Origin of the sequence: Kibdelosporangium aridum (assembly GCF_900176515.1) — a bacterium.
In the GTDB taxonomy this organism is placed as follows: Bacteria; Actinomycetota; Actinomycetes; order Mycobacteriales; family Pseudonocardiaceae; genus Kibdelosporangium; species Kibdelosporangium aridum.
In genome coordinates this window covers 227848-343190 of record NZ_FWXV01000010.1, presented here as the reverse complement: position 1 = coordinate 343190, position 115343 = coordinate 227848, and the positions used below count along the sequence as shown (strand labels likewise).

Annotated in this window: 88 protein-coding genes and 1 pseudogene (2 of these 89 only partly in view); 52 read left to right on the top strand and 37 right to left on the bottom strand. The window is 66.3% G+C overall.

The features are described from left to right. On the top strand, positions 1–3341 hold the 3' portion of the coding sequence (locus tag B9C43_RS42210) for a DNA repair ATPase (RefSeq protein WP_084433016.1). The gene continues 1507 nt to the left of window position 1, outside the view; 3341 of the gene's 4848 nt are visible here — the last part of the coding sequence; its start codon lies beyond the left edge, outside the window; the stop codon is at positions 3339–3341. A 163-nt stretch (positions 3342–3504) separates the two neighbouring features. Here the strand turns inward: B9C43_RS42210 and B9C43_RS42205 are convergent, their stop codons facing one another. From B9C43_RS42205 to B9C43_RS58965, 7 genes are all read right to left on the bottom strand, one after another. Beyond that, positions 3505–4068 carry an HD domain-containing protein gene (locus tag B9C43_RS42205; RefSeq protein WP_084433015.1) on the bottom strand — a complete coding sequence of 188 codons (564 nt, stop codon included), beginning with the start codon at positions 4066–4068 and terminating at the stop codon, positions 3505–3507. Then, positions 4065–6836: an AfsR/SARP family transcriptional regulator gene (locus B9C43_RS42200; RefSeq protein ID WP_084433014.1), complete on the bottom strand. Its 2772-nt coding sequence runs from the start codon at positions 6834–6836 to the stop codon at positions 4065–4067. Before B9C43_RS42200 ends, B9C43_RS42205 begins: the two co-directional genes overlap by 4 nt. Positions 6837–7252: 416 nt before the next feature. Then, a complete protein-coding gene (locus tag B9C43_RS42195) occupies positions 7253–7636 on the bottom strand; it encodes a DUF3037 domain-containing protein (RefSeq protein WP_084433013.1) in 384 nt (127 codons plus the stop codon). Then, a complete protein-coding gene (locus B9C43_RS42190) occupies positions 7620–8381 on the bottom strand; it encodes a HipA family kinase (protein WP_235039167.1) in 762 nt (253 codons plus the stop codon). The genes B9C43_RS42195 and B9C43_RS42190 overlap by 17 nt, the downstream gene beginning before the upstream one ends. Positions 8382–8868: 487 nt before the next feature. Continuing rightward, positions 8869–10386, bottom strand: coding sequence for a carboxylesterase/lipase family protein (locus B9C43_RS42185; RefSeq protein WP_143446967.1), 1518 nt, complete (start codon positions 10384–10386; stop codon positions 8869–8871). Between the two features lie 81 nt (positions 10387–10467). Continuing rightward, positions 10468–11394, bottom strand: coding sequence for an RNA polymerase subunit sigma-70 (locus B9C43_RS42180; protein ID WP_033380877.1), 927 nt, complete (start codon positions 11392–11394; stop codon positions 10468–10470). Then, positions 11387–11797 carry a VOC family protein gene (locus B9C43_RS58965; protein ID WP_084433010.1) on the bottom strand — a complete coding sequence of 137 codons (411 nt, stop codon included), beginning with the start codon at positions 11795–11797 and terminating at the stop codon, positions 11387–11389. Before B9C43_RS58965 ends, B9C43_RS42180 begins: the two co-directional genes overlap by 8 nt. Before the next feature lie 102 nt (positions 11798–11899). On the opposite strand from B9C43_RS58965, the gene dinB reads away from it, so the two are divergent. From dinB to B9C43_RS42160, 3 genes are all read left to right on the top strand, one after another. Continuing rightward, positions 11900–13090 carry a DNA polymerase IV gene (dinB, locus tag B9C43_RS42170; RefSeq protein WP_084433009.1) on the top strand — a complete coding sequence of 397 codons (1191 nt, stop codon included), beginning with the start codon at positions 11900–11902 and terminating at the stop codon, positions 13088–13090. A gap of 52 nt (positions 13091–13142) precedes the next feature. Beyond that, positions 13143–14078, top strand: coding sequence for a sigma-70 family RNA polymerase sigma factor (locus B9C43_RS42165; protein ID WP_033380892.1), 936 nt, complete (start codon positions 13143–13145; stop codon positions 14076–14078). Between the two features lie 92 nt (positions 14079–14170). Beyond that, positions 14171–15739, top strand: a complete 1569-nt coding sequence (locus B9C43_RS42160; RefSeq protein ID WP_084433136.1) for an alpha/beta hydrolase — start codon at positions 14171–14173, stop codon at positions 15737–15739. 64 nt (positions 15740–15803) lie between these two features. Here the strand turns inward: B9C43_RS42160 and B9C43_RS42155 are convergent, their stop codons facing one another. Further along, entirely contained in the window at positions 15804–16262 is a 459-nt protein-coding gene (locus B9C43_RS42155; protein WP_084433008.1) for a nuclear transport factor 2 family protein, read from the bottom strand. Between the two features lie 88 nt (positions 16263–16350). Between B9C43_RS42155 and B9C43_RS42150 the strand changes: the two genes are divergently transcribed. The 8 genes from B9C43_RS42150 (at position 16351) to B9C43_RS42115 (ending at position 23357) form a co-directional block, all read left to right on the top strand. Beyond that, positions 16351–16866 carry a TetR/AcrR family transcriptional regulator gene (locus tag B9C43_RS42150; protein ID WP_084433007.1) on the top strand — a complete coding sequence of 172 codons (516 nt, stop codon included), beginning with the start codon at positions 16351–16353 and terminating at the stop codon, positions 16864–16866. A gap of 9 nt (positions 16867–16875) precedes the next feature. Then, on the top strand, positions 16876–17811 hold the full coding sequence (gene ligD, locus B9C43_RS42145) for a non-homologous end-joining DNA ligase (protein WP_033380872.1): 936 nt from the start codon (positions 16876–16878) through the stop codon (positions 17809–17811). Between the two features lie 169 nt (positions 17812–17980). Further along, positions 17981–19027, top strand: a complete 1047-nt coding sequence (locus B9C43_RS42140) for a Gfo/Idh/MocA family protein (RefSeq protein ID WP_235039166.1) — start codon at positions 17981–17983, stop codon at positions 19025–19027. Next, complete coding sequence (locus B9C43_RS42135) at positions 19027–19989, top strand: NAD-dependent epimerase/dehydratase family protein (RefSeq protein WP_084433006.1); 963 nt, start codon at positions 19027–19029, stop codon at positions 19987–19989. Before B9C43_RS42140 ends, B9C43_RS42135 begins: the two co-directional genes overlap by 1 nt. After that, on the top strand, positions 19986–21104 hold the full coding sequence (locus tag B9C43_RS42130; RefSeq protein WP_084433134.1) for a DegT/DnrJ/EryC1/StrS family aminotransferase: 1119 nt from the start codon (positions 19986–19988) through the stop codon (positions 21102–21104). The genes B9C43_RS42135 and B9C43_RS42130 overlap by 4 nt, the downstream gene beginning before the upstream one ends. After that, positions 21101–21724 carry an acetyltransferase gene (locus tag B9C43_RS42125; protein WP_084433005.1) on the top strand — a complete coding sequence of 208 codons (624 nt, stop codon included), beginning with the start codon at positions 21101–21103 and terminating at the stop codon, positions 21722–21724. The genes B9C43_RS42130 and B9C43_RS42125 overlap by 4 nt, the downstream gene beginning before the upstream one ends. Continuing rightward, the gene (locus B9C43_RS42120) at positions 21721–22791 is read left to right on the top strand and encodes a DegT/DnrJ/EryC1/StrS family aminotransferase (protein ID WP_084433004.1); all 1071 of its coding nucleotides are present in this window, start codon (positions 21721–21723) and stop codon (positions 22789–22791) included. The genes B9C43_RS42125 and B9C43_RS42120 overlap by 4 nt, the downstream gene beginning before the upstream one ends. Continuing rightward, complete coding sequence (locus B9C43_RS42115) at positions 22788–23357, top strand: acyltransferase (RefSeq protein WP_084433003.1); 570 nt, start codon at positions 22788–22790, stop codon at positions 23355–23357. Before B9C43_RS42120 ends, B9C43_RS42115 begins: the two co-directional genes overlap by 4 nt. On the opposite strand, the gene B9C43_RS42110 is transcribed toward B9C43_RS42115, so the two are convergent. After that, the gene (locus tag B9C43_RS42110; protein ID WP_160097072.1) at positions 23319–24086 is read right to left on the bottom strand and encodes an AraC family transcriptional regulator; all 768 of its coding nucleotides are present in this window, start codon (positions 24084–24086) and stop codon (positions 23319–23321) included. The genes B9C43_RS42115 and B9C43_RS42110 overlap by 39 nt on opposite strands. 83 nt (positions 24087–24169) lie before the next feature. Here B9C43_RS42110 and B9C43_RS42105 point away from each other — a divergent pair, with 83 nt between their 5' ends. Continuing rightward, the gene (locus B9C43_RS42105; protein WP_084433001.1) at positions 24170–24997 is read left to right on the top strand and encodes a phytanoyl-CoA dioxygenase family protein; all 828 of its coding nucleotides are present in this window, start codon (positions 24170–24172) and stop codon (positions 24995–24997) included. Here B9C43_RS42105 and B9C43_RS42100 read toward each other — a convergent pair. Both B9C43_RS42100 and B9C43_RS42095 read right to left on the bottom strand, forming a co-directional pair. After that, positions 24942–25535: a hypothetical protein gene (locus tag B9C43_RS42100; RefSeq protein WP_084433000.1), complete on the bottom strand. Its 594-nt coding sequence runs from the start codon at positions 25533–25535 to the stop codon at positions 24942–24944. The two genes, B9C43_RS42105 and B9C43_RS42100, sit on opposite strands and share 56 nt — an antisense overlap. A gap of 65 nt (positions 25536–25600) precedes the next feature. Further along, entirely contained in the window at positions 25601–27307 is a 1707-nt protein-coding gene (locus tag B9C43_RS42095) for a discoidin domain-containing protein (RefSeq protein ID WP_084432999.1), read from the bottom strand. A 476-nt stretch (positions 27308–27783) separates the two neighbouring features. Between B9C43_RS42095 and B9C43_RS42090 the strand changes: the two genes are divergently transcribed. The 3 genes from B9C43_RS42090 to B9C43_RS42080 are packed head-to-tail and all read left to right on the top strand — an operon-like array spanning position 27784 to position 30222. Next, positions 27784–28653 (top strand): DUF1996 domain-containing protein, encoded by an 870-nt coding sequence (locus tag B9C43_RS42090; RefSeq protein WP_033380867.1) that lies wholly within the window; start codon positions 27784–27786, stop codon positions 28651–28653. Beyond that, the gene (locus B9C43_RS42085) at positions 28650–29207 is read left to right on the top strand and encodes a DUF305 domain-containing protein (RefSeq protein ID WP_051894931.1); all 558 of its coding nucleotides are present in this window, start codon (positions 28650–28652) and stop codon (positions 29205–29207) included. Before B9C43_RS42090 ends, B9C43_RS42085 begins: the two co-directional genes overlap by 4 nt. A gap of 7 nt (positions 29208–29214) precedes the next feature. Beyond that, complete coding sequence (locus B9C43_RS42080; protein ID WP_033380866.1) at positions 29215–30222, top strand: LacI family DNA-binding transcriptional regulator; 1008 nt, start codon at positions 29215–29217, stop codon at positions 30220–30222. On the opposite strand, the gene B9C43_RS42075 is transcribed toward B9C43_RS42080, so the two are convergent. Together B9C43_RS42075 and B9C43_RS42070 are read right to left on the bottom strand one after the other, a co-directional pair. Further along, complete coding sequence (locus B9C43_RS42075; RefSeq protein WP_084432997.1) at positions 30219–31640, bottom strand: carboxylesterase/lipase family protein; 1422 nt, start codon at positions 31638–31640, stop codon at positions 30219–30221. The two genes, B9C43_RS42080 and B9C43_RS42075, sit on opposite strands and share 4 nt — an antisense overlap. After that, a complete protein-coding gene (locus tag B9C43_RS42070; RefSeq protein ID WP_084432996.1) occupies positions 31637–32149 on the bottom strand; it encodes a hypothetical protein in 513 nt (170 codons plus the stop codon). The genes B9C43_RS42075 and B9C43_RS42070 overlap by 4 nt, the downstream gene beginning before the upstream one ends. A gap of 139 nt (positions 32150–32288) precedes the next feature. Here B9C43_RS42070 and B9C43_RS42065 point away from each other — a divergent pair, with 139 nt between their 5' ends. The 3 genes from B9C43_RS42065 to B9C43_RS42055 all read left to right on the top strand — a co-directional run bounded on the left by B9C43_RS42065 (position 32289) and on the right by B9C43_RS42055 (position 34534). Next, positions 32289–32768: a cupin domain-containing protein gene (locus B9C43_RS42065; RefSeq protein ID WP_084433133.1), complete on the top strand. Its 480-nt coding sequence runs from the start codon at positions 32289–32291 to the stop codon at positions 32766–32768. 69 nt (positions 32769–32837) lie between these two features. Continuing rightward, positions 32838–33488 (top strand): Crp/Fnr family transcriptional regulator, encoded by a 651-nt coding sequence (locus tag B9C43_RS42060; RefSeq protein WP_033380864.1) that lies wholly within the window; start codon positions 32838–32840, stop codon positions 33486–33488. Positions 33489–33847: 359 nt separating this feature from the next. Next, the gene (locus B9C43_RS42055) at positions 33848–34534 is read left to right on the top strand and encodes an RNA polymerase sigma factor (RefSeq protein ID WP_084432995.1); all 687 of its coding nucleotides are present in this window, start codon (positions 33848–33850) and stop codon (positions 34532–34534) included. Here the strand turns inward: B9C43_RS42055 and B9C43_RS42050 are convergent. Further along, the gene (locus B9C43_RS42050; RefSeq protein WP_235039165.1) at positions 34473–35462 is read right to left on the bottom strand and encodes a hypothetical protein; all 990 of its coding nucleotides are present in this window, start codon (positions 35460–35462) and stop codon (positions 34473–34475) included. The two genes, B9C43_RS42055 and B9C43_RS42050, sit on opposite strands and share 62 nt — an antisense overlap. Before the next feature lie 422 nt (positions 35463–35884). Between B9C43_RS42050 and B9C43_RS42040 the strand changes: the two genes are divergently transcribed. After that, entirely contained in the window at positions 35885–38857 is a 2973-nt protein-coding gene (locus B9C43_RS42040; RefSeq protein ID WP_160097070.1) for an AfsR/SARP family transcriptional regulator, read from the top strand. Here B9C43_RS42040 and B9C43_RS42035 read toward each other — a convergent pair. Then, positions 38765–39400 (bottom strand): LuxR C-terminal-related transcriptional regulator, encoded by a 636-nt coding sequence (locus B9C43_RS42035; protein WP_051894927.1) that lies wholly within the window; start codon positions 39398–39400, stop codon positions 38765–38767. The two genes, B9C43_RS42040 and B9C43_RS42035, sit on opposite strands and share 93 nt — an antisense overlap. Positions 39401–39492: 92 nt before the next feature. Here B9C43_RS42035 and B9C43_RS42030 point away from each other — a divergent pair, with 92 nt between their 5' ends. Together B9C43_RS42030 and B9C43_RS42025 are read left to right on the top strand one after the other, a co-directional pair. Continuing rightward, positions 39493–39915, top strand: coding sequence for a helix-turn-helix transcriptional regulator (locus tag B9C43_RS42030; RefSeq protein WP_033380862.1), 423 nt, complete (start codon positions 39493–39495; stop codon positions 39913–39915). Positions 39916–39959: 44 nt separating this feature from the next. Continuing rightward, entirely contained in the window at positions 39960–40385 is a 426-nt protein-coding gene (locus tag B9C43_RS42025) for a VOC family protein (RefSeq protein WP_033380861.1), read from the top strand. Between the two features lie 51 nt (positions 40386–40436). Here the strand turns inward: B9C43_RS42025 and B9C43_RS42020 are convergent, their stop codons facing one another. Next, the gene (locus B9C43_RS42020; RefSeq protein ID WP_033380860.1) at positions 40437–40904 is read right to left on the bottom strand and encodes a DoxX family protein; all 468 of its coding nucleotides are present in this window, start codon (positions 40902–40904) and stop codon (positions 40437–40439) included. A gap of 242 nt (positions 40905–41146) precedes the next feature. Between B9C43_RS42020 and B9C43_RS42015 the strand changes: the two genes are divergently transcribed. Both B9C43_RS42015 and B9C43_RS42010 read left to right on the top strand, forming a co-directional pair. Then, on the top strand, positions 41147–42169 hold the full coding sequence (locus B9C43_RS42015) for a hypothetical protein (RefSeq protein ID WP_084432991.1): 1023 nt from the start codon (positions 41147–41149) through the stop codon (positions 42167–42169). A gap of 69 nt (positions 42170–42238) precedes the next feature. Continuing rightward, complete coding sequence (locus B9C43_RS42010; protein ID WP_084432990.1) at positions 42239–43195, top strand: sigma-70 family RNA polymerase sigma factor; 957 nt, start codon at positions 42239–42241, stop codon at positions 43193–43195. Here B9C43_RS42010 and B9C43_RS42005 read toward each other — a convergent pair. Both B9C43_RS42005 and B9C43_RS42000 read right to left on the bottom strand, forming a co-directional pair. Then, positions 43172–46087, bottom strand: coding sequence for a helix-turn-helix transcriptional regulator (locus B9C43_RS42005; protein ID WP_084432989.1), 2916 nt, complete (start codon positions 46085–46087; stop codon positions 43172–43174). The genes B9C43_RS42010 and B9C43_RS42005 overlap by 24 nt on opposite strands. Before the next feature lie 441 nt (positions 46088–46528). Continuing rightward, the gene (locus tag B9C43_RS42000; RefSeq protein WP_084432988.1) at positions 46529–47635 is read right to left on the bottom strand and encodes a glycosyltransferase; all 1107 of its coding nucleotides are present in this window, start codon (positions 47633–47635) and stop codon (positions 46529–46531) included. A 269-nt stretch (positions 47636–47904) separates the two neighbouring features. Here B9C43_RS42000 and B9C43_RS41995 point away from each other — a divergent pair, with 269 nt between their 5' ends. Further along, positions 47905–50037 (top strand): PQQ-dependent sugar dehydrogenase, encoded by a 2133-nt coding sequence (locus B9C43_RS41995; RefSeq protein WP_235039164.1) that lies wholly within the window; start codon positions 47905–47907, stop codon positions 50035–50037. Between the two features lie 194 nt (positions 50038–50231). On the opposite strand, the gene B9C43_RS41990 is transcribed toward B9C43_RS41995, so the two are convergent. Continuing rightward, entirely contained in the window at positions 50232–51122 is an 891-nt protein-coding gene (locus B9C43_RS41990) for a TIGR03854 family LLM class F420-dependent oxidoreductase (protein ID WP_033380852.1), read from the bottom strand. A gap of 46 nt (positions 51123–51168) precedes the next feature. Between B9C43_RS41990 and B9C43_RS41985 the strand changes: the two genes are divergently transcribed. Both B9C43_RS41985 and B9C43_RS41980 read left to right on the top strand, forming a co-directional pair. Beyond that, complete coding sequence (locus B9C43_RS41985; RefSeq protein WP_051894925.1) at positions 51169–51648, top strand: hypothetical protein; 480 nt, start codon at positions 51169–51171, stop codon at positions 51646–51648. Positions 51649–51654: 6 nt separating this feature from the next. Continuing rightward, complete coding sequence (locus tag B9C43_RS41980) at positions 51655–52845, top strand: MAB_1171c family putative transporter (RefSeq protein ID WP_084432986.1); 1191 nt, start codon at positions 51655–51657, stop codon at positions 52843–52845. Here B9C43_RS41980 and B9C43_RS41975 read toward each other — a convergent pair. Beyond that, complete coding sequence (locus tag B9C43_RS41975) at positions 52802–53218, bottom strand: helix-turn-helix domain-containing protein (protein ID WP_033380850.1); 417 nt, start codon at positions 53216–53218, stop codon at positions 52802–52804. The genes B9C43_RS41980 and B9C43_RS41975 overlap by 44 nt on opposite strands. A 957-nt stretch (positions 53219–54175) precedes the next feature. Here B9C43_RS41975 and B9C43_RS41970 point away from each other — a divergent pair. Further along, positions 54176–55102, top strand: coding sequence for a helix-turn-helix transcriptional regulator (locus tag B9C43_RS41970; protein ID WP_160097068.1), 927 nt, complete (start codon positions 54176–54178; stop codon positions 55100–55102). On the opposite strand, the gene B9C43_RS41965 is transcribed toward B9C43_RS41970, so the two are convergent. Next, positions 55099–57693, bottom strand: a complete 2595-nt coding sequence (locus B9C43_RS41965) for a PEP/pyruvate-binding domain-containing protein (RefSeq protein ID WP_084432984.1) — start codon at positions 57691–57693, stop codon at positions 55099–55101. The genes B9C43_RS41970 and B9C43_RS41965 overlap by 4 nt on opposite strands. Before the next feature lie 54 nt (positions 57694–57747). After that, the gene (locus B9C43_RS41960; RefSeq protein WP_084432983.1) at positions 57748–58842 is read right to left on the bottom strand and encodes an FAD-dependent monooxygenase; all 1095 of its coding nucleotides are present in this window, start codon (positions 58840–58842) and stop codon (positions 57748–57750) included. A gap of 33 nt (positions 58843–58875) precedes the next feature. Between B9C43_RS41960 and B9C43_RS41955 the strand changes: the two genes are divergently transcribed. Beyond that, on the top strand, positions 58876–59643 hold the full coding sequence (locus B9C43_RS41955) for an SGNH/GDSL hydrolase family protein (protein WP_084432982.1): 768 nt from the start codon (positions 58876–58878) through the stop codon (positions 59641–59643). On the opposite strand, the gene B9C43_RS41950 is transcribed toward B9C43_RS41955, so the two are convergent. From B9C43_RS41950 to B9C43_RS41940, 3 genes are all read right to left on the bottom strand, one after another. Next, positions 59597–60781 (bottom strand): MAB_1171c family putative transporter, encoded by a 1185-nt coding sequence (locus B9C43_RS41950; protein WP_084432981.1) that lies wholly within the window; start codon positions 60779–60781, stop codon positions 59597–59599. The genes B9C43_RS41955 and B9C43_RS41950 overlap by 47 nt on opposite strands. Then, a complete protein-coding gene (locus B9C43_RS41945) occupies positions 60774–61151 on the bottom strand; it encodes a M78 family metallopeptidase domain-containing protein (RefSeq protein ID WP_235039163.1) in 378 nt (125 codons plus the stop codon). The genes B9C43_RS41950 and B9C43_RS41945 overlap by 8 nt, the downstream gene beginning before the upstream one ends. A 211-nt stretch (positions 61152–61362) precedes the next feature. Beyond that, positions 61363–62874: an MFS transporter gene (locus B9C43_RS41940; RefSeq protein ID WP_407657156.1), complete on the bottom strand. Its 1512-nt coding sequence runs from the start codon at positions 62872–62874 to the stop codon at positions 61363–61365. 46 nt (positions 62875–62920) lie between these two features. Here B9C43_RS41940 and B9C43_RS41935 point away from each other — a divergent pair, with 46 nt between their 5' ends. Both B9C43_RS41935 and B9C43_RS41930 read left to right on the top strand, forming a co-directional pair. After that, positions 62921–63319: a MarR family winged helix-turn-helix transcriptional regulator gene (locus B9C43_RS41935; protein WP_084433132.1), complete on the top strand. Its 399-nt coding sequence runs from the start codon at positions 62921–62923 to the stop codon at positions 63317–63319. 28 nt (positions 63320–63347) lie between these two features. Further along, positions 63348–63815 carry a MarR family winged helix-turn-helix transcriptional regulator gene (locus B9C43_RS41930; RefSeq protein WP_084432979.1) on the top strand — a complete coding sequence of 156 codons (468 nt, stop codon included), beginning with the start codon at positions 63348–63350 and terminating at the stop codon, positions 63813–63815. Here B9C43_RS41930 and B9C43_RS41925 read toward each other — a convergent pair. Continuing rightward, positions 63766–65325 (bottom strand): LVIVD repeat-containing protein, encoded by a 1560-nt coding sequence (locus tag B9C43_RS41925; protein WP_143446964.1) that lies wholly within the window; start codon positions 65323–65325, stop codon positions 63766–63768. The two genes, B9C43_RS41930 and B9C43_RS41925, sit on opposite strands and share 50 nt — an antisense overlap. Positions 65326–65484: 159 nt before the next feature. On the opposite strand from B9C43_RS41925, the gene B9C43_RS41920 reads away from it, so the two are divergent. Both B9C43_RS41920 and B9C43_RS41915 read left to right on the top strand, forming a co-directional pair. Next, positions 65485–66879, top strand: coding sequence for an MFS transporter (locus B9C43_RS41920; RefSeq protein ID WP_084432977.1), 1395 nt, complete (start codon positions 65485–65487; stop codon positions 66877–66879). A gap of 238 nt (positions 66880–67117) precedes the next feature. Further along, positions 67118–69211, top strand: a complete 2094-nt coding sequence (locus B9C43_RS41915; protein WP_235039162.1) for a putative bifunctional diguanylate cyclase/phosphodiesterase — start codon at positions 67118–67120, stop codon at positions 69209–69211. A gap of 1 nt (position 69212) precedes the next feature. Here B9C43_RS41915 and B9C43_RS41910 read toward each other — a convergent pair whose 3' ends face one another. Beyond that, entirely contained in the window at positions 69213–70157 is a 945-nt protein-coding gene (locus B9C43_RS41910; protein ID WP_033380835.1) for a methionyl-tRNA formyltransferase, read from the bottom strand. A gap of 125 nt (positions 70158–70282) precedes the next feature. Here B9C43_RS41910 and B9C43_RS41905 point away from each other — a divergent pair, with 125 nt between their 5' ends. The 6 genes and pseudogenes from B9C43_RS41905 (at position 70283) to B9C43_RS41880 (ending at position 93272) form a co-directional block, all read left to right on the top strand. After that, positions 70283–71584: a lysine N(6)-hydroxylase/L-ornithine N(5)-oxygenase family protein gene (locus B9C43_RS41905; RefSeq protein ID WP_084432976.1), complete on the top strand. Its 1302-nt coding sequence runs from the start codon at positions 70283–70285 to the stop codon at positions 71582–71584. A 142-nt stretch (positions 71585–71726) separates the two neighbouring features. After that, positions 71727–89096, top strand: a pseudogene (locus B9C43_RS41900) (amino acid adenylation domain-containing protein); the annotation flags it as partial. Between the two features lie 80 nt (positions 89097–89176). Further along, positions 89177–90862: an ABC transporter ATP-binding protein gene (locus B9C43_RS41895; protein ID WP_084432974.1), complete on the top strand. Its 1686-nt coding sequence runs from the start codon at positions 89177–89179 to the stop codon at positions 90860–90862. A gap of 73 nt (positions 90863–90935) precedes the next feature. Further along, positions 90936–92705, top strand: a complete 1770-nt coding sequence (locus tag B9C43_RS41890; protein ID WP_084432973.1) for an ABC transporter ATP-binding protein — start codon at positions 90936–90938, stop codon at positions 92703–92705. Positions 92706–92721: 16 nt separating this feature from the next. Continuing rightward, on the top strand, positions 92722–92931 hold the full coding sequence (locus tag B9C43_RS41885; RefSeq protein WP_033389075.1) for an MbtH family protein: 210 nt from the start codon (positions 92722–92724) through the stop codon (positions 92929–92931). Positions 92932–92996: 65 nt separating this feature from the next. Beyond that, the gene (locus tag B9C43_RS41880; protein WP_033389076.1) at positions 92997–93272 is read left to right on the top strand and encodes a YggT family protein; all 276 of its coding nucleotides are present in this window, start codon (positions 92997–92999) and stop codon (positions 93270–93272) included. A 59-nt stretch (positions 93273–93331) separates the two neighbouring features. Here the strand turns inward: B9C43_RS41880 and B9C43_RS41875 are convergent, their stop codons facing one another. Beyond that, complete coding sequence (locus tag B9C43_RS41875) at positions 93332–94315, bottom strand: iron-siderophore ABC transporter substrate-binding protein (protein ID WP_084432972.1); 984 nt, start codon at positions 94313–94315, stop codon at positions 93332–93334. Positions 94316–94438: 123 nt separating this feature from the next. Here B9C43_RS41875 and B9C43_RS41870 point away from each other — a divergent pair, with 123 nt between their 5' ends. Together B9C43_RS41870 and B9C43_RS41865 are read left to right on the top strand one after the other, a co-directional pair. Then, complete coding sequence (locus tag B9C43_RS41870) at positions 94439–95458, top strand: FecCD family ABC transporter permease (RefSeq protein ID WP_235039161.1); 1020 nt, start codon at positions 94439–94441, stop codon at positions 95456–95458. Then, entirely contained in the window at positions 95455–96498 is a 1044-nt protein-coding gene (locus tag B9C43_RS41865) for a FecCD family ABC transporter permease (RefSeq protein WP_235039160.1), read from the top strand. The genes B9C43_RS41870 and B9C43_RS41865 overlap by 4 nt, the downstream gene beginning before the upstream one ends. Here the strand turns inward: B9C43_RS41865 and B9C43_RS41860 are convergent. Together B9C43_RS41860 and B9C43_RS41855 are read right to left on the bottom strand one after the other, a co-directional pair. Next, complete coding sequence (locus B9C43_RS41860; RefSeq protein ID WP_380144768.1) at positions 96406–97662, bottom strand: MFS transporter; 1257 nt, start codon at positions 97660–97662, stop codon at positions 96406–96408. The two genes, B9C43_RS41865 and B9C43_RS41860, sit on opposite strands and share 93 nt — an antisense overlap. 140 nt (positions 97663–97802) lie before the next feature. Beyond that, positions 97803–98834, bottom strand: a complete 1032-nt coding sequence (locus B9C43_RS41855; RefSeq protein WP_143446963.1) for a right-handed parallel beta-helix repeat-containing protein — start codon at positions 98832–98834, stop codon at positions 97803–97805. A 37-nt stretch (positions 98835–98871) separates the two neighbouring features. Between B9C43_RS41855 and B9C43_RS41850 the strand changes: the two genes are divergently transcribed. Together B9C43_RS41850 and B9C43_RS41845 are read left to right on the top strand one after the other, a co-directional pair. Beyond that, the gene (locus tag B9C43_RS41850; RefSeq protein WP_235039158.1) at positions 98872–99567 is read left to right on the top strand and encodes a dienelactone hydrolase family protein; all 696 of its coding nucleotides are present in this window, start codon (positions 98872–98874) and stop codon (positions 99565–99567) included. Continuing rightward, positions 99564–100136: a carboxymuconolactone decarboxylase family protein gene (locus B9C43_RS41845; protein WP_084432967.1), complete on the top strand. Its 573-nt coding sequence runs from the start codon at positions 99564–99566 to the stop codon at positions 100134–100136. The genes B9C43_RS41850 and B9C43_RS41845 overlap by 4 nt, the downstream gene beginning before the upstream one ends. A 134-nt stretch (positions 100137–100270) precedes the next feature. On the opposite strand, the gene B9C43_RS41840 is transcribed toward B9C43_RS41845, so the two are convergent. Beyond that, complete coding sequence (locus B9C43_RS41840) at positions 100271–100669, bottom strand: SRPBCC family protein (RefSeq protein ID WP_084432966.1); 399 nt, start codon at positions 100667–100669, stop codon at positions 100271–100273. Next, on the bottom strand, positions 100666–101025 hold the full coding sequence (locus B9C43_RS41835) for a nuclear transport factor 2 family protein (protein ID WP_084432965.1): 360 nt from the start codon (positions 101023–101025) through the stop codon (positions 100666–100668). The genes B9C43_RS41840 and B9C43_RS41835 overlap by 4 nt, the downstream gene beginning before the upstream one ends. 58 nt (positions 101026–101083) lie before the next feature. Between B9C43_RS41835 and B9C43_RS41830 the strand changes: the two genes are divergently transcribed. Beyond that, positions 101084–101686, top strand: a complete 603-nt coding sequence (locus B9C43_RS41830; RefSeq protein WP_084432964.1) for a CGNR zinc finger domain-containing protein — start codon at positions 101084–101086, stop codon at positions 101684–101686. 128 nt (positions 101687–101814) lie between these two features. Next, a complete protein-coding gene (locus B9C43_RS41825) occupies positions 101815–104130 on the top strand; it encodes a penicillin acylase family protein (protein ID WP_084432963.1) in 2316 nt (771 codons plus the stop codon). A gap of 46 nt (positions 104131–104176) precedes the next feature. Here the strand turns inward: B9C43_RS41825 and B9C43_RS41820 are convergent, their stop codons facing one another. Both B9C43_RS41820 and B9C43_RS41815 read right to left on the bottom strand, forming a co-directional pair. Beyond that, entirely contained in the window at positions 104177–104716 is a 540-nt protein-coding gene (locus tag B9C43_RS41820; protein WP_033389088.1) for an AAA family ATPase, read from the bottom strand. Positions 104717–104779: 63 nt separating this feature from the next. Further along, on the bottom strand, positions 104780–106333 hold the full coding sequence (locus B9C43_RS41815) for a methionine--tRNA ligase (protein ID WP_084432962.1): 1554 nt from the start codon (positions 106331–106333) through the stop codon (positions 104780–104782). A 428-nt stretch (positions 106334–106761) separates the two neighbouring features. Here B9C43_RS41815 and B9C43_RS41810 point away from each other — a divergent pair, with 428 nt between their 5' ends. The 7 genes from B9C43_RS41810 to B9C43_RS41780 all read left to right on the top strand — a co-directional run bounded on the left by B9C43_RS41810 (position 106762) and on the right by B9C43_RS41780 (position 113229). Beyond that, positions 106762–107991: a branched-chain amino acid ABC transporter substrate-binding protein gene (locus tag B9C43_RS41810; RefSeq protein WP_235039157.1), complete on the top strand. Its 1230-nt coding sequence runs from the start codon at positions 106762–106764 to the stop codon at positions 107989–107991. A 93-nt stretch (positions 107992–108084) separates the two neighbouring features. Then, entirely contained in the window at positions 108085–108663 is a 579-nt protein-coding gene (locus tag B9C43_RS41805) for a helix-turn-helix domain-containing protein (RefSeq protein WP_033389094.1), read from the top strand. A gap of 68 nt (positions 108664–108731) precedes the next feature. After that, positions 108732–109880, top strand: coding sequence for an NAD(P)/FAD-dependent oxidoreductase (locus B9C43_RS41800; protein WP_084433128.1), 1149 nt, complete (start codon positions 108732–108734; stop codon positions 109878–109880). Continuing rightward, positions 109871–110074, top strand: coding sequence for a (2Fe-2S)-binding protein (locus B9C43_RS41795; protein WP_084432961.1), 204 nt, complete (start codon positions 109871–109873; stop codon positions 110072–110074). Before B9C43_RS41800 ends, B9C43_RS41795 begins: the two co-directional genes overlap by 10 nt. Beyond that, positions 110071–111327 (top strand): FAD-dependent oxidoreductase, encoded by a 1257-nt coding sequence (locus tag B9C43_RS41790; RefSeq protein ID WP_084432960.1) that lies wholly within the window; start codon positions 110071–110073, stop codon positions 111325–111327. Before B9C43_RS41795 ends, B9C43_RS41790 begins: the two co-directional genes overlap by 4 nt. Further along, positions 111324–112226, top strand: coding sequence for a dihydrodipicolinate synthase family protein (locus tag B9C43_RS41785; RefSeq protein WP_084432959.1), 903 nt, complete (start codon positions 111324–111326; stop codon positions 112224–112226). The genes B9C43_RS41790 and B9C43_RS41785 overlap by 4 nt, the downstream gene beginning before the upstream one ends. A 1-nt stretch (position 112227) precedes the next feature. Further along, positions 112228–113229, top strand: a complete 1002-nt coding sequence (locus B9C43_RS41780; protein ID WP_084432958.1) for a proline racemase family protein — start codon at positions 112228–112230, stop codon at positions 113227–113229. 355 nt (positions 113230–113584) lie between these two features. Here the strand turns inward: B9C43_RS41780 and B9C43_RS41775 are convergent, their stop codons facing one another. The 3 genes in view from B9C43_RS41775 to cbiQ are tightly spaced (at most 1 nt apart) and all read right to left on the bottom strand, a layout consistent with a single transcriptional unit that may run on beyond the window. Next, complete coding sequence (locus B9C43_RS41775) at positions 113585–114241, bottom strand: histidine phosphatase family protein (RefSeq protein WP_084432957.1); 657 nt, start codon at positions 114239–114241, stop codon at positions 113585–113587. Between the two features lies 1 nt (position 114242). Then, on the bottom strand, positions 114243–114977 hold the full coding sequence (locus B9C43_RS41770) for an energy-coupling factor ABC transporter ATP-binding protein (protein WP_084432956.1): 735 nt from the start codon (positions 114975–114977) through the stop codon (positions 114243–114245). After that, positions 114974–115343: the end of a cobalt ECF transporter T component CbiQ gene (gene cbiQ / locus B9C43_RS41765; RefSeq protein WP_084432955.1), read on the bottom strand. The gene runs 392 nt beyond the window's last position; only the last 370 of its 762 coding nucleotides appear in the window; the start codon falls outside the window, past its right edge; the stop codon is at positions 114974–114976. The genes B9C43_RS41770 and cbiQ overlap by 4 nt, the downstream gene beginning before the upstream one ends.

Below are 115343 nucleotides of genomic sequence, written 5' to 3'. Positions count from 1 at the left end.
TGCAGGCGCTGACGAACCAGGCCGCGACGGCGTTGGCGAAGTCCGATGAGGACATCGCCTCGCTCGTGCGCAAGGTCCGCGGCGAAGCGCCGAAGTCGGCCGATGCCTGGGTGACGCAGCTGGCCGAGCTGCGCAAAGCACAAGGCCACCTGATCACGTTGAAGGAGATGCGGTACATCGACACCGCCCGCATCGACTCGCTGAACGACCTGCTGAGCAAGGAACTTGACACCGCGGCCCAGCGGGCGGTCGAGTTCCTCAGCGGGGACAACGCTTTCGCCGGGTATCACGAGGAAGTCGAGCGGCTGGTCGCCGACGGTGCGGCCATCAAGACCGTCGCCGAGGCCGCACCGGTGCAGGAAAGGCTGACTGACCAAGCCGCAGGCCTCGAGTTGCTGACCCAGGTGGTCAGCTCACTCGACATCGCCGACGCGACCGTCCGGACCGGGATTCTGTCGCGCGTCGGCGAGGTTCTCGGCGGGATCAACCGCGCCCGCGCCACTGTGGACGGACGCCGCCGTGAGCTCGCGGCCAGCGAAGGACGTGCCGAGTTCGCCGCCGAGTTCGCGTTGCTGGGCCAGGCGATCACGGGGGCGTTGGCGGTCGCGGACACGCCGCAGAAGTGCGACGAGGGCCTCGGCAGGCTGATGCTGCAGCTGGAGAACCTGGAGTCGAGGTTCGGCGAGTTCGACGACTTCATGGCTGAGCTCGGCGCCAAGCGCACCGACGTCTACGAAGCGTTTTCCGCCCGCAAACAGGCTTTGCTCGACGATCGGGCGCGGCGCGCGGACCGGTTGGCCGAGTCGGCGAACCGGATCCTGAGCAGCGTGCAGCGCCGGGCCGGGCAATTGGCGACGCTGGACGACGTCAACACGTACTTCGCCGGCGATCCGATGGTCGCCAAACTCCGTGCGGTCGCTGACGATTTGCGAGCACTCGGCGACCAGGTCCGTGCCGACGAACTCGACGGCCGGATCAAAGCCGCCCGCCAGGAGGCAGGCCGGTCGTTGCGCGACCGGCTCGACCTGTACGCCGACGGCGGCGAGACGATCAAGCTGGGCAGGCACGTGTTCGCGGTGAACACCCAAGCCATGGACCTGACCCTGGTGCCGTACGACGACGGCCTGGCGGTCGGCATCACCGGCACAGACTTCCGTGCCCCAGTTGTCGACGCCGAATTCGAGACGACCCGGCCGTTCTGGAACCAGCTGTTGGTGTCGGAGACGCCTGAGGTGTATCGCGGCGAATTCCTCGCCACAGTCGCGCTTCCCTCGGCGCCTTTGGACGAAGGCGCTGTGCTGGAACACGTGCGTAAGGTCGCGGAGACCCGGTACGACGAAGGCTACGAGCGTGGCGTGCATGACCACGACGCCGCCAAGATCCTTGAAGCGGTCATGCGTTTGCGCGCGGGCGCGGGAGTGCTGCGCTATCCGCCGCAGGCTCGTGCTGCAGCAACGATTTTCTGGGCGTTCGGTCCCGACGAGACCGCGAAGGCGGTCTGGTCCCGGCGGGCTGGGTCGTTGGCCCGGGCCCGTGCCGCGTTCGGGCACACTCCGGCGATCGACCAGCTCGCTGCCGAGTTGACCGATGAGATCACGGAGTTCCTGTCGGCCAACGGCTTGCAGGCCGACCCGCTGGCGGGCGAGTACCTGTTCGAGGAACTCTCCAGCGCGCCGTTCGGGTTCGTCACCAGTGCCGGTGCCCGGTCCCTTGTGGAGCGGTTCCGCCGGACGCTTGGCGCGCAAGCCAAGACTGCCAAGGAGCTCGACGACGACCTGCGGGCGATCGACGGTATCGCGGAGAAGTACCAGCTGATCTCGGCCTGGTTGACCGCGTTCCTTGCCAGCGTTGGGGAAACCAGCGCGGCTCTGCCCGAAGCCATCGCCCTTGAGCTCTGCCGTGACGTGCCACGCCATGATTCCTCGGCTTCGCTTGAGGCGACGGTGGAAGGGCTGCTGGGGACGCATCCCCGGATCGTGGACCGCAAGCTGACCGTCCGGCTCGACGAACAACTCGCCCGGATGCGCCGGTTCCACGACGAGCAGGTCCCGGCTTTCCGTGCGTACCAGAAGAAACGCGCCGAACTGGTCGAAACCGAGCGGCGGGCGCTCCGGTTCGAGGAATACCAGCCGAAGGTGATGAGCGCCTTCGTGCGCAACGGCTTGCTTGACGAGGTGTACCTGCCGCTGATCGGGGACAACCTCGCCAAGCAGCTCGGTACGGCGGGCGAGTCCAAGCGCACCGACCAGATGGGGCTGTTGCTGCTGATTTCCCCGCCCGGCTACGGCAAGACAACGTTGATGGAATACGTGGCCAACCGCCTCGGCCTGGTGTTCGTCAAGGTCAACGGGCCCGCACTCGGGCATTCGGTGACGTCGGTCGACCCCGACGAGGCGCCGAACGCGACGGCCCGCCAGGAGATCGAGAAGATCTCGTTCGCGTTGGAGATGGGCAGCAACGTTCTGCTCTACCTGGACGACATCCAGCACACGTCGCCTGAGCTGCTGCAGAAGTTCATTTCGCTCTGTGACGCGCAGCGCCGGATGGAAGGCGTGTGGAACGGCAAGACCAAGACGTACGACCTGCGCGGCAAGCGATTCGCGGTGTGCATGGCAGGCAACCCGTACACCGAGTCCGGCCAACGCTTCCGGATCCCGGACATGCTGGCCAACCGCGCGGACGTCTGGAACCTCGGTGACGTGCTGTCCGGCAAGGAAGACCTGTTCGCGCTGAGCTTCGTCGAGAACTCGTTGACCTCCAACGCCGTGCTGGCCCCGCTGTCCACACGCGACCGCTCGGATGTGCCGAAGCTGGTGCGGCTGGCGAAAGGTGACCCGACCGTCCGGCCCGACCAGCTGACGCACCCGTACTCGTCGGTCGAGCTCGACCAGGTGTTGTCGGTGCTGCGCAAGCTGTTGACTGTGCAGAAGGTCGTACTGGCCAACAACCAGGCGTACATCGCCTCGGCGGCGCAGTCGGACGCTTCGCGGACGGAGCCGCCGTTCCAGCTGCAGGGTTCGTACCGGAACATGAACAAGCTCGCGGAGAAGATCGTTCCGGCGATGAACGACGCGGAGCTGGCGGCCATGATCGACGACCACTACCTGGCCGAGGCGCAAACCTTGACCTCAGGCGCGGAAGCGAACCTGCTCAAGCTCGCCGAGCTGCGCGGAACGCTCACGCCCGAACAGGCCAAGCGATGGGCCGAGGTGAAGGCTGCCTATGTCCGCGAGCGCGCTCTTGGCGGGGACGACGAGGATCCGATGAGCCGCGCGGTGGGGGCGGTCGGCCTGCTCGCCGACCAGGTCGGCACGATCGCGTCCGCGATCCGCGGCGACTGACCCCGGAAAGATCTTCGACCGGCACGCCCCGGCAGGCGTGCACGTGCCTGGACATCCGGCCAGCCTCCACCGCACCGACAATTCCCCAGGGGGAACCCCTAAATTTCACAGTACCGCAGGGGTACGACAAGTTTGGGTGCCGCAGGGGGCATCCAAGCCAGCCTCATGCGAGGTGGCTGAACTCATGCTGCCACCTCGCATACCACTGCTCGAACCACGGGAACCCTTTGCTCAACGGCACGATCGTGCGCACGGTCTCCCGGTAGTAAGCCTGCTGCTTCGCTGGCCTCGGATGCGTGTTCAGCCGCTGCACGTTGCTCAACCGGTCAGCGAGCTTCACCGTCAACGCGTCTCTCGGCGCCTTCTTCAGGTTCGCGAGGTACGCCTCCCGGTCGTCGCCCTTGGTCACCCAGTTCACGAGTTCGGCCACCCGGTCGCCGAACTTGGCGCGCACGGTTTCCAAGTCGCAGTCAGTGTCCTCGACGACATCGTGTAGGACGCCGGCCCGCAGTACATCGATATCCGTGACGCCCAAACCGTCGACAAGGACAGCCACGACCTCAAGCAGGTGTTCCACATACGGTTCCCCCGCGGGCCTCGTCTGATCGCCATGCCACTGCACGGCGAAATCGACGGCCTCGTCCAGCAGGGCAACGTCGGCGACCTGCACCCGTTCGCGTAGGGCAGGCCAGCCGTCCTTGACCGAGAACGTCTCAAGTGGATTCATGCCAGCTTCGCCAATGCCGCCTCGAATTCCTGTGTACGGGGATCTGCGATCTCCCGCATGGTCACCAATGCCGCACTCAGCATGTCACGGGCCAGGATCGGGTGTCCCGCGTCCAGCAACATCAAGCCGAAATCACCCAGCGCCGCAGCTGCCCACCGGTCGTTGCCGTACTCGCGGAAGATCGCGACCGCGGTCCGGAAAGCCCGTGCCGCGCCGGCGAAATCGGCCAGGCTGCTCAGTGCCCAGCCGAGGTGGTACTCGTTTGTCCCGACTGCGGGCGCGTCACCGAGTTCGGCCAGGATCTTCGACGCTTGCTGGTGGCACTCCTTGGCCTTCTCGTAGTTCCCGGTCACTGTGTACGCCACGCCGAGGTTGTCCAGGTTGAGCGCTATACCCCGGGTGTAGCCGAGTTCCTCGCACAGCCGCAACGCTCGCGTGCGGTATTCCTTGGCTTTCTCGTGCTCGCCGAGTTCGCCGTACGCCAGGCCGAGGTTGCCCAGGGTGATGGCTTGACCTGACAGGTCGCCGATTTCCGCGAACCGGTCGAGGCCCTGGGAGAAGTACGCGATCGCGGCCTGCCGGTCGCCGTTGTTGATCTCCTGTGCGCCCAGCGAGTTCAGCGTGTAGGCGTGGCCGAAGAGGTCGCCGGCCGCTTCGGCTGCCCTGGCTGCTTCCATGATCAACGCGGTCGCGTCGGACACCGGGATCCGGCGGTCGAGGAACGAGATCATGGCCAGCACAATGCGCCAGGTGTGCCCGGCGTGGCTGTTGGTCGCCGCCCAGCCCGCTACCGACTTGAGGCAGTCGTACTCCTGCTCGAACCAGAGCATGGCCTGGCTGGAACTGGCGAACTGGGGCGGCTCGGTGCGCGGCTCGAACGGTTTGACCCACAGCCGTTGGCGATGGGGGTGCATCGCCGAATCGGCGCTCACGGCGGCGTGGAAGTACCAGTCGAGCACGCGGTGGACGGCCTCGCGCCGGTTGTCCTCCGGCTCATCGCGATCCGCTGTCTCCGTGGCGTAAAGCCGCATCAGGTCATGCAGTTCGTAGCGATTGCCGCGGCGCTGCTCGACCATGTGCGAGGCAAGCAGCTTGTCCAGCGACGCTTTCGCCCTTGCGATCGGCAGATCCACCAGCACGGCGGCGGCTTCGAGGCTGATGTCGTTGGCTGGATGCAGGCTCAACATCCGGAACATCGCCGCCGCGTCCTCGTCCAGCGCGCGGTACGACCACGACAGTGCGGCCCGTAGGTCGGTATGTGGGTCGTCTTCGCCCGTGCCGAGGTTGTCCAGGCGTGCCTTCTCGTCTTCAAGCGCGTGCACCACCTCAGCCAGTGTGCTGCTGCGGTCCGCTCGTTCGGCGACGATCGAGATCGCCAGCGGAAGGTGGTCGCACAACTCGACCAGCCGTGCCGCGGCCGCGGGCTCCGCGCCGACCCGGTCGGCCCCGATCGACGCGCTGAGCAACTCGACCGCTTGGTCGGCGGGCAGCCGGTTCAGCGTGACGCGGTGCGCGCCGTCCCGGATGGACAGTCCACGCAATTGGTTCCGACTGGTGACGATCACCAAACTGCCCGTTCCCGGCAGCAACGGCCGCACCTGGTCGGCATCGCGGGCGTTGTCCAGCAACATCAGCACTTGACGGCCCGCCAATTGGCTGCGCAACAAGGCCGATCGCTCGTCGACGCTCGGCGGAATCAATTCGCTGTCCACACCCAACCCGCGCAGCAACGTTTCCGTGGCGGAAGCCGGCGCGACCGGTTCGTCCCGGCCGTACCCACGCAAGTTCAAATGCAATTGGACGTCGGGAAAGCGATGGGCGATCTGATGTGCGAAATGCACCGCGAGGGTTGTTTTGCCTGTGCCAGGCGCCCCGTCGATGGACACGATCGTCGGCGCCGGGCCGTCGATGGCCGCGACCGCGTCGAGATGAGCCAATTCCTGGCTGCGACCAGCGAAATGGATGATGTCGTGTGGCAACTGCCGCAATGTGCTCGGCCGGGTGGGCGCGTTGGCCACCTCAACACGTTCAGGCAGGTCCAATGCGGCGTCCCCGCGCAGGATTTGTTCATGCAGCGCACGCAATTCGCTGCCCGGAGTCAAACCCAGCTCGCTGGCGAGAAATCGCCTGCTCTCATCGAACACTGCGAGCGCGTCGGCCTGACGGCCGGAACGGTACAGCGCGAGCATCAAGTGCGCGGTGAACCGCTCGCGATTCGGTTCGGCCGCCACGATCTCCCGCAGTTCGGCGATCAGATCCCGGTGCCTGCCCAGGGACAGGTCGTCGATGATGCGTTGGTCCAGCGTCTCGATCCGCAGCTCCTCAAGGCTCGCGCCGAGCCGGTCGCGGATCATGCTGTTGGCGATGTCCACCAGCACCGGCCCGCGCCACAGGTCGAGTGCGGAGCGCATCAGACCCGACCGCGTCTCAGCATCCGGCACCGCGCGCGCCTGGTGCACCATCGATCGAAAGCGGTGCGCGTCAATCCGCTGCGGGTCCGTCCGCACCATGTAACCGGGTCCGTGTTTCAGAATCTGGACGTCATCCGAGTGCACTGTCGCCCGCAGACGGCTGACATGGCTGCGCAGTGTGGTACCCGCCGTCGACGGCGGCGCGCCGTCCCACAACAGGTCGGCGAGCCGTTCGGCGGAGACACTGCGGCCTTGCTCCAGCAAAAGGACCGCGAGCAGGCAGCGTTCACGCCGGCGCGGGATCGACACCGGCTGGGTCGCCTCGATCTCGAAGGGGCCGAGCAGCCGAAATTCCACTGCCCCAAACTAGTGGATCCGTGTCAGCCATCTGTCAACGATCGCGCAACACGGTGGTGCGATCTTTGGTGTACGGCACGGGAGACCGGCCGCCGGGTCATGAAGACCTCCTGGGGGTGGGTCTTCGTGGTGAGGGGGGAACAGGCAAGCAACCAGGGGGGACTGGGGAGCAACGGTCAGCGCAATACCCGGTGTCGCCGACACGTTGACAGGGTCTCCCCCTGGACATATGGAGTTCGTCGCTGGCCAGATGAACTCCAGGCGCGCTCATCGACTACCCGGTTCGATGAGCGCGCCACCAGCTTTCGCCACGGCAGTACGCCGTTCCGCAGGTCCGATGTGGACAAATCGGTCCGGCGAGCGCGTGATTGCGGATTTCCGCACAGTTGTGGGTGACCGCGGCGTTTCGGTGCGGACTACTCGGGTGGGAGCACCAAAGTGCGCCACAGGCGGTCGAGATCGCGCTCTGGACTGGTCGTACGACCGGTATGGGTGGGCGAAGTCTGCAGCAGTGTGCTGCGTGGCGCGGTGAGCCAACGGAAGCGCTGACCCAACGATGTCTCCCGCACCTGAGCCTCGGTTGAGCCGTCACAGGCGCCACACCAGAGTTTCAGACTGTCGTGCAGCAGCTCGAGGTCGATTCTCGGGTCGAGGGCGCGCAACCGGTCTTCGTCGACGTGGGTCTTGCACCGCAGGAAATCCACGGCCGAGCAGTAGAGCAACACGCCCACATTCATGAACTCGCCGCGGTCCTGCCGGGGTACGGCCCGCAGCAGCGCGTACTCAAACACGTGCGACACGGGCCGCCTCCAGTTCCTTGACCCATTGGTCCGAGTTGGCCAGTCGCGACTCAAAGAACGACAAGTACGCCGCCCGTGCACCGTCCGCGTCGAAGACACCGTCGGACGTGAGCCAGTCGTCGGGTACGAGGGCGAGAACTTCCTTGAGCATGTCTGTACTGACCGTCTCACCGGTGATCGGGCCCGCCGCGGGCAGCATCACGTGGTCATGCGCGTCGAACCGGTAGCTCGACGCCGGTTTCCAGCCCTCGCGGAAGCTGTGGTGGAAGTACAACGAGGCCCCGTGGTCGATCAGCCACACGTTCTTGTGCCACAGCAGCAGGTTCGGGTTGCGCCAGCTGCGGTCCACGTTCAGGGTCAGCGCGTCCAGCCACACCAGCCGCGCGGCGAGCTCCGGGCCGGGATCGCGGACGACGGGGTTGAAGTCGAACGACCCGGGCAAGTAGTCGAAGCCGAGGTTCTGCCCGCCGCTGGTGGCCAGCAGCTCCTGCACCTCCTGATCCGGTTCGGACTTGGCCAGCGCGGGATCGAGGGTGACGAACACCATCTCCGGCACCCGGAAGCCAAGCCTGCGCGCCAGCTCACCGACGATGATCTCGGCCGTCAACGCCTTCAGCCCGTGCCCGGCACCACGGAACTTGAGCACGTACATCCCGAGGTCATCGGCCTCGATCAGCCCAGGCAGCGAGCCGCCTTCACGCAGCGGCGTGACATACCGAGTCGCCTCGACAGTACGAAGGTCCACACGAGAATCATCCACGGTCGGCGACAACACCGCAGACACCGCCTACATGCCCAACGATGCGGCGGCGGCCATACGGCCCGTCGGTGTGATTCGGGCCGACTCTTCTAAAGCGGCAGCGTTCAGGTGTGGCGGCCCAGGGTTTGCACGTCCAGCGCAGGAGCACAGGGATGACCTTCCGGTGCGTCAGCTCCCCTGTTGCGGTGGCACTCCGGTGCGGCGGCGCAGGGTGGCTCTGCCCGGTGCAGCAGCTCCCTGGTGTGGCGGCACAGGGGACGCCCGCGCCCACCAACAAAGGGGAGATTCGAGCTGAAGCCCTCTCTCTGTGGGTGGCCTCCCCCCGCCATTCTTTTCAGCCGCCCGAAACAAAAGCATCACGGACACCCAGCCCGGAGCGGCACGGCACGCTTGACGCATGAAACCCGCCCGGGTCCCGGCCGAAAGCCGAAACCCGGGCGAGGAAGGACCGGCGTTCAGGGCACCTCAAGCCTCACAGACCTGCCCAGAAGGCACAGTTGTGTTCCTGGTAGGCGTTCACCTGCTTGATGTCGTTGGGTGCGAGGGAGTGGACGGTCCCGTTCTGGTACTTCGGCCAGGTGGGAAGGCCGCGCGCGTTGGGGTTGCCGGTGGCGGCGAACCGGGTCCAGTAGCCGATCATCTGGCTCGCTAGCTTGTGCTGCTCCGCGTTGAGGTCGAACGTCGGGATGTCCCAGAGGTACGCGAGCTCCGATGCGTGGAACGCGCCCGGAGGGAAACCGGGTGGGAATAATGGGCCGAAGTAACCCACGGGTGCGGTCCGGTCGGCGAACTCGTACGAGTACGTCGTCGTCTTGCGGGCAAGCAGGCGGTCATCGGCCAGCTGCGCGCACGCCCAGATGCCGTCGGTGAGTACGGCGCCGTACGCCAGTCGCGGTGAGCCGAACTTCGAGGGCGGGTACTCGGCTGCGATCTTCGGTGCCTTGTCACCGTACGCCTGCTTCAGCAAATCCACGTAGTCGAACGGCTCTGGGACGGTCGCGGCCGTCAATCGGCCTTCATCGCGGGTGTTGCCCCAGATCACCGGGACGCGGTTGAAGCGTCCGGAACGCAGTGCGTCCACTGGATGCATCGGCAGCACTCGGTTGCCGGTGACGATCGGCGTCGGGCCGCGGTCGATGGCGGTGAAGGCCGATGCGGGCAGTGCGCGTAAACAGGCGACATCCGAGCAGCCGAGTTGCTTGGTCAGGGCGAGTGCGTCGGCTTCTGCCTTGTCCTTGACGATGAAGGGGGCACTGGCGGGGAAGCCGTGGATGACGCCGTTGTTCGGCCACGTCATCGAGCAGCCGCCGCTCTGGGCGATGGCCTTGTCGAACAGGCCTCGTGACAGGGGTGAGGTGACTTGAGCGCATACGTCGAACGCGCCGCCGGATTCGCCGAAGACGGTCACGTTGTGTGGGTCTCCGCCGAACGCTGCCGCGTTCCGCTTGACCCAGCGCAGGGCGGCTTGCTGGTCCTCGATGCCGTACGCGCCCGAGTCGGGCAGGTCGGGGTGGCCTAGGAAGCCGAAGAAGCCCAACCGGAAGTTGATCGTCACCACGACCACGTCGCCTTGGACGGCCAGTCGGCGCGTGCCGAAGCCGTCGCCGGACAGGTAGCTGTTGCCGCCGCCGTGCAGCCACACCATGACGGGCTTGCGCCCGTGCCGGGACGACGTGGTGACGTTCAGGTAGAGGCAGTCCTCATTCGTGCTCGGCGAACCAGCGCCGCCAGCCTGGGCGCATACGGGCCCGGGTTTGGTGGCGTCACGAGGTTCGATCCACGGTGTCACGGGTTGTGGGGAGCGCCACCGGAGGTTGCCTACGGGTGGCGCCGCGTACGGGATTCCCTGGTACAGCTGGTGATCTGCGGTGACTGTGCCGCGGACCGGGCCCGCGTCGGTCCACACCAGTCCGCTTTCGCCGGCGTCGGCCACCCCAGCCAAGCCCGCCAGCAAGCCCGCGGCCGTCAGTAGCGTCAGTAGTTTTCGCACAAGTTGTCCCCTTCAGTAAGTGCTCGCTCATCCGTGCGTCGAACCACGCGACCCCAGATCGACACACCGCCCCAGAAAAAGTCAGAGCGTTTCGGGCAGCCCGAAGTGCTTGAACAAGCTCGAGCCGAACGTGGTGATCTCCACGATCACGTCCTCCTGCACGCGCAGCACGTCGAGCTTGAACGCGCGGAACACCGTGTCCCCAGGTCGGCGCAGATAACTCGCTGCCGTTGGCATCCGGTTGGCGCACGTCGGCAGCAGTCGCCAGTCGCCGTCGCGCTCCGGGCCGAACGCCCTCGCGATCAGCGTCGAAACCATGTCGATCCCGTCGAAGCGCGCAGGCAGAGGCGGCATCGTGACGCGGATGTCCTTGGCCGAGATCGCGACCGCCGCTTCGGCGTCCAGCCGCTCGTGCGCGTCGATGAACTTGGCCAGCAGGTCCCGTTCCTCGTCGCTCAGTTCGGCCATGGACCACTCGGCGCGTTCCCTCGACAGGTTCTCCTGCATGGTCACCCTGGCCCGCTGCAACGCGCTGTTCGCCGCCGCGACGCTGGTGTCGAGTAAAGCCGCGGTCTCCTTGGCCGACCAGTCCAGCACGTCCCGCGCGATGAACGCGGCCCGCTGCCTGGCCGGGAGTAACTGCATGGCCGCGACGAACATCAGCTCGATGGTCTCGCGGTCCACCGCGACCGAGTCCGGCTCGTCCTGCGGCGGAGCCATCTCGTTGAGCAACGCGTCCGGATACGGCTGCAGCCACGGCACTTCCGCGAAGGACTCCAGCACCGGCACCTGGCGGGACCGCCGCCGGATCATGTCCAGACAGGTGTTGGTCGCGATCTTGTAGAGCCACGCCCGGAACTGCGCGCTGCCGTCGAACGTCTGCCGGCCCTTCCACGCGCGCAGGAACGTCTCCTGCACGGCGTCCTCCGCCTCGTCGAAGGACGCCAGCATCCGGTAGCAGTGCACGTGCAGTTCACGCCGGTGTTGCTCGAATGCCGCCTCATGCACTGGTCTTGCCGACTTCCTGGATGAGCCAGTTGTTGCCGTCCGGGTCCTTGAACGCGAAGAAGGTGCCGAAGTCGGCGCGCTCGGGGTGGTGCCCAGGAGTCTGGACGCCGTCCTGGTACCAGTGGATCTCGCCCACATCCAGGCCCCGCTCTCTGGCCTCGGCGTGCGCGACGTCGATGTCGTTCACCACGACCTGCAGGCCCATCATGTGACCGGCCCACTCCTCGTTGCGCATCAACGTGATCGAGCACTTCGAGCCGGGCGGGGTGAGCTGCACGATCCGGAAGTCCTCACCCGCGCTGAAATCCACGTCCAGGGTGAAGCCGGCGTTCTTGGTGTAGAAGTCCTTCGCGCGGTCCACATCGGTCACCGGCACCACGACGACCTCGAGCTTCCAGTCCATGTCACTGCCCCTTCGGTTTGCCTTGCCGGTCGATCTAACACATGAAACGACCGGGGCCGGGGAAACTCATCGGTCGTTCGGTGAGTTTGAATATGCGAACATGTGTTCGTGACGGGCGCCACGATACTCCACGCCGATCTCGACGCGTTCTACGCCTCGGTCGAGCAGCGGGACGACCCCAGGCTGCGCGGCCGTCCGGTGATCGTCGGTGGCGGCGTCGTGCTCGCGGCCAGCTACGAGGCCAAAAGGAGAGGTGTCGTCACGGCCATGGGCGGCGCGCGAGCGTTGCAGCTGTGCCCCGAGGCGATCGTGGTCCCGCCCCGGATGTCGGCGTACTCGCAGGCCAGCAAGGACGTGTTCGAGGTCTTCCGGAACACCACCCCGGTGGTGGAAGGACTGTCGATCGACGAGGCGTTCCTGGACGTCGGCGGCCTGCGCAAGATCGCGGGCGAGCCACTGGAGATCGCCCGCAGGCTGCGCAAGGACGTGCGGGAGAAGGTCGGGCTGCCGATCACGGTCGGGGTGGCGCGGACGAAGTTCCTGGCCAAAGTGGCCAGTGGGGTGGCCAAACCGGACGGCCTGCTGCTCGTGCCGCCGGACCGTGAGCTGGCCTTCCTGCATCCGCTCGCGGTCGAGCGGCTCTGGGGCGTCGGCAAGGTGACCGCTGCCAAGCTGCGCGACCACGGAATCACCAAAGTCGGTGACGTGGCCGACCTGCCGAAGTCGATGCTGGTGTCGATGCTCGGGCGCGCACTGGGCCGTCACCTGCATGCGCTTGCGCACAACTATGACCCGCGTCCGGTGTACGTCGGTCGTCGCCGTCGTTCTATGGGCGCCCAGCGTGCAACCCGTGCGCTGACAACCCCCGAGGAGATAGACGCCACGGTCGTCGCCTTGGTCGACCGCGTCACCCGGCGATTACGCAGCGCCGGACGCGTGGGCCGCACTGTCGTTCTCCGCATGAGGTTCAGCGACTTCACGAGGGCAACGCGGTCCCATACGTTGCCGCAGCCGACATCGTCGACCGAGGAGATCCTGACTGCACTGCGTGTGCTGGTGGCCAAGACGATGCCGTTGATCGACAGCGCTGGGCTGACGTTGATCGGTATCTCGGTGGGCAACCTGGACAACGCGGATTCTGTGCAGCTCATGCTGCCGTTCGACGACGGCGTCGGCAGCGCGCTCGACACGGTGCTGGACACCGTGCACGACAAGTTCGGATCGTCGGCGGTGACGCGGGCGGTCCTGCTCGGCCGCGACCCGGGGATATCTGTGCCACTGTTGCCCGAGTGAGACCGATGAGTTCGCGTCGCGAGCCGGATCAGTACTCATGGAGGGAAGTGTGATGACGAGTACTGAGGACTTCGCGCGGCTGGCAGATCCGTTCCGGCATGAGCTGTTGGTGCACTGCTACCGGATGCTCGGGTCGGTGCACGACGCCGAGGACACCGTGCAGGAGACGTTTCTGCAGGCGTGGCGTGCGTATGACGGGTTCGAAGGGCGGTCTTCGCTGCGCACGTGGCTGTACCGGATCGCCACGAACGCCTGCTTGAAGGCGTTGGAGAAAGGCAAACGCAGGCCGCTGCCGCACGGGCTGGGTACCGCGCCCGGCGATCCGGACGAGCCGTTGGCCGAACCCGAGCGGGAAGTCCTTTGGCTGCAGCCGTTCCCGACGCCGGCGGAGACTGTGGACGCGCGGCAGACCACCCGGCTGGCGTTGATCGCGGCGTTGCAGCACCTGCCGCCGCGCCAGCGGGCCGTGCTGATCCTGCGCGACGTGTTGATGTGGCGGGCCGATGAGGTGGCAGACCTGCTGGACATCACCACGCCCGCGGTGAACAGCCTGGTGCAACGCGCACGCGCGCACGTGGGCGACTTGTCGCAGGACGATGTGCTCGAACCGGACGATCCGGTGGCTGTTTCCGTGGTCGACCGGCTGATGAAGGCATTCGAGAATGCCGACAATGCGGCGCTTATGCGGTTGCTCACCGATGATGCCGTGTGGGAGATGCCACCTATTCCGACATGGTTCACCGGTCCTGCGGCGATTGGGCGATTTTTGGCCACGCTCTGGTGTATAGCGCCGGAGAACGTGAAATTTGTCCGGATAACGGCAAATGACCAGCCTGCCTTAGCGTGGTGGTTGCGAGATCGGCCGGGCGGCGTCTACCAGGCACATTGCATCGAAGTTCTGACGGTGACGACGGACGGTATCAAACATGCGATTTCGTTCATGGATTCGGCGCTGTTCCCGGCATTCGGGCTGCCGATGACGCGCTAAGACACGAACTTTCGGGTGGTTCACAAGTTAATCCGCGCGGTGCAGAATCCACTCACTGAATGATCACAAGGGGGACGAGAGGGACTGTGACCGTGAAAAGAATCGTGGTGACGGTTGTCGCCGCCGGTCTCGCGCTGTCCAGTGCGACCGTGGCGAACGCCGCCCCGAAACAGCCAGGTTTTCAGCCGGACCCGATCCCGTGGGGTAAGTGCGCGAGCGAGCGCCTGCAGCAAGCCGGAGCCGAGTGCGGCATGCTCGAGGTGCCGCTCGACTACGCCGAGCCGGACGGCAAGAAGATCAAGATCGCCGTGTCGCGGATCAAGCACAAGGTGGCCGACGACAAGTTCCAGGGCGTCATGCTGGTCAACCCGGGCGGCCCGGGTGGCTCCGGCCTTGGGTTGTCGCGACTGGGCGGGGCCGTGCCGAACAAGGCGGGCGACGCGTACGACTGGATCGGCTTCGACCCGCGTGGCGTGGGATCGAGCGAGCCGCAGGTCTCCTGCGACGGCAACTACTTCTCCTACAACCGGCCCTACTACGTGCCGGTGAACAGCGAGCTGGAGCAGGCGTGGCTCAAGCGCGCCAAGGACTACGCCAACGCGTGCGAGGCCGCGAACGGTGAGGTGCTCGACCACCTCAAGACGACCGACAACGCCAGCGACATGGAGAGCATCCGCAAGGCGCTCGGCCAGGAGCAGATCAACTTCTTCGGGTTCTCCTACGGCACCTACCTCGGCCAGGTGTACAGCACGCTGTACCCGGAGCGGGTGCGCCGGATGGTCTTCGACGGCACCGTGGACCCGCGCCGCGTCTGGTACGACGCGAACCTGGACCAGGACATCGCGTTCGACAAGAACATCAAGGTCTACTTCGACTGGATCGCCAAAAACAACGAGACCTACAAGCTGGGCACATCCGGCGCCGAGGTGGAGAAGCTCTACTACGCCAAGCAGAACGAGCTCCGGCAGAAGCCGGCCGACGGCGTCATCGGCCCGGACGAGTGGACCGACGCCTTCCTGCAGGCCGGCTACTACGTGTACGGCTGGGCGGACATCGCGTCGGCCTTCGCCGCGTACGTCCACAATGGAGACATCCAGCCGATCAAGAAGCTGTACGACGACTCGAACGGCCAAGGTCCCGGTGCGGACAACGGCTACGCCATCTACCTCGCGACCCAGTGCACCGACGTGCAGTGGCCGAAGAGCTGGACGAAGTGGAAGGTCGACAACTGGATCACCCACTACCGCGCGCCGTTCGAGACGTGGGGCAACGCCTGGTTCAACGCGCCGTGCCTGAACTGGGGCGCGAAGGCGGGCAAGCCGGTGAAGATCGACGGCCGCAAGGTGCCCAGCCTGTTGCTGATCGGCGAGACCCTCGACGCGGCAACGCCTTACGAAGGCGGGCTCGAGGTGCGCAGCCGGTACCCGAATTCGGCCTTGATCGAGGGCGTGGGCGGCACCACGCACTCCGGTTCGCTGAGCGGTGTCGCGTGCACCGACAACGCCATCGCCGACTACCTGGCGACCGGCAAGCTGCCGGAGCGCAAGGCGGGCCGCCGGTCCGACATGCAGTGTGACCCGGTGCCCGCACCGGAACCCACTGCGTCGGCTGCGAAGGCGGCTGAGTCGGGCGGCGCCAGCCGCATGCTCGTTCGCCGCTGAATTCCTTGATGTGCCCCCGCCGTGGCGATGCCGCGGCGGGGGCGTTCTCGTCCAGACAGGACGTCTACTGCAGCGGGAACGGCACGCCGTGCTCCTCGTCCGGCCGCTTGCCGAAGATCCGGCGCTCCGACTCGCTGATCTTCAAGTCGTTGATGCTCGCTTCCCGGCGTGCCATCAGGCCTTCTGAAGTGAACTCCCACAGCTCGTTGCCGTACGAGCGGTACCACTGGCCGTCGGCGTCGCAGCATTCGTACTGGAAGCGCACGGCGATGCGGTTCTCGTGAAACGCCCACAGCTCCTTGCGCAGCGCGTAGTCCAGTTCCCGCTTCCACTTCTGCGTCAGGAACTCGACGATCTCGGCCCTTCCGGTCACGAACCTGTCCCGGTTGCGCCAAACGGAGTCCTCCGTGTACGCCAGGGATACCTTCTCGGGATCGCGGGTGTTCCACGCGTCCTCGGCCGCTTGCACCTTGATGCGGGCGGTCTCCTCGTCGAACGGCGGGAACGGCGGTCGTGCGGCCACGGCTGGAACCTTTCCGTAGAGCGAAACGGAGAACGAGCGTTCTCCGGTAGAGTAGAGAACGACCGTTCTCGATGTCCAGGGAGGTGTGATGCAAGACGTAGCCGTACTCGACGCGGCCGAGGATCTGTTCTACGAGCGAGGCATCCAGGCCGTCGGCATGGATCAGATCCGCACCACCTCCGGCGTCTCGCTCAAGCGCCTCTACCAGCTGTTTCCTTCCAAAGAAGCGCTGGTCATCGCTTACCTCGAACGCAGGGACAAGCGCTGGCGTGACGACTTGCGGACGTACGTCGACCAGCACGACCGCGAGGTCGGTGCCGTGTTCGACTGGCTGCACCAGTGGTTCTCCGAGCCGGGGTTCCGCGGCTGCGCCTTCATCAACTCCTTCGGCGAACTGGGCTCGACCTCACCGAAGATCACCGCCGTCGTCCGGCACCACAAGGACAAGCTGCGAGACTTCCTGCACAGCCTGGTCAAGGACGACACCGTGGCCGATCAGTTACTCCTCTTGGTGGAAGGCGCGATCGTCGTCGCGGCGATCCGGGAAGACCCGGACGCGGCCTGGCAGGCCAAGGCAGCGGCGGAAGCGTTGATTTCGGGTTAGGTTCACCGCATGGCGTCCGCGATCGAACTCGAGGTCGGCGACCGCACCGTGCGCGTCTCCAACCCGGACCGGGTCTACTTCCCTGCCCGCGGTGAGACCAAGCTCGACCTGGTCAACTACTACCTGTCGGTTGGCGACGGCATCGTCCGTGCCCTGCGGGAGCGCCCGTGCATGATGCACCGCTTCCCGTCCGGTGTGTCCGGTGAGAAGGTCCATCAGAAACGCGTGCCGAACGGCGCGCCACCGTGGCTGGAGACCGTGCGGATCCATTTCCCGCGCTACAACCGGCACGCGTACGAGCTGTGCGTGACCGAGCTCGCGAGTGTCATCTGGGCGGTCCAGATGTCCACAGTGGAGTTCCATCCGTGGAACTCGCGCCGGGCCGACACGGAATCGCCGGACGAGTGGCGGATCGACCTCGACCCGATGCCGGACTGTCCTTTCTCCAGGGTCCGGCGAGTCGCCCACGTGGTCCACGAGGTCCTGGACGAGCTGGGAATCGTGGGCTACCCCAAGACTTCCGGCGGCAAAGGCCTGCACGTCTACGTCCGGATCGAACCTCGTTGGGGCTTCCAGGAAGTACGGCGTGCGGCGCTCGCGTTCGCCAAGGAGATCGAGAACCGCGCACCGGACGACGTCACGACCGCGTGGTGGCGCAAGGATCGCGACCCGGCGATGTTGTTCGTGGACTACAACCAGAACGCGCGCGACCACACGATCGCGAGCGCCTATTCGGTGCGCGGCAACCCTGAGGCCACAGTGTCCACACCGATCAGGTGGGACGAGATCGACGACGTTGATCCACAGGAGTTCACCATCGCCACAGTGCCCGCCCGGTTCGCCGAACTCGGCGACCTGCACGCCGCGATCGATGACAAAGCGCACTCTCTCGAGCCGTTGCTCGAATGGGCCGACCGGGCTGGCCTCAAGATCAAGGAAGACTGAGGAGTAACGCAGCGGCTACCGCGCGCACCGGTTGATCCCGACACGGTGACATACCGGTGAGTGAGAGATGAACGATCCGATTGCCCGAAAGTACCAACCAGGGTGATCCTCCGCTAACCCTGTAATGCCAAGGGGGTCTCATCGCGATTCGGAAGGTAGCTCCCCACCCGTGCGGGAGAACCTGGAGAGGATCTCGATGGTTGGTGTGGCCGTCATCGGAGCGGGCTACTGGGGCCCGAATCTGGTGCGAAACATCCAGGCGACCCCGCAGCTGCATCTCAAGACGCTGTGTGACCTGAACGTCACGCGCGCACGGGAGGTGCTGGGGCGGTACAGCACGGTACGCGCGACCGAATCACTTTCCGAAACCCTTGCGGATCCGGACATTCAGGCCGTCGCGGTGGCCACACCCGCCGCCACGCATCTGGACGTCGCGCTCGCGGCGCTCGAAGCCGGCAAGCACGTGCTGGTGGAAAAGCCGCTGGCTTCCTCGTACGAGGACGGCCTGAAACTGGTCAACGCCGCCGCCGAACGCGGTCTCGTGCTGATGCTCGACCACACCTTCTGCTACACCCCTGTGGTGCAACGATTACGCCGACTGGTGCACGACGGCGAGCTGGGCGACATCCAGTACATCGACTCCGTTCGCATCAACCTCGGCCTGGTCCAGCCCGATATCGACGTTTTGTGGGACCTCGCGCCGCACGATCTGTCCATCCTGGACTCCATTCTCCCGCCCGGCGTCACCCCGGTCGCGGTTGCCGCGCACGGCTCCGACCCGATGCACACCGGCAAAGCTTGTGTCGCGTACATCTCTGTGCAGCTGTCCAACGGTGCCATCGCGCACGCACACGTCAACTGGTTGTCGCCGACCAAGATCAGGACGATGATCGTCGGCGGGTCCAAGCACACCGCGGTGTGGAACGACCTCGACCCGACGCAGCCGCTCGCGGTGTACAACCGCGGCGTCGACTGGTCGGAGAATCCCGAGGCCAAGCGCGTTTCCTACCGCATCGGCGACATGGTCGCGCCCGCTTTGCCCACAGGTGAGGCGCTGCGGGGCGTAATGGCGGAGTTCGCAGCGGCGATCATCGAAGGGCGTGCACCGCTCACCGACGGGCGGTCCGGCCTTCGTGTGCTTGCCCAACTGGAAGCCGCGTCGGCCAGCTACGCCGCTGGCGGCACGTTCGTGCCGGTGAATGGAGGAACGTTCTGATGCAGCTGACCGACACCAGGATCCTGGTCACCGGCGGCGCGGGCACGATCGGTTCGCACGTGGTCGACCAGGCGCTGGATGCCGGTGCCAGCCAGGTGGTCGTGGTCGACGACCTGTCCCGCGGCACGTTGGCCAATCTGAAGACCGCGCTGGATCGGGCGCCGGACAAGGTCGAGCTGGTCGAAGGCGACATCCGAGACGTCGCGCTGATGCACAAACTCAGCGAGGGCAAGGATGTTGTGTTCCACCTTGCCGCGCTGCGCATCACGCGGTGTGCCGCTGAGCCGCGAGTCGCGCTGGAAGTGCTGGTGGACGGTACTTTCAACGTAATCGAGGCCGCGGTCGCCGCCGGGGTGCGCAAGGTTGTGGCGTCCTCGTCGGCTTCGGTGTACGGCCTCGCGGACGAGTTCCCCACCAAGGAAACGCACCACCCGTACCACAACGACACCTTCTACGGTGCCGCGAAAGCCTTCAACGAAGGCATGTTGCGCAGCTTCAAGGCCATGCACGACCTGGACTACGTGGCCCTGCGCTACTTCAACGTGTACGGCCCGCGGATGGACGCGCACGGCAAGTACACCGAAGTACTGATCCGCTGGATGGAACGCATCGAGGCTGGCGAGCCGCCGCTCGTGCTCGGCGATGGCAAGCAGACCATGGACTTCGTGCACGTCGAGGACATCGCGCGGGCGAACATCCTTGCGGCACAGGCCGATGTCACCGACACGGTGTACAACATCGCCACGGCCACTGAGACTTCGCTGCTTGAGCTGGCCGAGGCGTTGCAGAAGGTGATGGGCTCGACCGCCGAGCTGGAATTCGGCCCGGCCCGGTCGGTCAACGCGGTCACCCGCAGGCTCGCCGACATCAGTGCCGCGGAACGGGACCTGGGCTGGAAGCCGGCCATTGGCCTGGAAGACGGCCTGGCGTCGCTCGTTTCGTGGTGGCAGGCGCAGCGATGACGATCCCGGTCATCCGGCCTTGGCTTGGTGAAGAGGAAGCTCAAGCCGCGGCGGAAGCTGTGCGGTCCGGTTGGGTCGCACAAGGGCCGCGTGTGGCTGAATTCGAGAAGGCGTTCGCCGAGCAGGCAGGTGCCGCCGAGGGTGTGGCGGTCTCGTCCTGCACCACTGCATTGCACCTGGCATTGCACCTCTTGGGCGTCGGCCCGGGTGATGAGGTTGTGGTGCCGTCGTTCTCGTTCATCGCGACGGCCAACGCGGCCCGATATGTCGGTGCTACACCTGTTTTCGCGGACGTCGATCCGGTGACTGGGAACCTCACGCCGGACACGATCGAGGCCGTGCTGACCCCGAAGACGGTCGCTGTGATCGGTGTGCACCAGGGTGGCGTTCCATTCGACGTGGACGCCCTCGACGCGGTGTGCTCGAAGCATTCCCTTGCACTGGTGCATGACTCTGCTTGTGCCGCAGGGTCGACGTATCGAGGCAAGCCGGTCAGTGCGAGTGCTTCGCTTGCAGCATGGTCATTTCACCCGCGCAAGCTGCTCACCACCGGTGAAGGCGGCATGCTGACCACGTCCGATTCGGACAGGGCAGCGCGACTGCGGCGGCTGCGGGAACACGGGATGAGCGTGTCCGCCGCAGACCGGCACGCGTCCTCGGGTGTGAAGCTGGAGTCGTACGACGAGGTCGGGTTCAACTTCCGGATGACCGACATCCAGGCCGCGATCGGCTTGGTACAGCTGGCGAAACTGCCGAGTGTGATCGCGCGGCGCCGGGAGCTGGCTGAGCGGTACCACAAGCTGCTGGCCGAGATCGACGGCCTGCGCTGGGTCGGCGATCCGGACTACGGGACCACGAACTACCAGTCGTTCTGGGTGGTTTTGCCTGATTCTTACCCGGGCACGGTTGTCGATGTGCTCGAAGGTTTGCTGGCGCGCGGTGTTTCAGCGCGGCGCGGCATCATGGCCGCGCACCTTGAGCCCGCGTACTCCGGTGTGGACCTGCCCGTCACCGAACACCTGACCGCGAGGTCGGTGATCCTTCCCCTGTTCCACCAGATGACCGAGGCCGAACAGGACACCGTGGTCACCGCACTCGCCGAGATCGTCCGATGAACGAGCTGATCCTGGTCGGTGCGGGCGGTCTGGCCAGGGAGACCTTGGCCGCGGCAAGGGACTCCTGGAAGGTTCTGGGGTTCGTCGACGACAATCCGGCACTGCACGGCCAGGCAATCGACGGAGTCGCGGTGCTCGGGCCGACCGACCTGATCGCCGACTACCCGGACGCGCAGATCGTCCTTTGCGCCGCGAGATCGTCGGATCGGGCTGTGCGCAAGCGGATCGCCGAGCGCTTGGCGCTTCCTGCCGAGCGCTATGCGACGATCGTGCACCCGACGGCGAGCATCGCGAGCGGGACTGTTGTCGGCGCGGGCTCGATCGTGCTCGCGTTCGTCGCGGTGACAGCGCCGCAGGAGATCGGCGAACACGCGGTGATCATGCCCCACGTCACGATCACCCATGATGACAAGGTTTCCTCGTACGTGACGTTCGCCGCCCGAGTCGCATTGGCAGGCAACGTCTCGGTGGGGGAGACGGCCTACCTGGGCAGTGGAGCCCTGGTGCGAGAAGGACTTTCGGTCGGTGCGGGTGCGCTGGTCGGGATGGGCGCCGTGGTGCTCGAGAACGTGCCGGACAACGAGGTATGGGCCGGGGTGCCTGCCAGGAGGATTCGATGATCCCGCCAGTCGACCTGTCACTGCAACACGCCGAGGTCGCCGCCGAGGTGGCCGCGGGCTGGGACGTGGTGTTCAGCAAGACCGCCTTCGTCGGCGGCCCGCAGGTCGCGGAGTTCGAGCAGGAGTACGCGACCTTCTCCAACGTGGCGCACTGCGTCGGCGTCGCCAACGGCACCGATGCCTTGGAACTGGCATTGCGCGCCGTCGGCGTCGGACAGGGTGACGAGTGCATCCTGCCGACGAACTCGTTCATCGCGACCGCCGAAGCTGTCGCCAGGGCAGGCGCGACACCGATGTTTGTGGACTGCGACCCGGACAGCTTCCTGATCGACACCAAGGCCGCGCTGGCCGCGATCACCTCGCGTACCAAGGCTGTCCTGCCGGTCCACCTGTACGGCCAGCTGGCTCCTGTCGAGGAGTTACGGGACCAGGGGATCGCCATCGTCGAGGACGCGGCGCAGTCGCAGGGCGCGACGCGGAACGGCTTGAACTTCGTCGGTGACATCGCCGCGACCAGCTTTTACCCCGGCAAGAACCTTGGTGCGTACGGCGACGCGGGTGCGGTGACGACCAATGATTCGGCCTTGGCCGAGAAGGTGCGGTTGTTGAGCCAGCACGGATCGGCTGAGAAGTACGTCCACAGTGCACTGGGGTTCAACAGCCGTCTGGACACCTTGCAAGCCGTGGTCTTGCAAGCCAAGCTCCGCAGGCTGGCCGTCTGGAACGCCCAACGAGCCGCCGCGGCCGACTACTACTCGACTCTGCTCAGCGGAGTCGCCGGTGTGCGGCTACCGCAGGTCCTCCCAGGCAACTCGCATGTCTGGCACCTGTACGTGATCCGGGTGCCGGAGCGCAACCGGGTGCACGACGAGATGCGCGCAAACGGTGTCGGCGCGGCAATCCACTACCCGACACCGATTCACAAAACTGAACCGTTCGCGACCGGAGAGACGTTCCCGAACGCCGAACTGCTCGCCGGTGAGATCCTCAGCCTGCCGATCTTCCCGGGTATCACCCGGGCGCAGCAGGAGCGGGTGGCCGAAGTCCTGATTGGAGCGTTGGCATGACGTTCGTACACCCCAAGGGCCTCTGTGAGAGCACGGACGTGGGTGTAGGCACCCGCGTCTGGGCGTTCGCGCACGTGCTGGAAGGCGCGAAGATCGGCCGTGACTGCAACATCTGTGATGGTGCCTTCGTGGAGAGCCAAGTTGTGCTCGGCGACAACGTGACCGTGAAGAACAACGTGCTGGTGTTCAACGGTGTCACGTGTGAGGACAACGTCTTCCTCGGGCCGAACGTCGTGTTCACCAACGACATGCGGCCGCGTGCGCACCAGAAGCTCGGCAGCGACCAACTGCTGTCCACAAGGGTCTGTGACGGCGCGACGCTCGGTGCTGGAGTTGTCGTTGTCTGCGGGACGACCATCGGCCGCAATGCCTTTGTCGGCGCGGGATCTGTTGTCACGCGGGATGTTCCCGCGCACGCGTTCATCGTCGGCAACCCGGGTGTGCAGAAGGGCTGGGTCTGCCGATGCGCGGCCCGTCTCGACGAGAACCTCAAGTGCCCCGAGTGCGGCACACAGCACCACCAGGTCTCAGACGGCCTCGACTATGAGCCGGTTGAGCCCGCGTAACCCAGGGTGATCCAGCACTGACGACACCGGATGCGCACGGTACACGCTTGGCGAAACGCCGTGTACCAGGGTGAATCGGTGTGAGAAGTGACTGACATCGGCGAAACCGCACTGTTTGGCGATCGCCTCGGCAGTCAGATCAGTGCGCACCAATAGAATCTCCGCTCGTGCGCATCGGATGTGTTCCAGCGCAGTGGCTGCGCTCAAGTCGAACGTGCGCTGGAACAACCGGTTGAGGTAGCCGCGTGACACATGCGCCGCGGCTGCCAGTTCAGCGACGCTGATTCTGCGCAACGGCATGGTCGCCCAGTGTTCCCGCAGGTACTCGATGGCAAGCCGGACCGGCCCCGGGATCCTGCGGTCTGGTTCCGGGGAGCCGAAGTGGATCACCGTGAGCATGAAGTCGATGGTCTGGTCGATCGCACGTTCCTCGCTGAGCAGATACCCGCAGAGGCCCCTCAAAGGGTCTCGCATCGGCTGGATGCGCACGCGTTTGTCGAGATCCGGCCGATCAAAGTGGACATACCCATGCCGCGAAGGACGCTTAGTGTCCCAGTCGAAAGAGTGTTCCACGCCCGGCGGAACCAGCAGAAGGACATCGGGAGTCAGCACGATGTCGCGGTTCGTACTGCGGAAAGTCGCTCGGCCGCGCAGCATCCAGACGAACTCGAAGTCCTCGATCACCCGTGTCGGCAGCCGGGCACCCGCGGGGTAGTCGGCGACGGGCACCGCGGCCTCCTGTGCACATTCAGACAAGTGCCAGCTCGTTCTGAGCATTCCACAGATCCGCGTGCTCGGCTCAGGATGACCGCATGGATCAGGGATACATGGTCGTGCCGGATGTGCTGGATGCCGATCTGCTCGAGCGAGTGCTCGCTGAGACGACCGCGATCTGCCAGGACGTCATGTCGGGCACAGCGTTGCGGGACATCCTGTGCATCCACTTCCCGCACAAGGTGTCCGAGCTGTTCCGGCAGGTCGCCAGACATCCGGCCGTGGTGTCCGCGCTGACGTCGATGATCGGGCCGGACGTGAAGATGATGCAGTCGATGCTGTTCATCAAGTCGGAGGGCAAACCCGGCCAGGCATGGCACCAGGACGAGGCACACATCCCGACCCGTGATCGGTCGCTGACCGCGGCGTGGATCGCTCTGGACAACGCGACGGTCGACAACGGCTGCCTCTGGGTGCTGCCCGGATCGCACCGCAGCGGCGTGCTCTATCCCGTGCGCGACCAGGAGGACGTCCGCTTCGACTGCACGATGGAGGCGTACGGTTTCACCGACGACGACGCCATCCCAGTCGAACTCCCCGCAGGCTCGGCACTGATCTTCAACGGCTACCTGCTGCACCGTTCCCTGCCCAACAACGGCCGCGCGGGCATGCGGCGGGCGTTGGTGAACCACTACATGAGCGCCTCGTCGTTGCTGCCGTGGTTCTCGCCAAGCGGTGACGAGGCGATGGGCATGCTTGACCATCGCGACATCGAGCTCATCGCGGGTAAGGATCCCTATGCGTACAAGGGAACAGCCGACCTGACGTACCCCCATGTCCGTCCGGAACGCCAGGGCGGCTGCGCGCCGGTCATGCAGAACGGCGACGCATCATCCCGAACACCACACGGCCCGCGAGCACAATGACCACCCCGCACACGGCACCGATCAGCAGCGATGTCCACTGGATGCCCTCGGCGGCTGGCGGTGGTGGTGCGGATGCCGCGGTCCGGACCTGGGCGGTCGCCTCTGGTGCCGGGTTGAGCACGCTGTACAGCAACTTGCGCAACGTGTGCTGGTCAGCCGGGCGATGCACCACGCCAGGCCGGTCGAGTTTCAGGCCGTCTTCGCCTGCGGCCATGGTGGTCTCGATCCACACCCCGTCCGGGAGATCGAGGAAGACGTGGTCCACCCGCCAGACGTGCACGTCGTGGATCAGCCAGGTCAGCCTGACCGTGCGAGACCCAGGCCCGCCTGCCACGTCGGGCGCTTGCGGATCCGCGACCGGGTTGTTGCCAAGGAGACTCATGAGGTGGCCGTAGTCTGCCTGCGAGGTGTACAGGGCGGCAGCCTTCTCCTCGGCCGGCGAAGTGATGATCACGCTGGTCGGCCCACCGGCCAGCGCGACGGACGGCGAGACCAGGAACGTCGTGACGATGACGGCTAACAGAGCGAGTAGTCGCATGAGCGGACCCCTGAACGTAGAAAGACCGGGCAGTGTGGGTACACCGCCCGGTCGTTCCAAGTTCCCTACCGGTAGACGCGCACGTAGTCGACCAGCATGTTCTGCGGCAGGACGGTGCCCGCACCTGGCGGACCAGGGAAGTCACCGCCGATCGCGCTGTTGAGGATGAGGAAGTGGTCGTGGTCGTACACCCACGGCCCCCGCGTCAGCTCAAGCTGTGTGCGGTCGACCGTGAAGAACGACCGCCCGTCGACGAAGAACGTCATGTGGCTGGAGTCCCACTCGACGGCGAACGTGTGGAACGCGGCGTCCACCCGCTGGCCGAGGTCGAGCCGCTGACCGTACCCACCGGCACCGAAGTACGCCGGCGCGTGCAGGGTCGAGTAGACGGCGTTCAGCTCGCGGCCGACGTGCTCCATGATGTCGATCTCGCCGCAGTTGGGCCACGGCGTGCGAGTGGAGAAGAAGTTCGACCCGAGCATCCAGAACGCAGGCCACAGGCCTTGGCTGCTGGAGACCTTGACGCGTGCTTCAACACGGCCGTAGGTGAATTGGAACTTGTTGTACGAGTTGAGCCTGCCGGACGTGTACTGGCAGGTCGTGCTGCCGCTGATCGGATCGGGCGGGCACGCCGAGCCGGGCGTGGCCTGTCTGCGGACCTGGATCTGCAGGTTGCCGGTGCCGTCCATCCGGGCGTTCTCGTTGTTGGTGTAGTACTGCAGTTCGTTGTTCACGCCGGGACCGATCTCCGGAGTCCACTTGGCCGGGTCCGGGATGGAGTTGGCCGGACCGTTGAACTCGTCACTCCACGCCAGCCTGGTGAAGTTCGGCGCGGGTGGGAGCGGTGGCGGAGGCGTCGGGTTGCCGCCGGTGCCGTAAACCTGGAACTCCCACAGGGAATAGCCGTAGCCGTTGGACCTCTGGGTGCCGTACATCCGGACGTAGCGGCCCGTGCCGGAGACGGTGAGGGTTTCCTTGAAGCCCTTGCCAGCCGTGGTCGAGTAGATCGAACGCCACGTGGAATTGTCGTCCGAGACTTGGATCTGGTAGCTCACGGCGTACGCCGGATCCCATTGCAGGACAACTTTGCTGACGTTGGCAGCGGCCCCGAGGTCGATGGTGATCCAGCCCGGGTCGACCCATCCCGTTGTCGCACTGGTCGCCCAGCGGGTGGCCGGATCGAAGTCAGTGACCTTGGCCGGCGTGCAGACCGCGCACATGCCGTCGTCCTGATGGCTCGACGCCGTCGCAGGCTTGTTGTAGGAGAGAAGGCCGTCGTTCGGTCCTGGACCGGAACCGGTCGTCCCGAAGACCTGGAACTCCCACAGCGAATAACCCCACTGCGTGGCCCGCGCGGTGAGGTTGAGCCGAACATAGCGGCCAGTGCCAGTGATCGGCAGCGTCTGAATGCCGCCGGTGCTGGACGTGGTGGTGTAGATCGTGGTCCAAGCGCTGCCGTTCTCGGAGGTCTGGACCTGGAAAGCCCTGGCATACGCGGCTTCCCAGTTCAAGATGACCTGGTCGACGGCGGCACTGGCGCCGAGGTCGACCTGAATCCACTGTGGATCGGAGAACTGACTGGACCACCGCGTGCCGGCGTTGCCGTCAACCGTGGCGGACGGTGGGAACGCCGCGCTCTCGGATGAGGAAGCCGTCACCGGCTTGTTCTGGGAAATCAGCGGACCGGCAGCGGATGCCGTGCCGCTGAGCGCTTGCACGAGGGCAATCGCGATGACTGCGACCAACCCAAGAGATAACAGCCGTTTCTGCATGCGTGCTCCTTTGCGCCATGCACGATCCGCGGCAGGTCGGAATTACGGGTGCAGGGGAAACTGTGCGAGAGCGCTCTCCCGAACCAAGAGAGTGCAGCCGCAGCCTGCGCGCTGTCAAGGCGCACCCCAACGCGTGTCCGCCTTTCCAGCACCCCATGTCCACCATTGCGGCACCATGTCTGCACCGTTCCGGCACACCGAAATCTCCCAGGCAAGGCAACGTGGTGCCTTCGGGGTGTCGGAGTGTGCATTTCATGGTGCTGGAAAGGTGGACACGGCAGTGAGAGAGCGCTCTCTGAACCGGTATGGACCGGTAGGCGGGATAGCCCTTTCAGTCCTGCCTGCTACGGCGAGTGGCCTAACTTCGCTGTGTCTCTGGATCGTTTAGGTTGACGACTTCCTGTGACCAGCGTCATGCTCAAATACGCGAGAGCGCTCTCACCCGTCACTCCGACAGGAGAGGGAGTTCATCTTCAATGAAGAAGACAATGAACCGCTGGCGGATCAGTACGAGACTGAGCCTGATCGTCGCCGCTGTCGGCGCCCTGCTGACTGGTGGGCTCAGCGGCGTGCCGGACCGCGCGGACGCGGAGCCGGTGCGCGTTGCCGAGTTCCTCGCTGAATGTCCGCTCAGCCACCGGCTGCCGGACGACCCCATTGTGCTGCCGAGGCTCGCGGGTGCGTCGCACTCGCACGACTTCTTCGGCAACCACTCCACCAACGCCAACTCCGACGTCAACAGCCTCAACGGTGCCACCGGGAACTGCAACCCGGCGCCGGACATCTCGTCCTACTGGGTCCCGACGCTCTACAAGGGACAAACCGCGATCCAGCCGAGCATCGTCACGTTCTACTACCTCGGCGAGGGCGTGAACCGGCCGCAGGACATCAAGCCGACGCCGTTCGGGCTCAAGATCGTCGCGGGCAACGCCAAGGCCACCGGTGACAGCGACAGCATCGCGCGGTGGTCGTGCCTGCACGCCGGGCATGTGCCGCCGTCGAAGAACTTCGTGAACTGCCCGGCCGGCACGCAGCTGGAGACCTATTTGGACTTCCCGCAGTGCTGGAACGGCCGGGATCTCGACTCAGCCGACCACAAGAGCCACATGGCATACCCGGTTGCCGGTGGCTGCCCGTCCACGCACCCGGTCTCGGTTCCCAAGCTGCGCTTCGTCATCCGCTACCCGGTGAACGGCGACCCGAGCACGTTCCGGCTGTCGTCCGGGTCCGGCTACACGTATCACGGCGACTTCTTCAACGTCTGGCCCGTCGCCGAGATGGAACGCCGCGTTCGCAACTGCCTCAACGTCGTGATCAAGTGTGATCACAACGGCAACCACGGATGACCGTGATCATCCGATGCGTCCTGCTGCTGCTCGTCCTGGCGGGCTGCGGCGGACAGGTGACTGGCCCGGTCCCGGAACCCCCTGCGTCCGGGACCGGCCGGTCCACCCCTTTCGGACTGACCGAGCGGGCGTTCGTCGAACTGGCGATCGCGACCGACGAGCAGGCGGTGAAGCTGCTCGACGTGGGGACGAAACAGGCGGTGCAGCCTGCCCTGAAGCAACTCGCGAACGACATCGGTGCCGCGCGACGCGCTGAAGTCGTTGAGCTGCACGGGTTGCTGAAGGCCGCTGCGCTCGAATACGTGAACAACCACAAGGGACACGACATGCCCGGGATGCCGACCGATGAGGAAATCTCCGCGCTCGAGGCCTCCGGGCCGGGATTCGACGCGCTGTTCGCGAAGTTGCTCCGAGCGCATCTTGACGAGTCGATCACGGTCGTCCGGTCGGCGGCACAGGCGGTGTCGGATGAACCAACGAGGGCATTGGCCAGGCGGATGGAAACGGACCGAATCGGATTCACCCAACGGCTCGGCGCGGTTGTACCGGTATAAAGAATCGGTGTCACGACACCAGAAGCGCGTCACGCTTGAGGAAGTCGCCCGAGTCGCCGGGGTGTCGAGGGCAACCGTTTCCCGTGTGGTCAACGGTGTGACCAGCGTGGACGAGAGCATCAGGCAGACGGTCGAACGAGCCATCTCCAGCACGGGGTACCTGCCGAACCTGGCGGCCCGGTCGTTGGTGACCCGGCGGGCGGACGCCATCGCGCTGGTGTTGCCCAGCGAGAGCAGAATCGTCGGCGACCCGTTCTTCACGCGGATCGTGCGCGGGGTGTCCACTGTGCTACGGCCGATCGGTGTGCATCTGGTTTTGATGATGACCAGTGCGGACACCGGCGATCAGGTTGTCGCGGACCTGCGGCAGGGGCGGCTGGACGGCGTGATCCTGGTGCACACGTATCAGGCTGATCCGTTGCCGAGCTTGCTTCTGCAGAGCCGTCAACCCGTAGTGCTGTCCGCGCGTCCGGCTGAGCCGATACCCATCACGTACGTCGACGTGAACCAGACTGCGGGCGGTGCGCTCGCAGCCGAGCACCTCGTTGCTCGCGGCTGCGAACGGGTTGCCACGATCACGGGTTCGCTTGACCGGCCGCCCGGGCATGATCGGCTCGCTGGTTTCCGGGACGCGATGGCTCAGCTGGGGCAGCCGGATGTCGTTTCCGTGGAAGGGAATTTCACGCGTGAAAGCGGTGCGGCCGCGATGGAACAGCTGATCGCCGAGTATCCCGATGTGGACGGCGTGTTCATCGCCTCGGACTTGATGGCGGAAGGCGCTTTGCCCGTATTGCGCAAGCATGGGCGTCGTGTGCCCGACGACATCGCTGTCGTCGGGTTTGACGACAGCAGCGCCGCGCTCAGTTGCGATCCGCCGTTGACCACGGTCCGGCAGCCGGTCGAGGACATGGCCGCGGAGATGGCACGCCAGTTGCTCAGGCAGATCGACCGGGTCGATACGCCGATCCGGTCGGTGATCTTCGAACCGATCCTGGTGGTACGCCAGTCCGCCTAACGGATTCCCTCCCAGAGTGCTCGTTCGGCCGGTCGTGGATCGAGGACGACTTCCGAGGTGAAGTCGAACCGCATCGTGCTGCGGTTTCCGGTGTCGTACTTGAACCAACCGGGATTTCCGTTGGTGGCGAACGAGACCCACGCCGCGTGCATGCTGTCCGCTAGATGCTGCGGCAGGTCCGTACCCAGCAAAGCCTCGAACGGGTTGTCCTCAAGGACATCGAAGACAAACGGGATCTCTGCCGCGTGACATGCGCCGAGCTTGCCGCCGAAAGTCCCGGCCTGCCACGCGAATTCGTACATGTACGCGGTCTTCGCGGTCTCGGCCAGCCGGATCGCTGGGACCCGGAAATGCAAGTCGGTCATCAGCTGCGCGAGCTTCTCACCCGGAGTGCCCTGGTACACGGACCGCACCTGGTCCGGGTCGAGACCGAAACGCCGCGCGTTAGCGATCAAAAGCTCGTCGGTGACGTGATCCATCAGCCCGGTCGGCACCAAATAAAGCCGGAACTCGTCGGCGTTGCTGCCTACCAGGATGTCCACATCGGAGTTGAAGTAGCCGCCAGGAATCGTGTCGCCGTCGATGACCGGGCTGAACGGAATCATGGTCGTGGCCACTTCACCCCACATCGCGGGGTCAGGGTTTGCCGACACCTCCGCTCGAAGTTGTTGCTGGGCAACAACAAGCTCGCTGACCGGAACCGCGGCGAAGTCGTCCGTGCCGAGCTTCGCGGCAAGTCGGGCTTTGACGAGCTCAGCGCTTGCCGGGGAGATCGCGTGGTGCAGAGCGCCGCTCTGCAGGATCGCGCGCTGGAAAAGCCCACTGGCTTTGGGCATTGTCAGCAGCGCACCGACGGACATCGCACCCGCTGACTCACCGAACACAGTGACTTGGTCAGGATCCCCGCCGAATACCGCGATGTTGTCGCGCACCCACTCCAACGCGGCGATCTGGTCGAGCAGCCCACGGTTGGCATTGCCCGGGTGGTAAAGGAATCCGTCCGCGCCGAGGCGGTAGTTGATGGTCACAGCCACCACGCCGTCTCTGGCGAATGCCGTTGCCTCATACGCGGATCCGGAGCCGTTGACGAACGCGCCGCCGTGAATCCACACCATGACAGGCAGTCGTGCGCTCGTGTCCGGTGTGTACACGTTCAGGTTCAGGTAGTCGTCCCCGGGAATGTCCACCTCGTGGATCAACGCGTTCAGAGGTGGGGTGTACGGAGCTTTCGGCGCGGTGGGGCCGAAGTTCGTGGCGTCGCGAATCCCTGCCCATGGCTCGACAGGCTGCGGCGGCCGGAACCGGTTCGGCCCGACGGGTGGCGCGGCATACGGAATGCCCTTGAACGTCAGGACACCGCCCGCCACGGCGCCGCGCACGGCGCCGTGGCGAGTGTCCACGGTGGTTGAAGTGATCATTTGCCCTTGTCGATGATCTGGTCGAGCAACGCGGTGATCTTTGCCTGGCCCTTGGCTTGGATGGCGAACTGTTCTTCGACCTTGGCGAAGTTCTCATCTACCTTCGCGAAGTTCTCGTCGATCGCCGAGAACCTCTTGTCTATGCTTGCGAAGTTCTCGTCGATCCCCGCGAATCTTTGGTCTATGCTTGCGAAGTTCTCGTCCATCCCCGCGAATCTTTGGTCTATCCTCGCGAAGTTCTCGTCCATCCTCGCGAAGCCGTTGTCCACCTTCGCCTCGAGCGAGTCGAGCCGTTTGCCGTGGTCCTGCAGGGTCTTGCTGTGCTCGGACTGGGTTTCGCGGATCGCCTGGATCAGTTTAGTCTGGGCCTGCCATTTCTCCTGATAGTCGCCGACGTCGCGGTCAGCGCCTTGTGCGAGCACGAGTGCCTTGGCCGCATCGGTTCTGGCCACTTTGACCTGTTCTTCCACACTGATCAACCTTCTCTCGAAGTCGTTCGTCGACGCCATGGCGCCAATCTATCAGTGATCGAGTGGGCGAAAACGCTTACAGCGCAAGGATTCACCCGGCGGTGCGATGTGGGTGACCATGCGTGATCACGGCTACCAGGGTAAGGTCGCGACACCACCTGGGGAAAGGACTCCGTACATGTCATATCCGGAACCGATCTATCACGGCACCACCGGCGAGAAGAGCGCGACCTATCGGCCGAACGGCAGCAAACCGGACTGGACCTACGCCAACGGCAACACTGTGCACTACCTCGCCACCGGCGAGTCGACGGGCGGCTTGTTCGGTTTGTACCGCTGGGAAATGGGGCCGGAGCCGAGCGGGCCCGGTGCGCACTTCCACAAGACGATCACCGAGTCCTTCTACGTCCTCACCGGGACGATCAAGATCTTCAACGGCACCGAGTGGATCGACACCGAGCCCGGTGACTTCGTGCACGTGCCCGCGGGAGGAATTCACGGATTCCGCAACGAGTCCGGCAAGCCCGCGTCCATGCTGCTGCACTTCTCCCCGGGCGCGCCAAGGGAAGGCTACTTCGAGGGCATTCCCGATCTTGCCAAGATGAGCGAGCAGGAGCAGGTCGACTTCTTCCTCGAGCACGACAACCACTGGCTGTAGCACCCGCGGTGTCACAAAACGCCGTGCTCGCGCAGTACACATAGCAGGACCGAGTTCTGCGAGGGAGCCATGAACTGGCGGCTGAGTGCGGATGGGCAACGCAGGCTGATCGCGGCGGGTACCCCGCGCCGCTGGTCGGTCGGCCAGGTGCTGATCAGGGAATCCGAGACGTCCGACCACGTCGTGCTGCTGACCGGCGGCCGCGTGAAGGTCAGCGTGACCGCGCCGAGCGGCAGGCAGGTGCTGATGGCCATCCGTGGCCCTGGCGACCTGCTCGGCGAGGTGGCGGCGATCGACGGCGACGTCCGGTCGGCGACGATCACCGCGTTGACCGCGGTCGAGGGGGTCTCGTTGACCAGTGCGGAGTTCCACCGGTTCATGCTCGCCGCGCCGAGTGTGACCGTGGAACTGCTGAAGATGGTCGTCGGGCGGCTGCGGGAGTCGACGCAGCGCCGTCTGGAGAACGGCGCGTACGACGTCCCGGCGAGGACGGCGAGGTTGCTGGTCGACTACGCGCGCGAGTACGGCGAGCCCGTGCGTGGCGGTCTGACGGTGAAACTGCGGCAAAGCGAACTCGCCGAGGCCGCCGGTGCCTCACGGGAGGCCGTCGCCAAGGCACTGAAGGTTTTCCGGGACGCGGGCGCCGTCCGTACCAACCGGTGCAGCTTCGACGTGCTTCGGATGGACCTGCTTGACCGATTCGCTGAAGGGATCGCGTGACCCCTCGTCGGGTGATTTCGCAAGGGGCCACGCCCAGCCGGCCAGAGAGTTGGTCAGTGAAGGTGGAAATGGGGAACTGCCGGCTGGTGAAAAAGCTGTCGGCGTGATTCACGCCGGGCTGGCCCGCGAAGGGGCCGACGGTACATGGCTGCTCCTTGATCAATTGTGCCCAATGGGGTGGTCGCCGTTGAACACTGGCAGCCGGCAGCCGCCAAGTCTGTGAATTCCGACGCACAACCGTGTCAACTCTCCGGCGGGGTTGACAGGAATCTGTCCAGAAATCGGTCTGCTTTTCGCCCGGTTCGTGCGGCATCCTCTGCGTCAGGAGGCAGCACTCTCGCCAGAGCTGGGCACGGGCCATGCGAACAGATCAACCGGGGCACAAGGTCCTGCTGCGTGTGATCACGGAGCCGGACCTGCGGTTTCGCGCGACCGTGGACGGCTACGCGCGCCGCTACACGCTGGACCGGGACGATCTCTACCAGGCCGCGAGCGAACGGCTGCTGCGCCAGCGCGGTGTCGTGCCCGAGCACGAGGGGTTGCGCGGCTGGCTGGACCGCTGTGTCAACTTCGTCGCCCTTGACATGATCAAAGACCGCGCCCGCCAGCCGCTGGCGATGAGCGAACTGCCGGAGTCGCCGGACATCTGGGTGCATCCGCTGACCGACGCGGTCGGCTGGGAACAGTGGCTGGCCGAACGGCTCGACCGGGCGCTGACCGCCGAGCAGCTGCACGCGATCCTCACGCTGGCCCGTGATCCCGACCTCGGCCTCAGGGAGTTGGCCAGGCTGACCAACAAGAGCTACGCGGGCGCACGGCAGCTGAAGTCACGGGCACTGGCCAGAATCGGCAGGCTGATCGGGCTGACGGCGGCCGAGCGGGCCGCGTATCGCGGCCTGCGCAAAGGCGAGGGGGTGGCTGAAGCGGCTCGTCGGCTGGGCATCGACGCGACACAGGTCGACCGCCTCCGGCGAGCCGCCTCGGTCAAGATCCGGCGGTTCCTGTCGTTCGATGCCAGCGGATCCCGTAAGCAAGGCCGGGCGTGAGCTCGTGGAACGAAGTGTGGATCTCGCCGGAGGCGTCGAGCGGGATGGTCTCCCCCCGTGGTTGCGGGTCGTCGACGTCCCGCTGGAAGGCGTTGACCAGCCGCCAGATCCGCTCGGGCGGGCGCCGCACGTCGAACCGCACGCGCAGGTCGAACTCGGCGCAGCGGTGTTTGGGCACGCACACGTAATGCGGTGCCATGGTCCGGTCGGGACGGATCTTGAACCGCAGCCCGATCTGGTGCGATTCGTGCCGCCGCAACGGTTTGGGCAGGGTGAGCCGGAAGCCGAACCGGTCGGTGGACTCCATTTCGCGTGCGGTCAGCCGCCCGCCGTGGAACACGTCGATCTCCAGGTCGTCGGTGCGCGCCGGGCCGTTCGCGCCGAGCGGCGCGGTCAGCGTGATGGCCAGGTCGACGTGCTCGATCCGGTCGTGGTCGGCCACGATCCGGCGGAACTCGAAGGCCTCCGGGGTCGGCTGGTCGAGTGCGAGGGTGACGCGCAGTTCCTCGGTGTGCCAGCCGGGAACCGGCTCGGCCGGTGGGAATTCGGTCAGCGGCGCGCCGGAACGGGCCACTTCGGCCAGCCGCTCGATGCCCTCGTCGATCCGGCGCCGCGCGGTGCGTTCGTCCCGGTTGAGCCGTTCGGCGACCAACCGCACCCGGTCCTTGTAGAGCGGCAGTTGGTCGGACTGGTCGAGGGCGAACGCCGCGCGCACCGCGATCCGCAGGTCGTCGGGCAGCTCGCCGGCCCAGCGCCACAGGCATTCCGCGACCCTGCGCCGCACCTCGACGGCGTGCTCGACGCCGTGGGTCCCGGTGGCCGTGCGCAGTGCCTCGCCGACCCTTGCCGTGATGGACCCCGCCAGAATCCCGCGCCCTTTGCGCAGCGCCTTCAAATCAGCGACGAGCTGTTCATCGCGGATGGTCATCCACCGACGTTAGCCCGCGTCGCTGCCATTGTTCAAGCGTCACCCGAAAGGATCAAAGCGGTTTCCAGATAACTGAGGAAACCGGAAACTCCTTGTCGCAGCCAACCCGGAGAGATGACGATATGAGTGCGTCGGAAATTCCTTCAAGGCATTTCATTACTCTGCTGGAAAGAGGCTGTGATGAGGCTGTACTGCTCGCTTTCCTCGGTGGTCAGGTTCGCATTCTGGACCGTGCTTGTCGGGGTTGTTCTTGGCGTGCTGCTGGTGAACAGGGGCGCGACAGCGCAGCTCGGCGGCGACGGTGCATCCGTCCAGCTGGAAAGGGGGTGTGTCGTCGGTGCAAACGCATTACCTGGGTGAGTGCTGAGTGCGGGCCCCGGTGAGTAAGTTGGAGATGACGATCCGACACCACGGGGGTGGGCGTGGAGTTCCTGCTGCTGGGGGCAGTACGGGCGAGACAGGGCGCGCAGTCCGTACCACTCGGGCCCCGGCAGCAGCGGCTGGTGTTCGCCGTGCTGGCTTGGGAAGTCGGTCGGCCGGTTTCGGTCGACCGGCTGATCTCGTTGCTGTGGCCGGATTCCCCGCCGCGCACCGCGGAGCACGCCGTCCGGGTCTGCGTGTCGAAGCTGCGGTCGATCCTGGCCGGGCACGCCGAACTGACCGCGCAGGGCAGCGGGTACGTCCTGCGGGCCGACCCGCTCACCATCGACGCGCACCGGTTCCTCGACCTGGTGGAACAGGCCCGTGCGACGGTGGACGACCGCCGCAAGGTCGAGGTGCTCGACGAAGCCCTCGGCCAATGGCAAGGGCCCGCGTTGGCCGACACGGCGTCCGACGAGATCCGCGAGCGCCTGTTCGGTGGCCTGACCGAGGCCAAATTGGTCGCCACGGAAGACCGGTTCGACGCGCTGCTGCGGCTGGGCCGCCACCACTCGGTGGTCAGCTCGCTCGCGTCCTTGGCCGAGACGTATCCGGCCAGGGAACGCCTGGTCGGCCAGTTGATGCTGGCGTTGCACCGAGGCGGGCAATCCGGGCAGGCACTGGACGTGGCCAGGCGGACCCGCCAGTACCTGGCCGGGGAGCTGGGCATCGATCCGGGGCGCGAGCTGCAGGACCTCGAGCTGGCCATCCTGCGTGACGATCCCGCACTGGCCACTCCGCGGCGCCGTGGCCCGGCCCAGCTGCCCGCGGACCTGGCCGACTTCACCGGCCGCTCGGCCGCGCTGGACCAGCTGGACGCGCTCGTCGCCAGGGATCCGGCCGCGGTCGTGATCACGGCGATCGACGGGACCGCCGGTGTCGGCAAGACAGCTTTGGCCGTGCACTGGGCGCATCGCATCAGAGACCGCTTTCCCGACGGACAGCTGCACGTGAACCTTCGTGGTTACGACCTCGGCCCGCCCCTGCAGCCGGCGCAGGTGCTCAACCAGTTCCTCCGCGCGGTCGGGGTGCCGTCGGACGGGCTGCCGACCGGGCTGGACGAAGCCGTCGCGATGTACCGGACATTGTTGTCGGACAAGCGAATGCTCGTCGTGCTGGACAACGCGGTCAGTGCCGACCAGGTCCGGCCGCTCATCCCCGTCAGCCCCGGCAGCGTCGTGGTGATCACCAGCCGCGACCGGCTCGACGGGCTGGTCGCGATGGACGGCGCCAAGCGCGTGGTCCTCGACGTGCTGTCGCCGAAGGAAGCGATCGCGTTGCTGCGCCAGATGTTGGGCGACCGCGTGGACGAGGATCTCGACGCGGCAGCGGAATTGGCGGTGACGTGCGCCTACCTGCCGTTGGCGTTGCGGATCGCCGCGGCGCATCTGGCGGTCCGGCCGAACAGGTCCATCGCCGATCACGTCGCCGCGCTGCGAGCGGGCGATCCGCTTGCGGCCCTTCAGATCGAGGGAGACAGCCAAGCCGCGGTGACGGCGGGGTTCGACCTGTCGTACACCGCGTTGAAGCCCGACGCCCAGCGCCTGTTCCGGTTGCTGGGACTCGTTCCAGGGCCGGACGCGTCCGTCGACGCGGCAGCGGCGCTGACCGGTGCGGACGATGTCGACGTCCTGCTTGAGCGCCTCGCGGCGGCGCATCTGATCGAAGAACACACGCCGGGCCGCTACACCTTCCATGACCTGCTTCGCCAGTACGCCTGGGAAAGAACGACCGAACAGGACAGCTTGGCGGAACGAGAAGCGGCACTGGATCGGTTGTACGAGTACTACGAGACCACAACACGAGCTGCCGTGGAACTCTTGTACCCGTACATGCTTCGCATCGAAGGCGGCACACCGAAGAGTTTCGATGACCACGGTTCAGCGTTGGCCTGGTTGGACTTGGAGCGTGCCAACCTGGTCGCAGCCGTGCGCCAGGCTGAAGGGAAACGCAGCTGGCTGCTGGCCGACACGGTTCGCAGCTACCTGTACTTCCGTGGCCACATCGTCGACCTGTTCGGCGTCGCACGCCATGCCCTGACCACGGCGGGAGACGACCCCAAGGCCCGTGCGGCCGCGCACAACAGCCTGGCCACGGCCTACTACAGCCAGAACCAGTACGCCGAGGCAGTGCGGCACTACAGCGATTCGCAGACGTGGTCCCGGTCGATCGGCTGGCTGACGGGCGAGGCCGCGATGCTCAACAACCTGGGCGCGATCCTGGAACAGCAAGGCGATCTCGACGGCGCCAACGCGAAGTTCGTCGAACTGCTGGCGTTGTTGCGCTCAACGGGTGAGCACCACCACCTCCTCGGCCCGGCGCTGATCAGGGTTGGCAACAACCTGCAATGCCGAGGCCGGTTGACCGAAGCCGAGTCGTACTACCGGCAGGCGCTGGAGTTCAGCCGGGCGATGGGGGAGCGGCACGCCGAAGCCAACGCACTGCACTTCCTGGGCGGCGTGCAGTACCTGATGGGGGAATTGGACGAGGCGCTCAAGGACGATTCCGAGGCGCTGCGGATCTACCTTTCCCTGGGTGGCCGCAACGACGAAGCCCGTGCCCGGACGCATCTTGCCAACGTGTACCGAGGCTATGGCCGTTACGACGAGGCGATGAAAGAGGCGCGGGCGGCGCTGGTGCTGGCCGTGGAAACCGGTGAGCGCCGAACGGAGACGTGGGTCCGGAGCGCATTGGCTGCGACGCACTTGGCGATGGACGACAAGACCGAGGCGGCCGCGGAGTACGAGCGGGCATTGGCTGTCGCACGGGCGATTGGTGCCCGTTACGAGGAATGTGAAGCTCTGATCGGCCTGGCGTTGAGCCGCGGCGATCGCGGGGACGCGGAGGCGGCCTTGGTCATCGCCGACCAGATCGGGTACCGGTTACTGGCACACCAGGCGGTCGAGGCCGGCGCGACGCGCCACGACGACGGCCTCCTCGCGGCTGGCGACGCCGAGCTTGGTGAAGATCCCTGACGTGTGGTTGCGGACGGTCTTCGCCGCGACGGCCAGCCGTTGCGCGATGGTCGACACGGACAGACCGACCACGAGCAACTCGAGGATCTCGCGTTCCCGCGGCGTCAACTCGTCGAAGACCGTCTGCTGCGGCACGTCCAGGAGCTTGGTGATCTTGCTGGCCACATGCGGCCCGAACACCGCCTGCCCCGCGGCGACATTGCGCACCGCGCGGACCAGGTCCTGCTCGGCCGCGGTCTTGGGCAGGTAGCCCAGAACACCGGCGCGGACGGCGGCCACCACGGTGGCGTCGTCGTTCATGTCGGTGAAGACCAGAATGCCGGTTTTCGGCGCGCTCCGCCGGACCTCACGGCACGTGGACATCAGTTCGGTCCGGTCGAGGTCGATCAACAGCACGTCTGGCCGGTGGCTGATCGTCTCGGCCAGCGCCTGCCTGCCGTCCGAGGCCTCGGCGAGGACAGCGATGTCACCGTGTGACGCCAGCAAGGCACGTGACCCGTCCCGCACGACGGGCGCCGAATCGGCCAGTACCAGCGTCAACACGATGACACCACCCCCAGTAGGTAACACCGGCTGCCACTGTCGCGCACCGAGTTCGGAGTTTGTTCAAATCCGCAGGCCGTACCCTGTGAGACGTGACCTCCGTCCCACCGGCAAGGCACCTGTTGCGTGCCAAGGACCTCGCTGACGCGCGGTATTCCGACCCGTTGACCGTCACGGACCTGGCGCGGGCGGCTGGCTTGTCGAAGGCACATTTCAGCCACGAGTTCCGGCGGGCGTTCGGCGAGTCGCCGCATGCCTACCTGCTCACCCGGCGCCTGGAACGAGCCGCGTCGATGCTGCGGATGACCGATCGGAAGGTCGCCGACATCTGCGTCGCGGTCGGCCTGCAGAGCATCGGGTCGTTCACGACCAGCTTCACGCGGATGTTCGGGGTATCGCCGACGGCCTACCGCGCGAAGTACCCGCCTGCCTCGACGTATGCGCGTGTCCCGTCGTGTGTGCAGCGGTTCTACGGCCGCCCGCAGAACCGGACGTTTCGAGAAGACGACACCTGACCCGCGTGGCTAACGTTCTCCGCAGTCCGAAGGGAGAACCAGAGATGATCACGACAGGCAGCATGCAGCTGTGGGTGCACGACCAGGACGAGGCGCTTCGGTTCTACACCGAGAAGCTCGGCATGGAGATCCGGGCGGACGTCACCATGCCCGAGATGGGCGATTTCCGGTGGCTGACCGTGGGCTGGCCGACCCAGCAGGACTTCACGTTGGTACTGATGGCGATCCCGGGTGAGCCGGTGATGGACGCCGCCACCGCCGAGGACGTCCGAACGCTGATGGCCAAGGGGTTCACCGGGACCCTGTTCCTGACCACGGACGACTGCCACCGGTCGTACAAGGAGTTGCTCGCGCGTGGCGTGGAGTTCACCGAGGAGCCGGAGGAACGTCCATACGGGATCGACAGTGGTCTGCGTGACCCGTCGGGCAACAGCATCCGGTTGACCCAGGTACGCGAAGACTTCGGATGACATGCCGAAAACCCTTGTGGCTTGCCACAAGGGTTTTGGGTTTTCGGCGGTTCAGCCACGGCGACGGCGCAACGCGGCGACGGTCAGCGAACCGGGGCCGATGACGGCGATGAGCAGGAAGATCCAGCTGTACAACGCGGCGGGCTCGCCCATGTTCTGCAGCGGCACCAGCGCGATCTCCTGGTGGTAGACGAAGTACGCGTAGGCCATGGTGCCGGAGGCGATCAGTGCGGCGATCCGGGTGAAGACGCCCGTGCCGACCAGGATCGCGGTCACGGCCTCGATCACCGAGGCGTAGAACCCGGGCCATGAACCGAATCCCACACCGGTGCCGGCGCCGTCGATGCCGCCGAAGGCACCGAAGCCCTGCAGGGCGTGGCACAGGAACAGGAACGAGACGACAACGCGGAACGCGGAGATCGTGACGCCGGTGAGCTTGTCGTGCTTGGTCTTCGGGGCGGAGTTGTCGGCGGCGGCGGTGGTGGCGGCGACGGTCTGGGGGAGGCTCTGGGTGGTCATCGTCTCGGTCCTCTCGGGGGTGTCTCTCTCTTGCCTGACATCTAGTCGTCGAGCCACCGACGGCCGGATCGACACACATCCGGAAAAATCTTGAAAAGTTTTTCCGCGGCGCGATCGGCGGTATCCCGGTGTGCTCCGTTCCGCCTACGCCCGCCCGCCCAGCGCGCATGCGGGCGAACGGCGGCATCTCATTGGACTTCAGGGCCGCATCGCACCGGACACGGACCCCGTAAGCTCCCCGCATGCTTGATCAGGCCGTCGGCGACCTTGAACTTTCGGTGCGGCACAAGGATGAAAGCTCCTATGAACACGCGATCGGATCCGTGTGGGAGGCCGCGCAACAAGCACCACAGGCTGATCTGGACGCGGCAGTGGTACGGATCGCGGCGTTGCTCGGCGAGATGCCAGTCGATGTCGTGGGGCGGTTGCCGGTTCTCGGCGGGGCACTGGTCGAACTCGGGGCGTCGCCGCGGCCGCTCGTACCGATGATCGTCACCGGACTGATCGACACGTTGCGGCGCGTCGGCACCTTCATAGAGACGTGGCCGAAGGGAGAGGAACGTCCGGACTTCACCGGAGACGGCTACGACAACACAGTGCGGGTGTTGTCGAAGGTCCACTCCGAGTGGGATGCGCACTCGGTGGCGTTCGCGTGGTACGCGGTGGGCGCGTGGAGCGCGCCCGCGATCGCCGTGCTCCAGCACGCCGAAGTCCGTGCTGACTTGCCCAACCGCGACGCACTGACCGAACTGGTCGACCGGCTCGGACCGCTGCGGGAGGACCTCGGGTTCCTCGTCGAACTGCTGGCCGTGCTCGACAACGAGCCTTTCGTCGTATTGCACCGGGCTTCTGGTCAGGGCTACGAGCTGACGGTCTCGGGCGTTGGCGGGAACTTCCAGCTGCAGACTCTGCTCGCCGCGACCTTGATCGGCTCCGAGGGAGACGGTCTGATCGCGGGAACGCCGCCCGATCCGGTGTGGGTCGCGGCGGCCACGGATGGCGACCTGACGCCGCCTGGCGGGATCAGCGGCCAGTTCAACCTCGTCGACCACACCGGTTCGTGGATATGGGGTGAAGGCCGGCCCGCGGACATCCCGGTGCTCGACGGTCGTCGTGTGGTGCTGCTCGAGCCCCAGCCGTACCCGCGGAGGTGGTCGCCCGGGCGGCTGTTCGAGCGGATGCGCCCCACGGTCCAATTGGATCGGATTTTGCCGTCTGTCGAGGTCGCGGCCTGGTTGACCCGGCTGTCGGAAGAACCTCGATGACTTTTTGTCGTACCCCGGGTCTTTACTGCGCGAAGTAGAGTCAGCCAGGACTGGGGGAAGGAGTACGTGATGACTGTCGAAGCGGAGTCCGTCGACTTCCTGCAGCAGGCCGATCCGTACCGGCGGGAACTGCTCGCGCACTGCTACCGGATGCTCGGCTCGGTGCACGACGCCGAGGACCTGGTGCAGGAGACCTTCATCAGGGCCTGGAAGTCGTACGACAAGTTCGAGAACCGGTCGTCACTGCGGACCTGGCTCTACCGCATCGCCACCAACGTGTGCCTGACGGCGTTGGACGGCCGCGAGCGGCGGCCGTTGCCCGCGGGCTTGGGCAATCCGGACAGCGACCCGTCGGAACCGCTCATCGAACAGCACGAGGTGCCGTGGCTGGAGCCGTTCCCGGACAGCGACGACCCGGCGTCGATCGTGGCGTCGAAGGAGAGCATCCGGCTGGCGTTGATCGCGGCACTGCAGCACCTGCCGCCCAGGCAACGGGCCGTGTTGATCTTGCGTGACGTGCTGAAGTGGCGGGCCGCCGAAGTCGCCGAAGCGCTGGACACCTCGACCGCGGCGGTCAACAGCGTGCTGCAGCGCGCCCGCGCGCAGCTCGACCAGATCTCGCCGAGCGAGGACAAGGTCGTCGAGCCGACCGAGGCCGAGCAGCGCGAACTGCTGGCCAAGTACGTGGCCGCGTTCGAGGCCAAGAACGTGCCGGAGATCGTCGCGCTGTTCACCAAGGACGCGATCTTCGACATGCCGCCGTGGGCCACCTGGTACCGCGGTCGCGAGAACATCGCCCGTCACCTGGCCTACGGCTGCCCGGTCGGCCCGGGGGAGATGCGGCTGGTCCCGGTGACGGCCAACGGCCAGCCGGGCTTCGGCGCCTACTGGCTGCGCGACGGCGAGTACAAGGCGTTCAACCTGGTCGTGCTGACCCTGACCAAGGACGGCATCTCGCACTCGACCTCGTTCTTCGACCACGCGCTGTTCGAGAAGTTCGGCTTACCCCTGGTACTGGCCGATTAGGCCACGGTCGTGCGCGATGGACACGACCTCGGTGCGGTTCGCCGCACCGAGTTTGGCCATCGCACGGGACAGGTGCACGCTCGCGGTCTTCTGGCTGATGTAAAGCCGTTCGCCGACCTGCCTGTTGGTCAGCCCAGCGGCGACGAGTTCGAGCACGGCGAGCTCGCGCGGTGTCAGGTCGCTGTTCGGCTCGGCGGCGATCTCGTTGCCTGGCAAGGAGATCCGGCTGCGCTTGGCCAGTTCGGTGACGGCGTCGCGCAGCGGGTTGGCGCCTAGGTTCACCGCGATCTCGTACGCGGCAACAAGCCGGTCGGCGGCTTGGTCACGGTTTCCGTCGGCCAGCAGGAGGGATGCCCATCGCCAACTCGCCACGCCCACCCAGTACTCCATCTGGACAGCAGGGCCGACGGCGTCCTGCCACAGCTGGGTGTCGTGGTGCCCGCGCAGCCTGCTGAGCTCGGCCGCCACCCGGGCTTGGAAGGCTCGGCTCTCCGGGTGGTGCTCGCCGCGTCTGCCTCGGCCGTACCTCTGCGGCACGATCTTGTGGACACGCTGTTCGAGCAGGGCGCCGTGGTCAATGGCAGCGTCGACCGCTGCCTGGTCCCCTCGTCGGCGTGCTGCCTCAGCGATGTCGCAGAGGGCCCATACGCCCATGGCCAACGCCATCATGGTGTCGGTGACGGATCCGCGTGCCAGCGTTTCCATCGCGCTGAGCACGGCCTCGACGTGCTCGACCGCCTCTTCGGGGCGGCCTCGCCACAGCGCGGCCTCCGCGCGGCCCACGTTGCCCATCTCGTGGGTGAACAGGTCCTCGGACTGCGCGGCCAGCAGTTCGGCCCGTGCGTCCAGCGTGTCGAAGTCTCCTTGTGCGGCCAGGATCCACAAGGTCGGCGCCATCATGCGGGCTCTGGCCACCGTGGGAGCACCGTCGACGTCCTCGGCGAGCTTGAGTCCCTCGGCCCACTCACCCAGGGCGTACCGCATGCAGATCCGCTCGACCCGGGCGTCGAGGCCGGACAGGCCCCACGACAGGCCGACTTGGGCCGAACGCGTGATGATGAAGTCCATCATGCGGATGGCCTCGGTCTTCTCCCCGTTCATCCACAGCACGACCGCGGTGTTCTTACGAGCCCGCAGCTCCACGTCGTAGGCGCCGATCGAGGCCGCGCGTTCGATCGCCGCCTTGCCCATCGCGATGGCTTCCTCGATGTTGGCGTCCCACTCGGCGAACACGGCCTTGGTGACCAGCGCGTCGACTTCGACCGCGGTGGCGCCGAGCAGTCTGGCGTCCTGGAATGCCTGCTCGGCAAGGGATTTCATCCGCTCGACGTCGACTTCCCACGACCAGACCCACTCCCGGGCGGCCAACGCGAGCACCTTCGCCTTCACCACACTGGCCGGTCGGTCGCGCACCAGCTCCCATGCCTCTTCGACGATCCGCTGGATATCGGAACCACGGTGCTCCAACGAGATCGACGCGATCGCGAGCTGGTGGCGGGTCAACGCGGACAGTTCCGGGTCGTCGAGTTTGTCGGCCAAGGCCACGGCGGCCTTGCCGTACTCGACGGAGCGTTCCACCTCGCCCGCGGCGATCGCGGCACGGGTCGCCGCGCGGAGCAGGCCCAGTTCGGTGGTTCCGCTCTGCTCGGGATCGGGGACCACGCTCCACAGTTCGAGTGCCTGTTCGACGTGCCGCAGCTTTTCGCCCGGCGCGCCCATCTTTCCCGCCTCGTCGGCCGCGCGCACCGAGGCGGTCAGCGCTCCAGGCAGGTCGTGACTCCGGAAACTGTGGTAGGCAAGCAAAGCCTGCGACGTGACGACTTGCGCGTAACCGGCATGCAGCCGAACTCGTTCGCCCGGCAACAGATCGTCGTAGACCGCTTCGCGAAGCAGCGCGTGCCGGAACCGGTAGCCGCCGTCCGCGGTGACGAGAACGTTGTGCTGCACGGTTTCCCGCAGCACTTCTTCGAGCACATCGCCTGGAAGGCCGGACACGGTCGCCAGGCTCGCGTGCGTCACGATCTGGCTGGCCACGGCCGCGGCACGGACGACCTTGCGTGCGTCGCCACTGAGTCGCTCGATCCTGGCGAGCAGGAGATCCGCCAGGCCCGCGGGCACTCCGGCGCCGTCACCGTAGGCCGCGGTGAGCTCTTCGCAGAAGAACGCGTTGCCCTCGGAGCGCTTGGCGATCTTCTGGACCGTGGCGGGCGGCAGGGCGCCGTCGGCGAGCTCGTCGACCAGCTTCTCCGCGTGCACCTGGTCGAACGGCCTGAGCTCAAGTAGCTCTACAGTGGACAGCCGGGACAGCTCGCCGAGCACCGGCCGCAACGGGTGCCTGCGGTGCAAGTCGTCGAGGCGGTACGTGCCGACGATCAGGATCCGCTGCGTGTACAGCCTCGACACCAGGAACAGGATCAGGTCGCGAGTGGAGGCGTCCGCCCAGTGCAGGTCCTCGATCGCCAGCAGCACCGGCGCTTGCGCGGCGAGGTCGCTGAACAGCCCATGCACCGCGTCGAACAGCCGCAACTGGTCCATCGCGGGCTCATTGGACTCCTCAACGGCCGTGACCCCGGGCATCAGCCTGCTCAGCACCGAGCGGTGCTCGGCCATGGCGCGCTGTGCGGGTGTGAGCTGGCCGAGTGCCTCGACGAAAGGCAGGTAAGGCAGTCCCGCCTCATCCACGTCGAGGCACCGGCCCGTGAACACGGTGGTACCGCCAGATCGTGCGGCCGCGACAAGCTCGGTGAGCAGTCGTGTTTTCCCAACCCCCGCGTCCCCGCTCACGAGGACCGCACCCGCCCGGCCTGCGGCGGCCGTGGCCAGCGCGGTCTTCAACTCCGCCAGTTCGTCCTGTCTGCCGACCAGCGGAATCCCAGACCCGATACGAGGCACAACGCATCGTGGCACAGACAGCGGCTCCCCTCCCGCCAGTTTTTCCAACAGCTGAACCGCAAGAACTGTCAGACCCCTCGTGTTGAATGAAAAATAGGGGTTCCCCCGGTGGCGGCTTTTGTCGTGCTTGCGGTGGTCCCCCAACGGGCGCCCCGGCACACCCAGACCGCCCGCGCGAACCCCCAGTGTCGAGCCGCGCGGGGTGACTCAGGCTGTCGCCGGGCGCCGCCTTGGGACCTCAGGTTCAGGTGGCCGACCGTCCGGCTGCCACCGCAAGTCCCGGCTGCGTCGCTGCGCCCCACGGGCCATTCGTTCGCCGCGAGTCGCGACACGCTGGCGGGCGTGCTCACCGGAGATGATCGCGAGCTGGGTCTCTGCCACGTTCCACATGAGCCTAAGACTCGGGGTAAGGCCCCACTCGCCGCATTGGGCAACTGAGCGTTATGTAAGGGCCTCCAGCAGCCGCACCGCGTAAGACGTGTCGGGCTGAGCGGCCAATTCGTCCCTAAGGCGGGCCGCGGCCTGCCGGTAAGACGGGTTGTCGAGGACCTCGACGGCGGCCTCGCGAACCTCGTCGGGAGTCGTGGTGAACGCGTTCAGGACCTTGCCGAACCCGAGGTCGGCGCACCTCTGGCTGTTGACGATCTGGTCGGCGCCCAGCGGGATCAACACCGTGGGCAGGCCGTGCGCGAGGGTGCCGGTCATGCTGCCGGAGCCGCCGTGCGACACCACGAGACTGCACTGCGGCAGGATCTCGTGCTGCGGGATGAACTTCTCAATCTGCACGTGCGCGGGTTGCGTGCCGAATTCGGCGGGGTCGATGTGCGGACCGACTGTGACGATCAACCGCGCCTGCAGCTCCCGGAGGCCGTCCAGGACGCGGGTGAACAGGTCGCCCGACTCGGTGTTGAAGATCGTGCCGAGGGTGAAGTAGATCGTCGGCTCTTCCGGTTTTGCCTCGACGACGTCCTGGATGCGGATGGTGTGGCCGGTCGGCGGCAGCGGGAAGTCCGGGTGCCGCAGGCTGGGCGGGAACGGTGACAGCACCAGGTGACGGCTGAGCATCTCCAGGTTCGGGTCCGGTGGCAGGCCGTGCTCGGCGCGCACCTCGTTGAGCGTCTCCCCGACCACCGAGTGGCGGATGAACGAGCCGGAGGCGTTGTTCAGCACGGAGGCGTAGGGGACACCGAGCTTCTCGGCGGCGATCATCGCGCCGAAGTCCATCTCGTCGCACAGGATCAGGTCCGGATCCCACTCCATCTTCAGCAGGTCGGCCGCGCGCATCCGGGCAGCCCGGTCGGCGAAGCCGTCACGCAGGCCCTCGTCCTCGTGGTCCTGGTTCGGTTTGATCAACGGCCGCCGGATCCCGCCGCCGTCGTAGTCGGGGCCGGATCGCCACGCGTCGAACCCGGCCTTGCGGACCTGCTCGACCATGCTCTGCTGACAGGTGACTCCCACGGTGTGCCCGACGTCGAGCGCGGCACGGGCAATCGGTTCCATCGGCCCCCAGTGGCCGCGTCCGCCGACAAAGGAAGACAGGATGCGCATTCACCCAGCGTAGTGTCGCGCCGGGGGTTGATTCGCCGTCGGCCAGTAGGTAGCTTCGTGTAAGCGTTTTCATAGTAAGCGCTTACCATGCCAACGAAGTTCATGGTGGAGTGGCCATGCCCCTTAGGTGTCTGATTGCAGCAGTTCCCTTTGTGGTGGCAGTAGTTATGGCGCCGCCAGCGCTCGCCGAGGACCTTCCGATAGTCGACCCGATTCCAGAGAAACCGATTACATCAGGCGTTGCGCTCACCCTGGCCGAGGTGATCACCATGCCGCGCTCGGAACCCACGCCCCCGGTGACCGACGCGCGCTTACGCAGGCACGCCCGGATCAACTTCATCGGCGAAGTCCCGGACGGATCCGGCAGGTTATACGTACCAGATTTGAACAGTAAGCTCTACCTGGTCAAGGACGGCAAGACGGTCGACTACCTCGACGTCGGCGCGGCCGTCGGCCCCGACTTCTTCAACAACCGCGGCCTGGGCAGTGGCTTCGGGTTCGTGGCGTTCCACCCCGACTTCGCGCGCAACGGCAAGTTCTACACGACGCACACCGAAGCGCGCGGTGCGTTGACGACCAAGCCCGCCGACTACAACCAGCCCGGCACCATCGTGATCCAAAGCGTGGTGACCGAGTGGACGGCCACCGACCCGGCGGCCGAAACCTTCGCGGGCAGCCGGCGGGAGATGCTGCGGATCGGGTTCACCGGGTTCACCCACGCGATCCAGCAGATCGACTTCAACCCCACTGTGCCGCGTCATCACGAGGACTACGGCAAGCTGTACCTCGCGGTCGGCGACGGCGGCCGTGGCGTGTCGAGCGACGACCCGCAAAACCTGGCGCTCCCGCACGGAAAGCTGATCCGGATCGACCCCGAGGGACGCGACAGCGCGAACGGCAAGTACGGCATTCCGATCCGGAACCCCTTTGTCGGCAAGCCAGGCGCGATGGGGGAGATCTACGCGTACGGCTTCCGTGACCCGCATCGGTTCAGCTGGGACACCCTGACCCGCAGGCTGTACCTCGGCAGTATCGGTGAACACGAGATCGAGGCCGTCTACGAAGTCCGCGCGGGCGACAACTTCGGCTGGAGTGATCGTGAGGGGCCGTTCGTCTTCAAGCGCACGGACCGCTGCAACCTGTACCCGTTGCCCGAGAACGACGCCCAGTTCGGTTACACGTACCCGGTCGCAGCCTACGACCACGACCCGCCACCTGGACACTCCTGCACCGCGGACAGCGGCCACGCGATCGTCGGCGGCTTTGTCTACCGTGCCAAGGAGATCCCGGAGCTCTGGGGCAAGTACGTCTTCGGCGACCTGGTCGACGGCAAGCTGTTCTACACCAACACGCACGAGATGAAGCGTGGCGGAAAACTCGCGCCGCTGTACCAGCTGTCCTTGATGGACAACGCGGGCCGTCCGATGACCATGCAGGACTTCGCGGGCGATCGCCGTACCGACATCAGGTTCGGTACCAACAAGGCCGGGGACCTGTTCGTCCTGGCGAAGGCCAACGGCAAGATCTGGAAGGTCACGGGTACCAGGCCACTGCCGGACGTCTACCCGTCGCTGACCGGAAACCTCGTCGCCCACTACGACTTCGACCACCCGGCAAATCCCGCTCAGGAAGCGGATCGCGGCCGATCAGGCACCCCGATCGACCTGGTCAACGGCGGCGCGGACCAGCGAGTCGCGGACGGAGCGTACAAGGGAAGCAAGTTCTCCCTGCAGACCAAGCAGATCAGTCCGGCGACGGCAGGAAACGACGACTGGAAGGCCGGGATCTATTCGGCCGACGGAGTGCCGACGCTGCGAGCGTTCAACGGCGTGCGGCAGACGACGGTGATGGGCTGGGTCAAGATGACCGGCCAGAACCCCAGCCCGAATTCGAACTCGGCGAACCCGGACGACTTCTACGGCGCCATCGGCATCGCGGGAGTGCTGTCCGGCAACTCCGACGGCCACGCGGTGCGTGCGTTGCTGGAACTGATCCAAGTGGACGGTGTGATGAAGGTCGTCGCACTGGGCAGGCGGATCGACGGCAGCGCGTCGCAGACGTTCGCGGCCACTGAGGACTGGCGGACGATCCTGCCGCCGGACGAATGGGTCTTCCTCGCGGCGACGTTCGACTTCAACACCGGCAAGATGGCGTTGTACAAGAACGGCCAAGCGTTGCCGGGGTCCTATGTGGTCGCCGGAGATCCGTGGGGCATCGGCACGGGCCAAGGCCCGTACTCCGCTTCGCCGACCGACCCGCGTGGCATCAAGATCGGCGGCAGTTTCCCGCAGGACAACCGGGAAGGCAACCCCTGCAACTGCCGGTTCGACAACTTGATGTTCCTCGACCGCGCGCTGGAGCCATGGGAGATCCAGAGCCAGTACGCGTTGACACGGTCCTGAGGAAGCGGTACAGCGGTTATGGACCTTTCACAACCCGGACTCCGAGCCAACGGTCCGTTCGCAAATCTAGTTGTCCGCAACCCAGCCATCACCCCCTGTTGATCAAGCGCCATCGATAGACTGGACCGGGGACGCCCCCCAGGGAGCGGCGGGGGCTGTCCTTGGCCAGGGGTCGGGTGCTTGGTCCACAATGGTCAGACTGGGTCGGGGATGTCCCGTTCCAGTGGCATCAGCTTCGCCGCGAAGTCGTCGAGAAACGGCCGGACCCGCGCAGCCGGATCCACCTGACGCACCACGAACTTCGTCAACCCCGCGTCGATGTACTCCTCAATCAAGTCCCGTGCCTGATCCCACCCCTGTGGGATGACCTCCCGCGGATCCACCTCAGGCTGCCGAGCCCTGGCCGCATCGAGCAGCGCGGGCGGAATGCCGTCAGTCGCCACCGCGATGCTGACGCCGTAGTGATCCGCCTCGATCTCCCGGCCGGCCGCCGCCGCTGCCGCCTCGATCGTGCGCTTGGCCAACCTGGACTGCGCGGGGGTGAGGAAGCTGCCCAGCCAGCCGTCCGCCAGCCGGCCGGTGCGTTCGAGTCCTGGCCTGGCCGTCCCGGCCAGCCAGATGTCCATGCGGCGTGGACGTGGCCTGATCGACGCGTTCTCCAGCGTGTGGAACGTGCCGTTGAACGTCACCGCGTCCTCGGTCAGCAGGCGGCGGATCACCTGCATGGTCTCGTCGAACAGCTCTCCCCGTTTCCCGTGCGGCACCGGAAAGGCTTGCCGTTCCGGTTTCCTCGCCGGTTGCAGGCCGAAGACCGGCAGGACGCGTTTGGGGGCCAGCGCCGCCAGCGATGCCAGTTGCTTGGCCACCAGGATCGGGTTGCGGCCCGGCAGGACGGCCACACCCGTGCCGACCTTCATGTTCTGGGTTCGCGACAGGGCGTACGCCATGCCGATGAACGGGTCTACGTGCTCGGCGAACACCACCTCGGAAAACCAGATCGAGTCGATCCCGATCTCTTCAGCGTGATCAATCGCCTCGACAAAATCCTCGTGCGGGCCGAGGCCAACTCCGATGCGGACCTTCATACCCACCATCCTTGCCGGGTAGCCTGCGAAACGGGAGGACTGGGGAATGGGGAAGCTACGGCGACGTTGCGAACAGCGCCTGCGCGCGTTCACCATCCCGCAGCCGTTCGATCTCGTCACTTTCTGTGCTCACGTCAGTGAGCTGCGTGGCCGCCGCCTGGAACTCAGGCCGATTTCCGGGTTGTCGGCGTCCGCTCCGTGCGGGATGTGGGTGTCCATGGCCGAGGTCGACGTCATCCTTTACGAACCGGCCACCTCGAAATTGCACTCCGAGCACATCATCCTGCACGAATTGGCGCACATGTTGTGCGATCACCGGCTGAGCATGGACTCTTCGGTGCTGCGCAAGCTTTTGCCGAGCCTCAGCCCGGAAATGGTGCGGCGGGTGCTCGGCCGCGTCGACTACGCCACCGAACAGGAGCAGGAGGCCGAAATGCTCGCCTCGCTGATCCGCGGTGGCGGCGGCAGGCAGCAGGCCAGGGACGCGCTGTCGCGGATGACCGAGGTGTTCAGTCCATACACGTAGGAGGCTGTGCCGCTGAACGCGATACTTCTGGTGTTGCTCTGGGGGTTGGTGGCCGCTTGGCTGCCGTCGTTGCGGCGCGGTCGCAAGCAACGGGCAGTCTGGTTGACCTTTCTGCCCATCGCGATCATCAAAACCATCTCGCTGCAGCCGATCGCGACGGCCATCCAGTCCGCGCTCGGCACCAACGCCGACGCCGTGATCAAACACTTGCTCGCCATCGCGGCCGCGGTCAGCCTGCTGCGGTTCGTCGCGCTGATCACGGGCCGGCCGCCGAGGCGCTACCAAGTCGTGCTGGGCCTTGTGGTCGCGGCGGTGCTCGCCGGACTTTTCACAGTTGCCCGCGACGGCATTCACAGTTCTGCCGACGATCTGCTCGCCGAACCGCACACCGCGCCCGTCGAACTGGCGTACTGGTTGCTGCTTGAGGTGTACCTGGGGACTGTGTTGTGCACGGGGTGTTTGCTGGTCTGGCGGGTGAGCCGGGTGTCGCCGACGAACCCGCTGCGGGTCGGGATGTGGTTGATGTGCGCCGGAACCGGTCTCAACGCGGTGTACGCGGCGTACAAGTCCGCGTACCTGGTGGCGCATGCCGCGGGCGTCGAACTGCCGAAAGACGTTGTCGCGGCGATCTCCGACACCATGCTTCCGGTCGCCGGACTGCTGATCGTCAGCGGCGTTCTGGTGCCTGGGTGGAGCCTCGCGCGGGAGCTCGTTGGCCTGCGCCTGTCGATGCGTGCGCTGGCGCCGTTGTGGCGCACCATGCGGGAAACGTTCCCGGAGATGATCCTGTACGTCTCCGAGAAGCTGCCCAGCGCCGACGGGGTGCTCGCGACCGCGCGGCTGCGGCTGTACCGCCGGTTGATCGAGATCCGCGACGGGATGCTGGAACTTCGGGGTTACGTACCAGCGGACACGGCCGGCCAGGCGCGGGAGTTCCTGGCCGCGCGCGGCGTTCACAGCGAACACGTCGCCGAGGCGTGCTGGATCGAAGTCGCACTACGCCGCAAAAGGGCTGGTGGCCGGCCGTGCCCCGGTGGCTGGGAGGCGATGCCGGGCGGTGCGGACGAGCAGGAGGAGGCCAGGTGGCTGGCGAAGGTCAGCCGGGCGCACCACAAGTCGCGCCATCCGGCCGAGTTCGCCGAGCGGTACCAGGTCAGTCCGTCCGCTTCCGCTCATTCTCCAGCTCCCACACCTTGAGGATCATGTTGCTGATCGTCTCCCGGCTGCTCGGCGACAGATCCGCGGCCCGCAGGGCGATCTCGGTGACTCCGGTATCGCGCAGCGCGGACAGCAGTTCGAGCTCGCCGTCGATCTTCTTGGTCTCCTCGTCGTCGAGGAAGTACGCGACCGGGACGCCGAAGAACGTGGCCAGCGCGGTCAGGTGCTGGATCGTCGGGTTGTCGCGGCGGCCGGTGCGCAGCTGCCAGATGTAGGTGTGCGAGATGGAAATGCCCTGCTGTTCCTTGATGGCCTCGGCCACCGCGTTGTGGCTGTACTCGCCTTGACCGGCCGGCCGGACACGCTGGAACAGCCGGTCGAGCTTCTCGGCGATCGAGAACCGCGCGGTCACCTGACCTCCTCGACGCTGCGGGCTGGCTAAACATCAGTTGCTCGTAAAATGGTACATCGCCAGCTTGCGTTGACGGGACTCGTAACGCTGGTTTACGCTCCGTTCAGCATCCAACTTACTGGGGACGTCGATTTTCGAGGGGTGCCATGGTCGATACGACCGCACTGTCCACTGTGTACTTTGCGACCGGGTTCGTCGCGCGGCGTGTTCGCCCGGTCGCTGTCCGCGCCTTCCACTATGGACTTCGCGACGGCGGGCGTTGATCGCGAACAGCGACCGGACATGGACGCAGTGTCAGTGCTCAACATTGAATCACCGGGCTCCACATCGCACAGATCGGCGCCGCCGATAGGCCAGTCGGGGGACAACTGGCCTCGGCGCTCGGATTTTCCCCCGTCATGGGACCGAGTCAGCGAAGATTCACCGGTCTGTCATCGCCGATCGCTACGTTGGGGCAGCCTCGGTGGTCACAACAGCGGACTTCAGGTGGGAGGTCGTTTCACCAGTGCACGGGACGAGCCCGGTGAAGTCCACTATGGATGAGTGGTCGAAGCAGCTGGCAACGATTGCAGCCGGACCGCATGGGAGGGTTCCCTGCCACCGGTACACCTGCCGGCGGGGGACTTGCAGTCCGCAACTTGCCGAAGTTGCGCTGTTTTGCCGCTGTATTACCGAAAAGGAGGCCACCGCCGTGCCAACCGGCCATCCGACGGCTGGCACACGCGAACCGGCGTGGCATCCGGGCGCATTCTCCGCGTCCTGCTTGTTCACGGGGCCCGGGCGGGTCATCCTCGACTGGAGGCGACGAGGACACCACGCCGCGCCGGCGGTATTTCACCGCCGCTCCCGCGCTCTTGTGGAACGGGAGGCGAAGTATGCGCCGATTTTTTCGGCGCGCAAGGAGGGGGAAGGGAACTCGGCCGGTGTTCATCGGGTCGAATGAGGGTGAGGGCGAGCATGAAGAGCCACAGGCTTGGCGTGGGCGGCCAGGCTGAGATCGGCTACCGGGCATTACTGACCCGGTCACGATGGCAGCCGGAACGCCTCGAACACGCGTTGGCATGGTCACCGCAGCAGTGCGCGACCGTGCTGGCGGAACTGCGCACCGAAGGGCTGGTGACGAACTCCGCCGTGGAAGCTGGCTCGGTGCGGGCGATCCAGCCTTGTCTGGCGCTACCCGCGCTGGCAGCGCGGCGATTGTCCGGTGGGCCGATGCCGAGCGCGGCGGCCGTCGAGACTTTTGTGTCACTGCACGAACAAACCACCGGCAGGCTGGACGACGCCGCGCCGCTGTCCGATATGGACGAGGTGCTCGCGGTCGTCGAGCGGCTGGCCGCACGGGTCCGTAACGAAGTTGTCGTGCTGACCCCGGTCTACGATCCGCGATCGTACGAGTTCGCCGAGCACATCGCCGAGGGGGTGCTCCGCCGTGGCGCGGGGCTTCGGATGCTCTGGCGGACCGACATCGCGGCCGTGGATTACGCGGTCTGGCTGGGCAAGCGCGGGTATACGCCGCGGGCCACGGCGAACGTGCCGGTCAGGGCGGTCGTGGTGGACGGACTCGTGGGGGTGGTGCTCAGTGAATCCGGTGCGGGCCGGGTGATCCGAGCCGAGTCCGAACTGCGGTCGCTGGTCGCGTTGGCCGACGGGCTGTGGGCCCAGAGCGTCGAAGTCAGCCAGGTCCCTAAGGGCAAACCGACGAGGTCGCGGCACGAACTCGTGCTGCGGATGCTCGCGCAGGGACTGACCGACGACGCGATCGCTCGCCGACTGGGGGTGAGCGTTCGCACGGTCCGCGGCGATGTCGCGTCCGCGATGGTGGAACTGGACGCCCGCAGCCGGTTCCAAGCGGGCGTCCGTGCGATGCAAATGGGATTGCTCTAAGCGGGAAGCACAGTGCCGGTCGCACCGTCAACGGTGATGGTCTGACCGGTGGTGATCCGATGAGTGGCGTCCGCGACGCCGACGACGGCCGGGATTCCGTATTCCCTGGCCACGACGGCGCCGTGGGAGTTCGCGCCGCCCATCTCCATCACCAGGCCACCCGCGGTCAGGAACAACGGTGTCCAGCCGGGATCGGTCGACGGGGCGACCAGGATCTCGCCTGGCTCAAGGCGAGCACCCACGGGATCGAGCACAACCCGTGCGGTGCCAGTGACAGTGCCCGCGGACGCCGGGGTGCCGGGCAATGAACCGTCCTCGGTCGCGGCTGCCTGGGAAACGGACTCCACGTCGGTGCCGTCGGACAGCATCACCCTCGGGATCCGGCGTCGCCGCAGCTCCTGCTCGTAGCTCTCGCGGTTGCGCGAAACCACATCGTGCAAGGCCGTTCCACCCAGAGCCGCCCTGATCTGCTGGAAATCAAGGAAGAACACGTCGCCGGGCGCCGCGATCCTCCCGGCCGCGGCCAGCTCGGCGCCGATCACCTTGAGATGCCTGCGGACCGAGCCCAGCGCGATCACCATGAAGTACTTCGGCATCTCCCGGATCCCGGCGAGCGCACGGGCCCGGCCGAGCGCGAAGCGCAGCAATCGCTTGCGCCGTGGCGCTTCGGCGACCAGCCGGTCGATCGCGGCCTCGGCTTGCGCCGCACCACGGGCGAAAACCGCGTCCGGTGCGGCATCCGGATCGTCCAGTCGCATGTAGTTGGCCAGCACACCAAGGATGTGTGTCGGATCATCGGACCAGCGGGGCATCCCGACATCGATCTCCGCGACCGCGCGGTCTCCCCATATCTCAAGGAATTCGGTCAAGCCGATGTCCGGCAACGTGCCCGTCTGGTAGCGCTTCCCGAGTTCCTCGGCGGATTCGGTGCCGAACAGCTCCGCGGCATCGCTTTGCTGGATCCGGGTGACCAGGTTCCACAGCTCCAGGTCCATCTCGGTGGTGATGTTGTTGGGCAGTCCACGCAGCACCGCCTGCACTTCACCGGGCCGCCCGACGATCTTGCTGGCCAGGCCGAGCATCAGGAAACCCGCCGCGGCGCTGGGCAGCACGCGCGGAACCACCGGGAAGACGTGCCGCAGCAGCACTTCCTGGACGTGGTCGAGCCGCTCGGCCGGAGTCGCGGTGGACGGCAACGCGATCCGGCGGCGGATCTCGTGGCCGACTCGTTCCACGAACTGATGCGCCAGTTGCGGACTGATGATCGCCTGCAGAACCCGGTACGGCACTCGGAGCCGCAGCGCCAGCCGGAGTACCCGGCCGATCACCTTCCGGCGCGGTGCCGGCACGAGACTGAACCGCGGATCGTCGAACAAGGTGCGCAACGCCTTGCCTGAGCGTGCCTCCATCACGCCGAGAACCTTCGGCATGATGAACCGCCCTGCCTCGCTGCGCACGGCTGCGGTCGCGTCGATGTATCCCCGCATACCGATCTCGACGAACCCGGACGGTCCGGCGAGCGGATCGGCCACCGGCAAGCCGAGGATGTCCTTGCTGACACTGCTGGCAAGAAGCCGGAAAGCCGCGAGCCCGCTCGGCGTGATCGGCCGGTACAGCCCCTGCGCAACGGTGAAGGAGAAGTACGCCCGAGTGTCCGCAGTGGACGTGGTTCGCGCTGGTAGCGGGTACAGCGTCGTGATCGGCCGTGACTGGGTGAGCCACAGCTCACCGTCCGCGTCGATCGCCCACTCGGTGTCCTGCGGGCTGCCGTAGTGCTGCTCCACTCGTTCGCCGAGCTCTGCCAGGGCAATGACCTGAGCGTCTGTGACACACGCGTCCGTTGTGGACTCACGCTCGATGTGCTCGGTACCGCCGCCGGGCAACGAGCGGATCACCACACGTTTGTCACCGAGCCTGCGATCGACGATCTCGCCGTCGTGCACAACGAAATGGTCCGGGTTCACCGCGCCGGAGACCACTGCCTCGCCGAGGCCGGGGCTCGCGTCGATCACGTACTCGTGGCGCCGCCCGGTCACCGGGTTGGCCGTGAACATCACACCGGCCACTTCGGACTGCACCATCCGCTGGATCACCACAGCCAGCGCGACGGTCCGGTTGTCGATCTCATTGGTGGCGCGGTATGCGTAGGCACGATCTGTCCACAGTGAAGCCCAGCACCGGCGGACCGCGTCGAGAACCGCGTCGGCACCGACGATGTTGAGGTACGTGTCCTGCTGGCCGGCGAAACTGGCGAACGGCAGGTCCTCGGCTGTGGCCGAGGAGCGCACAGCGACCGGGACGTCCGGCCCCAGGTGCTCGTAGGCGCTCACGATCGCCTTGCTGATCTCGCTGGGGATCGGCGTGCCGAGAATCAGCTCACGGGCTTTCGCCGCGTCGTGGCTGCCGCCAAAGAATCGTGAACTGATCCCGGCCAGCGCGGCGACTTCCTTGTACGCGTCAGTGGTGATGCAGAACCCGGGCGGGACCGGCAATCCTGCCCTGGTCAGCTCACCGAGGTTCGCCGCCTTGCCGCCGACCGCGGCGAGCATGTCGGCGGAGATGTCCTCGAAGTCCCGAGACCACGTCGTCATGGCGCCGAGGTTAACACAATCTCAACGCTTGATGAAATAATTTGGACGGGTGGCTTACGCGATCCGTTCGTCCCAGTCGATCTCGTGGTCGTACAGCCAGTGCCGGTCCTGCGAGCCCGGCGCGGCCACCCGGCGGTTCGGGTCCGTGCTCAGCGCCGCGCTTTCGGCGACCAAGCGCTCGACCCGTGACCGGCGGATACCGGTGTACTTCTCGAACGCGGCACGCCTGTCCGCGATGTCCCGCAGGCACTGCCCCAGAATCACGCTGTCCTCCAACGCCATCGACGCACCCTGCCCCGCTGCGGGCGACGCAGCGTGCGCGGCGTCACCCACGAGCACCATGGAATCGTTGTGCCAGTGCCGGGTCTCGGGCACGTCGTAAGCGTTGGTGATGAACAGGTCATCGGTCGACCGGACAATCTCGGCGGCCGGCGTCTTGTCGCCGGCGAGCAGGTCGATGAAGTTCTGCTTGGTCGCCGTGCTCAAGTCCAATTCGGGCGCACGGCTGAACCACCAGGTCTCCCCGTCCGGCGCGGTCGTGTAGCCGAAGAACGCCCGGTTGCCTGCGATCATCCGGTACGCGTCGGCGGACTGCTGGAACGAGGCGGCCTTGGTGTAGCCGTACGCGATGGTCAGGCCGGTGGACCTGGGCGCGGACGCCTCGGGGTCGATGATCGCGCGCGTCGCCGAGTGGATGCCGTCCGCACCGACCAGCAGATCGCCTTCAGCGGCAGTGCCGTCCTTGAACTGTGCGCGCACCACACCGTCCACAGTCGACGCGGAGACCAGACGCTTGCCGTGGTGCAGCGTGATACCGCGCCGCGTGGCTTCGTCGTGCAGGACGCGGTAGAGCACCGCCCGCTTGAGAGTCTGGGCACCGCCGCGCATCGGGTTGAGCGTGATCCGGGTGCCTGAACCGTCCAGGTACTCCACGTCGGTCGCGGGGAACCCGGCATCGATGACCGGCTGGTGCGCCTCGACCGCGTGCAGGGCGTTCATCCCGTTGCGCATGATGGTGAGGAACGCCCCAATGTCGTCGGCCCCGGTGTCGTACGCCTCGTAGATCACCGGCGTGATCCCGGCTTTTCGCAAGGCCATCGCAGTCACCGCACCGGCGATGCCGCCCCCAATGATCAGTGCCTTGGTCATGAGTCGAACCTAGCGTCGATTAGCCTGGCTGACATGAGCAAGCGCTTAGTCGTGATGGGCGACTCCTTCACCGAAGGCGTGGGTGATGACGACCCCGCTTACCCCAACGGGGTCCGCGGCTGGGCCGACCGGGTGGCCGAGCAACTGGCCGTGCACGAACCGGACCTGCAGTACGCCAACCTCGCGGTCCGCGGCAAGCTGATGGGCCAGGTACTGGCCGAGCAGTTGGACCAGGGCCTGGACATGCGGCCGGATCTGGTCACGCTGTACGCGGGTGGCAACGACCTGATGCGCCCGTCGGTGGACATCGACGCCATGATGGACGACTACGACAAGGCGATCGGCAGGCTGGCCGAAACCGGCGCGACGGTGGTCGTGTTCACCGGTGTCGACGGCGTCGAGGACGCACTGTTCCGCAAGATGCGTGGCCGCGTGGCGATCTACAACGAGCACACGAGGGTCATCGCCAAGCAGCGCGGCGCCCTGGTCGTGGACATGTGGGCGATGCGGCAGCTACGGGACAGGCGGATGTGGGCGCCTGATCGCTTGCACCTCAACAGCCTTGGCCACACCGCGGTCGCGATCGAGGTCCTGGCGGTGCTGGGCGTCGGACACACGTTGGCCGAGACCGAACTCGGGCCCCGGGAGGTGTTGACCACCCGGGAACGTCGTGCCCAGAACCTGCAGTGGAGCCGGGAACACGCGTGGCCGTGGGTGCAGCGGCGGCTGCGTGGCGAGTCGTCCGGTGATCACATCAAGCCGAAACGCCCTGTCCTGGCGCCGGTTCGGGCGCAGGACTGACCTTCCGGAACGCGCGGGCGACGTCCATCAGGAACGCGGTGTCGCTCTCCAGGTCACGTCCACCCGCGACGGCGACCATCTCGCTGTCCCGGGTCGGCGCGCCCGCGCGTTTCGCGGCGACGGCAGCGGCCAGCATGTTCGCCTCGACCAGCGCGTCGAGGCGCCGGCCGTCGATACCGGACGCTTTGGCCCGGGTGGCCGAGCCGATCTCGGGATCGAGGTACGGCTGCAAAGCCAGCCGCCCGTCCCGGATCTCGATCACCCGCCGGTACAGCCGGAGATCCACATCGGTGGGCAGCAACAGCTCGGCCGCGGCCGAGCGCGGCGGGATCAACGCGATCTGCGGCGTGGCTTGGTAAAGCGCGAGCCACAGCGGCCGCAACCGGTGGTACGTCCGCAGTCTGGCGAGCCAGCCGAACAAGGCGTTCAGCCCGAGTTTCGGTGCCCATGTCGGGACCGTCACACCGACCAGCACGAAGATCGCGGCCAGCAACGGCAACATGCGATCGAGAAAACCGCCGAACGCCTTGGGATAAGCGATGTCGAAGCGTGCCGCGGCGAAGAACAACGCCTTGTGCACGTGGTAGAGCAGCGAGCTCATGATGCCCGCGGACACCATGCGCAGACCGAGTTTGCCGATGAACGTGCCCGACAGACCGGCGTACTGCCAGCACAACACGGCGGTCCTGACGAACGCGGGCAGCAGGCCGGTCATGAAGACCAGCCAGTACTCCAGCACCCATGGCTCGGCGGCGTACCGTCCGGCGAACCGGACGTCGTCAACCGGAGTGTCGGCGAGCGCGAACAACACGGTGATCGCCACGCCGACGGTCACCGGCCACCACAGGTGTTTGATCTTGGATCCGTTGAGCCGCAACATCATCGCCTGCGCTGCCCACGCGACCACCAGCATGGACAGATGGGAGACCAGCCTGCCGAGGTTCGGCACCCCGGAGATCTGACTGATCAGTCCGTACGGCGCGGGCGCCATGGCGGTGAGCGAGCAGGCCAGGCCGACCAGGATGAGCCACAGGGCGAACCCGTCGGTGGTGTTGCGGCGCCAGCGGTCGATCAGTTTGCCCGCGACGAACGCCCAGGCCAGGATCGCCGGTCCGTAGAGCCTGATCCAGTCACTCATGGGGTTCCGGCCAGCCGAACGCGGCGTTGATCCGGCCTGCGACGTCCGTGCCGTGGCCCGGCATGGCTTCCCGCTGGGCACGTTGCCTGATCAGGGACGCCAGCAGCTCGGCTTCCTGCTCCTCGGCCGCGTCGTACGAGGTGCGGCCCAGGATCCGGCGGACCATCGACGGGTTGAGGTTCGGCATGAGCAGCCGCAGCATCTCGTTGTCCGACAGCCGGGCCGGGTAATGGTCGCAGAGCACGTGGCTCAGCTCGTGCAGGATGATGTGTTCCTGGTGCGGCGGGGTGGTGGACGCCTCGTAGAAGATCATGTCGGCGTTCTTCGCGGCCACCCACAACCCGAGCACACCACTGTCGCCGCAGTTCATCGGCGTCAACGTGATTGCCCGGCCGCGCTGTTGTGCCACTCGTTGACACAGAGCGCGGGCGTCAAACGGTTGAGGCAATGGCAAAGCGCGGGCCGTCGCCTCACAGCGGCGACGGATCTCCCGAAGGCTCCCGCGCGTCATAGGTTTCTTGTACCACGCCGAGGAGTCCCTCGTGAGTGCGTCAACTCACGAGGGACATACCTCCAGTTGCCTACGCGTTGGCGAGTTCGAGCTCCGCCTCGACCGCGCGGGCCTTGTTCTCCTTGCGGCTGGCGAGGATCCCCGAGAGGGCCACGATCACGCCGACCACGGCGATCCCGGCGACCACGGCGAGGCCGGGGAAGTAGCTGGCAAGCAGCTCGTCCGGGGTGACCTGGGCGGTGTGCGTCTCGTTGGCCGAGATCACCGCGGTCACGATGGCCAGCCCGACCGCGCCACCGACCTGCAGTGACGTGTTGACCAGGCCCGAGGCCAGACCCTGCTCCTCGTCCTTGACCCCGGCCGTCGCCTGGATGTTGAACGACGTGATGGACAGGGCACACGCGACACCGAGCAGAAGCATGCTTGGCAGCACGACGCCGATGATGTTCGGCGAGACGTCCATGCCCAGCATGAACGCGTAGCTGCCGACCAGTGCGACGATGCCGATCATCAGCAGCCTTGGTGTGCCGAACCGGTCGATGACCTTGTCCATCTTGGTCGAGCTCGCGGCCACGATCACCGCGGCGGGCAGGAACGCCAGCGCGGTCTCGATCGCCGACCAGCCCAGCAGGCGCTGCATGTACTGCATGACGATGAACTGGAAGCCGACGTACGAGCCGAAGAAGATCATCGCGCCCAGGTTGGCCCGGACCAGCGAACCCGACCGCAGGATGCCCAGCCGGACCAACGGGTGGCTGCTGCGCCGCTCGATCACGACGAATGCCGTGAGCAGAGCCACAACGACGGCGAACGAGATGATGGTGAACGGGTTGGCCCACCCGATCTCGGGGGCCTGCACGATCGTGTAGACCAGCAGCAGCATGGCCGCTGTCGACGTGATGGCACCGCCGACGTCGTAACCCTGGCCGTTGCGCTCCGGACGACCGTCGTCCGGGACGAACTTGAACGCGGCGATCAGGATGACCAGACCGATCGGGCCGGGCAGCAGCAGCGGCCAGCGCCAGCCGATCTCGGTCAGCAGCCCGGACGCGACCAGGCCGAGGGAGAAACCGCTCGCGGCGCAGACCGCGAAGATGCTCAGTGCCCGGTTGCGAGCCGGACCTTCGTGGAACGTCGTGGTGATGATGGACAGGGCAGCGGGCGCGGTGAACGCGGCGGCGACACCCTTGATGAATCGTGCGGCGATCAGCAGCTCAGGGCTGCTCACCAGACCCGCGGCCAGTGAACCGACGGAGAACACAGCGAGTGCGACGAGCAGAACCCGCCGCCTGCCAAGCAAATCAGCGGCCCGTCCGCCAAGCAGGAGAAGGCCGCCGTACCCCAGGATGTAACCGCTGACCACCCACTGCAGCGCAGCGGTGGACATGTTCAGGTCCTCACGGATGGCCGGCAGTGCGACGCCGACCATGGAGACGTCGAGAGCGTCGAGGAAGACGACGCCGCAAAGCACCACCAGCGCGCCCCACAGCCGGGGTCCCCAGCGCACATCAGAGGTGGAAGTAGTCGTTGACTCGATCACGTCGGCCACTATTGCATGCACGCGCATTCGATGCAACCGCATTTAATGACTTTGCATTAAATGCGCCTGCAGTGGTAGGGTGCCGGGCATGGCCGCCGATGCTGACCGGCCGCTCGTCTGTGAGTGGCGGGAGATGTTGTCTCTGCACGCCCGGACTTGGGGCGCACTCGAGCGTGAGCTCAACGAGCGACATGGTCTTGGTGCGAGCGAGTTCGAGGTCCTGGACCGGCTGATCGAGACTGAGAACCCGAAGTGCCGCGTGCAAGAGCTGTCGGCCGGAATTCACCTCAGCCAGAGCGCACTGTCCCGGCTGATCGCCCGGCTGGAGCGAGACGGGCTGGTGGAGCGTGGCATGTGTCACGACGACCGCCGCAACATCTTCGTCACCCCGACGGAAGCGGGCCGGGCGCTGCATGCCGAAGCGGTGAGTACGCACCGGGCGGTCCTCGCGGAGGTCTTCGCGCGCGCCACCGAGATTGTTCGCTGACGAACAGTCCCGTACTAGACTGGTTGTCATGCAGCTCGACCTGGTGTTGTACCTCAGTCAAGCCAGTCATGCGCTGACCCTCGAACTGACGGCGGCCCTGGCCGACCTGGGGATCACTCCACGGCATCAGTGCGTCCTGCAGAAGGCGCTGCCTGGAAACCTGACGCAGAACCGTCTCGCGGAGCTGGCGGCCCTCGACAAGACGACCATGGTCGTGACCGTGGATGAGTTGGAACGCGCGGGCTACGCCGAACGCCGTCCCTCCGAGACCGATCGCCGCGCCCGCGTGATCACGGTGACTGAGGCAGGCGAGGAAATCCTCGCCAAGGGGCAGCAAGTCGTGTCCCGGGTGTATGCCGACGTGTTGTCCGAACTCCCTGCGGCGCAACGAAAGTCTTTTGTGGACGCGCTGGTGACCTTAGTCGAGGGCCGTCTGGCCAACCCGGTCACGGTGGGCAAGCCAGTCCGTCGTCCCCGCGCCCCGAAGCTGGTCTGACACACGCGGTGCAGTCGTTGTACTGGGCGAACATGTAATCCCCGCAGGTCAAGGACGAAGTGAACGGGTAGGTACCGGGGGCGAACTTCACCACCTGCAGACCGGAGAAGAGCGAGTTGAACCAGATCTCGCCATCGCGTGCCCGCACGACAGGCGGCGAGACCGTGAAGTCCGGCGCTGGATCGGCCGGCCCGAGCGTGCCGGGGTTGAAGTACGCGAGCTCTCTGGGTGAACGCGGGTCGCGGATGTCGTAGACGCGCAGTCCCGATGCAAAGCCGGAGCAGGCAAGGATCGTCGGATTGTCGAGTCTGTCGGGACGGCACATGTGCGTCCCGTAGCTGAATGCCGCGTAGATCCCCAGTGTGGGGACGAACGGTGTGTTTCGGGGGAATGCGGGCCGGTCGAAGTTCAGCGCCGAGGCGCACCGCGCCGGCTCACCGATCTCCTGCGTCAACGTCGCAACGATCCGTGGCCGGCGCTCGTCGGAGATGTCGATGATGTTCGGGTACTGGAACGGCGAGAGGGTCTGGCTCGTGCAGCCCATACCGCCGAATCCCACGGAATTCAGGCCGCGCTCCCCGTACTGCAGAAGGTACTTCCGATTGCCGTATCGGACCGGGAAGAACCCGTGTGACCATTGCGTGTTCGCGAGGGTCAGCCGGCTGAGCAGTCGCATGTGGCCGTGCCGGAGCTGCGAGCTGTCGTAGATCAGAAGCTCGGACGGATTCGTGTCTCCGCCACGGTTGTCCTTGTCTTCGGGCCCGATGTGGGCAACATATGTTCTCGTGCCGTCCTCGCTGGTCGCGCCGCCGTGGACGTGGCGAGAGAACGTTGCGAGCGGGCGAGGCTGGGCGGTGTCGGTGACGTCGATGGCCAGTGACGGCAATTCGGAGTCGGTGCCCCAGCCGGCGAAATAGACCATTCCGTCCGGCGAGAACCACCCCTCGTGCGAATCACCGATGCCCGGCACCGCGCCACTGAAGAGAAGCCTTGGGTGTCGGCAGTCTTCCTTGATGGAGTAGATCTTGAAGCTCAAGTCCTCGTGGACGCCGGCGAGCAGTCCTCGCCCGGCATGGACTCGTAGCGACTCGGCCGGATTGACTGGAAGGAGCGCTGTCCGAACAGGATTGCGGGAATCGGACATGTCGAGGACCTCGGTACCGCCTCGGCCGAGAACGCCGTCGGCTGAGGCGATGGCCTGGTAGAGACAGTCCTTATAGGAGTCAAGGCTCACTCCGCCGTACACCTTGGGTGTCGGTGTCCCAGTCGTGTCTCCCACGCTTGCGATGAGGTCGAGGTTGCAGTTGTAGCCGTCGGCTGCCCGGCCGTTGAGCCGGTCGGGCAACGGCACCTGGCCCTGAACGCCCGTCTCGACGAGGTCGCCCGCTCGGCACGTTGCTCGCGCCACCGGGCCAGTGAAGGGCTCCTCCTCCGGCACGGTCTCGACCGCCGACGTGGATGTCAGGGCGAGCACCGCGGCGGAGAGAGCCAGTCCTACTCTCGTTGCCATGGAACGATTCCAGCCGGGAGGCAGGCGCGGCGGCAGTCCGGATCGTCATGAACCCCCCATGACTTTCGTCAGCTGCCGGAACATGGGTCCTAGACGTTCGCTACAGGATCACTCTGTTCTAGATTGTTTGTTAGCGGACTATCTGTTAGCGTGACCCGCATGCTGACTGAGGGGTCACCGAAGACACGTAACCGCTGGTGGAGCCTGCTGATTCTGTGCGCGGGCCAACTGATGATCATCCTGGACGGCAGCATCGTCACCGTGGCGATGCCGGCGATCCAGCGTGAACTCGGCTTCACGCAATCCGCTCTCGCCTGGGTCGTGAACGCCTACCTGATCGCCTTCGGCGGCCTGTTGCTGCTCGCCGGGCGGCTTGGTGACTTGATCGGCCGCAGGCGGATGTTCGTCGCGGGCCTCATCGTCTTCACCGCCGCATCCCTCCTTTGTGGAGTGGCACCCAGTCAGGAAATGCTGATCGTGGCGCGGTTCCTGCAAGGGGCCGGTGGTGCCATGGCGAGCGCCGTGGTTCTCGGCATGGTCGTCACGATGTTCCCGGAACCCAAGGAGCAGGCCAAGGCCATCGGCGTGGTCAGCTTCGTGTCCGCGTCGGGTGCGTCCATCGGGTTGCTGGCAGGGGGAGTGCTCACCGATGCCATCAGCTGGAACTGGATCTTCTTCATCAACGTCCCGATCGGCGTCGCCGCGACGGTTCTGGCTCTCACGTTCGACAAGGACCGGGGCATCGGGTTCGGCAAAGGCGCGGACATCATCGGCGCGGTGCTGGTCACCGGCGGCCTGATGCTTCTCGTCTACGCCATTGTGGAGACCAACCCGGTACTTCTCGCGGCCGCAGTGGCGCTCATCGCAGCCTTCCTTGTCAGGCAAGCGAAAGCAGCTACTCCGCTGCTGCCGTTGCGCATCTTCCGGTCCAGGGCGGTCTCGGGTGCCAACGTGGTCCAGATGCTGATGGTCGCGGGTCTGTTCGGCTTTCAGTTCCTCGGTGCCCTTTACCTGCAACAAGTCCTGCACTACGACGCACTGCGGACAGGCCTGGCCTACCTGCCGGTCACGGTCGCCATCGCGCTGGTTTCCCTGTTCGTGGCGCCGAAGCTGAAGCCGGCGGTGGCGTTGCCCGGCGGACTCGTGGGCATCACCGTGGCTCTGTTGCTGCTCACGCAAGCGCCAGTGAACGGGCAGTACCTTGTCCACGTCCTGCCGGTGATGATCCTGCTCGGCATCGGCGGCGGCATGGCGATGCCCGCGGTCATGGGGCAAGCGATGTCCGGTGCCACGCCTGAGGATTCGGGTCTCGCGTCCGGGCTGGTCAACACCACTCAGCAAGTCGGCGGCGCCGTCGGGCTGGCCGTGTTGTCGACGTTCGCGGCGTCACGGACGGAAAGCGAGCTGGCCAATGGGACTGCGAACGTTGAAGCGCTCAACAGTGGGTTCCACTTGGCTTTCGGGGTCAGTGCAGGCTTTGTCGTCGCCGCGATCGTGGTCGCGCTGACCGTGCTGCGGCGGTCCAGGAAGCCGGAACTGGCTCTCGCCGGTTGAACCAAATGGCCTACGCCCTCGGCCGACAGGCTGAGGGCGTAACCGTGGTTGTGCGAACAGTAATTATCCTTCTTCGTAAGTTGCCAGGGGCGGAACAATTCTGGGGAAGGTTGAATTGTTCACCGACAATCAGCACGCGGTAGCGTCGCGTAGTCAGGGCATCCCCCGATTGGCCCATTCGATTGAACGCTGAACCAATCTGTGGCGGGTCGCGCGCGACCCTCGGTAGGCTTTTTCGGTGCCTCCGCGCGAGTCGATCTCGCCGCTCCCGGATGATTTGAATGTCGCCACCAGCGACGTCATTCGTGAGCGGCACAAGCTCGCGCGCAAATGGGCCTACCTGATGTGTCACAACACTTACGTTCCGTTGTCGCAGGACGAGCTGGAGCGCCAACTGCTGGACATGATCGCCCAGCTCGTTGCCGCTCTGCGGGAGGATCCGCTCGATTTAGAGTTCGCTGCGGACTTTACTGAACGCCTTGTCGCGATGAACTGTGCGGACAGTGTCAGTCTGCGTTGCACAGTTGATGTTCTCGGCCGCGGTTTGCTGCTCTGCACCGAATTGCAGCGTGTCGACAGGCTCGCCGAGAAGGTTGTGTCGCTGGTCGGTGCGCTCGGCGCTTGTTATGCCGAGGCGATCCGCAGGGCCGTGTTCCGCCAGCAGGAGGAACTCGAGCGAGCGTTGATCATGGCGGTGCGTGACGCCAGGTGGAACCTGAAAGTGAGTGAGGCGCGATTCGACGAGGTCGCGACGTGTTCGTCGAGCGGCATTGTGATCACAGATCTGGATGGCCGGTTCATCCGCGCGAACCATTCGTTCGGCCAAATCGTCGGCCACACCACCGCCGAGTTGACGAAGCTGTCGCTTTTCGATCTTGTCCACCCGGAGGAAGCGCCTTACCTCCGCGAGGCGTACCAGGCCGTTTTGAATGGTGAACACGAACGGTTCCGCCATGGGCAACGCCTTGTCCGTCAGGACGGCGAAATAGCACGAGTCTCACTGACTGCGACTGTGCTGCGTGACGGAGACGACCAGCCACGGCACTTCGTGACCGTCGTCGAAGACGGCACCGAGCTCAAACTCCTGCAGAACGAGCTGAGCCGCCAGGCCCTGCACGACGTGCTGACCGGCCTGCCGAACCGGCAGTTCTTCACCACGCACCTGGAAAGCGTGCTGCGCCGGGCGGATCCGGAGTACGGCGTGACGCTGTACCACCTTGACCTCGACGCCTTCTCCCTGATCACCGGAGGCCTCGGCCGAAAGACCGGTGACCTGCTGCTGATCGCGGTCGCCGAGCGGTTGAAAGCCGTGCTGGCAGGCGAAAAGGCGATGGTGGCACGGTTCGACGGCGACGAGTTCGCGATCGTCGTGGAGAACTCGCCGACCTCGCCGGACGTGTTGACCATGGTCACGACCATCAACAACGAGCTGTCCGAGCCGGTGTACATCGAGGAGCACGGTGTCGCGGCGACGGCGAGCATCGGTGTGGTGAATCGCCCGCCACGCACCATGGATCCGTCCGAGTTGCTGCGCGCGTCGGACATGACGCTGCGACGCGCCAAGAACAACGGCCGCAGGCAATGGGAGTTGTTCCACCCGGAGCACCACGACCGCGACCGCAGGACGTTCAGCCTCGCCGCGGCGATGCCCGGCGCGTGGGAGAACGGCGAACTCGCCGTCACCTACCGGCCGATCGTTCGCCTGTCGGACAAAGAAGTCGTTGGTACCGAAGCGATCCTGCGCTGGGATCACCCGGAGCACGGCCTGGTGTGCGACGAACGCTGCCTTGAGCTCGCCGAGGAGACCGGTCTCATCCTCGCGCTGGGACCATGGCTGCTGCGGACCGCGTGCGAACAACTGCGGTGGGACAAGTCGATCCCGCTCAGCGTGAACCTCACCGAGCAGCAGGCGTGCGACGGCGACCTGGTCGGCGAGGTCGGCAAAGTTCTGCGGGACACCGGAATGCCGCCGGAGCGGCTGTGGCTCGGCATGCCGGTGAAGGCGCTGCTCGCCGACAAGGGCGAGGCCATGGACAACATGAGGTTGTTGGCGGAGAACGGAGTCAAGGCCGTCGCGCTGGACTTCGGCGGGACCTCCGGCGACATGGTGTGCGTGGAGGACCTGCCGCTGCACGCGGTCCGCATCGCGCCGTGGCTGACCGCGCGCGAGCCCTTGCCTGGTTCGCCGGTCACGCACTCCTTGCTGGACATGGCCAGCTTGGTGCACCTGGCCGGCGCGCAGGTCATCGTCGACGGCGTCGTCTCCGAGGAGAAAGCCCAGTGGTGGCGCAACGCGGGCGCGGACTTCGCCCAGGGAGCCCTGTTCTCTTGACTCAGGCTGACTTCAGATAGCCGCCCATGGCCTTGAAGAAGTCAGTCGCCGCGTACTCGGTGTCATCCTCGGTGCGGACGCGTTCGATCACCAGCCCACGGTTGCGGCCGGTCCGCGCGTCGGCGCCCGCGACGATCACCACACCGTCGCCTTCCCTGATGAAGACGCGGCCGGGGGTGCCGCCGTAGCAGGCCTTCGACACCGACGACTTGATCACGCGGATCCGTTCGCCCTTGTAGTACGTGAAGGCGTTCGGGTACGGGTCGGACTGCGCGCGCACCAAGCGCTCGATGTCCTCGGCAGGCCACGTCCAGTCGATCAGGCTGTCCTCAATGGACCGCTTGTGGAAGAAGCTCGCCTTCGAACGGTCCTGTTTGGTCAGTACCGCTTCGCCGGACGCGATGAGCGCCAACGCGTCGACGGTGATCGGGCCGATCATGTCGACCGTCCTGTGGAACAGGTCCGTGGTGGTGTCGGTCGGGCCGACTGGGATCGCGCGCTGCAGCACGATGTCGCCCGCGTCGAGTTCCTCGTCCATCATGTGGGCGGTGACGCCGACCTCCTTCTCGCCGTTGATCAGTGCCCAGATCAGCGGCGAGAAGCCGGTGTAGGCGGGCAGCAGCGAGTCGTGCACGTTCAGCGTTCCGTGCTTGGGCAGGTCGAAGATCTCCGGCGGCAACCATGTTCGCCAGTTATTGGCAACAATGATGTCCAGATTGGCGTCTTTCAGCCGGGTCAGTAGCTCTTCGTCATCGGGACGGTTACGCAGGAGAACCGGAACGTTGTGTTCCTCGGCGAGGTCGGCGACCGAGTCGGACCAGATCTTCTCATAGGCGTGCTCGCTCTTCGGGTGCGTGACCACGAGCACGACCTCGTGCTCGGAGTCCAAAAGCGCCCGCAAGGTGCGGTGACCCCATGTCTGGTACCCGAACATCGCGACCCGCATGGGCCCTCCTTCTGTACTGACTTCTGCGCTGAGCGACGAGCGTCACCCTCGAATGTAGTAGTTGAGCCTAGCCTTAGTTAGGTTAGGGTGACCTTGGATTGAAATGGACCAACGATGGGACGGGTATGTCAGAGCCAGCGGTCTATGACCTCGTCGGTGTCGGCTTCGGGCCGTCGAATCTGGCGCTCGCCATAGCACTGACGGAGTTCAACGAGCAGGCTGCCAAACCCGTCACCGCCCAGTTCCTTGAGCGGCAACCCGCATTCGGCTGGCACCGCGGGATGCTGATCGAGGACGCCACCATGCAGGTGTCGTTCCTCAAGGACCTGGTCACCATGCGCAACCCGACCAGCAGGTTCAGTTTCCTGTGCTACCTCAAGGCGCGCGACCGGCTTGTCGACTTCATCAACCACAAGAACCTGTTCCCGCTGCGGATCGAGTTCCACGACTACTTCGAGTGGGCAGCGGCCCAGGTCGACGACCTGGTGGCGTACGACCGCAACGTCGTTTCGGTGACCGCGGTCCCCGGTGGCGAGTTCTTCGACGTCCAGGACTCGACCGGAGCGGTGTTCCGGGCCCGCAACATCGTGCTGGGCACCGGTTTGCGGCCGATCCTGCCCGAAGGCGTCACCGCCGACGAGCACATCTGGCACAACAGCCAGCTGCTCAGCCGAGTCGACGCGGTCACCGATCCGCAGCGGTTCGTCGTGGTCGGCGCGGGTCAGAGCGGCGCGGAAGTCACCGCGTTCCTGCACGAAAGGTTCCCCCGGGCCGAAGTCTGCGCCGTTTTCTCCCGATACGGCTACAGCCCGTCGGATGACAGCTCCTTTGCCAACCGGATCTTCGACCCCGCCGCGGTAGACGAGTTCTACGGCGCGCCAGAAGACGTCAAGCAACGGTTGATGGGCTATCACGCGAACACCAACTACTCAGTCGTGGACATCGACCTCATCGACGAGCTCTACCGCCGCGAGTATCAGGAAAAAGTGCAAGGCGCGCAACGGCTTCGGCTGTTCAACGTCGCCCGCCCGACGCAGGTCGCGCGCACCGACGCCGGTGTCCGGGTGACGATCGAGACGCTCACCACTGGCGAGCGGACGGTCCTTGACGCGGATGTTGTGGTCTACGCCACTGGCTACCTGCCCGCGGACCCGTTGGGCCAACTGGGTGATGTCGCCCGCTACTGCGTGCGCGACGACCACGGGCGGTTGCGAGTGGACCGCGACTATCGCGTGTGGACGGACCCGGATCTGCAGTGCGGCATCTACTTGCAAGGCGGGACCGAGCACACGCACGGCATCACCTCGTCACTGTTGTCCAACACGGCGGTCCGGGTCGGTGAGATCCTCGACGCGATCGTCGCCCGTCGGGTCGACGAGCCTGCCGAGCTGCCGGACCTCGCCGTGACCGGCGTGCGGTCGGAGTGATGAAGGACTAGTCGATGTTGTACCTCGACCAGGCGCTGCCGCTGCTGTCAACGGCGGCAAAGAAGACCTGAATCTGAAAAGAACATGCTCTCGCGAGCGGTTCAGCATCCCGCTCGCGAGAGCGCCCTCTTGTCCACAAAGGATCGCCTCGATGTCGTCTACCTGGCCGGAGCTCTTCGCGGAACGTGTGCACGCTGCTCCTGACGCAGTCGCCGTCGTGTTCGAAGACGATTCGCTGACCTACGCCGAACTCGACGCACGATCCAGCCGCCTTGCCAACCGGCTGGTGGCGGCGGGCGCCGGGCCGGAACGCTTTGTGGCACTCGCGGTACCCCGCTCGCTGGACATGATCATCGCCGAAGTGGCTGTGCTCAAGAGCGGTGCCGCCTACCTGCCGATCGACACGGACTACCCGGCCGATCGCATCTCCTATCTTCTCGACGATGCCCAGCCGGTCTGCATGGTCACGGTCAGTGAGGCGGCGGCCGATCTGCCTTCCTCCGTACCGCATGTGCTGCTCGACGACCCGTCGGCGTGGGACTGGCCCGAGCAGTTGCCCGCGCCGGACATCCAGGCGACCAACGCGGCTTACGTGATCTACACGTCCGGATCGACCGGCAAGCCCAAGGGCGTGGTGCTCTCGCACACCGGTGTGGCCAAGCTGGTCGCGACCCAGACCGAACGGTTCGGCATCGGCCCGTCCGACCGGGTGCTTCAGTTCGCGTCGCCGAGTTTCGACGTGGCGTTCTGGGACTTGTGCCTGGCGTTGTTGTCCGGCGGGCGACTGGTGGTCGTTCCGGCCGAGCGCCGGGTCCCCGGTCCCGAGCTGACCGAGTACATCGACCGCAACGAGATCACGTTCATGATCCTGCCGCCCGCGTTGCTCGCCGCGTTGCCACGCGAGCTGTCGTTGCGGCCAGGTGCGATCCTGTTGGCAGGAACCGAGCGGGTCGACCCGGAGCTCGTGGCACGGTACGGCCGCGATCGGCGGATGTTCAACGCCTACGGGCCGACCGAAGCGACCGTGAACTCCACTTTGGGCGAGTCGCACCCGGACCACATCAAGGGACCCGTTGTGCCGATTGGCATCGCGGACCCGATGACGACCGCGTACGTTCTGGACGCCCAGCTGCGCCCAGTCGCTGAGGGCGAGCTTTACCTTGGCGGGCCTGGATTGGCGCGCGGATACCTCAACCGGCCGAGCCTGACTTCGGAGCGGTTCATCGCGGATCCCTTCGGCGCGCCGGGGGACCGGCTGTACCGGACCGGCGACCTGGTCCGGATCAACTCCCGTGGTGCGTTGGAGTTCCTCGGCCGGGCGGACGACCAGGTCAAGATCCGGGGCTACCGGATCGAGCTCGGCGAGATCGAGTCCGTGCTGGGCGAGCATCCCAGCGTCAGCCAGTCCGTGGTCGTCGCGCGGGACGGCGAGCTGGTGGCGTACGCGGTCGCGGCGCAGGGCCGCGACGAGAACGCCGAGCACGACCACGTCGAGGAGTGGCGTGAGCTGCATGAGGACGTGTTCACCGAAGCCTCGTCCGGTGGGCTTGAGGAGAACTTCACCGGGTGGAACTCCAGCTACGACGGCTCGGAGATCCCCCTCGGCGAAATGCGGGAATGGCACGCGGCCACGATCGGCAAGATCATGGAACTGCGGCCGCGCCGCGTGTTCGAGATCGGTGTCGGCAGCGGCCTGATCCTGTCGCGAGTCGCGCCACAGACCGATGCCTATTGGGGCGTCGACCTTTCCCCGCAGGCGATCGCGAACCTCCGCAAGGAGATCTCCACCCGGCCGGAGCTGAGCGAGAAGGTCCACCTGGACGCCCGTCCGGCGCACGACCTCGGGGACATGCCCGAGGACTTCTTCGACACCGTGATCATCAACTCGGTGGCGCAGTACTTCCCGAGCGTTGACTACCTGATCGGGGTGATCACGCAGGCCTACCGGCTGCTTGCCCCCGGGGGTGTCGTGTTCCTCGGCGACATCCGGAACTTGCGTCTGCTGCGGTGTTTCCGCACCGCGATCGAGCGGCATCACGGCCCGCTCGACGAGTCCGCTGTGGACCAGGCTGTGGCGCGTGAGGGCGAACTGCTGCTGGACCCGGACTTCTTCCCGGCGTTGGCGCGGCAACTCGGCGCGGACGCCGACTTGTGGGTCAAACGCGGCCATTCGCTGAACGAGTTGACGCGGTACCGGTACGACGTCGTGCTGCGCAAGGGTTCTGCGCAGGCGCAACCGGACGAGCGCACGCTTGAGTTCACAGACCTGGCTTCGGTAGAAGGGTTCCTGCGGGAGAGTGCGCCGGATCGCCTGCGGGTCACCGGAATTCCGAACGCTCGGTTGTCCGGTGAAGTGGAGACCATCCTCGGTGCGGACCCTGAAACACTGCACGCACTCGCTGAGCGCGTCGGATATCAGGTCGCGATCACGTGGGATGCCCACGCCTCCGACGGTCAGCTGGACGCAGTTTTCTCTCGTTCTGAAGTGCCTGTCGCCGTGTACCGCCCGGCTTCAGCAAAGGCGTTGAGTGCGTACGCGAACCACCCGGCTGCGCGTCGGGAGTCGGGTTCGTTCGTCTCGACGCTGCGCGCGTACGCGCGGAAACGGCTTCCCGGGTACATGGTTCCAGGCACATTCGTTGTCTTGGAACGCCTTCCCGTGTTGACTTCGGGCAAAGTGGACCGGAAAGCGCTGCCCGATCCGGAGCCGAGGACCAAGGGGACCGGGCGTGCCGCGCGAACCCCGGCAGAGCAGATGCTGTGCGAGATGTTCGCCGAGGTGCTCGGCCTGCCCGCGGTCGGCGCGGACGACAACTTCTTCGATCTCGGCGGTCATTCGCTGCTCGCGACGCGGCTGATCCTGGGTATCCGCAAGGCGTTGGGTGCGGACCTCGCGATTCGCTCGGTGTTCGACCACCCGACTCCGGCGGGCCTGGCCGAGTTGCTGGGGACTGCGGGCAACCAGGTGGTCCTTCCGGCGCTTGTCCCAGTGGAACGGCCCGAGCGCATACCGCTTTCGTTCGCACAGCAGCGCCTCTGGTTCCTGCACCGGCTTGAGGGCGGATCCGCGACTTACAACGTGCCACTGGTCATGCGATTGACAGGCAAGCTGGACGTCGATGCGTTGCAAGCCGCGTTGAACGACTTGCTGGCCAGGCACGAGGCCTTGCGTACCGTCTTTCCCGCGGTCGACGGGGTGGCTTATCAGCATGTACTTCCGCACGCGACGGTCGAGCTCGTGCGGTCGGACAGCCCGATCGACGAGATCGTCCGCCGGGTGTTCGACCTGGAGACGCAGATCCCGGTCCGTGCCGAGCTGCTGGCGACCGGTCCCGATGAACACGTGCTCGTCCTGGTGTTCCACCACATCGCCGCGGACGGCTGGTCAATGGCGCCGCTGTGGCGTGACGTCGGCACGGCTTACTCGGCCAGGATCAGGGGACAGGCTCCCGACTGGCAGCCGTTGCCGGTGCAGTACGCGGACTACACGCTGTGGCAGCGAAACCTGCCGGACCAAGAGTCGCAAATGGACTACTGGCGGACGACCCTGGCAGGCTTGCCCGAGCGCATCGAGCTGCCATCCGATCGGCCGCACCCGACAGTGTCCACCTACGCAGGCGGGTTCTTCACCTTCGCGTGGGACGCGGACCTGAGCACCGGGCTGGCGGACTTGGCCCGTTCGTGCGGGGCAAGCCCGTTCATGGTCGTCCAGGCAGGACTCGTCGCTCTGCTGACCCGCCTCGGTGGCGGTTCGGACATCCCGGTGGGTACACCGATCGCCGGCCGTACCGACCAAGCGCTTGAGGACCTCGTCGGGTTCTTCGTGAACACGTTGGTGCTGCGGGTCGACACGGCGGGTGACCCGTCGTTCCGTGATCTCGTCGCACAGGTCCGTGAGCGCAGCCTGGATGCGTACGCGCACCAAGACCTGCCGTTCGAGCGATTGGTCGAGGAGCTCAATCCGTCCCGGTCGCTGGCGTACCACCCGTTGTTCCAGACGATGCTCGCCTGGCAGAACACCCCCGCCGCAGGTGTGCACCTGCCCGGCCTTGACGCCGTGAAGATCCCGGTCGGTACCGGCACGTCCAAGTTCGACCTGTGGTTCTCGCTGACCGAGACACCGCGCGGGATCGACGGGATGGCCGAGTACAACGCGGAGATCTTCGACAAGTCCACTGTGGAGACTGTGCTCGCGCGGCTGGAGACCTTGCTGCGCGCGGTCGTGGCCGATCCTGGTGCGCCGATCGGCGCGATCGACCTGCTCACCGCGGCCGAGCACGAGCGGATCACGGCGGAATGGGTGGACACCGAGGTCCCCGCGACGACCATTCCCGAGTTGTTCGCCGCTCAGGTCAAGCGGACTCCGGATCACCCGGCGTTGATGTTCGAGGACGTCGAGCTCAGCTACGCGGAGCTGGACGCGCTGTCCAACCGCCTGGCCCGGCTGTTGATCAGCCGTGGTGTTGGTCCGGAGAGCGTGGTGGCGTTGGCGTTGCCGCGTTCGGTGCACTTGGTGACGTCGATTCTGGCGGTGCACAAAGCAGGCGCCGCATACTTGCCGTTGGATCCGGACTATCCGGCGGAGCGGATCGAGTTCATGCTGTCCGACGCGGCTCCAGCCCTCGTGCTGTCCGCGGAGAAGCTGAGCTACGACTCCGTCGCGCTGGACGAAACGGATCTGTCGGAGTGGTCAAGCGAACCCTTGGTCAGCCCGGCGACGCCGGATCACCCCGCCTACGTGATCTACACGTCCGGATCGACCGGCCGTCCCAAAGGCGTTGTCGTGCCACACAAGGGCATCGTCAACCGGTTGCTCTGGATGCAGCACGAGTACGGGCTGACCGGTGACGATCGCGTGCTGCAGAAGACTCCGTCGAGTTTCGATGTGTCGGTGTGGGAGTTCCTGTGGCCGTTGATCGTCGGTGCGACGGAGGTCCTGGCCCGGCCGGACGGGCACAAGGATCCCGCCTATCTAGCCGCTTTGATCCGTTCGCGCGGCATCACCACACTCCACTTTGTCCCATCGATGCTCCGGGTCTTCCTCCAAGAACCGGCTGTCGCCGAGTGCACGAGCCTGCGTCGAGTGATCTGCAGTGGCGAAGCGCTGCCTGTCGACGCGGTTCAGGACTTCTACCGCGTGCTCGACGCGGAGTTGCACAACTTGTACGGTCCGACTGAGGCGTCGGTCGATGTGACCTACTGGCACTGTGATCCCGCGGACGCGACCGTCCCAATCGGTCGTCCAGTGTGGAACACCAGGACTTACGTGCTGGACGCACATCTGCGTCACGTCCCGCCGGGCACCCCCGGCGAGCTCTACCTCGCCGGTATCCAACTCGCCCGGGGCTATCTTGGCCGTCCGGGGCTGAGTGCCGAGCGGTTCCTGGCCGACCCGTATGGCCCGCCTGGCAGCCGGATGTATCGGACCGGTGACTTGGCCAAGCGCCGGAAGGACGGGGTCGTCGAGTTTCTCGGCCGCGCGGACGAGCAGGTCAAGCTCCGTGGATTCCGCGTCGAGCCAGGCGAGATCGCCGCGACACTGGCCGAGCACCCCGGTGTCGCGCAAGCTGTTGTCATCGCACGGGAAGACCGGCCGGGTGACGTCAGGCTTGTCGGCTACGTCGTGCCGGACACCGAGCAGACTGACAGCGATGCCCAGCGCGACCAGATCGGTGAGTGGCAGGAGCTGTACGACTCCGTCTACACCGACGCCGCCGAATTCGTCGGCTGGAACAGCAGTTACGACGGCGAACCGATCCCGCTGGAGCAAATGCGGGAGTGGCGTGACGCGGTCGTGACGCGGATCCGTTCGCTGCGGCCCAAGCGGGTTCTGGAGATCGGCGTCGGTACCGGCCTGATCATGTCCCAGCTGATCGAGGACTGCGAGTCATACTGGGGAACGGATCTGTCCGCCAAGGTCATCGACGGCCTGCGCGCCCGGTTCCCACAAGCGGAACTGCGGCACGGCGAGGCCACGGATCTCGACGGTATGCCAACGGGATACTTCGACACCGTCGTGATCAACTCGGTGGTGCAGTACTTCCCCAGCGGCGACTACCTCAACGAGGTGCTGAACAAGGCGCTCGACCTGGTCGTGCCCGGCGGCGCGGTGTTCGTCGGCGATGTGCGGGACCTGCGTCAGCTGCACGCGTTCCACGCCGAGGTCGCGGCTCGCCGTGGTGACCGGACAGCCGAGGAAGGAGTTCAGCGCGAGAAGGAGCTCCTGGTCGCGCCGGAGTTCTTTGACGGCCTCGTGGATGTCCGGGTCAAGCGGGCCCGGTATGTCAACGAGCTCAGCCAGTTCCGCTACGACGTGGTGCTGTACAAGCAGCCGCAAGCGGTTCAGGACTTGAGCTCGGTGCCGCACGAGGCTTGGCGTGACCTCTCGACGGTCGAGGCCGCGTTGCGCGAGCGTCCTGATTCTCTGCGTATCACGGGAATTCCGAACGGCCGGATCGTTGCCGGTGTGGATCCCGAGGCTTTCCACGAACTCGGCGACGCACTGGGATACCGGACGGTCACCACGTGGTCGTCCACAGCAGACGGAAGCATCGACGCCGTCTTCTTCCTCGGCGACGGTGTTCCCGTTGGAGCGTTCCGGCCTGGTGCTGACGGGCCGGCAGTGAGTGATCCGCTGCGGTTCCGTCAGGACGTCACACTTGCCGCTGAGGTCAAGGATCTCGCGGCCAAACGGTTGCCGGAGCACATGGTGCCGTCGGCGGTCGTTGTCCTTGACGCGATTCCAGTGACCGCCAACGGAAAGCTGGACCGGCGGGCGTTGCCGTCGCCAGATCCGGCGGTGTCGGTGTCCACCCGTGAGCCGGGCACTCCGCGTGAGCGGTTGCTGTGCGAGTTGTTCGCGGAAGTCCTCGGCCTGCCGAAGGTCGGGCCGGACGACAGCTTCTTCGCGCTCGGTGGCCACTCCTTGCTGGCGACCCGGCTGATCGCGCGGGTACGTGCCGCGTTGAACACCGAACTGGCTGTGCGGTCGGTGTTCGAGACGCCGACGCCTGCCGGGCTCGCCGAGTTGCTGGCTGATTCCGGTGGCCGGGTCCGGGCGCCGCTGCAGCGGGTGCAGCGACCCGACGTGCTTCCACTTTCCTTCGCGCAGCAGCGACTCTGGTTCCTGCACAACCTGGAAGGCCCGTCGGCCACGTACAACGTGCCGCTGATCATGCGGCTCACGGGGGACGTGAACGTCGACGCGCTCAGGCAGGCACTGATCGATGTGACTGATCGGCACGAGGCCCTGCGGACCGTGTTCCCGCAGCGGGACGGCGTGCCGTACCAGCGCATCCTGGATGTGGCCGACGAGGGGGCGCGGCTGCGGGTCCGCGAGGTTACCGAGGGGGACCTCGCGGAGGCCCTCACCGAGTTGGTCCGTGCCCCGTTCGATCTGGAGAACCGGGTGCAGATGCGGGCCGAGCTGCTGCGGCTCGGCCCGCAAGAGCACGTGCTGGCATTGGTGTTCCACCACATCGTGTCGGACGGCTGGTCGATGGCGCCGCTGTGGAAGGACGTCGCCACGGCCTACCAGGCTCGCCTGGCGGGTCAGGCTCCACAGTGGACCGAGCTGCCGGTGCAGTACGCGGACTACACGTTGTGGCAGCGAGACCTGCTCGGTACCGAGTCCGACAAGGACAGTGAGATCACTGCCCAGCTCGACTACTGGCGACGGACGCTCGAAGGCCTGCCGGACCGCATCGAGCTGCCACTGGACCGGCCGCATCCCACGGTCGCGACCTTCCGCGGTGAGCTCTACACCTTCGCATGGGACGCGCGGTTGCACTCGGAGCTGGTGGATCTGGCGCACACCAGCGGGGCGAGTGTCTTCATGGTCGTCCAAGCCGGGCTCGCGGCCCTGCTGACCAGGCTGGGGGCGGGCACGGACATCCCGATCGGCTCGCCGATCGCCGGCCGTACCGACCACGCGCTGGACGAGCTCGTCGGGTTCTTCGTGAACACGCTGGTGCTGCGGGTGGACACCTCAGGTGCGCCGACGTTCCGTGAGCTCGTCACACGGGTACGGGAACTGAGCCTGGACGCCTACGAGCACCAGGATGTCCCGTTCGAGCGGCTCGTCGAGGCGCTCAACCCGGCGCGTTCGTTGTCGTACCACCCGTTGTTCCAGGTGATGATCGCCGGGCAGAACAACGCGCGGGCCAACGTCACGCTGCCTGGGCTGACCGTCAGCGAGATCCCGGTGACCACCGGGACGTCCAAGTTCGACCTGTCGATCTCGTTGACCGAACGGGATCAGGGCATCGACGGTGTGATGGAGTTCAACACCGATGTCCTCGACCGCGGCACCGTGGACTCGATCCTGGCCAGGCTTGAGCGCCTGCTGCGGGCCGCGCTGGCCGACCCCGACCGGCCGATCGGCGGCATCGACCTGCTCGCGGGCCACGAGCGGGCGCAGGTGCTCGACGTGTGGGCCGGTGTCGACGAAGGCCTTGGCACGTCGACGTTCCTCGACCTGTTCGCCGCGCAGGTCCGGGACCGGGCCGACTCGGTTGCCGTGGTGTTCGAGGACATCGAGATCACCTACGCCGAGCTGGACGCGCGGGCCAACCAGATGGCGCACGCTCTGATCGCACGCGGTGCTGGGCCGGAAAAGGTTGTGGCACTGGCGGTTCCACGGTCGATCGAGATGATCGTCGCCGAGATCGCCGTGATGAAGGCGGGGGCGGCGTACCTGCCGATCGACGTGGACTACCCGGCCGACCGGATCGCGTTCATGTTCCAGGACGCCTCACCGGTCTGTCTTGTGGCGTCGAGAGATTCACACATCCGAGCTACTGACGGCGTATCGCTGCTGGTGGTGGACGATCCTGAAGTGGCACTGCGGCCGGTTACCGCGCCGGAAGTGTCGGTGGTGGCGAGTAGTGCTTGTTACGTGATCTACACGTCTGGTTCGTCCGGCCGTCCCAAGGGAGTGGTCGTGTCCCACGCCGGGGTGGCCAAGCTGGTGGCCACCCAGCAGCGCCGGTTCGGCGTGGGCCCGCACAGCCGGGTCCTGCAGTTCGCCTCGCCGAGTTTCGACGTAGCGTTCTGGGACCTGTGCCTGGGCTTGCTATCGGGCGGCCGGTTGGTGGTCGTCCCGGCCGAACGGCGGGTCGCCGGGCCCGCGTTGACCGAGTACGCGTTCGCGCACGAGGTCAACTTCATGATCCTGCCGCCCGCGTTGCTCGACGCGATGCCCGAGGACTGCGACCTGCCAACGAATTCGGTGTTGCTGGCAGGTACGGAACGGGTGTCACCGCAGCTGATCGCCAGATGGGCGCCGGGCAGGCGGATGTTCAACGCCTACGGCCCGACCGAAGCGACCACCAACTCGACCCTCGGTGAGAGCACGGCCGAGGAGCTCGCGGGCGCTTCCGTCGTCCCGATCGGCATCCCCGATCCCGACACCAGGGCGTACGTCCTCGACGCCTGGCTGCGGCCGGTTCCGCCGGGTGTGGTGGGGGAGCTGTACCTCGGCGGTTCCGGGCTGGCTCGCGGCTATCTCGGTCGTCCCGCGTTGACGTCCGAGCGGTTCGTGGCGGATCCGTTCGGTCCTGCGGGAAGTCGCCTGTACCGCACGGGTGACCTGGTCCGCTGGTTGCCGGATGGGCGTTTGGTGTTCGTCGGCCGGGCGGACGACCAGGTCAAGATCCGGGGCTACCGGATCGAGCTCGGCGAGATCGAGTCCGTGCTGGCCGGGCACGAAGCTGTGGGGCAGTCAGTGGTGATCGCCAAGGACGATCAGCTGATCGCGTACGTGGTCACGGCTGACTCCAGGAACGCGGGTACCGAGCTTGAGCACGTCGAGGAGTGGCGTGAGCTGCATGAGGACGTGTTCACTGAGGCGTCGTCCGGTGGTCTTGAGGAGAACTTCACCGGGTGGAACTCCAGCTACGACGGCTCGGAGATCCCGCTCGGCGAAATGCGGGAGTGGCACGCGGCCACCATCGAGCGGATCAGCGCGTTGCAGCCGCGTCGCGTGTTCGAGATCGGTGTCGGCAGCGGCCTGATCCTGTCCAGGATCGCGCCATTGGCGCAGGAGTATTGGGGCGTCGACCTGTCGCCGAAGGCCATTGCCAACCTGCGCGGGGAACTCGGCGATGACCCGCGTATCCACCTGGAGGCAAGGCCCGCCCACAACCTCGGTGACGTGCCACGGGAGTACTTCGACACAGTCGTCATCAACTCGGTGGCACAGTACTTCCCGAGCGTGGGCTACCTGACCGAGGTGATCCGGGAGGCGTACAGCCTGCTCGCCCCGGGTGGCGTCATCTTCCTCGGTGACATCCGGAACCTGCGGCTGCTGCGGGCCTTCCGTACCGCGACTGAGATCCGGCACGGGCGTGCCAGCGTCCCGGCGGTTGACCAAGCGGTGGCTCGGGAAGGCGAGTTGCTGCTGGATCCGGACTACTTCGTCGCTCTGGCCGACGAGCTCGACGGCGACGTGGACCTGTGGATCAAGCGCGGTGTCGTGCACAACGAGCTGACCCGCCACCGGTATGACGTCGTGTTGCGCAAGGCACTTCCCGTCGAGCCGGTGCGCGAAGAGGTCCGTTCCTTCACCGATCTCGAAGCGGTGGAAGGGATCTTGCGTGAATCGCGGCCTGAGCGGCTGCGGGTGACAGGGGTTCCCAACGCCCGTCTCTCCGGGGAGCTGGCCGCAGTCCGGGTGCTGGGCGACGGCGACGCGGTCGCCGCACTGGACATTGTGGACGGTGTGGACCCGGAAGAGCTGTTCGCGTTGGCCGAGCGCGTGGGATATCACGTCGCCGTGACGTGGGCGGCCGGTGCCGAGGGCGCGCTCGACGCGGTGTTCGCCACGAACGCCCCAGGTCAGGTGTACAAGAAGACCCCGGTGCGGGCTTCGCTGGCGTCACTGGGCAACAACCCCGCCGGGCACAGGGAGACCAGCTCGTTGGTGGCTTCCCTGCGCTCGTACGTGCGGGATCAGCTGCCGCAGTACATGGTGCCTTCAGCGTTCGTGATCCTCGACCGGCTGCCGTTGCTGGCATCCGGCAAGCTGGACCGCAAGGCGCTGCCCAGCCCGGACCGGAACGCCTCGATGTCCGGCCGGGCGCCGCGTACTCCGGTCGAAGAGGTGCTGTGCGGCTTGTTCGCCGAGGTCCTCGCCGTGCCCGCGGTCGGCGTGGACGACGACTTCTTCGCACTCGGCGGGCACTCGCTGATGGCGACCCGGCTGGTGGCCAGGGTACGTGCGGTCTTCGGCGTGGAGCTGGAAGTCCGCGCGGTCTTCGAAACCTCCACGGTCGCCGGGCTGGCCGCCGCGTTGGCCAGCGGCGACGGCCAGGTGCGGCCCGCGTTGGTTCCGGCTGAGCGACCGGAGTACTTGCCGCTTTCGTACGCGCAGCAACGGTTGTGGTTCCTCCACCAGCTCGAAGGACCGTCGCCGACGTACAACATGCCGATCGCCATGCGGCTGACAGGCATGCTCGACGTCGAGGCGATTCGGGCGGCGCTCGCGGACGTGGTCAACCGTCATGAGGCGCTGCGGACCGTGTTCCCGGTGCACGACGGTGAGGCGTACCAGCAGATCCTGACCGATCCAGAGATCACCCTGCACGTCAGGGACGTGTCCGAGGCCGGGCTGGCCGACGCGGTCACCGAAATCGCGCGCTGTTCGTTCGATCTGCGGACCGAGGTCCCGCTGCGGGCCGACCTGCTTCGGCTCGGTGTGCGGGAACACGTCCTGGTGCTGGTGTTCCATCACATCGCGTCGGACGGTTGGTCGATGGCGCCGCTGTGGCGTGACTTCGCGACCGCCTATACGGCCAGGACAGCTGGCCACGCGCCCGAGTGGGAACCGTTGCCGGTTCAGTACGCCGACTACACCTTGTGGCAGCGGGATGCCCTGGGTGACAGCGTGATCGAGCCGCAACTGGACTACTGGCGCTCAGTGCTGGCCGACCTGCCGGAACGCATCGAGTTGCCGACCGACCGGCCGCATCCGCCGCAAGCTTCCTACCAGGGCGAACAGTTCACGTTCGAGTGGGACGACGACCTGCACGCCGGGCTGGTGGACTTGGCAAGGGCATGTGGCGCCAGTGTCTTCATGGTCGTGCACGCAGGTCTGACCGCCGTATTGACCAGGCTGGGTGCCGGGACGGACGTGCCGATCGGGACGTCCATCGCCGGGCGGACCGACCAGGCGCTGGACGATCTGGTCGGGTTCTTCGTGAACACGCTGGTGCTGCGGGTGGACACGGCCGGTGACCCGTCGTTCCGGGATCTGGTCGCCCGGGTCCGTGAGCGCAGCCTGGACGCGTACGCGCATCAGGACGTGCCGTTCGAGCGGCTGGTCGAGGCGCTCAACCCGGCGCGTTCCCTGTCGTACCACCCGTTGTTCCAGACCTCGCTGGCCTGGCAGAACAACGCGACCGCCGACGTGCGGCTGCCCGGGCTGACGGTGTCCGAGGAGCCGGTCAGGCTCGGGACAGCCCGCGCTGACCTCGTCTTCTACGTCGGAGAGGGCGAAGGCGCGGGCATCCGTGGTGCCGCCGAGTACAACAGCGACATCTTCGACCGGTCCACTGTGGACGCAGTACTCGGCCGATGGGAACGGTTGCTGCGAGCCGCCATCACCGATCCGGACCGGCCGTTCGGCCAGATCGACCTGTTGACCGAGGACGAGAAGGACCGGCTCAGTGCCGAGTGGTCGGCCACCGCCGTCGAAGTCCCCGAGACCACGATCCCGGAGTTGTTCGCGGCTCAGGTCAAGCGGATGCCGGATCACCCGGCGCTGTTCTTCGAGGACGTGGAGCTCAGCTACGCGGAGTTGGACGCGGTGTCCAACCGTCTGGCGCGGTTGTTGATCAGCCGTGGTGTTGGTCCGGAGAGCGTGGTGGCGTTGGCGTTGCCGCGTTCGGTCCACTTGGTGACGTCGATTCTGGCAGTGTTGAAGGCGGGTGCGGCATATCTGCCGTTGGATCCCGACTACCCCGCTGAGCGGATCGAGTTCATGCTGTCCGACGCGGCTCCAGCCCTGGTGCTGTCGGCGGGAAGGATGGCCTTTGAGTCCGTCGCGTTGGACGAGACGGATCTGTCGGAGTGGTCGAGCGAACCTTTGGCCAGCCCCGCGACGCCGGATAGTCCCGCGTACGTGATCTACACGTCTGGTTCGACGGGTCGTCCTAAGGGTGTTGTGGTGCCGCACAGGGGCATCGTCAACCGGTTGTTGTGGATGCAGCACGAGTACGGGCTGACCGGTGATGACCGGGTGTTGCAGAAGACTCCGTCGAGTTTCGATGTGTCGGTGTGGGAGTTCCTGTGGCCGTTGATCGTCGGTGCGACGGAGGTCCTGGCCCGGCCGGACGGGCACAAGGATCCGGTCTACCTGGCCGGTTTGATCCGTTCGCGCGAGATCACGACCGTCCACTTTGTGCCATCGATGTTGCAGGTCTTCCTTCAGGAACCGGCTGTCGCCGGGTGCGCGAGCCTGCGTCGGGTGATCTGCAGCGGTGAAGCGCTGCCAGTGGAGGCAGTGCGGGACTTCCACCGGGTACTCGGCGCGGAGTTGCACAACTTGTACGGTCCGACTGAGGCGTCGGTCGATGTGACCTACTGGCAGTGTGATCCTGCGGACGCGACTGTGCCGATTGGCCGTCCGGTGTGGAACACCAGGACTTACGTGCTGGATGCCCAGTTGCGGCCGGTTCCGCCGGGCACGCCCGGCGAGCTGTATCTGGCCGGGGTGCAGTTGGCGCGCGGCTATCTTGGCCGTCCGGGGCTGAGTGCCGAGCGGTTCGTGGCCGATCCGTATGGTCCGCCTGGCAGCCGGATGTATCGGACCGGTGACTTGGCCAAGCGCCGGAAGGACGGGGTCGTCGAGTTCCTCGGCCGCGTGGACGACCAGGTGAAGATCCGGGGCTTCCGGATCGAACCCGGCGAGGTGGAGGCCGCGCTGCTCACGCATCCGGCCGTCAGCCAGGCGGTCGTCGTCGCGCGGACCGACCGGCTGATCGGATACGTTGTGGCACAGGAGGATGCGACGCGGTTGCGGTCGTTCCTGATGTCCCGTCTGCCCGAGCACCTGGTGCCGTCGAACATCGTGGTGCTGCCTGAGTTCCCGTTGACGCCGAACGGAAAGCTCGACCGGCGCGCACTGCCAGAACCCGAGGTCACCGTGGTGCTCCGGGAGGCGCACACGCCGGCGGAGCAGGCGTTGTGCGAGCTCTTCGCCGAAGTGCTCGGCGTGCCGAGGGTCGGCGTCGACAGCGGGTTCTTCGAGCTGGGCGGGCATTCGCTGCTGGCCACCCGGCTGGTCAGCCGGATCCGCGGGGTGCTCGGCGTCGAGGTCCCGATCCGGGCCGTGTTCGACGCACCGACCCCGGCGCGGCTGGCCGAGGTGCTGGACCCGAGCCGCGCGGGCCGCCCGCCGCTGCGGCCGGTGCAACGACCCGAGGTCATCCCGCTTTCCTTTGCCCAGCAACGACTCTGGTTCCTCGACCGGTTGTCCGGCCCGAGCCCGACGTACAACATCCCGTGGGCGTGGCGCCTTTCCGGCCACATCGACACCGAGGCGTTGCAGGCAGCGCTCGGTGACGTCGTGGCCAAACACGAGGTGCTGCGCACGCTCGTGGTCGACGACAGCGGCACCCCGCGGCAGGTCGTGCTCGAATCGGCCGAGCCTGTGCTGAACATCGAGACCGTGTCCCCGGAGGACTTGCCGGGCAGGCTGGCGTCGGCGGCAAGGTACTGCTTCGCGATCGACAAAGAGATCCCGATCAGGGCCGCGTTGTTCTCCACAGCGCCGGACCACCACGTCCTGATGCTGCTCGTGCACCACGTCGCCGGCGATGGCTGGTCGCTGCCTCCATTGGTGCGTGACCTGGACGAGAGCTACGCGGCACGGTGCGCCGGTGAAGAGCCCAACTTGGCGGCATTGCCGGTCCAGTACGCGGACTACACCCTGTGGCAACGGGACATGCTGGGACGCGAGGACGACCCGGACAGCATTCTCGGGCGGCAGGCCGCGTACTGGCGGGAAGCCTTGGCAGGACTGCCCGATGAGTTGGCACTGCCCACGGACCGGCCGCGCCCGCCGCAGTCGACCAACCGTGGCGGGAACCTGTCCTTCACGGTGCCGCCCGAGGTGCACCGTGGCCTGCGCGAGCTGGCGCACGGCAGCGACGCCAGCTTGTTCATGGTGCTGCAGGCGTGCGTGGCGGCCTTGCTGACCAGGATCGGCGCGGGAACCGACATCCCGCTCGGCAGCCCGATCGCCGGCCGTACCGACCACGCGCTGGACGATCTCGCCGGGTTCTTCGTGAACACGTTGGTGCTGCGGACCGATACCGCGGGTGACCCGACGTTCCGTGAGCTGGTCAGCCGGGTGCGTGAGGTGGACCTGGCCGCGTACGCGCACCAGGACCTGCCGTTCGAGCGGCTGGTGGAGATCCTCAACCCGACCAGGTCGCTGGCCCGGCACCCGCTTTTCCAGGTGATGGTCGCGCTCTACCACATGGCCGACGAACCCGACCGCGTGCTGGGACGCGACGCGCAGTGGCAGGACGCCGGGTTGGGCCAGGCCAAGTTCGACCTGTCGTTCGACCTGATGGAGACCCACGGCGTCGACGGAATCGATGTCGACATCGAGTACAGCGTCGACCTGTTCGACAAGGACACCGTCCGGACATTGGCGCAACGGCTGGTCCGGCTGATGACAGCGGTCGTCGCCGAACCGGACCGGCCGATCAGCCACGTCGACGTGCTGGACCCGGCCGAACGCCTGCTGATTGTCGGCGAGTGGGGCACATCGTCCACGGTGGACGGACTGCGGACGATCCCCGAGCTGTTCGCCGCGCAAGTGGCCGCGACACCGGACGCACCGGCGCTGAGCGACGACAACACCACGCTCACGTTCGCCGAACTCGACGAGCGGACCACCCGGCTGGCCAGGCAGCTGGCCGCGGCCGGAGCGGGGCCTGAACGGGTTGTGGCGATCGCGTTGCCGCGCAGCGCGCGGGTGTTCGAGACGATCCTCGCGGTGCTCAAGTCGGGTGCCGCGTACCTGCCGATCGAGCCGAACCAGCCGGCCGGCCGGATCACCGACCTGCTCGCCGACGCCAACCCGGTACTGCTGCTGACATCCGCGGACATGGACCTCCCGGACGGCGGCCCGCGGCGGATCTTCATCGATGCCACGGACGACCTGCCGGAGGCCGAGCCGACACCACCGCAGCCGCAGAACCCGGTGTACGTCATCTACACCTCAGGCTCGACAGGCAGGCCGAAGGGCGTTGTCGTGCCGCACGCCGCGCTGGCCAACCTTTTCCACAGCCATCGCGAAACGCTGTACCGGCCCGCAGGCAAGCGGATGCGAGTCGGGCACGCGTGGGCGTTCTCGTTCGACGCGTCCTGGCAGCCGCAGTTGTGGCTGCTGGACGGGCACGAGGTGTACGTCGTCGACGACGAGACCCGCCGTGATCCGGCCCAGCTGGCCGCATTGGTACGGGAGAAGGGAATCGGCTTCCTTGAGCTGACCCCGTCGCACTTCACGCAGATCGCGGCGGCCGGTGTGATCGACGGCGACTCCTGTGCGCTGCCGGTGGTCGGCGTCGGTGGCGAAGCGATTTCCCAGCAGTTGTGGGAGAAGTTCCGGACACTGCAGGGTACTGAGGCGTACAACCTGTACGGACCGACCGAGTGCACTGTGGACTCGTTGGTCGGGCGGGCCCAGGACGCCGATCGTCCCGTGGTCGGCCGGCCCGTGCATGGCGCGCGGGCGTACGTCCTGGACAGTGGTTTGCAGCCGGTGCCTGCCGGAGTCGCGGGCGAGTTGTACATCGCCGGTGCCGGTCTGGCCCGTGGGTATCTCGGTCAGGCGGGCGGGACTGCGGGCAGGTTCGTGGCCGATCCGTTCGGACCGCCGGGAGCGCGGATGTACCGGACCGGCGACCTGGTGCGCTGGCGGGACGGACAGCTGGAATACCTGGGCCGGACCGACGACCAGGTCAAGATCCGCGGGTTCCGGATCGAACCCGCCGAGATCGAGGCGGTCCTGACCAGGCACGACGCCGTCCAGGACGCGCTTGTGGTGGTCCGCGAGGACCGGCCGGGTGACAAACGCTTGGTCGCGTACACCGTCCCGTCCGGGCCCGACGCGGCCGAGTTGCGGGTCTTCGCGCAGCAAACGCTGCCCGAGTACATGGTCCCGGCCGCGTTCGTCGCGATGGACGCGTTCCCCGTCACCGCCAACGGCAAGCTTGACCGCACTGCGCTGCCGGTTCCGGACTTCGGGCCGTCGCTGAGCAGACGACCGGAAACGCCTCTGCAGGGCACGCTCTGCGAGATCTTCGCCGAGGTGCTCGGAATCAGTGCCGACGGTGTCGGTATCGACGACGACCTGTTCGCGCTCGGCGGGCATTCGATGATGCTCGTGCTGCTGCGCAACCGGATCCGTGAGCGGACTGGAACCGACCTGCCCATCGCGGAGTTCTTCCGCACGCCGACTGTGGCCGGGTTGTCGGCTCGGCTGGACGACCGTGAATAGGAACCCGAAATGCGACGCACGTTGATTACGTACGCTCCGCTAGTCGAGCGCAAGACGGCACAACTGAGTGGGCGGGGGCTGTGACAAGCAAACAGATCACCGGCGGGAACGTGCTGCGGGGGGCGATTACCGGCCAGCGCAAGCACGTCACCCTGGCAGCGCTGGGCTTCAGCGCGCACCAGGCAGGTGAGGCCATCGTGCCCGTGCTGATCGGTGTCGTCATCGACCAGGCGATCGCCGTCGAGGGGTATGGCGGGCTGTTCCTCTGGCTGGGGATTTTGGCCGCGGTGTTCGCGGTGCTGTCGTACAGCTATCGGTACGGCGCCAGAGCGGCGGAGCGCGCCGCTGAACAGGCCGCGCATGACATCCGGCTGGCGCTGGCGGCGCGTGTGCTGGACCCGCGTGGTGGAGCCGAATCGGGCCGGTTGCCGGGTGAGCTGGCAAGTCTCGCGACCGGTGACGCCCAGCGGGTCGGTGCTCTCAACCGTGCGCTGCCGTATGGCCTCGCGGCTATGACGGGTGTCGTCGTGGCAGCTGTCGCGCTGTTGGGTGAGTCCGTGCCGTTGGGGCTTCTCGTGTTGCTGGGGACTCCGCCGTTGTTGTGGCTCGCGCACCTGTTGGGCCGTCCGTTGGAACGACGCAGCGAGGCCGAGCGGGAACGTGCCGCGAACGCCTCGGGAGTGGCCGCGGACCTGGTCTCCGGGCTGCGGGTGCTCAAAGGATTGGGTGCCGAGTCAGTGGCGGTGGCGCGCTATCGGACCATGAGCCGGGAATCGCTGGCCGCCACCGTGCGCGCGGCGCGCGTGAAGTCGGTCCACGACGGCGGGATGTTGGCCCTCAACGGCATCTTCCTCGCCATCGTCGCACTGGTCGGCGGTCGGCTGGCGGCGGAAGGGTCGATCAGCATCGGTGCGTTGGTCGCCGCGGTCGGTCTGGCGCAGTTCCTATTGGGCCCGTTGACCAACGTCGCTTGGGTCAACTCGGAGTTCGCTCAGGCCCGTGCCTCGGCGACGCGGATCGCCTCGGTGCTCTCGGCGCCGCCCGCGGTGCAGCCGGGGACCGGCAAGCTGGCCGGCCCGGTGCGGGGTGAGATCGCGCTGCGCGGCGTGTCGCACGCGGGGCTGAGGGATATCGACCTGCACGCAGCTCCGGGTGAGCTGTTGGGAGTCGTCGTGCCGGATCCAGCCATCGCAATCGCGCTGCTGGAATGCCTCGGCCGCGATGTCGATCCGGCCACGGGGACCGTCGAACTGGACGGTGTCGCGCTGTCGTCGCTTGAGTTCGACCAGGCCCGTGGTGCGATGCTGATCGCCGCGCACGACGCCGATCTCTTCGAGGGCAGCCTGATCAGCAATGTCACGTCCAATGGGGACGGCGCAGCCCGTGCGCTTACTGCCGCTGGCGCCGACGAAGTCGCGCGGGCACTGCCTGAGGGAGTGGACACCGTGCTGACCGAACGAGGGCGGTCGTTGTCAGGTGGGCAACGCCAACGGGTGGCGCTGGCGCGTGCCTTGGCGGCGGATCCGCCGGTGCTGGTTCTGCACGACCCGACCACCGCGGTCGACGCGGTCACCGAGGCGGGTATCGCCGAAGGGGTCAGGGAAATCCGCCGGGGACGGACGACGATCCTGCTCACCACCAGCCCCGCGCTGCTCGCGGTCGCCGACCGCGTGGTGGTCATCGAGGACGGCAAGGTCTCCGCGGAAGGCTCGCACGGCGAGCTCGCCGCGGCGCATGCCGGCTACCGGACGGCGGTGCTCGCATGAGCGAGCTTGCGAGCGAGTCATTCAACACAGCGCCGGGGTCATGCGACCAACGTGAGCACAGCGGGGAGTACGCATGACTCAGGAACTGTTGCCCACAGCGACTCCCAAGCGGACGCGCCAAGCGGTCTGGGAACTGGTCCGCCTCGACCGGGGCCTTGCTGTCGTGGCGTTTCTCGTACTGCTGGCCGCGACCGCGGTCGGGCTGGCGACCGCGCCCCTGCTCGGCCGGATCGTCGACCTCGTCGTGGAACGCTCGCCGGTCGGCGCGATCACTTTTCCCGTCGTGCTGCTGGTGATCGCCGCGATCGCGCAGGGCGTTTTCATGGGTATCGGTACGAATCTCGTGGCGCAGGTCGGTGAGCGGATGCTCGCCCGGCTGCGGGAGCGGTTCGTTGACCGGGCCCTGCGGTTGCCGCTCGAACAGGTCGAACGGGCCGGGTCCGGCGACCTGACCGCGAGAGTCAGCGATGACGTCACGGTGATCGCCGAGGCGGTCCGCAACGCGTTGCCCGCGTTGTCGCGTTCGGTGCTGGCCATTGTGCTGACACTGGGCGGAATCGCCGCGCTCGACTGGCGTTTCCTGCTGGCCGCGCTGCTTGCGGTGCCGATCCAGCTGAGCACAGTTCGTTGGTACGCGCGCAATGCGGGCCCGATGTACGCGCGCCAACGTGTCGCGGTCGGTGCCCAGCAGCACCAGTTGCTCGACACCATCGGCGCGGGCAAGACCGTGCGTGCGTTCCGGCTCGCCGACGACCACATCGACCGCGTCCGCGGCAAGTCGCAGATCGCTGTCGACGTGGCACTGACGGCGGCCAGGCTGTGGACGAGGTTCTACGGCAGGCTCAACCTCGCCGAGTTCATCGGGCTGGGCGCCGTGCTGACCGCCGGGTTCCTGTTGGTGCGCAACGGCGAGGTCTCCGTCGGTACGGCGACCGCGGCCGCGTTGTACTTCCACGGTCTGTTCAACCCGATCAACGTCGCCCTGTCGCTCGTCGACGACGCCCAAGCCGCGATGGCGAGTCTCGCCCGGCTCGTCGGCGTCGCCGAGTCGCCGCTTCCGGCGGAGCCGGAGAAGCCGGCTGTCCCCACGGATGCGTCGGTTACCGCGTCCGGTGTGCACCACGCGTACCGCGAGGGCGAAGAGGTGCTGCACGGGATCGACCTGGACATCCGGCCAGGCGAGCGCGTGGCCCTGGTCGGTGCCAGCGGTGCGGGCAAAACGACGCTGGCCAAGCTCATCGCAGGTATCCACACGCCATCCGGCGGGGCCATCCAGATCGGCGGCGAGTCACTCGACCGGCTCGGCCCGACAGCGGTCAGCAAGTCCGTTGTCCTTGTCACCCAAGAGGTGCACGTCTTCGCCGGGCCGCTCGCCGACGACCTGCGGCTGGCCCGTCCGGAGGCGACCGACGAGGAACTGATCGCGGCGCTGGACCGTGTCGGGGCTGTGGCATGGGTCCGTGCATTGCCCGACGGACTGGCGACCGTGGTCGGTGAAGGCGGGCACCGCCTCACCGCGGCGCAGGCCCAGCAATTGGCGCTGGCCCGGTTGATCCTGGCCGATCCGCCGATCGTGATCCTGGACGAAGCCACCGCGGAAGCGGGAAGCACCGGCGCTCGTGTGCTGGAAGGGGCGACTGTCGCGGCGCTCGAGGGCCGCAGTGCTCTCATCGTCGCCCACCGCCTGACCCAGGCCATGGCCGCCGACCGCATCGTGGTTCTCGACGGCGGCCGTGTCGTCGAGTCCGGCACCCATTCCGAACTTGTCGCTGCCGACGGCCACTACGCCACCCTGTGGCAGGCCTGGTCCGACACCCGTAAGAACGCGACCGTCTCTGACTGACGCCAATGGAGAGATCATGACCAACCCGTTCGAGGACCCCGACGGCACCTACCACGTGCTCGTCAACGCCGAGAACCAGCACAGCCTGTGGCCGGACTTCGTGGCCATCCCCGACGGCTGGACCAGCGTGCACGGCCCGGCCGACCGGCAGTCCTGCCTGGACTACGTCGAACAGAACTGGACCGACATGCGGCCGCAGAGCCTCATCGAAGCCATGGGCGACTGACAGCACACTCTCAGACTCCTCTCAACGACCCGGGTCACCATGGAGAAGGTGGAACGGAGTTCGTCATGAGTGCGCTGGGAACCCTGCTTGGGCTCGTTTTGACGTTGTTCATCGTGGTGATGGTGATCCGCGCGATCCTCGACTGGGTCGGCGTGCTCTCCAGTGGCGGCGCGGCCGTGATCAAGGCACGGCGTGTGGCCTACGGCCTGACTGAGCCGGTGATCCGGCCGGTACGCCGGCTGATGCGGCCTGCTCGCGTCGGCTCGGTGTCCATCGACCTCGCGTTCACCGTGGTCTTCGTCGCCGCGGTGATCCTGCGAGCACTGGTCAGCAACTTGTGAGTCAGCATGCGAATGGGGCCTGTCACCGCGGTGACAGGCCCCATTTCGTTCCGATCAGGTCACTTGACCATCTGTGCCAGCTGCGGTCCGAGGTTGTCCAGCAGCATCGGCAGGCTCAGCACCGAGATGAACGACGCGGCGTTGCCCATGTCGGTCGTCTCGTCGAGGATGATGTCGCGCTTTTCCTTGGCCACCTTCAGCGAGGCGTACAGCGGATCGTTGTCCAGGGTGGTCCTGGCCTCCTTGGGGACCGCAAGCCAGATGATCACGCTCTGGTCGAGCAGGTCCACCCGCTCCTTGCTGATCGACGCGCCGAACTTGTCGCCGATCACCTCGTCGAGCTTCTCCGGCAGTTTGAAGCCCAGCGACGTCAGCAGCCGCGAACGCGGGTCCTGCGATCCGTAGACGAAGTAGCCCTCCCACAGCGTCGCGACCAGGCCGGTGGCGTTGGCGAACTTCGGGTTGTCCTGACGGGTCTTGGCGATCTTCGCCTCGACGTCGGCGACCAGCTTGTCCGCCTGCGCGGCCTTGCCGACGATCTTGCCGAGCGTCTTCGTGGACTCCTGCCACGGGATGCCGTAGTCGTTGTACTCCTTGGGCTGCGCCACCGTCGGGGCGATCTTGGAGAGCTTGTCGTACGACTCCTGGGTCAACCCGGCGTACAGGCCGATGATCACATCCGGCCGAAGCGACGCGATCTTCTCGTACTGCGGGCCGTTCTCATCGGTCAGCACGGTGGGCAGCGGAGCGCCGTTGAGCTTGTCCTTGGCCCACGGGTTGATCGCGCCGGGGTACTTCTTGAGCCAGTCGGTCACTCCGACCGGGACGACACCCAGGGCCAGCAGGGGGTCCTGTTCGGTCACACCGACCACGACGACCCGCTTGGGCTCGGCGTTGATCGTCGTGCTGCCGAACTTGTGCGGGATGGTCACGGGGAAGGCCGCGGCGTCGCCCGTGGCGGACTGGGGTGCTGCCGGGGTGTTGGAGCCGGACCCACACGCGGTGAGCAGCAGCAGGCTGGCGGCTAACAGGTAACGAATCATCTATACGCCCTTCAGGTCGGAACGCCCCGACTCCTCGTGCCGGTGTCCACTGGTCCGAAGACTTCGGTTAGCCTAACCTCAACTATCGGCATCCAGGAACACTGGTGGTGGTGTGTGGCAGGCGTGACAGAGCGCGCCAAAACGGCGCATCGCGCCGGGCGGGCCCTTGGCTTGGTGGTCGGCCTCGCGGCGCTGCTTGTCGTCTGCGCACTGAGCATCTGGTTCGGATCCAAGGACATCCCGTTCGCCGAGACCTGGAACGTGCTGTGGCACAACGACGGGTCCCGCGACGCGGTGATCATCCACTCCGTCCGGATCCCGCGGACCCTGCTCGGCTTACTGGTCGGGATCGCATTGGGCTTGTCCGGAGCGCTGATGCAGGCGTTGTCACGCAATCCGCTGGCCGAACCCGGCCTGCTCGGGGTGAACGCGGGTGGATCCTTCGCGGTGGTCGTCGGGATCAGCGTGTTCGGCGTGGGCTCGGTGTCGGGATACGTCTGGTTCGCGTTCCTCGGTGCGGGAGCCGCGACCGTGATCGTCTACCTACTGGGCGCGACCGGGCGCAGCGGGCCGACGCCGGACCGTCTGATCATGGCCGGTGCCGCGGTCAGCGCGGTGTTGTACGCGCTGGTCCGCGTGTTCATCCTGATGGACCCCCTGACGTTCAACCAGTTCCGGTTCTGGAACGTGGGATCGCTCAGCGGCAGGCAGATGGACACCGTCACGCAGTTGCTGCCGTTCTTTGTGGTCGGCATCGTCCTGGCGCTGCTGTTGGCCCGTTCGTTGAACGCGTTGGCGCTCGGTGACCAGACGGCGACGGCTCTCGGCGCCCACATCGGACGCACCAGGGTGGTCGGTGTCCTCGCCGTGACGTTGTTGTGCGGCGCCGCGGTCGCGGCTGCCGGTCCGATCACGTTCGTCGGGCTGGCGGTGCCCTATGTGGTGCGGTTGATCACCGGCCCCGACCAACGCTGGATCCTGCCGTACACCGTGCTGATCGCGCCGATCCTGGTGATCGGATCGGACGTGCTCGGTCGTGTGATCAACCAACCTTCGGAGTTGCAAGTGGGCGTCGTGACCGCGTTCATCGGCGCACCGGTGTTCATCTGGCTGTGCCGGCGCCGCCGGGTGACCAAGCTGTGAGCGTCAACACGGCGGTCCGCGGCCGCCCGATCCGGATCTCGCGGCTGTCGTTGCGGCTGGACATCCGCGCCACGGTGACGTGCCTGATCATGACCGCGGCGATCATCGGGCTCGGTTTCCTGAGCATGACCACCGGTGACTACCCGCTGACCGTGCCGGAAGTGGTGGACACCGTGCTCGGCCAGGGCCCGCCCGGTGCCGACTTCATCGTGATGGAACTGCGACTGCCCCGGTTGCTGGCGGGGCTGCTGGTCGGCGCCGCCTTCGGGATCAGCGGCGCGATCATGCAGCGGCTCACCGACAATCCGTTGGGCAGCCCGGACATCATCGGGTTCACCGCGGGCTCGGCCACCGGCGCGCTCTCGGTGATCGTGCTGACCGACGGCGGGATGATGCTCACCGCGGGCGGTGCGCTCGCCGGCGGGATCGTCACGTCGATCCTGATCTACCTGCTCGCGTACCGGCGCGGTGTGCAGGGCTTCCGGCTGGTGCTGATAGGCATCGGCATCAGCGCGATGTTGTTCGCCGCCAACGAGTACTTGATCACGCACGCGTCGTTGCAGGACGCGCTCGCCGCCGCGGCGTGGCAGGTCGGCGGGTTGAACGGGCGCGGATGGGAGCACGTCGAACCGGTCGCGTGGGCCATGGTCGCGTTGCTGCCGTTCGCGGTGTTCTTCAGCCACCGGCTCTCGATCTTGCAGATGGGCGACGACGCCGCCAAGGCGCTGGGTGTCCGCGTCGAAAGCACCCGGCTGGTGCTGGTCATGGTGAGCGTCGCCCTCGCCGCGGTCGGCACGGCCGCCGCCGGGCCGATCGCGTTCGTGGCGTTGGCCGCACCGCAGATCGCCAAACGGTTGGCCGGTACGCCCTCCGCCGGGCCCATCGCCGCGGGGGCGATGGGTGCGCTGCTGTTGATGACCAGCGATTTCGTTGTGCAGAAGCTGTTTTCAGACACCCAGCTGCCGGTTGGTATCGCCACCGCGGTCATCGGCGGGCTCTACCTGGCTTGGCTGCTGGCTCGTGAGTTTCGCCGCCGTTGACTTGGCCAGCGTCACGGCAATCGCGCCGAACGCTCCGACCAGCGCGAACACGTAGAAACCCCACGGGTACGCGACACCGGCGTCGAGCAGGGCGCCGCCTACGATCGGCCCGCTGATCGCGCCGAGGCGGCCGATGCCCGCGGCCAGGCCCAGTGCCGTGGCCCGGTTGTCGTCCACATAGGTCCGTCCAATGTAGGCGTACACCAGAACCTGCGCGCTGAACACGAAACACCCAGTGATGAACACCGCGACGTACGCACCGAACTGCGGCATCTTCACGCTCAGCACAGCGAGGAAAACGGCCGCGCAGATGAACCACAGGATGGTGGGACGCCGGACTCCCGCCCGGTCCGCGACGGCACCGGCGACGAGCAGGCCGACCACGGCGCCCACGTTGAGCGTCAGCAACAACGCCAACGCCGCGCCGAGTTCGTATCCGGCGGACCGCATGATCTGCGGCAACCACGTGTTCAAGCCGTACACCAGCAGCAGGCCCATGAAAGACGCCACACAGAACGCGAGTGTCGAGCGGAGGTACTTGCCTTGGAACAGCGACGTGATCGTGCCGAATGCCGTGCGCTCGCGGGTGAGTGTCGCGGACTCGGGCAGGTACTTGATCATCAGTGGGACCAGGACGACCGCGGGCGCCGCGCCGATGATGAACATCGCGCGCCAGCCGAGGTCCGGGATCACCAGAATGCCGAGCAATGCGGTGAGAACAGCGCCGACGTGATAGCCCGTCATCACAGTTGTGGTTGCGCTGCCTGCTTTGCCGCTGCGCGCGTGTTCGTTGACGATCGCGATCGCCGTCGGCAGGCAACCGCCAAGGCCGATCCCGGCCAGGAAACGAAACAGGCCGAACATGAAAACCGATGGGGCGAAAGCGCAGAGCAGCGTGAGCACCGAGAAACTGGTGACTGACAACACCAATGCCTTACGCCTGCCGATGACGTCAGTGAGTGCGCCAATGGTCAGCGCGCCGATTGTCATACCCACCAAGCCGAATGTGGACACGGCCGTGGCACTGGCCGGATTCAGGCCCCATTCCTTGGTGTCCAGCAGGACTGGAAGGACCGTGCCGAGTACGACCAGATCGAATCCGTCCAGCAGGACTGCGCTCCAGGCAAGGGAAATCGCCCATCGGCGACCAGCACGCTCCGCCACCTTTGTCGTCACCGTCTCGCTCCATCGCGTTGCCGAGTTGCCGGGTTGCCGCGAGACCATAGGTGGCGGATTTCCGGTTTTCAGCCCCGGCTTCCACTGAGCGGAAGTCGGGCTCGGCGGGGAAGCGGCTGAGCGCGAGGTCAATCGGCGGTGAGCGGCTCCAGGTTGTCGTCCCGGAAGTTGCCGATTGTCTCGATCCGGCCGTCGGTGGTGTCGAACGGCGCGAACCGCCATGTCGGCACGATCCGGTTGTTGATCACCCGGACGCCGATCGGGAAACCGTGGCCCTGGCTGCGGACCTGGACCGCGAAGTTCCCACCGGCCAGCAGATTGTTCTCGACCAGGAAATTCTTGGAATCGCCCTGTTCGGTGGCGATGCGCACGACGGCGTTCTTGCCCATGGCGTCGTTGATGAACGTATTGTGCCGCAGCACGACATTCAGCGCGCCGGACGATTGGATGGCGTCGTTGTGGCAGATGTCGCAGCTCGCGAGATCGTGCACATAAGAGTCCTCGATCACCACGTTGGTGCCCATGTGCGGGCCTTCGCCAAGGCTGTGCATGTCCACCCGGCGCAGAACGTAGTTGTCGAATCCGACGGCGGCATTCGTGGTTCCCGAGTTCAACCCGTCGATCTCGGTGTCCTCGATTACGGCGTTGCGGAAACCGTCGTAGACCCGGATCGGGAAGTAACTGTCACAGCGCACCCGGCTGCGTTTGATCTTGACATTGTTGGCCTTGATGCTGACGCAGCCGCGGATGTCCTTGCCGTCGATCACCGTATTGGGCTCGTTGATCTGGAACTCCGCGTCGGCGGTGAGATTCACGCCCGCGGTGGTCAGCTTGACCCCGGTGTGCTGCCACCCGGTATTGCTCGCATCGGGAAAACCACACGCGCGCAGCGTCTTGATGCAGTTGGTTTTCGGCTGGGCGGGTGGAGGTGGTGGCGGGGGAGCGGCTTGCTTTTGCGTCCCGCTGGTCGTGGTCGTCGATTGTGGAATCGCCGACAAAGGCGCGGGTTGGTCACTGGTTTCCGATGCCCACTCGGCCGGGGTGGAAGTCTCCGGCGCCGGTGCCGCTGTCGTATTGCATGCGGCGAGTGTTGTGCCTACCGCGAAGATGGAGACGATCGTTCTCAGTCTGCGACGCCGGTTGGGAAATAACTCGGCCATTCGGCCTCCCGGTTTATCGACAAGGTAAGTTCGAAGCGTGAGTGTGCAGCGTACAGAATCCGTGCGTACCCCGGATGGTGAATTCGACCTGACCGTTTGGGCACCGGATGGTGGCGGGCCCGCGGTGCTGGTGATCCAGGAAATCTTCGGCGTCGGCGAGTACATCGAGGCGGTCGCCGGTGATCTGGTGGAACTGGGATATGTCGCGGCCGCGCCGGACATGTTCTGGCGGCTGCGGCCAGGCTGGCGCGCCGGGCACGACGACAAGGGCCTGGCCGAATCGATGGACCTGGCCAGCCAGTTCGACATGACGACGGGCGTGGCCGACGTGGCGGCCGCGTACCAGCATCTCTCCCAGCTGCCCGAGGTCACTGGTGGCGTGGCGCTGCTTGGCTTCTGCTTCGGCGGCACGGTTGCTTTCGTGTCCGCGGCGTCGATCCAGCCCGCGGCCGTGCTGTCGTTCTACGGCTCAGGCGTACCGTCCCAATTGGACCTGCTCGATAAGATCAAGTCACCGTTGCAGCTGCATTTCGGCGGCAACGATCCGTACATTCCTGCCCAGAAGGTCGCCGATGTGGCCGCTGCGGTGGAAGGCCGCGCCGGGGTTGAGTTGCACATCCAGCCCGACGGCGGGCACGCGTTCCACAACCGGGTGGCGCCGCAGTTCTACCAGCCGGAACCGGCCGAACGAGCGTGGGCGCTGGCGGTGGACTTCCTCAGGAGGCACTTGTGAAGGACCTGCACCAGAAAGGCCGGGACGTCGTCGGCGAGCTGATCCCGGGCGGGAAGGCGAGGCTGGACAAGATCTTCGAAGTGGCGCCCGGCCTGGAAGAACTGGCCGTCGGCGTGGTCTACGGCCACCTGCACAGCCGCCCCGCCCTGGACGCCCGGACGCGGGAAGCGGCCGCGATCTCCGCGATCATCGCATCCGGCGGAGCGGGGACACCGATCCGCGTGCACACCCGAACCGGCCTGTCCTCAGGGCTGGCACCCGCGGAGATCACCGAGATCGTGACCGAAGCGGCAGCCTTCTCCGGCTTCCCGCGCGCGGTGATGGCCCTCGAACACATCAAGGAAGTGTTCACAGAGGCAGGCGCACCTGTGCCGCCAACCCCGGCACCGCGCGAAGTGCTGCTACAGGCACTGGAGTCGGACGAGCGCCTGGCCGAATTTTCAAGCCATCCAGCCCAAGTCGTCACCACCGGCCCCGACACCGCGATCGCGATCTTCGCCGACGGCGCAGCCGTGGCGTGGGCCCGGACCAGCGAAACGAAGATCGCTGAACTGAAAGTCCTGCGCTAGTGAGTCGGGGTGGCGCGGCGGATGCGCCACCCCCGCCCGCCTCGCACTTTCATCTCGAGCCGCCTGATCGAAGACCACCCAACTTGAGGTTTCCCGCTCACAGAGTCGAGAGGCGTAGCCGTCGCGCCACCTCTTCACTTCGCTGTCAGCAGGTCCACCACGTCAGCCATCACCCTGCGCCAATGCTCGCGTTGGCGTTCCCGTTCGGCCGGGCCGGTCATCCGTTCCTGGTGAAAGGTCAGCCGTGTCTTGCCGTTGCTGGCTGAGATCGCGATCTGGACCGTGGTCTCGTGATCCCAGTCCTTCGGCCGCCACGTCACCCGGACCCGGTCGAGCTCATTCAGGCTCCGCACCTCGCCGACCGTGCCGTCTGCCGTCTCGTACGACTGGCCCTTGACGAGGGTGGCGCCTTTTCCGAGCCACAGTGCGATGCCTTCGTCGCTCATGATCGCCGCCCACACGGCTTCCGGTGCGAACGGCAAAGTCTTGGAGACGCCGATCTGGAAGCCGACGTCCTTCGTCTGCCCGATCATGACTGCTGGTGCAGTACGGCGCGCCACTCGCCGTCCTCGAGCGAGTAGACCGTCGTGGCCAATGCGGTGAAGTCATGCTCGGTGCCGTCGATCAAGGCCGTGTAGTCCGTTTTGTACGTGACCAGTGCGGCGGTCTCGTTGATCAGCAGGACCTTCGCGTCGCTCATCTTGGAGCGGGTGAACGGGTTGTCGTTGATGCTGATCAGCTTGACGGCCCCGCTCTTGTCGTACACGCCGAACTTGCTGACGCCCAATGCGTCATCACGCAGGACCTTGTCGTAGAACGCACCGTCGCCTTCGCGGTTGGCCCGCCACAGCTCTTCTTCCAGGTCCAGCAACGTCTGCTCGATGCTCATCGCCCCTCCAGTGTCTGTAACCGGTATAACCGGTAGTGAAACCGACTATACTGGTTACATGGCGAGCCGCACAAGGGTGCTGACTGGACTCGACGGCCAGCGCTACCACTTCGACGCCGGCGTCTTCTGCCTGGAACTGCTGCTCACCGGCGGTCCCGGGCCGATCGGGGAGGCCTACGAGATCCTCTTCAAGCCTGACGACTTGGCCGAGTGGCTGCTTGACTCCCGGCTCAACGACACCGCGCCGGTCCGCCGCGAGGACCTCGACATCACGGAGTCCGACCTCGCCCACGTCACGCAGTTCCGCAACGCCCTGTGGCATGCGGCCGAGGCCATGGCGAAGGGCCAGGCTCCGGAAAAGAGCCACCTCGAAGTGATCAACGGCGCCGTGGGCGAACCGCCACGGCCGCAGATCGACGTGGCCACTCTGCAGCGCCACTGGGCGGCGCCGATCACCGGCAGGCAGATCGCGGCCATGGCCGCCCGCGAGGCCATCGACCTAGTCGGCTCGACGCGCCTGCGTCAGTGCGCGGGCGACAACTGCGCCTTGCTTTTCCTGGACACGTCCCGGCCAGGCAAGCGCCGCTGGTGCTCGATGGAAAGGTGCGGCAACCGCAACAAGGTCCGTGAGTTCCGGTCCCGCTCCGGGGCAACTTCGTGACCACGTTGGACTCGATGTTTCCCTGACGGCGCAACGGCATCACGGTGACCGCCGCGGAGCCAAGGCCGCTGGGCTCCTAGGGGTGTTCCCGGATGCCGCCAGTGTCGCGGTGCCGTACAAAGAGAATCGTGTCGTTACCGAGAAGAGTGGTCACGCTAGCCGCCGCCGTCGTGGTGGCCCTTCCGCTGACCACGACCGTGAGCTCTGCGGACCAACGAGATTTCTCCGCCGTTGTGCGCTACACCGAGAACGGGATTCCGCACATCAAGTCGAATACTTTCGCCGGGCTCGGCTATGGCTACGGCTATACCGCCGCGAAGGACAACATCTGCCAGATCGCCGACCTTTACGTCACGTTGAGTGCACAACGTTCCCGGTATTTCGGCCCGGACGCGCCTGGTAATTCGGCGCTCGGCAGTGCGGCCACAAGCCTGGCGAGTGACCTGTATTTCCAGCAGATCAACGACTCTGGCGCGGTGGAGGAGGCGCTGAAACAGAGCCAGCCGCTCGGGCCGCGTCAGGAAGTCCGGGAGGTTACCAAGGGTTACGTGGCCGGGTACAACCGGTTCGTGGCCGAGCGTCGCATCACCGACCCGGTTTGCCGGGACGCCGCGTGGGTCCGGCCGATCACGGACATCGACGTCTACCGCCACATGCACGCCATGGCCACCGTGAGCGGCCAGGCCCTGCTGATCGACCAGATCGCCTCGGCCAAGCCGCCGGCAGCGCCGACCGAAGTGCCCGCGATCCCGCAGGACGCCGCCCGCAAGGTCGCCGAAGCGCTCGAGGCCACAAAGGACATGGGCAGCAACGGGTTCGCGTTCGGCCGGGACGCTACGGCCAACGGCAAGGGCCTGCTGCTGGGCAACCCGCATTTCCCGTGGCAGGGCGGCCGCCGGTTCTGGCAGTCCCAGCTGACCGTGCCCGGTCGTCTCGACGTGTCCGGTGCGAGCCTGCTCGGCATGCCGTTCGTGCAGATCGGCTACAACAAAGACGTGGCGTGGACGCACACTGTGGCCACCCCGCGGCCGTTCGGCCTGTACCAGTTGCAACTCGTGCCGGGTTCTCCGACGACCTACCTGGTGGACGGCAAGCCGGAGCAGATGACCAGCCGCAAGGTGACTGTGCAGAGCCGCAATCCGGACGGCAGTCTGTCTACAGTGGAGCGTATGCTCTGGTCAACGCGATACGGACCGGTGATCGACTCCGCGTTCGGCCTGCCGCTGACGTGGACGAGCACGACGGCCTACGCCATGCGGGACGCGAACTGGGGCAACCTCCGTTCGGGCAACACGTGGTTCGAGATGGCCCAGGCCCGTGACACCCGGGGAATCGTCAAGGCGCTGTCGGACACATTGGGCTCGCCGTGGGTCAACACGATCGCCACGGACAGGTCGGGCAACGCGACCTATGCCGATATCCAAGTCGTACCGCACATCACCGACGAGATGGCGCAGCGTTGCAGCACCCCGCTTGGCTCAGCCGTGTTCCCGAGCACCGGTGTGGCCGTGCTCGACGGCGCGAAAACCAGCTGTGCCTGGGGAAATGACCCGGACGCGATCGTGCCGGGCCTGCTTGGCCCAGCCAGGCAGCCACAACTGAACCGCAACGACTACGTGGCCAACTCCAACGACAGCGCGTGGCTGACCAACCCCGCCGCACCGATCACCAGTTACCCACGGATCATCGGCGACGTCGGCACCGAACGCGGCCCCCGCACCCGGATGGCCATCGCGGAGCTGGACGGCAAGAAGTTCTCCAGGCAGTCCGTCCAGGACATGCTGTTCTCCGACCGCAGCCTGGTCGGCCAGCTCGCCGCCGACGACACCGCAAAGATGTGCGCTGACCTGCCGAATGTCGCGGACGCCTGCGAGGCGATCAGACATTTGGACAACACGTACTCCACTTGGAGTAAGGGCGCGTTGCTGTTCGAGCGGTTCTGGCTGAAGGTCCCGCCAGGCTCGTGGAAGGTCCCGTTCAACGCCGCGGACCCGGTCCGCACCCCGAACACGCTGAACACCGAAAGCCCGGCGGTGCGTAAAGCCTTCACCGACGCCGTGGCCGAACTGCGTGCCGCCAAGATCCCCATGGACGCGCCGCTTGGCGAGTACCAGTACGTCGTGCGCAACGGCGAACGGATCCCGGTGCATGGCGCGCCCAACCAGCTAGGTGTGCTCAACATGCAAGTCCCGGTCTGGGATCCGGCGAAGGGCAACACGGAGCTGGTCCACGGCTCCAGCTACATCCAGGCGGTCTCCTTCGACGGCGGCCGTTGTCCAGATGTAAGAACGCTTCTTACATATGCACAATCGACCGACCGGACCTCGCCTTTCTTCGCTGATCAGACCAAGTTGTACTCGCAGGGCAAGTGGGTGCGTGGCCGGTTCTGCGAGCACGAGATCCTGTCCTCGCCGCAGCTGAAGATCGTCTATCTGCGCGGATGAGCCGCTGAGTCATCGGCGGGGCTGGTCCGCCAGCCCCGCCAAACCCTCAGGCGACCTTCAACTGAAGCCCGGTGCTCGCGGTGCTCCGGTCGACGAGCTGCGCGGTGTGCCAGCCCTGCGGACACCGACCGGCCAACAGCCGGGACCGCACCTGCGGTGAGCGGCGCATATGCCTCGCGAACGACCATTTGAGCAGCACCCGCCCGCGCGCGACCTGACCGGCGAGAGCCTCAGCGGGCGAACAATCGATCCAAATGAAATGCCTCCGCCGCCGGGACAGCACGCCCATCAACGCGAACGCCGTCCGCGTACCCGCGCCCGTCGCCGGGTCGTGCACCAGCACCGGCCCGGACGCGAACAGCACGCTCGCCAGCAGCCGGGCGGTGTGCAGGACGTGCACGAGCGGCCGGTACCAGCCGTACGGGACCGAACGAGGCAACAGGCGCGCCAACAAAGCCCGGACATGGTCGGTGTCGAGCACCGAGATCGGCACATTGGCCTGGGTGTGCCGCAGCAGCGTGCTCTTGCCTGATCCCGGCAAGCCCGCCACGACCACCAGTGCCCGGCTCTCGACCGTAAAGTCCATATCCGGACAACGTCGGACCGCGCGTGTCAGTTCTCCCGGTTCACCGGAATCAGGGTTTTCGCCCTATTCGGCGGCCGGCGCCTCGATCCGCGGGAACAGCGCCGGGGACTTGGTGACCTGCACGCCTGCCAGCCCGTCGAGCCAGTTCTGGGCCCCTGGGACCTTGTCCGGCTCGGCGCCCAGCGTGCGCACGATCGTCTCGGCGGCCTCCGGCAGGAACGGCAGCAGCAACCGGCCCAGCTGGCGTACGGCGCCGGCCAGGTAGTGCAGCGTGGTGTCCAGCACGGCGGCCTGCGCCGGGTCCTTGGCCAAGTGCCACGGGGCGCGCTCGTCGACGTACGCGTTGGTCCGGCGGACCAGGTCCCAAATTCGCGCCAGGGCCTCGCGGTGGTCGTACCCGGCCATCGCGGCGACGGACTCCTGCTCGCTGGCGGCCAGCTGTTCGGCCAGGGAACGCTCCGGGTCGCCGATCTCGGCCGGCTCAGGAATCACGCCATCCCGATACCGGACGGTCATGCTGGTCGCCCGCGACAGCAGGTTGCCAAGGCCGTTGGCCAGGTCGGCGTTGTACCGCGCGATCAGGCGTTCTTCGCTGAAGTCGCCGTCGATGAAGGGCGAGAATTCCGCGAGCAGGAAATACCGCACCGCGTTCGAGCTGAATCGCTCGATCAGGTCGGCCGGGTCGACCACGTTGCCGGTGGTCTTGCTCAGCTTCTGGCCGGACGCGGTGATGTAGCCGTGCACGACGATCTCGGTCGGTATCGGCAAGCCCGCGGACATCAGCATCGCGGGCCAGTACACGGCGTGGAACCGGGTGATGCCCTTGCCCACGTCGTGCACCCGCTTGGCCGCGTCGACCCAGTACTTCTTGTACTCCTCGCCGTCGCGGGTCCAGCCCAGCGCGTTGGTGTAGTTGGTCAGCGCGTCGATCCAGACGTACATGACCTGGTTCTCGTCGCCCGGCACCGGGATGCCCCAGCCGCGCGCGCGGCCAGTGGACCGGGAGATCGAGATGTCCTCCAGCCCGGACCGCACGAAGCTGACGACCTCGTTGAGGCGCGATTCCGGGAACACCTTCAGCTCGCCGGACTCCAGCACGGCCAGCAGCTTGTCCTGGTAGTTCGACAGCCGGAAGAAGTAGTTCCGCTCGGTGATCAGGTCAGGCACGGTCAGGTGCTCGGGGCATTTGCCGTCGACCAGCTCAGCGGGTGTGTAGAACTGCTCGCAGCCCACGCAGTACAGGCCCTCGTAGTCCTTGGCGTAGATGTCGCCGCTGGCGTCCATCCGGCGCCAGATCTCGACCGCGCCGTCGATGTGATCCTGGTCGACGCTGGTGCGGATGAACCGGGACAGCTTGGTCTGCAGGTCGGCGGCCATCCGCTCGAAGAAGACGACGTTGCGGTCGACCAGTTCGCGGGCGGTGACGCCCTCCTTCTCCGCGGCCAGCACGTTCTTGAGGCTGTTCTCGTCCGAGCCGCTGAGGAAGTAGACGTCCATACCCTGGCTGGCCATGTGGCGCGCGTACGCGTCCGTCTGGCTGTACTCGAAGGCGTGCCCAAGGTGCGGCTGCGCGTTCACGTACGGGATGCTCGTCGAGATGAAGGCGGCCTCAGCCATGATCTTCCTAACCCCTTGAGTGCCGGACACCCAAGCTTATCCAGCAGCGATCGGGTGGCATCGGCCGGGCGAGCGGGGTGAACGGGCGTACGGCCGCCGGTCCCGCGGGGCGGGGACTTCCGATCGGCTCCGCGTCCATTCGGGCGTGGACGGCTCGTTCTGGAAAGTCGTTCAATGAACGCGTTCCTGGATTCCTGTCCGCACACTGGGGAAATGCGGTCTAGACAATCGGGCGCAGCTGTGTACCAGATGGCATGAGTTGGCCGAATCCGAAATTGACCTGCATTCGTTTGGCAACGTCTGCCACTACGTTGGCCGCGATCGCCACAAGGCAGTGATTGATCGAAATTTCAAACCCGAATATCACATACCGGGTCGCGCCGGTCGTTGCCGACAGGCAGGCGATCGGCGCCAGGGAGGGACATCAAGTGCACAACCCGACAGTGAAAGCCGGTGCGTTGATCGCCGGCTTGGTACTGCTGGCCGCTTGCGGCACCAACAAAACCGAGGCCGGTGCGCCCGGCCAGGCCAACGGATGCGACACCAGCAAAGGTGCGCTGGTCGTCGGCCTGATCGCGCCGTTGAGCGGCGGTCAGTCGTCGATCGGCCTCGGCATCAGGAACTCGGCTCAGCTGGCCGTTGACCAAGCCAACGAGAAATGCACCGTGAAGGGCTATCGGCTCGTTCTGCAGCCGGAAGACGACACGGCCACTCCGCAGATCGGTATCCAGGCGGCGTCCAAACTGGCCGCGACGGACAGCGTCGTCGGCGTGATCGGCACCTACAATTCCTCAGTGGCGCAGAGCGTGCAGCCTGTTCTCGCTGGCAAGAACATCGTGCAGATCTCACCGGGAAACACCAACCCGTCGCTGACCATCGGTCCCGACTCGGCCAAACCCAAGCGCCAGTTCAACAACTACTTCCGGACTGTCACGACCGACGCCTACCAGGGTCCGTATGCGGCGGAATACCTGGTCGGCAAGGTCGGCAAGAAGGCCATCGCGATCGTCACCGACGGCAAGACCTACGGCGAAGGCCTCGCGACCGAGTTCACCAAGCAGGCGCGCGAACTTGGCGCCCGGATCGTCGCACGGGAGACCGTCAGCGAGAAGGACACCGATTTCAACGGTGTGCTGGCCAAGGTCAAGGCGGCCAAGCCGGACGCGATCTACGTCGGCAGCGAATACCCGGTTGCCGCACCGCTGAGCAAGCAGGCAAGCGAAGCGGGGCTGAACGTGTCCGTTATGGGCGGTGACGGCATCTACGACCAGAAGTTCATCGAGCTCGGTGGCCGCAAGGGCGACCTGGCGACATCGGTCGGCGCGCCGACCGAGACCCAGCCGTCCGCGAAGGAATTCGTCGCCGCGTACAACCAGAAGAATTATGCGGACGGATACGGCGGATTCGGGGCTTTCTCGTACGACGCGGCCAACGCGATCATTGCCAGCCTGGCGAACACCCTCGGGCCGAACGGCACCTGGAGCGAGTCGCAGCGCGCAGCGTTGCGTGACCAGGTGCAAAGTTACAAGGGCAGTGGTGCGACCGGCGACGTCGCCTTCGACCAATACGGCGACAGCACCAACAAGGTTCTGTCGGTGTACGGAGTGGACAACGGCAAGTGGAACGTGATCCAGTCCGGCACGTTTACCGGCAGCTGACCGGCGGTTCGTGAGGGTTCGCGGTATGTGCCGGGGCTGCCCCGTCCACCCACGGTTGGGTAGCCTCGGCCTCCGCGAGCGCGAGGAGGCCGGGTGGTCAGGGAACAGGCTGGTCAGGTACTGGCCGCGAACCTCAGGGCACTGCGCGGGCAAGCCGGTCTGTCGCTGTCGGAGCTGGCCAGGCGCTCCGGGATAGCCAAGGGGACGCTCTCGCAGCTCGAGTCGGGGACCGGGAACCCGACGATCGAGACTGTGTTCAGTTTGTCGAACGCCTTCAACGTCCCGGTGTCGAGCCTGCTGACCGAACAGACCGATCCCGGCGTCGTGCTGGTCCGTTCGACGAGCCTGGACGTGCTCAGCAGCAACGCGGTCGACCTGCGCCTGCTGCGCCGGATGGACCTGACCGACACGGTGGTCGAGATTTACGACCAGCGCGTCCGGCCGGGCGCGATCCAGCACTCCGACGGCCATCCCGGCCTCGAACACGTCACCGTCATGGCAGGTCAACTGCACTTTGGCCCACCGGACGAGCCATACCTCCTCGGCCCGGGTGATTACATCTGCTTCCCGGCTCATCGGCCGCACATCTACGAGGCCGTCGACGGTCCGGTGATGTCGGTCCTGCTGCTGCAATACCCGGCTGGAGCGGTGGCTTCACCCGTTCACCCCTAATGGCCCATTGGATGCGCCAGCATCTCCGGCTACCCTGCTGTCGTTCACTTTAATGAACGGTGGTGGTCATGCAGCCGGACGTCGTGGTCGTCGGAGCGGGCATCATCGGCGCTGCGTGCGCCGAGGCGCTCAGCGCGGCCGGAGTCCGGGTCACCGTGATCGATCGAGGCACACCGGCAGGCGGAACGACCGCGGCAGGCGAGGGCAACGTCCTGCTCTCCGACAAGCCACCAGGCCCCGAACTCGCACTGGCGCAGGCCTCGGTCGCGAGGTGGCCGAAATTGCTGGCCACCCTGCGTGACCTGCTCGGATCCGAGCAGGCGGAGGTGGAATGGGACGCCAAGGGCGGCCTGGTGGTTGCCCTGGAGCACGCCGAAGCCCTGGCCGAGTTCGCCGACCACCAACGCAGCGCCGGTGTCCGCGCGGACCTGATCACGGCATCGGACGCGCTGGAGCTCGAGCCGAACCTCACGCCTGACGTCACCGCCGCCGTGCATTACCCGGACGATGCCCAGCTGCAGCCCGTGCTGGCCGCGACGACGCTGCTGGCCGCTGTGAAGCGCCGCGGCGGTGAGGTGCGCGGTGACGTGGCGGCGCTCGGCATCCGACCGGGCGGCCTCCGCACATCCGAGGGTTTCCTGAACTGCGGCGCGGTGATCAACGCCTGCGGACCGTGGGCCGGTCAGTTCAGTGAACGCGTGGGCGCGCCGATCAACATCCAGCCGCGCAGGGGAGTGGTCCTCGTAACGAGCCACACACCGTTCACCGTGCGGCACAAGGTTTACGACGCGGACTACGTCGGCGCGGTCGAGAGCGGCGCGGCTGACCTGCAAACGTCCACAGTGGTCGAGTCGACCCGGGCGGGCACGATCCTGATCGGCTCCAGCCGGGAACGCGTCGGCTTCGACGACACCATGCGCGTGCCCGTACTCCGAGAACTGGCGCGCAAGGCCGTCCGGCTGTTTCCCGGGTTGGCCCGAGTACCCGTCATGCGGGCGTACGGTGGTTTCCGCCCATACGCACCCGACCACTTGCCGGTCATCGGCCCCGACCCGCGTGTCCCCGGACTGTGGCACGCGACCGGGCATGAGGGCGCCGGAATCGGCCTGGCCGCCGGAACGGGCCAGTTGATCGCGGACCTGTTCCTGGGACGGCCACCCGTGGTCGACCCGCTGCCGTTCCGAGTGGACCGCCCGGAGGTGACGCCATGCACGTGACCGTCGACGGCCAGAAAGTGCCCGCGCAGCCCGGCGAGACCATCGCCGCGGTCCTGCACAAAGTGGGCCGTGCCAGGGTTTTCTGTGGGATCGGTGTGTGCTTCGACTGTGTAGTCACGCTTAACGAAATTCCGGATGTTCGTGCCTGCCAGCGAATAGCGGTCGACGGTGACGACGTGCGGACTCGATCATGAACGTGGTCGTCGTGGGAGCCGGACCCGCAGGTATCAGCGCTGCCAGAGCGGCATCGGTCCGTGGCGCGCGAGTGACCTTGGTCGACGCCGGCCAGTCAGTGGGTGGCCAGTTCTTCCGGCAACCCTTCGACCAACCGCGCACGCTGCCCGGAGTCGAGCACCTGCCGTCCACAGTGGTCTGGGCGATTGAAGGACGCCGCGTGCACCTGCTCACTGGCCCAGCAGATGGGCCAGACAGGCGTGCCCGCGCGATCGACGCCGACGTACTCATTCTCGCGACCGGCGCGTACGACCGGGTCGTTCCGTTTCCTGGCTGGGACATGCGAGGCGTCTACACCGCGGGCGCGGCACAGATCCTGGCCAAAGAACAGCGCATCCCGATCGGCAAACGTGTGCTCGTGGCCGGGACCGGGCCGTTTCTGCTCGCCGTCACGAAGTCGCTGATCGACGTGGGAGCTTCGGTGGTCGGCGTCCTGGAGGCGAACTCCCCGGCGCGCTGGCTACGCACGCCGCTCGCCGGTCGGCACAAATTCGGCGAGGCCGCCCAGTACGTGGCTCTACTCGCGCGCCACCGGATTCCGTACCGGACCCAGACAACCGTGGTTGCGGCGCACGGGGACTCCCAGATCCGATCGGCGACTGTCGCCAGACTCGGCGAGCACTGGAATGTCGTGAGCACGAAGGAAATTGAGGTCGACGCGGTGTGCATCGGCTACGGATTCACGCCACAGCTGGAGCTCGCAGTCGCGGCGGGATGCGAACTGGTGGACGGATTCGTCCATGTCGACATCACGCAAGCGACCTCAGTTCCGGGCGTCTTCGCGGCCGGGGAGATCACCGGCATCGGTGGTGCGGACCTCGCCGCGGCGGAGGGAACCATCGCCGGGATCGCCGCTGTGGGTGGCGACATCCCCCGTGAGACATTGCGAAAAGTACGTCAGGGCCGCAGATTCGCGGCAGCTATGACGCAGGCGTACCCGGTCCAGCCAGAGTGGCGCGATTGGTTGGCCACCGACACCGTCGTCTGCCGCTGCGAACGCGTCACGTACGGCGCGCTGTGCGACGCCGTCCGGACCAGGGCGGCAACTGGGGCGCGCACCGTGAAGCTGGTCAGCCGAGTGGGCCTTGGCCGCTGCCAAGGCCGCACCTGCTTGCGCAACGCGGCCGACCTGACCGGAGTGGCTTTCAACGACCGACGCCCGATCGCGGCACCGCTGCGGTTGGGAGAACTCGCAGCCGAGGAGGAAGAGTGACACAGGAGAAGCTCGACGGCGTCATCGTCGCTACCGCGTTGCCGTACGCCGAGGACCCGGCCGCGCCGGCCGGGCTCCGAGTCGACCTGGACCGCTACGCCGACCACTGCCGTTGGTTGATCGAGAACGGATGCCGGGGCGTCGGCCCGAACGGGTCACTCGGCGAATACTCCTCCCTCACCGACGACGAACGCCGCGCCGTGGCGCGGACCGCGATCGAAACGGTGAGGGACAGGGGAATTGTGGTGGTCGGCGTGCACGGCGTCGGCTCACACCAGGCTCGGCACTGGGCCGAGGTCGCGGCCGAGGACGGCGCGGATGGCGTGCTGTGCCTGCCACCCACCCTGTACCGGGCGAACGCCGGCGAGGTGATCAAGCACTTCGAACAGGTCGCGGCCGTGGGCCTGCCTGTCATGGTCTACAACAACCCCTTCGACACCAAGGTCGACCTGACACCCGCGCTGCTCGCGGAGATCGCCCAGATCGACAACGTGGTCGCGATCAAGGAATTCTCCGGTGACGTCCGTCGAGTGACCGAGATCCGCGACCTCGCGCCGAACCTGACCGTGGTCGCCGGAGCTGACGACGTCCTGGTCGAGTCGGTGCTGATGGGCGCGACCGGCTGGTTCGCCGGATTCCCGAACGTCTTCCCGGCCGAATCCGTGCGCCTGTTCTCCCTTGCCCTGGAAGGAAAGGTCGCCGACGCTCGCGCCATGTACGAAGCCATGGTCGGCGCGTTCCGGTGGGACTCGCGAACCGAGTTCGTACAGGCGATCAAGTACGGCATGGACTACGTCGGCCGGTATGGCGGACCATGCCGGCCACCTCGTGGCCCGCTGTCGAGCGACCAGCTTGCCGCACTGGAAGCCGACATGCGGCGAGCGGTCGGGGTGGCGTGAAATGCGGGCCACCCGTTACTTCACCGCGGTCGACTCGCACACCGAGGGCATGCCGACGCGTGTGATCACCGGCGGAGTGGGCGTGATCCCAGGCGACACCATGGCCGAGAAACGCGCCTACTTCGTCGAACACCTTGATCACATTCGCCAATTCCTGGTCAACGAGCCGCGTGGGCACGCCGCCATGAGTGGCGCGATTTTGCAGCCACCCACCAGACCCGACGCCGACACCGGAGTGCTCTACATCGAGGTCTCCGGCTGCCTGCCGATGTGCGGGCACGGCACAATCGGTGTGGCCACCGTGCTGGTGGAAACCGGCATGGTCGAAGTCGTCGAACCTGTCACCACTATCCGACTGGACACGCCCGCGGGCCTGGTCGTCGCGGAAGTCCATGTCCGCGACGGCCACGCCGAGTCGGTCACCATCGAGAACGTGCCATCGTTCTCGCTGGAACTCGACGCGGTCGTGACTGTGCCGGGGATCGGCGAGGTCCGTTACGACATGGCATACGGCGGGAACTTCTACGCCATCTTGCCCATCAAGGACCTGGGAATCCCCTTTGACAAGTCCGAAAAGGACAGAATGCTCACGGCAGGCCTGCAGATCATGGCGGCCATCAACGCCGAGCGCCGACCAGTGCATCCCGGCGACCCGCGCTTCGCTGGATGCAAACACGTACAACTGGTGGCTCCCGGGACTGGCGGCAGCCATTCCCGCAACGCCATGGTCATCCACCCTGGATGGTTCGACCGATCCCCGTGCGGCACAGGCACTTCCGCACGGATGGCGCAACTGCATGCCCGCGGCGAACTCGCCATCGGGCAGGACTTCGTGAACGAGTCCCTGCTCGGAACCACGTTCATCGGACGGCTCAGCAAGCAGACCACTGTCGCTTCCCTCGACGCGGTCGTCCCGACTGTCACCGGTCGCGCCTGGATCACCGGCATGGCTCAATACCTGTTGGACCCCACCGATCCTTTCCCCAATGGCTTCACACTATGAACGGACAGAAGGAAAGCAATGCCACTGCCGATCGTAGTGAGACCCACCGGCCAGGCAAGTGCGCGAAGATCCACATCGCCGAGTTGTCCACAGGAGCCGAGTTGTCCACATCGCCCACGACACAATCCCTGTTGATCACACCCCACCGATAGACTGGCCGCAGGGGAGCCCCCGGGAGTGGTGGGGGATGTTCTTTGTGCGGTAAGGGGAATCGGTTCGGCGAGGTGAGGCAAGCTGGTCCTGGTCCTGGTCGGAACTGGTTGTCGGCGGCTTCTTGTGTGAACTCCTGGCGCAACCGCAGCGCCACGTCGGCTCCTGGTTCTGGTCTGCGGCGCGGCCAACGCTGGCTCGCAGATCAGTACCCGCCGCTCTGCAGTGTCGCGGGAAGATGAGCCGTGGTCGCGCTTAAGAACTGGTAGCCCTGCTCGCGATGCAGAACCAACGGCAGGATTGAGCAGTTGGGGATGAGGGTCGCCATGCGGAAGGTGTGAAACCGCCGCATGCTGTCAGAGTCGGGAACGGTGTCACCGGTCAGAATCGCCCACAGCACAACGCGCATGAACATGCCGTGGGTGAAAGCGGCCACGCGCTCAACCCCCGATTCCGCCAAACGCGCCAGGAACCGGCGAGCCCGAGCATGTACGTCCACAAAGGACTCGGAATTCTCGTCATCCCGGTAGCACGGGTCAGCGGCTGCCCAGTACGCGGCGACCGCCGAAGCCCGTTGCGCCGCAGTGGTCGGTTTACCGTGAAATCGGCCGAGATAGTCGAATTCCTCGATCGGCCACTCCTCGACACGTGCCTGCGGGAACCGGTCGATGGTCGGCTGGGCCGTCTGCTGGGCACGAAGGTAGGGCGAACAAACCACCAGGTCCGGAGCATGGCTGAAAACCGAGGCCACCACCGCGGCCTGGCGCGTGCCCAGTGACGTCAGTGGATTCGTGGCCGACCCAGTGGTGTGGCTGCCCGCGTTCGCGAGACTTTCCCCATGCCGGATCAGCCACACCGTCATGTCAGGCGGGGATCTGGAACCCGTACGGAAGCTCCAGCCGGTGCTGCGCAAGCAGATCCGTGTCCGCCAGGATCTTCTCGGTCGGCCCGTCGGCCACGATGACGCCGCCGTCGATCAGAATGCTGCGCGGGCACAATTGCAACGCGTACGGCAAATCGTGCGTGACCATCAACATCGTGCGGTCCAAGGAAAGCAGTACTTCGGCCAGTTCGCGCCGGGCGATCGGTTCCAGGTTCGCCGATGGTTCGTCCAGCACCATGATCTCCGGATCACACGCCAGCACGGTCGCCACCGCGACCCGCCGCCGCTGCCCGAACGACAAGTGCAGCGGGGACTTGTCCGTCAAATGCGCCATGCCGACCGCGTTCAACGCCGATGCCACGGCCGACTCCAGCGCAGCGCCGGTCACGCCGAAGTTCGCGGGCCCGAATGCGACGTCCTCGCCGACGGTCGGCATGAACAACTGGTCGTCCGGGTCCTGGAAGACCACGCCCACCCGGCGCCGGATCTCCTTCAGATTCGCCTTCGAGACCGGCAGCCCGGCCACCGAGATGCTGCCGGCGCCCGCCTGCAACACCCCGTTGAGGTGCATCACCAAGGTCGTTTTCCCGGCGCCGTTCGGCCCGAGCACCGCGACCCGTTCGCCCGGGTCGACCCGCAGGTCCACACCGAACAACGCCTGCGTGCCGTCGGGATACGCGTACGCCAGGCCTTCGACCTGCAGCGCTGGAGTCATGTCCACAATGCCACCGTAAGGGTCGCGGCGGATACGGCCGCGGGCACCAGTCCGGCTGCCCAGAGTCGTGCGCCAGGGCGTTGCCGGGCGGATTCGGGCAGGACGCCCGACCACCCGCGGGACAGCATCGCGATGTGCACACGCTCACCGCGTTCATACGATCTGATGAACAGTGTTCCGATTCCCCGTGCGGTCGCACCGATCTGCCAGAGGAATCGTGGATCGTGTCCACGGCTGATGCGCGCGATCCGCATCCGCCGCGCTTCTTCGACGATCACCTCGACGTAACGGATCATCAGCGTGGCGATCGTGATGAACAGGCTGGGCACGCGTAGCCGTTGCAGACCGGCGATCAGGTCGCGGTGG

Bases quoted from the DNA above. Each gene is read 5' to 3' on its own strand.
- B9C43_RS41835 (WP_084432965.1), bottom strand. From the start codon at position 101,025: ATGAGCATCGAGCAGACGTTGCTGGACCTGGAAGAAGAGCTGTGGCGG.
- B9C43_RS41780 (WP_084432958.1), top strand. From the start codon at position 112,228: ATGCGGGCCACCCGTTACTTCACCGCGGTCGACTCGCACACCGAGGGC.
- B9C43_RS42165 (WP_033380892.1), top strand. From the start codon at position 13,143: ATGACGAGTACTGAGGACTTCGCGCGGCTGGCAGATCCGTTCCGGCAT.
- B9C43_RS41800 (WP_084433128.1), top strand. From the start codon at position 108,732: ATGCAGCCGGACGTCGTGGTCGTCGGAGCGGGCATCATCGGCGCTGCG.
- B9C43_RS42000 (WP_084432988.1), bottom strand. From the start codon at position 47,635: ATGCGCATCCTGTCTTCCTTTGTCGGCGGACGCGGCCACTGGGGGCCG.
- B9C43_RS41970 (WP_160097068.1), top strand. From the start codon at position 54,176: ATGAAGAGCCACAGGCTTGGCGTGGGCGGCCAGGCTGAGATCGGCTAC.
- B9C43_RS42010 (WP_084432990.1), top strand. From the start codon at position 42,239: ATGACTGTCGAAGCGGAGTCCGTCGACTTCCTGCAGCAGGCCGATCCG.
- B9C43_RS41855 (WP_143446963.1), bottom strand. From the start codon at position 98,834: ATGGCCGAGTTATTTCCCAACCGGCGTCGCAGACTGAGAACGATCGTC.
- B9C43_RS42105 (WP_084433001.1), top strand. From the start codon at position 24,170: ATGGATCAGGGATACATGGTCGTGCCGGATGTGCTGGATGCCGATCTG.
- B9C43_RS41775 (WP_084432957.1), bottom strand. From the start codon at position 114,241: ATGACGGTGTGGCTGATCCGGCATGGGGAAAGTCTCGCGAACGCGGGC.
- B9C43_RS42130 (WP_084433134.1), top strand. From the start codon at position 19,986: ATGACGATCCCGGTCATCCGGCCTTGGCTTGGTGAAGAGGAAGCTCAA.
- B9C43_RS41880 (WP_033389076.1), top strand. From the start codon at position 92,997: ATGAGTGCGCTGGGAACCCTGCTTGGGCTCGTTTTGACGTTGTTCATC.
- B9C43_RS42020 (WP_033380860.1), bottom strand. From the start codon at position 40,904: ATGACCACCCAGAGCCTCCCCCAGACCGTCGCCGCCACCACCGCCGCC.
- B9C43_RS42150 (WP_084433007.1), top strand. From the start codon at position 16,351: ATGCAAGACGTAGCCGTACTCGACGCGGCCGAGGATCTGTTCTACGAG.
- B9C43_RS41815 (WP_084432962.1), bottom strand. From the start codon at position 106,333: ATGGCTGAGGCCGCCTTCATCTCGACGAGCATCCCGTACGTGAACGCG.
- B9C43_RS41945 (WP_235039163.1), bottom strand. From the start codon at position 61,151: ATGAACTGCGGCGACAGTGGTGTGCTCGGGTTGTGGGTGGCCGCGAAG.
- B9C43_RS41820 (WP_033389088.1), bottom strand. From the start codon at position 104,716: ATGGACTTTACGGTCGAGAGCCGGGCACTGGTGGTCGTGGCGGGCTTG.
- B9C43_RS41840 (WP_084432966.1), bottom strand. From the start codon at position 100,669: ATGATCGGGCAGACGAAGGACGTCGGCTTCCAGATCGGCGTCTCCAAG.
- B9C43_RS41920 (WP_084432977.1), top strand. From the start codon at position 65,485: ATGCTGACTGAGGGGTCACCGAAGACACGTAACCGCTGGTGGAGCCTG.
- B9C43_RS58965 (WP_084433010.1), bottom strand. From the start codon at position 11,797: ATGGACTGGAAGCTCGAGGTCGTCGTGGTGCCGGTGACCGATGTGGAC.
- B9C43_RS42070 (WP_084432996.1), bottom strand. From the start codon at position 32,149: ATGGCGTCGACGAACGACTTCGAGAGAAGGTTGATCAGTGTGGAAGAA.
- B9C43_RS42055 (WP_084432995.1), top strand. From the start codon at position 33,848: ATGCGAACAGATCAACCGGGGCACAAGGTCCTGCTGCGTGTGATCACG.
- B9C43_RS41985 (WP_051894925.1), top strand. From the start codon at position 51,169: ATGGGGAAGCTACGGCGACGTTGCGAACAGCGCCTGCGCGCGTTCACC.
- B9C43_RS41890 (WP_084432973.1), top strand. From the start codon at position 90,936: ATGACTCAGGAACTGTTGCCCACAGCGACTCCCAAGCGGACGCGCCAA.
- B9C43_RS41875 (WP_084432972.1), bottom strand. From the start codon at position 94,315: ATGATTCGTTACCTGTTAGCCGCCAGCCTGCTGCTGCTCACCGCGTGT.
- B9C43_RS42065 (WP_084433133.1), top strand. From the start codon at position 32,289: ATGTCATATCCGGAACCGATCTATCACGGCACCACCGGCGAGAAGAGC.
- B9C43_RS42100 (WP_084433000.1), bottom strand. From the start codon at position 25,535: ATGCGACTACTCGCTCTGTTAGCCGTCATCGTCACGACGTTCCTGGTC.
- B9C43_RS41960 (WP_084432983.1), bottom strand. From the start codon at position 58,842: ATGACCAAGGCACTGATCATTGGGGGCGGCATCGCCGGTGCGGTGACT.
- B9C43_RS42205 (WP_084433015.1), bottom strand. From the start codon at position 4,068: ATGAATCCACTTGAGACGTTCTCGGTCAAGGACGGCTGGCCTGCCCTA.
- B9C43_RS41910 (WP_033380835.1), bottom strand. From the start codon at position 70,157: ATGCGGGTCGCGATGTTCGGGTACCAGACATGGGGTCACCGCACCTTG.
- B9C43_RS41940 (WP_407657156.1), bottom strand. From the start codon at position 62,874: ATGCGGTTGCATCGAATGCGCGTGCATGCAATAGTGGCCGACGTGATC.
- B9C43_RS41990 (WP_033380852.1), bottom strand. From the start codon at position 51,122: ATGAAGGTCCGCATCGGAGTTGGCCTCGGCCCGCACGAGGATTTTGTC.
- B9C43_RS42090 (WP_033380867.1), top strand. From the start codon at position 27,784: ATGAAGAAGACAATGAACCGCTGGCGGATCAGTACGAGACTGAGCCTG.
- B9C43_RS41770 (WP_084432956.1), bottom strand. From the start codon at position 114,977: ATGACTCCAGCGCTGCAGGTCGAAGGCCTGGCGTACGCGTATCCCGAC.
- B9C43_RS42085 (WP_051894931.1), top strand. From the start codon at position 28,650: ATGACCGTGATCATCCGATGCGTCCTGCTGCTGCTCGTCCTGGCGGGC.
- B9C43_RS42135 (WP_084433006.1), top strand. From the start codon at position 19,027: ATGCAGCTGACCGACACCAGGATCCTGGTCACCGGCGGCGCGGGCACG.
- B9C43_RS41795 (WP_084432961.1), top strand. From the start codon at position 109,871: ATGCACGTGACCGTCGACGGCCAGAAAGTGCCCGCGCAGCCCGGCGAG.
- B9C43_RS42120 (WP_084433004.1), top strand. From the start codon at position 21,721: ATGATCCCGCCAGTCGACCTGTCACTGCAACACGCCGAGGTCGCCGCC.
- B9C43_RS41885 (WP_033389075.1), top strand. From the start codon at position 92,722: ATGACCAACCCGTTCGAGGACCCCGACGGCACCTACCACGTGCTCGTC.
- B9C43_RS41930 (WP_084432979.1), top strand. From the start codon at position 63,348: ATGCAGCTCGACCTGGTGTTGTACCTCAGTCAAGCCAGTCATGCGCTG.
- ligD (WP_033380872.1), top strand. From the start codon at position 16,876: ATGGCGTCCGCGATCGAACTCGAGGTCGGCGACCGCACCGTGCGCGTC.
- B9C43_RS42025 (WP_033380861.1), top strand. From the start codon at position 39,960: ATGATCACGACAGGCAGCATGCAGCTGTGGGTGCACGACCAGGACGAG.
- B9C43_RS41995 (WP_235039164.1), top strand. From the start codon at position 47,905: ATGCCGCGCTCGGAACCCACGCCCCCGGTGACCGACGCGCGCTTACGC.
- B9C43_RS41925 (WP_143446964.1), bottom strand. From the start codon at position 65,325: ATGGCAACGAGAGTAGGACTGGCTCTCTCCGCCGCGGTGCTCGCCCTG.
- B9C43_RS41950 (WP_084432981.1), bottom strand. From the start codon at position 60,781: ATGAGTGACTGGATCAGGCTCTACGGACCGGCGATCCTGGCCTGGGCG.
- B9C43_RS42075 (WP_084432997.1), bottom strand. From the start codon at position 31,640: ATGATCACTTCAACCACCGTGGACACTCGCCACGGCGCCGTGCGCGGC.
- B9C43_RS41965 (WP_084432984.1), bottom strand. From the start codon at position 57,693: ATGACGACGTGGTCTCGGGACTTCGAGGACATCTCCGCCGACATGCTC.
- B9C43_RS42115 (WP_084433003.1), top strand. From the start codon at position 22,788: ATGACGTTCGTACACCCCAAGGGCCTCTGTGAGAGCACGGACGTGGGT.
- B9C43_RS41790 (WP_084432960.1), top strand. From the start codon at position 110,071: ATGAACGTGGTCGTCGTGGGAGCCGGACCCGCAGGTATCAGCGCTGCC.
- B9C43_RS41905 (WP_084432976.1), top strand. From the start codon at position 70,283: ATGTCAGAGCCAGCGGTCTATGACCTCGTCGGTGTCGGCTTCGGGCCG.
- B9C43_RS42015 (WP_084432991.1), top strand. From the start codon at position 41,147: ATGCTTGATCAGGCCGTCGGCGACCTTGAACTTTCGGTGCGGCACAAG.
- B9C43_RS41830 (WP_084432964.1), top strand. From the start codon at position 101,084: ATGGCGAGCCGCACAAGGGTGCTGACTGGACTCGACGGCCAGCGCTAC.
- B9C43_RS42060 (WP_033380864.1), top strand. From the start codon at position 32,838: ATGAACTGGCGGCTGAGTGCGGATGGGCAACGCAGGCTGATCGCGGCG.
- B9C43_RS41935 (WP_084433132.1), top strand. From the start codon at position 62,921: ATGGCCGCCGATGCTGACCGGCCGCTCGTCTGTGAGTGGCGGGAGATG.
- B9C43_RS42095 (WP_084432999.1), bottom strand. From the start codon at position 27,307: ATGCAGAAACGGCTGTTATCTCTTGGGTTGGTCGCAGTCATCGCGATT.
- B9C43_RS42125 (WP_084433005.1), top strand. From the start codon at position 21,101: ATGAACGAGCTGATCCTGGTCGGTGCGGGCGGTCTGGCCAGGGAGACC.
- B9C43_RS42050 (WP_235039165.1), bottom strand. From the start codon at position 35,462: ATGACCATCCGCGATGAACAGCTCGTCGCTGATTTGAAGGCGCTGCGC.
- B9C43_RS41955 (WP_084432982.1), top strand. From the start codon at position 58,876: ATGAGCAAGCGCTTAGTCGTGATGGGCGACTCCTTCACCGAAGGCGTG.